At 63.0% G+C, this 93,405-nt stretch carries 80 protein-coding genes, 2 tRNA genes, 1 other RNA gene and 1 pseudogene; 57 read left to right on the top strand and 27 right to left on the bottom strand.

The genetic code is table 11. The features are described from left to right. The 16 genes from E8F11_RS10620 to E8F11_RS10545 form a co-directional block, all read left to right on the top strand. Positions 1 to 847, top strand: an 847-nt coding sequence (locus E8F11_RS10620) for an acetaldehyde dehydrogenase (acetylating) (protein WP_280288802.1), incomplete at its 5' end; no start/stop codon positions are given. After that, complete coding sequence (gene dmpG, locus E8F11_RS10615) at positions 844 to 1,863, top strand: 4-hydroxy-2-oxovalerate aldolase (protein ID WP_280288801.1); 1,020 nt, start codon at positions 844 to 846, stop codon at positions 1,861 to 1,863. The genes E8F11_RS10620 and dmpG, both read left to right, overlap by 4 nt. A gap of 273 nt (positions 1,864 to 2,136) precedes the next feature. Next, positions 2,137 to 4,116 (top strand): methyl-accepting chemotaxis protein, encoded by a 1,980-nt coding sequence (locus E8F11_RS10610; RefSeq protein ID WP_280288800.1) that lies wholly within the window; start codon positions 2,137 to 2,139, stop codon positions 4,114 to 4,116. 223 nt (positions 4,117 to 4,339) lie between these two features. After that, positions 4,340 to 5,383, top strand: coding sequence for a YCF48-related protein (locus E8F11_RS10605; protein ID WP_280288799.1), 1,044 nt, complete (start codon positions 4,340 to 4,342; stop codon positions 5,381 to 5,383). Between the two features lie 35 nt (positions 5,384 to 5,418). After that, a complete protein-coding gene (locus E8F11_RS10600; protein WP_280288798.1) occupies positions 5,419 to 7,779 on the top strand; it encodes an MMPL family transporter in 2,361 nt (786 codons plus the stop codon). Between the two features lie 57 nt (positions 7,780 to 7,836). Next, entirely contained in the window at positions 7,837 to 9,444 is a 1,608-nt protein-coding gene (locus E8F11_RS10595; protein ID WP_280288797.1) for a DUF1302 family protein, read from the top strand. A gap of 21 nt (positions 9,445 to 9,465) precedes the next feature. Next, a complete protein-coding gene (locus E8F11_RS10590) occupies positions 9,466 to 10,731 on the top strand; it encodes a DUF1329 domain-containing protein (RefSeq protein ID WP_280288796.1) in 1,266 nt (421 codons plus the stop codon). A 136-nt stretch (positions 10,732 to 10,867) separates the two neighbouring features. Further along, on the top strand, positions 10,868 to 11,974 hold the full coding sequence (locus E8F11_RS10585) for an alcohol dehydrogenase catalytic domain-containing protein (protein ID WP_280288795.1): 1,107 nt from the start codon (positions 10,868 to 10,870) through the stop codon (positions 11,972 to 11,974). A 60-nt stretch (positions 11,975 to 12,034) separates the two neighbouring features. After that, positions 12,035 to 12,583: a cupin domain-containing protein gene (locus tag E8F11_RS10580; RefSeq protein ID WP_280288794.1), complete on the top strand. Its 549-nt coding sequence runs from the start codon at positions 12,035 to 12,037 to the stop codon at positions 12,581 to 12,583. Positions 12,584 to 12,889: 306 nt separating this feature from the next. After that, positions 12,890 to 13,891: an AraC family transcriptional regulator gene (locus E8F11_RS10575; RefSeq protein WP_280288793.1), complete on the top strand. Its 1,002-nt coding sequence runs from the start codon at positions 12,890 to 12,892 to the stop codon at positions 13,889 to 13,891. Between the two features lie 296 nt (positions 13,892 to 14,187). Further along, positions 14,188 to 15,522 (top strand): Rieske 2Fe-2S domain-containing protein, encoded by a 1,335-nt coding sequence (locus tag E8F11_RS10570; RefSeq protein ID WP_280288792.1) that lies wholly within the window; start codon positions 14,188 to 14,190, stop codon positions 15,520 to 15,522. 51 nt (positions 15,523 to 15,573) lie between these two features. Then, on the top strand, positions 15,574 to 16,437 hold the full coding sequence (locus E8F11_RS10565; RefSeq protein WP_280288791.1) for an alpha/beta hydrolase: 864 nt from the start codon (positions 15,574 to 15,576) through the stop codon (positions 16,435 to 16,437). After that, positions 16,434 to 17,831, top strand: a complete 1,398-nt coding sequence (locus E8F11_RS10560) for an amidase (RefSeq protein ID WP_280288790.1) — start codon at positions 16,434 to 16,436, stop codon at positions 17,829 to 17,831. Before E8F11_RS10565 ends, E8F11_RS10560 begins: the two co-directional genes overlap by 4 nt. A 199-nt stretch (positions 17,832 to 18,030) precedes the next feature. Further along, the gene (locus E8F11_RS10555) at positions 18,031 to 19,056 is read left to right on the top strand and encodes a ring-hydroxylating dioxygenase ferredoxin reductase family protein (protein ID WP_280288789.1); all 1,026 of its coding nucleotides are present in this window, start codon (positions 18,031 to 18,033) and stop codon (positions 19,054 to 19,056) included. A gap of 10 nt (positions 19,057 to 19,066) precedes the next feature. Continuing rightward, entirely contained in the window at positions 19,067 to 20,392 is a 1,326-nt protein-coding gene (locus E8F11_RS10550; RefSeq protein ID WP_280288788.1) for an acetylornithine deacetylase, read from the top strand. 205 nt (positions 20,393 to 20,597) lie between these two features. Further along, positions 20,598 to 21,353, top strand: coding sequence for a glucose 1-dehydrogenase (locus tag E8F11_RS10545; protein WP_280288787.1), 756 nt, complete (start codon positions 20,598 to 20,600; stop codon positions 21,351 to 21,353). 239 nt (positions 21,354 to 21,592) lie between these two features. Here the strand turns inward: E8F11_RS10545 and E8F11_RS10540 are convergent, their stop codons facing one another. Both E8F11_RS10540 and E8F11_RS10535 read right to left on the bottom strand, forming a co-directional pair. Continuing rightward, positions 21,593 to 21,985, bottom strand: a complete 393-nt coding sequence (locus E8F11_RS10540) for a hypothetical protein (protein ID WP_280288786.1) — start codon at positions 21,983 to 21,985, stop codon at positions 21,593 to 21,595. Positions 21,986 to 22,019: 34 nt separating this feature from the next. Continuing rightward, a complete protein-coding gene (locus E8F11_RS10535; RefSeq protein ID WP_280288785.1) occupies positions 22,020 to 22,247 on the bottom strand; it encodes a hypothetical protein in 228 nt (75 codons plus the stop codon). A gap of 527 nt (positions 22,248 to 22,774) precedes the next feature. Here E8F11_RS10535 and E8F11_RS10530 point away from each other — a divergent pair. Continuing rightward, positions 22,775 to 26,527, top strand: coding sequence for a hypothetical protein (locus E8F11_RS10530; protein ID WP_280288784.1), 3,753 nt, complete (start codon positions 22,775 to 22,777; stop codon positions 26,525 to 26,527). Between the two features lie 312 nt (positions 26,528 to 26,839). Here E8F11_RS10530 and E8F11_RS10525 read toward each other — a convergent pair whose 3' ends face one another. Both E8F11_RS10525 and E8F11_RS10520 read right to left on the bottom strand, forming a co-directional pair. Further along, positions 26,840 to 27,754: a site-specific integrase gene (locus tag E8F11_RS10525; protein ID WP_280288783.1), complete on the bottom strand. Its 915-nt coding sequence runs from the start codon at positions 27,752 to 27,754 to the stop codon at positions 26,840 to 26,842. After that, positions 27,751 to 28,134, bottom strand: a complete 384-nt coding sequence (locus E8F11_RS10520) for a hypothetical protein (RefSeq protein ID WP_280288782.1) — start codon at positions 28,132 to 28,134, stop codon at positions 27,751 to 27,753. Before E8F11_RS10520 ends, E8F11_RS10525 begins: the two co-directional genes overlap by 4 nt. A gap of 953 nt (positions 28,135 to 29,087) precedes the next feature. On the opposite strand from E8F11_RS10520, the gene E8F11_RS10515 reads away from it, so the two are divergent. The 9 genes from E8F11_RS10515 to E8F11_RS10475 all read left to right on the top strand — a co-directional run bounded on the left by E8F11_RS10515 (position 29,088) and on the right by E8F11_RS10475 (position 33,915). Further along, positions 29,088 to 29,279 carry a hypothetical protein gene (locus tag E8F11_RS10515; protein WP_280288781.1) on the top strand — a complete coding sequence of 64 codons (192 nt, stop codon included), beginning with the start codon at positions 29,088 to 29,090 and terminating at the stop codon, positions 29,277 to 29,279. Further along, entirely contained in the window at positions 29,269 to 31,149 is a 1,881-nt protein-coding gene (locus E8F11_RS10510) for a hypothetical protein (RefSeq protein WP_280288780.1), read from the top strand. The genes E8F11_RS10515 and E8F11_RS10510 overlap by 11 nt, the downstream gene beginning before the upstream one ends. Beyond that, on the top strand, positions 31,149 to 31,379 hold the full coding sequence (locus tag E8F11_RS10505) for a hypothetical protein (RefSeq protein ID WP_280288779.1): 231 nt from the start codon (positions 31,149 to 31,151) through the stop codon (positions 31,377 to 31,379). Before E8F11_RS10510 ends, E8F11_RS10505 begins: the two co-directional genes overlap by 1 nt. A gap of 218 nt (positions 31,380 to 31,597) precedes the next feature. Further along, the gene (locus tag E8F11_RS10500; protein WP_280288778.1) at positions 31,598 to 31,972 is read left to right on the top strand and encodes a hypothetical protein; all 375 of its coding nucleotides are present in this window, start codon (positions 31,598 to 31,600) and stop codon (positions 31,970 to 31,972) included. A gap of 53 nt (positions 31,973 to 32,025) precedes the next feature. Further along, positions 32,026 to 32,346: a hypothetical protein gene (locus E8F11_RS10495; protein ID WP_280288777.1), complete on the top strand. Its 321-nt coding sequence runs from the start codon at positions 32,026 to 32,028 to the stop codon at positions 32,344 to 32,346. Positions 32,347 to 32,397: 51 nt separating this feature from the next. After that, entirely contained in the window at positions 32,398 to 32,679 is a 282-nt protein-coding gene (locus E8F11_RS10490; RefSeq protein ID WP_280288776.1) for a hypothetical protein, read from the top strand. After that, the gene (locus tag E8F11_RS10485; RefSeq protein WP_280288775.1) at positions 32,679 to 32,924 is read left to right on the top strand and encodes a hypothetical protein; all 246 of its coding nucleotides are present in this window, start codon (positions 32,679 to 32,681) and stop codon (positions 32,922 to 32,924) included. Before E8F11_RS10490 ends, E8F11_RS10485 begins: the two co-directional genes overlap by 1 nt. Next, the gene (locus E8F11_RS10480) at positions 32,908 to 33,306 is read left to right on the top strand and encodes a hypothetical protein (protein ID WP_280288774.1); all 399 of its coding nucleotides are present in this window, start codon (positions 32,908 to 32,910) and stop codon (positions 33,304 to 33,306) included. The genes E8F11_RS10485 and E8F11_RS10480 overlap by 17 nt, the downstream gene beginning before the upstream one ends. Before the next feature lie 57 nt (positions 33,307 to 33,363). After that, on the top strand, positions 33,364 to 33,915 hold the full coding sequence (locus E8F11_RS10475) for a hypothetical protein (RefSeq protein ID WP_280288773.1): 552 nt from the start codon (positions 33,364 to 33,366) through the stop codon (positions 33,913 to 33,915). 413 nt (positions 33,916 to 34,328) lie between these two features. Here the strand turns inward: E8F11_RS10475 and E8F11_RS10470 are convergent, their stop codons facing one another. From E8F11_RS10470 to ssrA, 5 genes are all read right to left on the bottom strand, one after another. Beyond that, entirely contained in the window at positions 34,329 to 34,631 is a 303-nt protein-coding gene (locus E8F11_RS10470; protein WP_280288772.1) for a hypothetical protein, read from the bottom strand. 208 nt (positions 34,632 to 34,839) lie between these two features. Beyond that, a complete protein-coding gene (locus E8F11_RS10465) occupies positions 34,840 to 35,433 on the bottom strand; it encodes a helix-turn-helix domain-containing protein (protein ID WP_280288771.1) in 594 nt (197 codons plus the stop codon). 1 nt (position 35,434) lies between these two features. Further along, positions 35,435 to 35,650 (bottom strand): AlpA family phage regulatory protein, encoded by a 216-nt coding sequence (locus E8F11_RS10460; protein WP_280288770.1) that lies wholly within the window; start codon positions 35,648 to 35,650, stop codon positions 35,435 to 35,437. 111 nt (positions 35,651 to 35,761) lie between these two features. Beyond that, a complete protein-coding gene (locus tag E8F11_RS10455) occupies positions 35,762 to 37,000 on the bottom strand; it encodes a tyrosine-type recombinase/integrase (RefSeq protein ID WP_280288769.1) in 1,239 nt (412 codons plus the stop codon). Positions 37,001 to 37,176: 176 nt separating this feature from the next. After that, positions 37,177 to 37,551, bottom strand: a transfer-messenger RNA (tmRNA) gene (ssrA, locus tag E8F11_RS10450). A 141-nt stretch (positions 37,552 to 37,692) separates the two neighbouring features. Here ssrA and E8F11_RS10445 point away from each other — a divergent pair. Next, positions 37,693 to 40,611, top strand: a complete 2,919-nt coding sequence (locus tag E8F11_RS10445; RefSeq protein WP_280288768.1) for an ATP-binding protein — start codon at positions 37,693 to 37,695, stop codon at positions 40,609 to 40,611. 14 nt (positions 40,612 to 40,625) lie between these two features. Here E8F11_RS10445 and E8F11_RS10440 read toward each other — a convergent pair whose 3' ends face one another. The 5 genes from E8F11_RS10440 to E8F11_RS10420 all read right to left on the bottom strand — a co-directional run bounded on the left by E8F11_RS10440 (position 40,626) and on the right by E8F11_RS10420 (position 47,237). Further along, complete coding sequence (locus E8F11_RS10440; protein WP_280288767.1) at positions 40,626 to 40,871, bottom strand: hypothetical protein; 246 nt, start codon at positions 40,869 to 40,871, stop codon at positions 40,626 to 40,628. A gap of 164 nt (positions 40,872 to 41,035) precedes the next feature. Beyond that, a complete protein-coding gene (locus E8F11_RS10435; protein ID WP_280288766.1) occupies positions 41,036 to 41,314 on the bottom strand; it encodes a hypothetical protein in 279 nt (92 codons plus the stop codon). Positions 41,315 to 41,462: 148 nt separating this feature from the next. Then, positions 41,463 to 44,276, bottom strand: coding sequence for an FAD-binding and (Fe-S)-binding domain-containing protein (locus E8F11_RS10430; RefSeq protein WP_280288765.1), 2,814 nt, complete (start codon positions 44,274 to 44,276; stop codon positions 41,463 to 41,465). Between the two features lie 54 nt (positions 44,277 to 44,330). Beyond that, the gene (lldD, locus tag E8F11_RS10425; RefSeq protein ID WP_280288764.1) at positions 44,331 to 45,476 is read right to left on the bottom strand and encodes an FMN-dependent L-lactate dehydrogenase LldD; all 1,146 of its coding nucleotides are present in this window, start codon (positions 45,474 to 45,476) and stop codon (positions 44,331 to 44,333) included. Between the two features lie 75 nt (positions 45,477 to 45,551). Further along, positions 45,552 to 47,237, bottom strand: coding sequence for a lactate permease LctP family transporter (locus E8F11_RS10420; protein ID WP_280288763.1), 1,686 nt, complete (start codon positions 47,235 to 47,237; stop codon positions 45,552 to 45,554). A gap of 324 nt (positions 47,238 to 47,561) precedes the next feature. Between E8F11_RS10420 and E8F11_RS10415 the strand changes: the two genes are divergently transcribed. Then, the gene (locus E8F11_RS10415; protein WP_280288762.1) at positions 47,562 to 48,329 is read left to right on the top strand and encodes an FCD domain-containing protein; all 768 of its coding nucleotides are present in this window, start codon (positions 47,562 to 47,564) and stop codon (positions 48,327 to 48,329) included. 40 nt (positions 48,330 to 48,369) lie between these two features. Here the strand turns inward: E8F11_RS10415 and smpB are convergent, their stop codons facing one another. Beyond that, positions 48,370 to 48,849 carry an SsrA-binding protein SmpB gene (gene smpB, locus E8F11_RS10410; protein ID WP_280288761.1) on the bottom strand — a complete coding sequence of 160 codons (480 nt, stop codon included), beginning with the start codon at positions 48,847 to 48,849 and terminating at the stop codon, positions 48,370 to 48,372. Positions 48,850 to 49,002: 153 nt separating this feature from the next. Between smpB and E8F11_RS10405 the strand changes: the two genes are divergently transcribed. Then, positions 49,003 to 49,437, top strand: a complete 435-nt coding sequence (locus tag E8F11_RS10405; RefSeq protein WP_280288760.1) for a type II toxin-antitoxin system RatA family toxin — start codon at positions 49,003 to 49,005, stop codon at positions 49,435 to 49,437. Continuing rightward, positions 49,430 to 49,750, top strand: coding sequence for an RnfH family protein (locus tag E8F11_RS10400; RefSeq protein ID WP_280288759.1), 321 nt, complete (start codon positions 49,430 to 49,432; stop codon positions 49,748 to 49,750). Before E8F11_RS10405 ends, E8F11_RS10400 begins: the two co-directional genes overlap by 8 nt. 54 nt (positions 49,751 to 49,804) lie before the next feature. On the opposite strand, the gene E8F11_RS10395 is transcribed toward E8F11_RS10400, so the two are convergent. Then, on the bottom strand, positions 49,805 to 50,332 hold the full coding sequence (locus E8F11_RS10395) for an outer membrane protein assembly factor BamE (protein WP_280288758.1): 528 nt from the start codon (positions 50,330 to 50,332) through the stop codon (positions 49,805 to 49,807). 98 nt (positions 50,333 to 50,430) lie between these two features. Here E8F11_RS10395 and fur point away from each other — a divergent pair, with 98 nt between their 5' ends. Continuing rightward, positions 50,431 to 50,835: a ferric iron uptake transcriptional regulator gene (fur, locus tag E8F11_RS10390; RefSeq protein WP_028629993.1), complete on the top strand. Its 405-nt coding sequence runs from the start codon at positions 50,431 to 50,433 to the stop codon at positions 50,833 to 50,835. Between the two features lie 58 nt (positions 50,836 to 50,893). On the opposite strand, the gene recN is transcribed toward fur, so the two are convergent. Beyond that, positions 50,894 to 52,567, bottom strand: coding sequence for a DNA repair protein RecN (gene recN / locus E8F11_RS10385; protein ID WP_280288757.1), 1,674 nt, complete (start codon positions 52,565 to 52,567; stop codon positions 50,894 to 50,896). Between the two features lie 154 nt (positions 52,568 to 52,721). Here recN and grpE point away from each other — a divergent pair, with 154 nt between their 5' ends. The 8 genes from grpE (at position 52,722) to E8F11_RS10345 (ending at position 62,926) form a co-directional block, all read left to right on the top strand. Further along, entirely contained in the window at positions 52,722 to 53,291 is a 570-nt protein-coding gene (gene grpE, locus E8F11_RS10380; RefSeq protein ID WP_280288756.1) for a nucleotide exchange factor GrpE, read from the top strand. A gap of 100 nt (positions 53,292 to 53,391) precedes the next feature. After that, positions 53,392 to 55,305: a molecular chaperone DnaK gene (gene dnaK / locus E8F11_RS10375; protein WP_280288755.1), complete on the top strand. Its 1,914-nt coding sequence runs from the start codon at positions 53,392 to 53,394 to the stop codon at positions 55,303 to 55,305. A gap of 123 nt (positions 55,306 to 55,428) precedes the next feature. After that, positions 55,429 to 56,556, top strand: a complete 1,128-nt coding sequence (gene dnaJ, locus E8F11_RS10370) for a molecular chaperone DnaJ (protein ID WP_280288754.1) — start codon at positions 55,429 to 55,431, stop codon at positions 56,554 to 56,556. An 87-nt stretch (positions 56,557 to 56,643) separates the two neighbouring features. After that, positions 56,644 to 57,447, top strand: a complete 804-nt coding sequence (gene dapB, locus E8F11_RS10365; protein WP_280288753.1) for a 4-hydroxy-tetrahydrodipicolinate reductase — start codon at positions 56,644 to 56,646, stop codon at positions 57,445 to 57,447. 183 nt (positions 57,448 to 57,630) lie between these two features. Then, a complete protein-coding gene (gene carA / locus E8F11_RS10360) occupies positions 57,631 to 58,767 on the top strand; it encodes a glutamine-hydrolyzing carbamoyl-phosphate synthase small subunit (protein WP_280288752.1) in 1,137 nt (378 codons plus the stop codon). A 40-nt stretch (positions 58,768 to 58,807) separates the two neighbouring features. Then, positions 58,808 to 62,029 (top strand): carbamoyl-phosphate synthase large subunit, encoded by a 3,222-nt coding sequence (gene carB / locus E8F11_RS10355; protein WP_280288751.1) that lies wholly within the window; start codon positions 58,808 to 58,810, stop codon positions 62,027 to 62,029. Then, positions 62,026 to 62,502, top strand: a complete 477-nt coding sequence (gene greA, locus E8F11_RS10350) for a transcription elongation factor GreA (protein WP_280288750.1) — start codon at positions 62,026 to 62,028, stop codon at positions 62,500 to 62,502. The genes carB and greA overlap by 4 nt, the downstream gene beginning before the upstream one ends. Further along, entirely contained in the window at positions 62,480 to 62,926 is a 447-nt protein-coding gene (locus tag E8F11_RS10345; protein ID WP_280288749.1) for a DUF4149 domain-containing protein, read from the top strand. The genes greA and E8F11_RS10345 overlap by 23 nt, the downstream gene beginning before the upstream one ends. Before the next feature lie 22 nt (positions 62,927 to 62,948). Here the strand turns inward: E8F11_RS10345 and E8F11_RS10340 are convergent, their stop codons facing one another. Then, complete coding sequence (locus tag E8F11_RS10340; protein ID WP_280288748.1) at positions 62,949 to 63,263, bottom strand: YhbY family RNA-binding protein; 315 nt, start codon at positions 63,261 to 63,263, stop codon at positions 62,949 to 62,951. Between the two features lie 76 nt (positions 63,264 to 63,339). Between E8F11_RS10340 and rlmE the strand changes: the two genes are divergently transcribed. From rlmE to E8F11_RS10250, 18 genes and pseudogenes are all read left to right on the top strand, one after another. Further along, complete coding sequence (gene rlmE, locus E8F11_RS10335; protein WP_280288747.1) at positions 63,340 to 63,963, top strand: 23S rRNA (uridine(2552)-2'-O)-methyltransferase RlmE; 624 nt, start codon at positions 63,340 to 63,342, stop codon at positions 63,961 to 63,963. Between the two features lie 198 nt (positions 63,964 to 64,161). Then, complete coding sequence (gene ftsH / locus E8F11_RS10330; RefSeq protein ID WP_280288746.1) at positions 64,162 to 66,075, top strand: ATP-dependent zinc metalloprotease FtsH; 1,914 nt, start codon at positions 64,162 to 64,164, stop codon at positions 66,073 to 66,075. Between the two features lie 9 nt (positions 66,076 to 66,084). Next, on the top strand, positions 66,085 to 66,936 hold the full coding sequence (gene folP / locus E8F11_RS10325) for a dihydropteroate synthase (protein WP_280288745.1): 852 nt from the start codon (positions 66,085 to 66,087) through the stop codon (positions 66,934 to 66,936). Between the two features lie 19 nt (positions 66,937 to 66,955). Continuing rightward, positions 66,956 to 68,296, top strand: coding sequence for a phosphoglucosamine mutase (glmM, locus tag E8F11_RS10320; protein WP_280288744.1), 1,341 nt, complete (start codon positions 66,956 to 66,958; stop codon positions 68,294 to 68,296). Between the two features lie 65 nt (positions 68,297 to 68,361). Next, a complete protein-coding gene (gene tpiA, locus E8F11_RS10315) occupies positions 68,362 to 69,117 on the top strand; it encodes a triose-phosphate isomerase (protein WP_280288743.1) in 756 nt (251 codons plus the stop codon). 4 nt (positions 69,118 to 69,121) lie between these two features. Continuing rightward, positions 69,122 to 69,505 carry a preprotein translocase subunit SecG gene (secG, locus tag E8F11_RS10310; protein ID WP_280288742.1) on the top strand — a complete coding sequence of 128 codons (384 nt, stop codon included), beginning with the start codon at positions 69,122 to 69,124 and terminating at the stop codon, positions 69,503 to 69,505. 10 nt (positions 69,506 to 69,515) lie between these two features. Then, positions 69,516 to 69,601: transfer RNA gene (locus E8F11_RS10305), tRNA-Leu, on the top strand. Positions 69,602 to 69,699: 98 nt separating this feature from the next. Beyond that, positions 69,700 to 69,776: transfer RNA gene (locus E8F11_RS10300), tRNA-Met, on the top strand. 131 nt (positions 69,777 to 69,907) lie between these two features. Further along, the gene (rimP, locus tag E8F11_RS10295; protein ID WP_280288741.1) at positions 69,908 to 70,366 is read left to right on the top strand and encodes a ribosome maturation factor RimP; all 459 of its coding nucleotides are present in this window, start codon (positions 69,908 to 69,910) and stop codon (positions 70,364 to 70,366) included. 47 nt (positions 70,367 to 70,413) lie between these two features. After that, positions 70,414 to 71,895 carry a transcription termination factor NusA gene (gene nusA / locus E8F11_RS10290; protein ID WP_280288740.1) on the top strand — a complete coding sequence of 494 codons (1,482 nt, stop codon included), beginning with the start codon at positions 70,414 to 70,416 and terminating at the stop codon, positions 71,893 to 71,895. Between the two features lie 26 nt (positions 71,896 to 71,921). After that, the gene (gene infB / locus E8F11_RS10285; RefSeq protein ID WP_280288739.1) at positions 71,922 to 74,468 is read left to right on the top strand and encodes a translation initiation factor IF-2; all 2,547 of its coding nucleotides are present in this window, start codon (positions 71,922 to 71,924) and stop codon (positions 74,466 to 74,468) included. Positions 74,469 to 74,561: 93 nt separating this feature from the next. Continuing rightward, the gene (gene rbfA, locus E8F11_RS10280; RefSeq protein ID WP_077522873.1) at positions 74,562 to 74,951 is read left to right on the top strand and encodes a 30S ribosome-binding factor RbfA; all 390 of its coding nucleotides are present in this window, start codon (positions 74,562 to 74,564) and stop codon (positions 74,949 to 74,951) included. A gap of 4 nt (positions 74,952 to 74,955) precedes the next feature. Further along, on the top strand, positions 74,956 to 75,873 hold the full coding sequence (truB, locus tag E8F11_RS10275) for a tRNA pseudouridine(55) synthase TruB (RefSeq protein WP_280288738.1): 918 nt from the start codon (positions 74,956 to 74,958) through the stop codon (positions 75,871 to 75,873). A gap of 93 nt (positions 75,874 to 75,966) precedes the next feature. Beyond that, positions 75,967 to 76,236, top strand: a complete 270-nt coding sequence (gene rpsO / locus E8F11_RS10270; protein WP_044874075.1) for a 30S ribosomal protein S15 — start codon at positions 75,967 to 75,969, stop codon at positions 76,234 to 76,236. A gap of 152 nt (positions 76,237 to 76,388) precedes the next feature. Then, positions 76,389 to 78,497, top strand: coding sequence for a polyribonucleotide nucleotidyltransferase (gene pnp / locus E8F11_RS10265; RefSeq protein WP_280288737.1), 2,109 nt, complete (start codon positions 76,389 to 76,391; stop codon positions 78,495 to 78,497). 103 nt (positions 78,498 to 78,600) lie between these two features. After that, the gene (locus E8F11_RS10260; protein ID WP_280288736.1) at positions 78,601 to 80,019 is read left to right on the top strand and encodes a hypothetical protein; all 1,419 of its coding nucleotides are present in this window, start codon (positions 78,601 to 78,603) and stop codon (positions 80,017 to 80,019) included. Between the two features lie 206 nt (positions 80,020 to 80,225). Next, on the top strand, positions 80,226 to 80,585 hold the full coding sequence (locus E8F11_RS10255; protein ID WP_280288735.1) for a BON domain-containing protein: 360 nt from the start codon (positions 80,226 to 80,228) through the stop codon (positions 80,583 to 80,585). A gap of 60 nt (positions 80,586 to 80,645) precedes the next feature. Then, positions 80,646 to 80,843: pseudogene (locus E8F11_RS10250) on the top strand (CsbD family protein). 45 nt (positions 80,844 to 80,888) lie between these two features. Here E8F11_RS10250 and E8F11_RS10245 read toward each other — a convergent pair. The 9 genes from E8F11_RS10245 to pgi form a co-directional block, all read right to left on the bottom strand. Continuing rightward, positions 80,889 to 82,343 carry a rhomboid family intramembrane serine protease gene (locus tag E8F11_RS10245; protein WP_280288734.1) on the bottom strand — a complete coding sequence of 485 codons (1,455 nt, stop codon included), beginning with the start codon at positions 82,341 to 82,343 and terminating at the stop codon, positions 80,889 to 80,891. A 193-nt stretch (positions 82,344 to 82,536) separates the two neighbouring features. Further along, positions 82,537 to 82,842, bottom strand: coding sequence for a DUF2845 domain-containing protein (locus tag E8F11_RS10240; RefSeq protein ID WP_280288733.1), 306 nt, complete (start codon positions 82,840 to 82,842; stop codon positions 82,537 to 82,539). Positions 82,843 to 82,897: 55 nt separating this feature from the next. Continuing rightward, the gene (locus E8F11_RS10235) at positions 82,898 to 83,188 is read right to left on the bottom strand and encodes a DUF2845 domain-containing protein (protein ID WP_280288732.1); all 291 of its coding nucleotides are present in this window, start codon (positions 83,186 to 83,188) and stop codon (positions 82,898 to 82,900) included. Positions 83,189 to 83,196: 8 nt separating this feature from the next. Further along, positions 83,197 to 86,118 (bottom strand): DUF748 domain-containing protein, encoded by a 2,922-nt coding sequence (locus E8F11_RS10230; protein WP_280288731.1) that lies wholly within the window; start codon positions 86,116 to 86,118, stop codon positions 83,197 to 83,199. 90 nt (positions 86,119 to 86,208) lie between these two features. Next, positions 86,209 to 87,228: a class I SAM-dependent methyltransferase gene (locus E8F11_RS10225; protein WP_280288730.1), complete on the bottom strand. Its 1,020-nt coding sequence runs from the start codon at positions 87,226 to 87,228 to the stop codon at positions 86,209 to 86,211. 186 nt (positions 87,229 to 87,414) lie between these two features. Further along, positions 87,415 to 88,593 carry an acetyl-CoA C-acetyltransferase gene (locus tag E8F11_RS10220; RefSeq protein ID WP_280288729.1) on the bottom strand — a complete coding sequence of 393 codons (1,179 nt, stop codon included), beginning with the start codon at positions 88,591 to 88,593 and terminating at the stop codon, positions 87,415 to 87,417. An 87-nt stretch (positions 88,594 to 88,680) separates the two neighbouring features. After that, on the bottom strand, positions 88,681 to 89,556 hold the full coding sequence (locus E8F11_RS10215) for an oxygenase MpaB family protein (protein ID WP_280288728.1): 876 nt from the start codon (positions 89,554 to 89,556) through the stop codon (positions 88,681 to 88,683). A gap of 73 nt (positions 89,557 to 89,629) precedes the next feature. Further along, positions 89,630 to 91,567 carry an acetate--CoA ligase gene (acs, locus tag E8F11_RS10210; RefSeq protein WP_280288727.1) on the bottom strand — a complete coding sequence of 646 codons (1,938 nt, stop codon included), beginning with the start codon at positions 91,565 to 91,567 and terminating at the stop codon, positions 89,630 to 89,632. A gap of 257 nt (positions 91,568 to 91,824) precedes the next feature. Continuing rightward, positions 91,825 to 93,405: glucose-6-phosphate isomerase (pgi, locus tag E8F11_RS10205; protein WP_280288726.1), on the bottom strand; the 1,581-nt coding region annotated here is incomplete at its 5' end.

The raw sequence follows: 93,405 nt of genomic DNA, 5'->3' as shown, positions 1-93,405 counted from the left end.
AATGGGCGCCATGGTCGGCATCGACCCGGCGTCCGACGGTCTGGCCCGCGCAGCACGACTGGGCGTGGCCACTACCCATGAAGGCGTGGAGGGCCTGACCCGCCTGCCGATCTTCGACGAGATCGACTTCGTCTTCGATGCCACCAGTGCGTCGGCGCACGTGAAGAATGACGCCTTGCTGCGGGGCCACAAGCCCGGTCTTCGTGTGATCGACCTGACCCCGGCCGCAATCGGTCCGTATTGCGTGCCGGTGGTCAACCTGGAGCAGCACCTCGCCGCGACCAACGTCAACATGGTCACCTGCGGTGGCCAGGCCACCATCCCGATGGTCGCCGCCGTGTCCCGTGTCGCCAAGGTGCATTACGCCGAGATCATCGCCTCGATTGCTTCGAAATCCGCCGGTCCCGGCACCCGCGCCAATATCGACGAGTTCACCGAGACCACCAGCAAGGCCATCGAGGTGATCGGTGGGGCGGCCAAGGGCAAGGCGATCATCATCATGAACCCGGCCGAACCGCCGTTGATGATGCGCGACACTGTGTTCGTCCTCAGCGAAGCGGCGGATCAAGCCAAGGTGGCAGCCAGCATCGAGGAGATGGCCGCCGCCGTGCAGGCCTACGTGCCGGGTTATCGCCTGAAGCAGAAGGTGCAGTTCGACGAGGTCCGCGATCTGAATATCCCTGGACACGGGAAATTCTCTGGGCTGAAGACTTCCGTGTTCCTCGAAGTGGAAGGCGCCGCCCATTACTTGCCGAGCTACGCCGGCAACCTCGACATCATGACCTCCGCCGCGCTTGCCACCGCCGAGCGCATGGCCCAGGCGATGAACCACGGAGACGCAGCATGAACGGCAAGAAGCTCTATATCTCCGACGTGACCCTGCGTGATGGCAGCCATGCCATCCGCCACCAGTATTCGATTGAGCAGGTGCAGGCCATCGCCCGCGCGCTGGACCAGGCCAAGGTGGATGCCATCGAAGTCACCCACGGCGACGGCCTGCAGGGCTCCAGCTTCAACTACGGCTTCGGCGCCCACACCGACCTGGAGTGGATCGAAGCGGCGGCGGACGTCATCCAGCACGCCCGCCTCACCGTGCTGCTGCTGCCCGGAATCGGCACCGTACATGACCTCAAGGCCGCCTATGACGCCGGCGCCCGCAGCGTGCGGGTGGCCACCCACTGCACCGAGGCGGACGTGTCGAAGCAGCACATCGAATACGCCCGTTCGCTCGGCATGGACACCGTCGGTTTCCTGATGATGAGCCACATGATTCCGGCCGAAGAGTTGGCGAAGCAGGGCCAGCTGATGGAAAGCTACGGCGCCCAGTGCATCTACATGGCCGACTCCGGCGGCGCGATGAACATGCAGGATATCCGCGAGCGCATGCGCGCCTTCAAGGCGGTGCTGAATCCCGAGACCCAGACCGGCATGCACGCCCACCACAACCTCAGCCTCGGCGTGGCCAATTCCATCGTCGCGGTGGAGGAGGGCTGCGACCGCATCGATGCCAGCCTGGCCGGCATGGGCGCCGGCGCCGGCAACGCGCCGCTGGAGGTGTTCATCGCCGCCGCCGAGCGCCTCGGCTGGAACCACGGCACCGACCTCTACCGGCTGATGGACGCCGCCGACGACCTCGTGCGGCCGCTACAGGACCGCCCGGTGCGGGTCGACCGCGAGACGCTGGGCCTCGGCTACGCCGGAGTCTATTCGAGCTTCCTGCGCCACGCCGAAGTGGCAGCGGCCAAGTACGGCCTGAAGACCCTCGACATCCTGGTCGAACTGGGCCAGCGCCGGATGGTCGGCGGCCAGGAAGACATGATCGTCGACGTCGCGCTGGATCTGCTGGCAGCGCGCAAGGCCTGACCGTCTGCACTTTCTGTGGGGGCGATTTCAATCGCTATGCAGACCGCAGGTCTGCCAATTGGCACTTGAAGGGGCAGCTCCGCTGCCCTCAGCGATTGAAATCGCCCCCACAAAGAATCGACCTGCCTTGTGGGAGCGAACTCATTCGCGAAAAGGACGGCCGTAGCCCAGCTGCGCCCCGTGTCTTCGCCCGCCCATGCTCGACCCAGACATAGCCATTGAATCCGCGGGGCCAGGGATGTGCCGCCAGCCACCCGCGACAAGGAGTTCGCCATGCTGGCCAACCTTTCCCTGAAGAACAAACTGCTGCTCACCGTTCTGCCGCTGACCATCCTCGTCTACCTGGCCACCGTGCTGCTGGTCTACCAGTCGAGCAAGGTCTCGACCGAGGCCCTGGCTGAAGTAGCGGTGGACGCAATCGTCCGCCAGCAGGCCGCCGAGATCGGCGCCTACTTCGACAGTGCCCTGTATTCGGCGCGTACCACGGGGGAGCTGCTCGGTCGGGAGCTGGCCGAGGGCGAGCTGGTGGACAGCCGCACCGCCGACCAGATGCTGGAGACCCTGCTGCACACCAGCCCCCAGGTGAGTGCCGCCTGGTGGCTGCCGTCGCAGGGGGAGGGGCGCACGCCGGTCTATTGGCTGCGTGACGGAGCCGGCATCCTGCCGGCCTCGTCAGAACAACGGCAGTCCCTGGCCGAACTGGTGGGGCGCGATGCAGTCGGGCGCGAACGGGTCGATCCACCCCGTAATTTGCCGGGGCTCGGCAGCGCGCGGCTGGCCATTCCGCTGTTGATTCCCATACGCCAGAACGGACGGGTGGTCGGCAGCCTGGGACTGGGCCTCGACGCAAATCAGCTCCAGGCCAGCGTGGCCCGACTGCGTCCGCTGGGGGTGGGCTTGGCTGCATTGACCGCCCACGACACCACGCTGGTGTCACATCCCGACCCGAGCCGAATCGGACGCAAGGAGGCCGAAACCGAGGCCGACTTCATGGGCGAATACCTGCAACCCATGATTGATGCGGTACGCCAGGGGCGGCCACTGACCCTGCGCTTCGTCTCGCCGGCCATGGGGGAGGAGATCTTCATGCTCGCCGTGCCCGTGGCCATCGGCGATACCGCAACGCCCTGGTCATTCGGCGTGGCCCTGCCCAGTGCCGCAGTCCTGGGTGGGGTCAAGGCCTTGGCGATGAAGCTGTTGCTGCTGGGGACGGCCGCTGTATTGATTGCTGCGGTCTTGATCCTGCTGCTTGGCCGGGCTCTGGCGCGGCCGTTGAACGCCGTTGTGCTGGGGGTCAGGCAGCTGGCCTCCGGTGAGGCTGACCTGCGTGCCCGCCTGCCGGTCCAGGGGCGCGACGAACTGGCGACCCTGGCGCGGGAGTTCAATCGCTTCATCGGTTCCATGGCCGAGCTGGTGGCCGAGATCAAGAGTACCGGCCAGACCCTGCACGAAACCTCCGAGGCACTCCAGCAGGAAAGCCAGGCAGCCGGAGCTGGCGTGGATGCGCAACGCGACGAGATCGGACAGTTTGCCGCCGCGATGCAGCAGATGGCGGCCACTGTGGAAGAGGTCGCCGGAAATGCCGGCCTGACGGCCCGCGCCACCAGCGACGGCGACCAGGCGGTGGCCCGGGGGCAGGGCACGGTGGCCGCCCTCGCCGACGCGATCACCCGCAACGCCGCGCTGCTGGAGGAAATCTTTGCGCTGACCGAGCAACTGGAGGACAGCAGCCAGACCATTGGCAGCGTGGTGGCGGTGATTCGCGAGATCGCCGACCAGACCAACCTGCTGGCCCTCAATGCCGCCATCGAGTCGGCCCGTGCCGGCGAGCAGGGCAGGGGATTCGCCGTGGTGGCCGACGAGGTACGGGCACTGGCGCGGCGTACGCACAACTCCACGGAAGAGGTGCACCGCAGCATCGCGGCAATCCAGGAGCGCACGCAGACGGTGGTCGGCATGGTGGAGCAGAGCCGGCAGGGATCGCAATCCAACGTCGCCAGTGCCCGTGACGCCAGCGAGGCGTTGCACCGGATCACCCAGATGATCGGTGAGGTTCGCGAGATGAGTCAGCAGATCGCGACGGCGACCGGCCAGCAGGCGGCAACCAGCGAGCAATTGTCGCGCAGCCTGGTGACCATCGCCGACTCGGCGGAAAACGCATCACGCAGTGCCGGCCAGGTCCGCCGGCGCAGCCACGACCTGCAGTCCCTGGCGGGCCGTCTCAACACCCTGGTCAGCCGCTTCCAGCTCTGACCCCTGCGCTCGCCGTATCCGGCTGTCCACGCCGTCCAGGCCCCGTTCCCGGGGCCACCGGCTATCCCGCGAGTGCAGCGGGCGGATACGAATACCTGCGCCTGGGGGACAAGCCTTGCAGTGACGGGATAGTTCGGCTGGCGGGGCGTACCTAGAGTTGAGTTGCCTGCCCTGTCAGGCGATCCACCACAAGAAATCGACGCGAAAGCCGTGGACTCGCCCCATGTCAAATCTCAGCAACATCGATCAATCCTCATCCCTGCGGATCTCGCGACCGAGCGCCGCGCAGCGTGCCAGCAAGGCCCTGCTGGCGGTGTTGCCCTGGGCGATCATTGCCGGTCTGCTCTGGGCTGGACTTTTCATCAAGCCGCAGCCCGTCGGCGGGACCGTCATGCCGCCGGCGCTGGAGCGCCGGGATCATTTCTACGGTCTTGCCCGTACGCCCGCGGGCGAGGTCTGGGCCAGCGGCTCCAACGGCAAGATCCTGGCGATTGCCGCCGATGGCGCCATCAGGCGTCTGCCGACGCCCACCGACCGTACGCTACAGGACATCTCCATCTGGGATGCCAGCCATGCCGTGGCGGTCGGCAACGATGGCGTGGTCCTGTACAGCCAGGACGCGGGTGAGAGCTGGAAGGCGGCCACCGGCGTGCCGCGCTCGGAAGTGGCGAACAAGCTCAATCGGGTGCGGGTCGCTCAGGGTGGCGTGGCCATCGCCACCGGCGAGATGGGTGCGCTGCTGATCAGCCGCGATTACGGCCAGAGCTGGCAGCGCCTGCGCGAAGAGGAGGATGTCGCCTGGAATGATGTGGCCATCCTCGAGGACGGCCGCCTGGTGGTGGTCGGCGAGTTCGGCCGGATCCTGATCGGCGATGTTCAGGGCCAGCAATGGGAGGAGCTGGAGGCGCCGGTTCCCGGCTCGCTGATGTCGGTTCAGTTCCGCGATGCGCAGAACGGTGTAGCCGTCGGGCTGGAGGGGACCCTGCTGGTTACCCGCGATGGCGGCCACAGCTGGGAAAGCGTCGCGCTGGGGGTGACCGACCACCTGTTCGACGTCCTCTGGATTCCGCAACAGGGACGCTGGTTCGTCAGCGGCGCGCTCGGGCGCTGGGTCTCCGGCGGCGACGAAGGCTGGAAAACCGGCGCCCTGGATGAGCGCAGCCGTGCCTGGCACACCCGTGCCCTGGCCGTTGGGCCGGATATCTGGCTGGCCGGCGCCGATATCGGCCGCTGGAACGGCCAGCGCTGGTCGGAGCTGCAGCCATGAAGTCACTCCTGGCCTTTTTCAGTCGAGAACAATCCATGATCGAACGCATAGCCGAGTTCTGCATTCGTCGGCGCGCCTGGGTGGCGGGCTGCCTTCTGCTCCTGACCCTGGGCCTGAGCTGGTTCGCCCTGCATATCGAAGTCCGCACGGTCTTCGAGGACATGCTCCCATCGCGCCACGAGTACGTGCAGACCCACGAGAAGTTCAAGGATACCTTCGGCGGCTCGAACATGGTCACCATCATGTTCGAGGTGGAGCAGGGCGATATCTTCCAGACCGCTGTGCTGGACAAGGTTCGCACCGTCACCCTGGGGCTGCGCGAGGTTTCGGCGGTCAACCAGTACCAGATCACTTCGCTGGCCTCGAAGAAGCTCAAGGAAGTGCGTGCCTCCACGGCCGGCATCGAGAGCCGCCCGCTGATGTGGCCGGACCTGCCCGCCAATGCCGAGGCAATGGCCGAACTCAAGCAGGCCGTGCTGCGCAACCCGCTGGTCTACGGCCCCTATGTGTCCAAGGACCTGCAGGCCACGCTGATCACGGTGGACTTCATCGACCAGCAGGTCGACTACACCAAGGTGTTCCACGAGATCCGGGACCTCATCGCCAAGGTTGACGACGGCAATGTGAAGATCCGTGTGGTGGGCGACCCCATCCTCTATGGCTGGGTAGGCCACTATCTGCCGGAGACCATCCAATTGGTCGCCGCCGCCTTGCTGGTGACCCTGGTGATGCTCTTCGTGCTGCTGCGCACCTGGCGCGGCCTGACCCTGCCGCTGCTGGCGGGACTGGTCAGCGCGATCTGGGCACTGGGCATCTGCCGGCTGCTGAATATCAGCTTCGAGCCGCTGGTGATCGTGGTCGCCATGCTCATCACCTCGCGGGCGGTGTCGCACTCGGTGCAGATCGTCAATCGCTTCGATGACGAGCTGGAGCTGCTGCCGCCTGGCGCCGATGTCTCGCGTATCGCCGCGCGGGTCGCCCTGGCCGACCTGTTCCGCCCGGGCATGCTGGGGGTGATAGCCGACGCTGCGTGCATGGCGGTGGTGGCGCTGAGCCCGATCCCGATGCTGCAGAAGCTCACCGTACTGGCGGTGGTCTGGGTGTCGACGCTGACGGTCAGCGCCGTGATTCTCACCCCCGTGATGCTGTCGTACATTCGCAAGCCCCATGGCGTGGCCCATCCGATCGACTGCCTGCCGCTGCTGCGCAAGGTGCTCGACCTGGCGGTGCGGGTCAGTCTGTCGCGTGCGCGTTATGTGGTGCTGGGCGCGAGCATGCTGGTGGTGCTGGGTGCTGGTCTCTTTTCGCTGAACCTGAAGATAGGTGATGCCAATCCGGGCTCGCCGATCCTCTGGCCGGAGTCGACGTACAACCGTGACTCCGCTGCGATCAACAGCCGATTCGAAGGTGTCGATCGGATGTTCGTGGTGCTCGGTGATGATGGCCATCCGGGCCTGATCAAGGGTAATGACGCGCTGCACGCAATGAACGCTTTCCAGCGCTTCATCGAGGCACAGCCAGAAGTGGGTGGTTCGCTATCCATTGCTGATGTACTGCCCCATGTGAACGCCAGCCTGCGGGAGGGCAACCCCCGCTACCTGGAGCTGGGCGACAGCGGCGCGATCAATGGCAGCCTGATGGCGATGCTGGATTCGGTTTCCGAGCCGGGTGACATCTCCCGCTTCGCCGATGACCAGTACGCCAATGGCTCGGTGACCCTGATGTTCCGCGACCGCCAGGGCGAGACCATTCGCACCGCTGTGGCGCGCATCAAGGAATTCATCGCCACCCACCCCCTGGCCGAAGGCCAGTGGCACCTGGCAGGCGGACTGATCGGTGTAATGGCAGCGGTCAACGAGATCATCCTGTCCAGCCAGATAGAAGCCATTGCCCTGGCACTGTTGGTGCTCGCGGTGCTCTGCACCCTGGTTTACCGCTCCAGCGTCGCCGGCATGGTGTTCATGGTGCCCGTGATCATCTCCAACATGCTGACCTTCGCCTTCATGACCTGGAAAGGCATCGGCATGAACATCAACACCGTACCGGTGGCGGCCCTCGGTATCGGCCTGGGTGTGGATTACGCCTTCTACATCGCCGACCGCGTGAAGGAAGAAATCGCCGCTGGCCGTTCCGCCGAAGAAGCCATCCGCCTGGCGCTGCACTCCTCCGGCATGGGGGTGATCGTCACCGCCAGCGTGCTGATCGTCAGCACTCTGTTGTGGTGGGTGTCCTCGCTGCGCTTCCAGGCCGAAATGGGCCTGCTGATGGCCATCTGGCTGAGCGTGTCGGCCTTCTCCGCCCTGTTCGTGATGCCGTCGCTGCTTTACGTCTTCAGGCCGCGTTTCATCTTCGGCGAGCCAGACCCCATCGGTGGCGCCGCGCTCCAGCAGGTTTGAAACCACACAACAACAAGACCCATAGCCTAAACGCTGCCACCACACTCGGGAGACAAGATGAACAAGAACTCCATCCCGGCCGCGCGCATGCGCGCGCCGCTCCACAAGCTCGCCCTGGCGATTGCCATGGGCACCTTCGCCACCTCCTTGCTGGCAGACGACAGCTTCAAGTACGACGGTTACTTGCGCGAGGAACTGTCCTGGAACACCAAGGACTGGGGCGATACGCCTGGCTACGACGACGCGGGCAAGTTGTCGATGGCGCGCAGCACCGCGCGCCTCAACCTGGACTGGCAGGCTACCGACAGCGTTTCGGTCGTGGCCAAGCTGCGCGCAGTGCGCGAGGTCGAAACCGACTTCCTCGAACACCTGGAGGAGATGGGCGCCAACAACCACCGCGAGGCTGACGGTCGTGGCGACATCATGGACCTCTACAACAAGGCGGAGATCCGCGAGTTGTACGTCGATTTCCCGGTGGGTGAACGGCTCTCCTTCCGCATCGGCAAGCAGCAGCTGGCCTGGGGCGAGACCGACTTCTTCGCCGCCAACGACCTGGTGCACGGCTTCGACTTCACCTGGCGCAACTTCCTCGAGCCGGCCAACGAGGAGCTGCGCAAGACCAACAACATCATCAAGATGAACATCGACGTGCCGGAACTGGAGGGCGGCCTGGAAGCCTTCATCCGTCCGGGGCTGGACCGTACGCAAGACATCGGCACCGAGCTGGACATCTACGGTGGACGCTGGTCGGGCAATCCATACGCCGGCGTCGATTTCCGCAATATCGACCCGTACAACTTCGAGAACGACGAAGGGGATTACAAGGATGTCACGGGTGGCCTGCGCTGGAGCGGCCTGTACGGCGACATCAACTACTCCGTTTCTTATCTGAAGACCTTCTACAACTCGCCGATCCTCAACGCTTCGGACAACCTCGCGCTGTTCGGCCAGCCGAACGTGCCGTCCGGGGCAGAGACCCATGGTACTGACCAGACCCGCGGGGTCGCCGGCGAGGTCATCTACCCGATCGTCGACATCTTCGGCTTCACCGCCAGCGGCTACTCCGAAGCCGCCGACGCCGTGTTCAGTTCCGAGATGGCCTACATCAAGGACGCGCCGTACCAGATCACCCTGGACAACCCGACCCTGCTGAGCCAGTTCATCGCACCCGGCTTCGACGGCTTCACGCGCAAGGATGTCGTCGCGCTGATGCTGCGCATGGACAAGAACATCGCCGCCACCCAGACCTGGCTGGGCACCGAGAAACCGATGTTCTTCTCCGTGCAGCTGTTCGACAAATGGGTGCAGAACTTCGACAAGGATGACGGGCTGCTCTACAGCGTCGGCTGGGGCGGCAAGGTCAAGGAGCACTCGGTGCTGGCGACCACCATTTTCGACCTCAGCTACGACAGCGGCAGAGTCCACCCGCAGCTGGTGCTGGGCGCCGACCTGAGCAACGGCGGCGGTTTCGCCATTCCCTCTGTGACCTTCGAGCTGTCCAGCAAGTGGCGCTGGAAGGTCGAGTACGACGCCTTCTGGGACGACGCCCACCGCGACGCCTCGAAGTGCGTGCCCGGACAGATGAACAACTGCGACAGCACCACCCTGTTCGGCGTTTTCCACGACCGCGACCAGGTCTACACCAGCCTGACCTACCTGTTCTGACCCCCAACCGGAGACCTCACCATGAGCGCATCCCGTTTCGCCCGGCGGCACACCCTGGCCGCCAGCCTCATTGCCGCCTGCAGCGTCTCGTTCCCGGCTTTCGCGGCAGAACTGCCGGCCGGCACCGTGATTTCCGCGGACAACATCGACAAGATCAAGAACGACACCTTCGAGGGGCACAGCATCGCCAGCCTGCTCACCGAGAAGATGGAGTGGCGCATCCGCAACAGCGGCTGGAAGCTGCCGCTGGCCAAGTCCCAGCAGGTCACGCTGGACCCGCGCTGGGTCAAGGCCTCCCAGGCCAACCAGGGCAAGACTTCGATCAACAAGGAAGCCTGCCGCATCGACGGTTGGGGGGCCGGCGCGCCTTTCCCGAACATCGACGAGAAGGACCCGCAAGCCGCGGAGAAGATCGTCTGGAACTTCCACCTCGGCCAGCTCGTGGGCGATGTGTCCCAGGTGCCCAACTTCACCCAGCTGCTGATCGACGGCAAGCGCGGTGTCCACGCCGAGCCCGTGGCCGAGTTCACCCGCTACACCATGAAGGGCCGCCTGACCGGTGACAGCGCGGTGGAAGGCGACGGCAGCGAGCGTGGCCGCCAACTGCTGTATTTCAAGTCGCCGTCCGACATGAAGGGACTCGGCACCTACACCGTCATGTACGACGCCGAGAAGGTCAATGACGTATGGGCCTATGTCCCCGCGGTACGCCGGGTACGCCGCCTGTCGGGCGGAGCCTGGATGGACCCGGTGGGCTCGTCCGACCAGCTGCAGGACGATCTCGAAGGCTTCAACGCGCGCCCCTGCTGGTATCCAGAGTACAAGCTGGTCGGCAAGCGCTGGGTGCTCGCCGCGGCCAACGCCAGGTCGGACCTGTGGAACACCAAGGGCGCGGGCTTCGATGAGAAGTATCCGGGGCTGGAGAACCAGCCGCCGTACTGGAACATGAACAATGACCGCTATGAGCCGCGCGAGGTCTATGTGGTCGAAGCGATCACGCCGGCGACCCATCCCTATAGCAAGAAGGTGCTCTACGTGGAAACTCAGTTCCCGCGTGTCCACTACGTCGAGGCGTACAACCGCAAGGGCGAGTTCTGGAAGTTCATGGAGTGGCACACCTACTACAACCCGCAAGGCGGCGACATGCGCACAGCGGGCAGCGCGGTGATCGACTTCCAGCGCAATCACGCGACGGTGTCGCTGATCGACAGCAGCACCTGGAAGACCAACTTCGACGCCAAGGCCAGCGACTTCTCGCTGCAGGCCCTGCAGAAGGCCGGTCGCTGAAGTCTGGCACGCCCCGCCCGTGTGGCGGGGCGTGTCGAGTATCCGCCGGAGGCGTTGCACCCCGGCCACAACAAGAACCATACGATTCGGCCAGATGCGGTGAGCCTGTACCGGTCGTGGCCGAAGGAGCCTTGTCATGTCGAACATGAAAGCCGCGCGCCTGCACGAGATCGGCGGCCGCTTCACCGTTGACGAAGTCCCCATGCCGATTCCCGGCGACCATGATGTGCTGGTCAGGGTCGAAGCCAGCGGGATCATTCCCAACCTGAAGAACGTCACCACCCACTTCCCCGAGTGGTATCCCTTCCTGCCGCTGCCGAAGCTGCCGGCGATCTTCGGCCTGGACAGCGCCGGCACGGTCACCGCGGTCGGTGCCAGGGTCCGTGACTTCGCGCCGGGCGACCGGGTCTACGTCAATCCCGGCGTGGGTTGCGGCCAGTGCCGGTTCTGCAAGCAGGGCGAAGCGCCACGCTGCGACGCCTACACCTTCCTCGGCTACTTCGGCTTCGGCCCGGGTTCGCAGGAGGTGTTCAGCCAGTATCCCCATGCCGGCTACGCGCAATACATGACCGCGCCAGCCAACAACCTGGTGCGCCTGCCGGCCAACCTCAGCAGTGCCCAGGCGACTCGTCTCGGCTATCTGGGCACCGCCTACTCGGCGATCCGCAAGTCGGCGCTGCGTCCGGGCCAGAGCCTGTTGATCCTGGGCGCCTCGGGAACCCTCGGCGTGGGGGCTGCGCTGCTGGCGCTGGCTTTCGGCGCCGCCAAGGTGCTGGTGGCCGCTCGTGACCGTGGTGCCCTGGAGCGCCTGGAGGCGCTCGCGCCGCAACGGGTCATCGGCCTGCCGATCGGCGCTCGTCCAGTTTCCGAGCAAGTGCGCGAGCACTGCCCGGAGGGTGTCGACGCGATGCTTGACACCCTCGGCGCGAAGGCGCCCGCGGCCTTGTCCGTCGATGCCATGCAGGCGGTCGCCCGTGGCGGCCGCATCGTGCAGATCGGCGGTGTGGCCGGGCCGATCCCGATCGATCCACACCCGTTCATGTGCGCCCAGTGGCAGTACATCGGTTCACTCTGGTTCACCACCACGGAGGGCGAGGAGATGGCGCGAATGATCGAGGCCGGTACTCTGGATCTGTCCTGGCTGGAGGAGCGTGCCTATCCCCTGGAGCAACTCAATGAGGCGCTCGAGGACATCCAGTCCCAGGCGAGCGGCTTCGTCAACTTCCACATCGTCCATTCCTGAGACCTTTCGCCAGCGGCGCGTCGAGCGGCTCGCCGCCGGTGTCTGCCTGGAGGCTACCGCATGTCCGTCAAACGCATCGTCACCGGCCACGACAGTGCCGGTCGTTCCCGTGTCGTCAGTGCCGGCCCGTTGCCTGGCACCGAATCCTTCGTTCATTCACCCGGTTTCTCCGCAGCGGTGGTCTGGCAGACCGGTGCCGTCCCGCAGATAGTCGACGCCGCTGCCGCGCCGGCCATGCCGCTGGCTTCGGTAGTCCCCGGACCGGGCGGTACCTGCGCCATGCTGGTGACCTTCCCGCCGGCCGGCCTCGAAGTCGCGGAATTCGACCCGCAGTCCGCCGCCGCGGAGCTGTGCGAGCGCCTGCCCGGCCTCGGGGATCGCTTCGAGGCCGATGCACCGGGGTTCCATCGCACCGACACCATCGACTACGGCGTGGTCCTCGATGGCGAGATCACCCTCGAACTCGATGATGGCTGCACCAGCCTGTTGCAGCGCGGGGACCTGGTGGTCCAGATGGGAACACGCCATGCCTGGCGTAACGCCGGTAACACTCCAGCCCGCCTGTTGTTCGTGCTGATCGGTGCCGATCGGGCCCTGCCGGCAGTCTGAACGAGGGAATTCACGGGGTTTTCCAGCCGCGTCCCGGCTCTAGGACGGGGTTGGATGGCCCGTGCCCGGAAATCGGTCGGGGCGGCTGCCGTCCGTCGATCCGGCAAGGCCCGGGGCATGCTTCTTGCGTCGTTTCACGGGCCTGCGTCGGGCCGTCATAAGTGTTACCGAGAGGGATAACACCGGTGATGGCGCATTGCCGATGCGCAAAAAAAGCAGAGCCGAACCTCACAACTAGAAATCGGCTCGCACGCCTTGCACAGACAACAGTCTGTTCCACCGCAACTGGAGCAGAGGATCAGCCTTATGGAACATCTTGCTTTTTCAGCTGCGACGCCCCCCGAGGTCGTCCTTTCCCGTTTCGAGGTTTGCCATACCCAGGACCTGGATGAGGCCCGCCGCTGGGGGGAAAACATCTTCTGCGCGAACCGCCTGCGAAGCCTGGATGCCAAGGGAGCTGTGGATACCCGCATCTTCTACCGTCGTCTCGGCGGCATCGGTATCGGCAGAATGAGCTACGGTGGCGACATCACCATCGAGCCGGGCGTGATGGAGTCCTTCGCCCTGATCCAGATGCCGATCCGCGGCCAGGAAATGATCGAGTACGGCAACCATCGGGTGCATTCCACTCCGCGTCTCGGCTCGATTCTCAATGCGCATTCGCCGTTCAAGATCCACCATTGCTCGGGTACCGAGAAGCTGATCATCCGCGTCGACCGCAGCCTGCTCGAGCGCCACTGCCAGCAGCATCTCGGCCGCACCCTGCGCAAGAAAATCGAGTTCCAGCCAGAAATGCCCCTCGATACGACCCGGGGGCAGAGCTGGATGCGCATGGTCGGCTGGATCTACGACTGCCTTTCGGTGGAGGAGGACCTGCCGCCGCTGCTGCGCGCGCAGTATGAAAGCATGCTGGTCAACACCTTGCTCGCTTGCCAGCCGCACACCTACAGCGCAGAACTGTTCGAAGATGAACGGACGTCCATCGCGCCCGCCTTCGTCAAGCGGGTCGAGCGCTTCATCGAGGAGCACGCCCACGAGCCGATCACCATCGTCGAGATGGCCGAGCACGCCGGGGTCAGCAGCCGCTCGCTGTTCACCGGTTTCCGGCGCTTTCGCAATACCTCGCCGATGCTGTACCTGAAGGAAGTCCGGCTGCGCAAAGTGCAGGAAGAGCTGCAACGGCAGAGTCAGGGCTCTACCACGGTCACAGCGGTGGCCTTCCGCTGGGGTTTCAACCATCTCGGCCATTTCACCACGGACTACAAGCGCCGCTTCGGCGAAAGCCCCTCCGAGACGCTGGCCCGCTGATCTGGACTTGCGAAACACGTCCTGAGGCGGAGGCCGATTCCGTAGGGTGCGCCGTGCGCACCAGCGGTTGAGCGTCGCGCAGTGCTGATCCCGCCATAGGTGCCCACAGCCACGTGCCGGCGTCATGCCGCGAAAGTTCACACGGACAGGGATGTCCGCCCCCCCGCGCACTTTCTGCGCTACCGGGATAAGCCGCTCGGTCCCGGGAGCGTCAGCCCCGATGCCAATTCCTAGGATGACCCTCAAGCGCGCCGCAGTGCGACGCCATTGTCCCGTCAGCCCTTGGGGAATCATCCATGTCCGAGCAACCCATCATCCGCCGTCGCGTGGTCAAGTCCGGCATCAGCGATGCCCGTACCAACAACGCCAAGACCCAGAGCCAGTATCAGCCTTACAAGGATGCGGCCTGGGGCTTCATCAACCACTGGTACCCGGCGCTGTTCAGCCATGAACTGGTCGAGGACCAGGTGCAGGGCGTGCAGATCTGCGGGGTGCCGATCGTCCTGCGCCGTGTCGATGGCAAGATCTTCGCCCTCAAGGACCAGTGCCTGCACCGTGGCGTGCGCCTGTCCGAGAAGCCGACCTGCTTCACCAAGAGCACCATTTCCTGCTGGTACCACGGTTTCACCTTCGACCTCGAGAGCGGCAAGCTGGTGACCATTGTCGCCAACCCGGAAGACAAGCTGATCGGCACCACCGGCATCACCACCTACCCGGTCCACGAGGTCAACGGGATGATCTTCGTCTTCGTGCGCGAGGATGACTTCCCGGATGAGGACGTGCCGCCGCTGGCCCACGACCTGCCGTTCCGCTTCCCGGAGCGCAGCGAGCAGTTCCCCCATCCCATGTGGCCGTCCTCGCCGAGCGTGCTGGACGAGAACGCCGTGGTGCTGGGCATGCATCGCACCGGTTACGGCAACTGGCGCATCGCTTGCGAGAACGGCTTCGACAACGCGCACATCCTGGTGCACAAGGACAACACCATCGTCCATGCCATGGACTGGGTGTTGCCCCTCGGACTGCTGCCGACCAGCGACGACTGCATCCAGGCAGTGGAGGATGAGAACGGTCCCAAGGGGCTGATGCAGTGGCTGTTCACCGACAAGTGGGCGCCGGTGCTGGAGAACGAGGAATTGGGGCTGAAGGTCGAGGGGGTCAATGGCCGTCCCTACCGGACCTCCGTCGTCCTGCCGGGCGTGCTGATGGTGGAGAACTGGCCAGGCGAGCACCTGACCCAGTACGAGTGGTACGTGCCGATCACCGATGACACCCATGAGTACTGGGAAGTCATCGTGCGCGTCTGTAACACCGAGGACGAGCGCAAGAAGCATCACTATCGCTACGAGCACGTCTACAAACCGCTGTGCCTGCACGGCTTCAACGATTGCGACATCTATGCCCGCGAGGCGATGCAGAACTTCTACAGCGACGGCACCGGTTGGGAGGACGAGCAGCTGGCGGCGACCGATATTTCGCCGATCACCTGGCGCAAGCTGGCCTCGCGCTGGAATCGCGGTATCGCCAAGCCTGGCCGTGGCGTGGCCGGAGCCGTGAAGACCAGCAGCCTGATCTTCAAGCAGACCGCAGACGGCGAGCGGCCTGGCTACAAGACCAAGCAAATCGAGGAGTAATCGCTCCGGCCCGGCGCCCAGGGCGCCGGGTCGTCCTATGAGGTTTTCGCGATGGACCAACACATCGATGCGCACAGTCGTTTCGTCACAGTCGACGGCGTGCGTCTGCACTACCGCGAGGTCGCCGGCCCCGATGCCGACCTGCCGGTGATCTTCACCCACGGCGGTGGCCCCGGCAGCACGGCGTGGAGCAACTTCCGGCATAGCGCTGCGGCATTCGCCGCCCGGCACCGCTGCTATTTCCTCGACTTTCCCCAGTTCGGCCTGTCCGACATGGTGCCCGTCGAAGGGCCGGTGTTCGCCTGGCACGCGCGCAAGCTGCTCGGCTTCATGGATGCCCTCGGCATCCGGCGTGCGCACCTGGTGAACCAGTCGTTCGGCGGCTGCGTGGCGATCCGCTTCGCCGCCGACCATCCCGAGCGGGTCGGACGTCTGCTGCTGATCGGCTCCCAGCCGGTGGCGCGTGGCGTACTGGCGCCGCTGCCGCTGTTCAGCAAGCACGCCGCGACGCTGATGAGCGACTACTACCTGGCCGGCGAGGGGCCGAGCCTGGAGAAGATGCGCGCGCTGATCCGCCGCTACGAGCTGCACGACGATGCCGCTCTCGACGAAGAAACCGCACGCCTGCGCTTCGAGGCCAGCGCCAACCCGGCCTATCGAAAACTGCTGCTACAGCCCGGAGCCTTCGGCGAATGGGAGAACCTGATGGGCGAATTCGCCCGCGTCGCAGCACCGACCCTGATCCTCTGGGGTCTGCATGACTGGTTCGGCGGCATCGACGTGCCGATGCTGATGGTCAATCAGTTCGCCGATGCCCGCCTGCACATCCTGGGAAATGCCGCCCACCACCTGCAGAGCGAGTGCCCGGAGGAGTTCAACGGCGTCGCCCTGACCTTTCTTGGAGGCCCTGCATGAGCAGTGCGTTGCATTACCTGGAACTCTGCGAGCTGTCGCAGCTGATCCGCAGCCGCAAGCTGTCGCCGGTGGAGGTGACGCAGGCCCAGCTGGCGCGTATCGAACAGCTCGATCCGCAGTTGAACGCCTATGCCCGGGTTACTCCCGAGCTGGCCCTGGCGCAGGCCCGCGAGGCCGAGCGGGAACTTGCGCGAGGCGTTTGCCGCAGTCCGCTGCACGGCATTCCGCTGGCAGTGAAGGACCTGTTGTGGACTTCCGATGTCCCGACCGCCGCTGGCATGCCGATCCATCGTGACTTCCTGCCGACCGAGGATGCCACCGTGGTCGCCCGCCTGCGCGAGGCCGGCACGGTGATGCTCGGCAAGTTGCAGATGACCGAAGGCGCCTTCGCGATCCACCATCCGAGCATTCCCGATCCGCTCAACCCCTGGGGAGCCGGGCACTGGGCCGGCGCATCGTCGAGCGGCAGCGGCGTGGCGGTAGCCGCTGGCCTTAGCTATGCCTCGGTCGGCAGCGACACCGGCGGCTCGATCCGTTTCCCCGCCACCGCCAACGGCCTGACCGGCCTCAAGCCGACTTGGGGGCGGGTCAGCCGTCACGGCTGCTTCGAGCTGGCCGCCAGCCTCGATCACATCGGACCTATCACCCGCAGCGCACGTGATGCCCTGTTCCTGTTGTCGACCATCGCGGGCCACGATCCGAAGGACCCCACCTCGCTGCCCAGCGTCTGCCTCGAGGTGCCGGGTGTCGAAGAGTCGTTCCGCGGCTTGCGGGTGGGCATAGACGAAGAGTGGATCAGCCAGGGGGTGGACCCGTTGATCCGGCGTGCGCTGGACACCGTCATGGCGATCATCGTCGACGGTGGTGGCAGCCTGGTGCGCATTCGGATGCCGGACACCCGCGTGGTGAGCGGCAACTGGGAATTGCACTGTGGCGTGCAGACCGCAGTGGCACACGCCGATACCTATCCGCAGCGCGCTGCTGAATACGGCCCGGCGCTGAGCCGCCTGATCGAGGGCGGGCGGGAACTGTCCGCCATGGACTATCAGCGTGTGCTGCTGGAGGCCCAGCGGTTCACCGGGGCGCTGGAAAGCGTGCTGGGCGAGGTCGATCTTCTGCTGGCGCCGGTGCAACCCTACGCGGCGCCCACCCATGAACAGCTCGCCAGTCTGGCGGGGGATCCGGAGGCCAACCGGATGCTGATCCAGTTCACCGCGCCCTTCAACGTCAGCGGGCATCCCTGCATCAGCCTGCCCTGCGGGCTGACCGGGGAGGGACTGCCGATCGGTTGCCAGTTCATTGCCGGCAAGGGCGCCGAAGCGCTGCTTTGCCGTGCCGGCATGGCGTTGCAGAAGGTCACCGACTGGCACCGCCTGCATCCACCTGGATTTTGACCCAGCTCCTTTGATTTGCCCGCGCCTCTGGTGCGGGCTTTTTTTTGTTGCCCGCAGCCAGGGCGGGAGGAATGTGCGCTCATGGGATAAGCCGCACCGTCATGGGAGCGCGGCCGGGGTGGGGGCTTCCTAACATCGGGCCATGTCAAACCCAGCCGGTACGCCGCTGGAGTCCGATGCCTGTGCGGAGCCAGATTCCATGAACGACATCCTCCATCAAGTCACCTTCAACTTTGCCGACGGCGTCAGCCGCAGTCTCAGTGTCGCTGGCGATGCCAGCATTCTCGACGCCGCGCTCGAAGCGGAAATTCCCCTGCTGTATCAGTGCCGCTCGGGCAGTTGCTCGAGTTGTGTCGCCCAGCTGTCCGAGGGCGAGGCGCATACTCGCCTCGGCGCCAGTTCGACCCTGCTGGCCAGCGAGTATGCGGCCGGGCAGCGCCTGTTGTGTCTGTGCCAGGCGCAGTCCGATTGCACCTTCGAGCTGGGTTACGGCAGTGAGGTCGGTTCCAGCGTCGCCCAGCAGGTGCACGTATTCGTCGATTCGGTGGAGCGCATCGCCAGCAACGTGATGCGCCTGACCGTGGAGCTGGCCGACGGTGACTCGCTGGACTTCCGTCCCGGCCAGTTCATGCAGATCGAAGTGCCCGGGTATGGTTCAGTGCGCAGTTACTCTCCGTCGAGTACAGCTGCTGAACTGCCCAAGCTGGAATTTCTCATCCGCTTGCTGCCCGGCGGGGCCATGTCCAGTTTCCTGGAAGAGAAGGCAGCGGCCGAAGATGTGTTGACGCTTACCGGTCCTTATGGGGCCTTCTTCCTGCGGGAGGAAAAGCGCCGCGCGCCGCACATCTTCGTCGCTGGCGGCACAGGGCTGGCGCCGATCCTGTCGATGATCGACGCCATGCGTCAGGGTGGCGGACGCAAGCCACCGATGCTGCTGAGTTTTGGATGCGCAAACCCGGATGCCTTGTTCTGTCTCGACGACATCGAGTTGCGCCAGCAATGGCTACCGAGTCTGGAGGCCCGTATCTGCGTGGACCGCGAGCCGCGCGAAGGGCTGCACCATGGCAGCCCGGTGAGTGCCCTGCGGGAGGGGGATGTGACCCCTGACACAGTCGCCTACCTGTGCGGCCCGCAACCGATGATCGACGCCGCCACCGCGCGTCTGATCGAGCTGGGCGTCGACCCCGGCAACATCTTCGCCGAACAGTTCGTCGCCAGTAACTAAGGAACTCTCCATGCAACCGACCACCCCGATTCCGTTTTCTGCGGAACAGATGAAATGGTACGAACAGGCTTGCGCGAAGATCGATCCCAAGCGCCTCCAGCACCTGCTCTACGCCATCACCGATATTCACAGCCCGACTGGCGCTGCCCGCGCGGCCAGTGAGTACATGGCCGCCCATCTGCGACAAATCGGCATGGCCGCGCGCTATCAGCCCATGAACTTCACCAGCGGTAACGTGCTGGGCGAGCTGCGCGGTAGTGGTGGTGGTGCCAGCGTGCTGCTTTATGCGCCGATCGATACCCATCTGGAATGCGATGAAGCCGAGAAGCTGCTCACCGGCGAAGCCACCGAGGCGGATATGCAGACCTCGGCGCAGATGATCGACGACTGGGTGTTCGGCCTGGGGGCTTCGAACCCCAAGGGCATGCTCGCCACGCTCACCGAAGTGGCCACCGCGCTGATCGAGGCAGAGGTCCCGCTGATCGGCGACCTGCTGGTGGGCGCGGCCGACGGCGGTATGCCGGTGGATGTCTCCGCTCGCCAGCAGTCCGGCATGTCCAACGGCGTGGTGCATTTGCTCAGCCGTGGCGCCGCGCCGGATTTCGCCATCGTCATGAAGCCCTGGAATTGGGTCTACCACGAAGAGCCGGGCATGGGCTGGTTCAAGCTGCGCGTGCACGGCACCCTCGGTTACGCGGGAGTGCCGCGTGGCACGCCGGGCTTCCGCAGCTCGGTGGTGCCGGCCGCCACGGTGATCCAGGAACTGGAGCAGTGGATCATCGACTACGCCGAGCGCAATACCTCCGGGGTGGTCAAGCCGCATGGCTGGATTGCCGGGGTCCGCGCCGGCGATCCGGAGCGCCCGGCCTTCCCCGGAGCGCTGACCGAAATCTTCTTCGATGTACGGATCAACCCCCGCACCTCCCCCGGCGAGGTCAAGGCACAGTTCGCCGAGTTCGTCCGCCAGCTACAGGCGCTGCGCCCGGAGCTGGTGCTGGACTGGGAAATGTACGGTTCGGTACCCGGCGGCACCACGGACCCGCAGAACTGGATCGTGCAATCCTGCAAGCGGGGCTGGGAGCATATCGAGAGGCGCCCGCACGGCGTTCCCGACCTGCTGGGCGGGCAGACCGACGGTGCAGCCCTGCGCCGCTTCGGCGTGCCGACTGCGAGGATCGGCTGGCCCTGGCCGGCGCAGGGCGCGCCGCTGCCGGTCGCCGAGGGGCTGGGCGGGATGGGCGCGACCTACATCCCCGACCTGATCCCTTGTGCGAAGAAGATCATGTACGCACTGATCGACACCCTGACCCGGCCGCGCCGTGAGCTTGGCCTTTGAGACGCAAAAGAGGTGGTCGATGCGCGCTCCCTTGCGACTCCTGACTCGCGAAGAGCAGGACCTGCTCGTTGGCCACGGCCTACCCGATTGGCATGACGTGCCAGGCTTCGCCCGGTGCTTATGTGACCTGTTCCTGGATCGCATCGTGGGCAGCGAGCAGCCACGGAATCCGGTAACGGCGAACGACCCCAATGGAGATTGATGAATGCAAACGGACTTTCAATTGCGCGACAAGGTGATTCTCGTCACGGGCGGCGGCAGTGGCATCGGTCGTGAGGTATGCCTGGCCCTGGCCCGCTCGGGGAGCCGGGTGGTGCTGGGCAACCGTAGTGCCGCAGCTGGAGAGGCGGTTGTCGAGGAAATTACCGCAACGGGCGGCGAAGCGCTGTTCCTGAGGACCGACGTGTCCTGCTCCTCCGACTGCGCCGCCTTGGTTTCCCTGGCTCTGGAGCGCTACGGCCGGCTCGACGGCGCCTTCAACAATGCGGGCCTGCAGCATGCGTTCAATGACCTGCACGAGACCCCGGCCGATGAGCTTTCCGAAGTCATCGACGTCAACCTGAAAGGCATGCTGTACATGATGAAGTACGAGGCTGCGGCGATGCTGGGCAACGGTGGCAGCATCGTCAACAACGCCTCGATCTTCGGCCTCAAGGGAATGCCGCGGACGGCTGGCTACATCGCTGCCAAGCACGGCATCGTCGGCGCCACGCGGGCCACCGCGCTGGACTACGCGCAGCGCCGGATCCGGGTCAATGCCATCTGCCCCGGCCCGATCAAGACGCCGAGTTTCGACCGTGTGACGGGTGGTGACGACCATCTGTACGACGATGGTGTCCCGATGCGTCGCATCGGCCAGCCACATGAAGTGAGCGCAGCGGTGCTGTGGTTGCTGTCGGCACAGTCTTCATACGTGACTGGCGCAACCCTGTCGGTAGACGGCGGGATGTGCGCCGAGTAGGTGCATTGCCCACCCTGGTGAAGTTGCCCTGCACAGCGCGGAGCGGCCAGGTCGAAACAGTATCGATGCCCATGAAAAAGCCCCTGAAGATCCAGGATCTTCAGGGACTTTGGGTTTTGGTGCCGGGGTCGTTTGAACCAATTATCCAAGCTATTTATATATATAGGATTTTGGTTTGTTAGAAATTTTTGGGATACACGTAGGGATACAGCCCGCCACTTGCTAGGCCTGAGTCCTTGCTACGTTTCGCGCGCTTGAGGGGAACCCGCGACTGATCGCAACAATGACCGCTCCTGGGCTGCCCAAATCTTCGGTGCGGCGTATCCAACGATGAAGGACAGGGCCCAAACCTTGGCAAAGGTTGCTGGAGTCTCGTGAAGCGTCCCCACAAAATAGAGGCCAAACACAAACCCCAGAATACCGCCCAGTACCAACCTCATGGCTATCCAGGCGCCTCTAGCCTTCTGTAGTTCAGGAGAAGCAAAGTGCATGACGCCCTCCTTGTTGGGAGGACCGTCCGGGTGAATCGTGGCGACTATCGCCTGAGCGAAGCTCCCCACTACTGCACCAAAGGTACACGCCGCGAGTAACGCGAAGTCATAGCCGGTAAAGCCCACGATGTTGAAGATCATTCTTATCGGTCCCTTGATCTAGCCAGGTGGCGACTCAGCGCCACTTTCGCTCGAAAGCCTTCTTAACCGCTCGTCCTATGTAGCTGTTCAGGCCTTGTCCCGCTCTTGCAAGGCGCTGCATCTCCGCAATTCTGGCGGCTCCAGTGCTTCGGTCTGTGTAGAGGTACTTCATCCCGTCACCGAACTGAACCGTGATGAAGCCTGCCCCTATCTCAAAGGCCACTACATTCGAGTTCCCACTGAGATTTCGATAACGTTCCATGTCCGCATTCTCCTATACGAGATGTGATGGCTATTGCTTTGCCATCATAGTGCGGTTTCGCATTCTGCTGCATGGGAAAAGGCGGTATTGCGTCTGGCAAGGTGGCTAACGCCACAAGGAACCGAAATAGGGACTAAAAATTTCATATTTCGCGGCTGTGTGGAAAAGGCTGGGCGGTTGGTGCGGTGGTATAGAGGTCCCTAGGAGTTAGCCATCCCCACCCCGCTATCCATGCGGTGCTTCGACCCTATTTCGCGCGTCAGGGCTTTCCTTGTCTCCCCTGCCACCATTTTTGTCCTACTGCCAGCAAGCTAAATCAAGGGCTCTGCGGAGTGTATTGTCTATTTTTTGATCGAAAAAGTGGAGGGAGAGCTGCGATTTCACTGTCCCGAAAAATCCGCAAAGCACGCGGGCCCGGCGCTCGCTCAGTTGTGGACAGGGTTGCGGCGAATGTTTAATTTCGCCCCACAATGGTGGTTTAGCAACGCGGCAAGATTTCGCCATCCATAACCTAAACAAGGATAACCATGGCCAAACCCTTCAAAGTTGAGTCAGCTGACATAAATAAACTGAGTGATATTCAGTTGACTCAGCTGCTTAAAGAGCTTTTGCACTCTGAAGCTTTTCACTTTGGCATTGCCCAAAGAGCTGTAGAGGTTTCGCTTAATATAATTACAGGCGATGGCGGTGAGGATGGTCGTATTTCGTGGGAGAAAGGGCCAGCGTCGACAGACTATATTCCAAATCGGCTAACTCTGTTCCAGAACAAAGCTACCGATATGGGGCCGGCTGCGTATGGGAAGGAAATATTAACTGACAAGGGTTTGATCAAGCCGATAGTTGAACAGGTCTTGGATGAGGGCGGGAGTTATGTTGTTTTCACCACCCAAGAGCTTAATACAAAGCAGAAGAAAGAGCGCATAAAAAAGATACGAGAGTCGCTTGCCGCAAAAGGTAAGTCCTATGCGGAAACTTGTGATTTGCAAATATATGATTCGAGCCAAATTGCGGGCTGGGTGAACAAGTATATTTCAGCCATTGTCGCCGTTCAGCATTGGGGCGGGCGACCAGTTGAACGTGGATTAAAGACGTATGCTCTTTGGAGTGAGCATGAGGACCTTTCACGTTTACCATTCGCTGCTGTGGCTAGTCGCAGTGGGGTAGTTGAACAGCTGAAAAAAGGCCTAATTACGCCGAAAGCTTGCTTTCGGGTAGTTGGTCTGTCGGGTTTAGGGAAAACGAGAACAGCATTTCAGGTTTTCAGTGAAGATGAGGTCACTAGAAATCTAGTTGTTTATGTTGATGCCAATCATGCACCTAACATAGATGCCCTTGTGGCTGACTGGGTCTCTTTAGACTATCAGGCAATAATTGTTGTTGATAATTGTGAGTATAGGCTGCATGAGCGCTTGATTAAAGAGGTGCGTCGCGAGAATAGTAAAATAAGTTTGCTTACGCTTGACTATAATTTTGATTCTATCTCGGCTCCGACAGTTTGTTTTAAGTTAGAACAAATGACCGACGGTGAGCTTCTTCAGTTGTTAAGTCCAGTTTATAGTAGTGCTTTGCCAGACTTGGATAGAATAGTTGGTTTTGCACAGGGCTTCCCTCAAATGGCCGTTCTATTGGCGGAAGCTAGATTGAATGAAGACCCAAGAATTGGCTTCCTTACCGAAGATGAACTCGCAAGAAAGCTTCTTTGGGGGCGTAACGAAGTAGAGAATCCGGAGCATCTGAAAATCCTACAAGCATGCTCCTTGTTTGATGTGTTTGGCATTGAAAAAGAGGCAGAGTGCCAGCTTAGCTATATTTCTGAAGTGGCCGGAGTACATGTTGATGATGTCTTCTCCTGCATCCAAGAGTATTCAAGTCGAGGGCTGATTGATCGGCGAGGAAGGTTTGGGCAGGTTGTTCCTAAACCCTTAGCTATCCGCTTGGCCGGGCAGTGGTGGACAAAAACACGAGAAAACAAGCAGAGGGAATTAGTAGACTCAATTCCGAGCGGGATGATTGAGGGTTTTTGTAGTCAAGTCGAAAAAATGGATTTTCATAGCGACGTAAAACTGCTGACCGAGAAACTTTGCGGACCCCAAGCCCCTTTTGGCCTAGCGGAAGTGATCCTATCGGAACGGGGTTCTAGACTCTTTCGCTCCTTCGTTAATGTGAACCCCGATGCCACTGCTGCCGCAATATTCCGAACCTTGGCTTCCTTGAGTCATGATCAGTTACTTTCTATAGAAGGTGATACTCGGCGGAATTTGGTTTGGGGGTTAGAGAAGCTTTGCTTTCACGCTGATTTATTTATGGAGTCTTCTTGGTGCATGTTGCTATTGGCTTCGGCCGAAAATGAATCATGGAGCAACAACGCAACAGGCATGTTTTCCCAGCTTTTCCGGATCAACCTTTCCGGTACTGCCGCGGAGCCAGAGGCTCGCTTTTCCTTGCTCCGGCAAGCGATGGACATTAATCAAACCGCAGTTGACATGGTTCTGCTCAGCGCGTTAGAGCAAGCTATAAACACTTATGGCGGTAGTCGAACTGTCGGTGCGGAGTTTCAAGGAACAAAAGCGCCGCTTGAAGAGTGGCGGCCAGAAGTCTGGCAGGAGGTTTTCGATTATTGGCAAGCTGCCGTAGATCTCTACATTGTTATGCTGGATCGCGGCGAAAGACAGAAGGAAAAAGTTCTTAATGATGTTGGTGGGTCAATTCGCGGCTTTGTAAGCCGAGGGCGAATTGATATGTTGGATTTCGCTATAAGACGTATCGTTGAGAGTAATGGTCGCTATTGGCCGTCTGCTCTGGAAAGTATCAAGAATATTTTCGAGTATGACAGCGAAGGTCTCGGAAAGACTGCCGTTTCTGCACTCAATTCGTGGTTGGCGCTCCTAAGTCCTGAAGGAGCGGATTTAGCTGAAAAGCTAAGGATTGTAGTTGTTAATCCACCTTGGGAACATCGCAAGATGGAGAGCGGTTCCTATGTTGATAGCGCTGCGGAGAATGCAAGGAGTCTAGCTTTAGAAATCGCCAAAGATGTTGGGTTGTTGTTGCCGAACATTAAGTTGCTGCTCGTTGGTGATCAGCGGCAGTCATATTCTTTTGGGCGTCAGCTCATTCTGGAGTTGACGGACGAGGGAGTTCTTCTTGATCGGGTTCTAGAGGAGCTTTCTGGGATTGGTCAGGCGAATATTAGCTTCGTTCTTGGGTTGTACCGAGGCTTATATGAGAAGTCCCCGGGAATTTGGCAGGATTACATAGACAGAGTCTCGCGTAAGCCTGAATTAATCGGCTATTATCCTTCATTTATTTGCACTGGGCTTATTCAGGTACAGCACCTGAATAAGCTGCTTGATCTCATTGGTGAGGGAACTATTCCGGCTAGCAGCGCAACTGCTCTGAGTTATGGAAGTGTCACGGATGGATTGGCTCCGGAAGTCGTCGCGGATTTCTGCCTCAAGCTATCAGCGCTGGGAAGCAATGCTGCCTGGCCTGCTTTAGATGTAATGTTTATGTACTGCTTTAGCAGTGCTGATCGGATGGAGAATATTCGAAGCGCTGTCAAGGTATTGGTGCTGGCAGTTCCTTTGCATAAAGATCAAAAAGAATCTTCCACAGATTTTCATCATTGGAGGTCGATGATTGAAAAGCTTCTAAGTGAGCCGGATGAAGATTTCTTAATATCGATATCGCGCCAGTTGATTTCTGCTTGTCAGCATGGCTTTAATCATGGCGATCTGTGGCATTACATAAAGCCTTTGCTTTTAAAAATAGCAGGGGAGCATGGTGACCTATTGTGGCCACATTTTGGGGAGGCTATTTCCAAGGCCAAAGGTCTGGAGGTTTACTGGTTGCGGCAATTGCTTAGCAGAGAGAATAGCTTTACCAATCAAATGCCAAGTGTTTTTTCTTCATTTCCCGCTGAGGGAGTTATTTCTTGGTGCGAAGAACATCCGGACTTTGCGCCTAGCTTCGTTGCTTCCTGTGTAAATGTCATGGTGGTTGAGGATGACACTCAGTTTCCGTCAAGGCTGTTCATTTCATTGCTTGAGAACTTTGGCGATGACAAGCGTGTAGCAAGCGCTTTGGCTGCAAACATGAATAGTAGGGGGTGGTCCGGCTCGCTGGTTCCTTACTTGGAGCGTGATAAGGCCGCGCTGACTCCTCTTTTGAAACACAAGAACGGAAAGGTTAGTAGATGGGCATATGGCTATATTGACTATATTGACAGTCAAATAGCCCGAGAGTCCAGTTTAGATGCCGAGCGTGATCTTGGGATTTTCTAATGTTTTAGATGGGCAAAGCACGCCACTTTAGATGTAAGTTGGGTACTCAACCATTTGGGCCAAATGAAGGTGTCTTCCTTTTTATAAAGCCACTTCTAGGTCGTCGGCCCGCCCCGCCGTTGCTGGTATGGACGGTAACGGCGGGGGTCGCTCTTGCTTTTGTCCTGGCGTCTGGTCCGCCGTCCGGGCTGCGCGAGGCCGTAAAACTTCGCGCATAGCCAGTCATACCAGCGTTTCCCGCTTTTGCGCCTCGGCGGTGGTATGGATACCTTTTGCTTCAAATGTGTGAGAGGAAATGTCCGCAATCGTCCCTCATCGCAGATACACCTCTGTGATTTCGGGGCGGAAATGTCCGAGCTCCTGTGACACGATTCGTAGAGCTCGTTCGGGATCACCAACGAGGAGCTGCACTTCGTAATGTCGCTGCTGAGAATAGCTGTGGCGTACGCCGTGCAAACCTGTCGAGTAGCCAAGGGCGGCTGTGCTGGCCCCGCTGAATGCCTGGCTGAGTGCCTGTCCTCCACCGATCGCGTAGCGTTGCTGATAGAGGACGCCACGGTCGCGGATGGTGCGTGGTTCATCAAGGCGCTGCGTTTCTAAGCGCGTAACCAAATGGTTTGGGATGGAAACCTCTCGCGTCAGCCCGCCTTTGCCGGTAACAACGTACTTGGTGTGATCGTTGTCGCGGCCGGCAAACTTTGCTGCATCGGCCGGTCGTGCATCAGGCCTCACCTCATCGAGTCTGGCCAAGGTGAATAGTTCGTGTGCACGAAGGCCAGCTGCATGGGAGATTTCGAGCCCTAAGGCGTTGTGCGGCGCCATCCGCCCCTTAATTAGGTGCACCTGTTCAGGGGTATATGCCCGTGCTTGCAGTACCTGCTGCCTTTCGGCCTGAATGACTGGCAAGCGCTGGTCAGCAGCCAGTTTTCCGACGTGTCGCAGCAATACCTGAACCGCCTGCCGGTCACGGTCGAGGGTCTTCTGTCCGACCTGTTTTGCGCGCTCTGCCAGGAAGCGCTCAGCGCGCGATACAGATGCTTGCGGGAGCGCACCACATCGGTTGTCGCGCATCCATTCGCCAAATCGAGTTAGCCCCTCTTGATAGGTTCGAGACGTACCGATCGAATCGATCAGCCTTCCTTTGAACATCTCGATGCAGGCGCGTTTAGCCTGAGTCGCGGGCTTGGCGAATGTGTGTTCTTTACTGCCTGGTTTGCTTTTGCTCATCGCGTATCCAGCTCCCTGCGGATTGTGCGAATCGAGGTGTGGACACCTCGGCGCTTCAGGTCATCGAGAATTTCGCCGAGCGAGGCGTTTCGCTCCCGCAGGTGGTGGATAAGACCTCGCCACTCAGCGAGTTTTCTGCGGTAGGCGCGAGCGGGTTTTCTTAGCCGATCGAGCGCCTGATAGTGGTCAAATTCGGCATCTGGCTCGACATCTAGCAGGCGCCGAGTGTCGTGCCCTTTGAGCCAGCGGGACAGACTTGGTTGGCTGATGGAAAGGGTTTTCTGGTCCTGCAGGTACAGCATCAGCATGTGCTGCGTGTAGCCTTGCCGCACCCGTCGCAGGATTTCCGGGGCGTGCGGGTCGAGAATCGAGTTGGCCATGTTGTGCTTTGTAAGATGGAACACGACCTATCTATCTATAGACACAGGCGGTGAGCTTCAACCGATTCGGGAGCTAAAACCGCGTGGCGCTATAAGCGCAGGTCCGTCGAACACGTGACGACGTGTCCTTGCCTACTCCGTCCTTTCGGACCAGCGAGACTTTCTGCCGAGGCAGCGTGCTAGGCACCTTTTGCTGTTTGCTCATTGGTGTTGCGCCATTGGATTGCTGAGCAGGCAGATCCTCAGGAACTGGGGATTTAACGACATCCAGCAACGTCGAGCCGGGGCTAACCGCAGCTCCAGGAGGCTATTCCTGGAGTGCGTTCGCCCGGCTCAGTTCCGAGATTGGGAACCGAGCCGGGCACGAGGTGCAGTCCGCGAATTTACGTCTGCACCTCGCCCTCCGATGCCCTGCCGCGAATGGCGCGGAGCAGGGCATTGGGTGAGCGCTCTTGGTAGGGAGACGCTCAGTGGGATGAGCTCATCCTAGCGTCCTGCCCGGGGCGGTCAATGTGGCGCCTGAAATATACGCGGAGGGCTGGGACGGCACGCTATGTCTGGGGCTGAGCGTAGCGAGAGTCCCTGACATAGCGTGCCGTCAGGCACGAGCGGCGCGTAGAGCGCCGCCAGCCGAGCCAGCTCGGCTGGTCGTTGTGGAGGGGGGCCGCGTTAGCGGGGAACCTGCGCAGCAGGGTTCCCGGCGTAGCCGCAGCAGCGCAACGCGCTGCCTTGCAAAGGTGAGGTTGGCGAGGCCATTTGGGGTGATCCCACCTAGGTTGCTTGGCCTGTTACCGCTTACGGTCTGAGAGGGGAGGCGTTTTTGCCCCACGATTGAGGGTCGACACACCTAACGTCCTCGTATGCTCCCCGGATAAGCCAACGCGGAGGGGTACGTTATGGAGACGGTGATTCGGAGGGGCGCCCATTGGATGAGGAGAATTGGGTTGGGGATCATGGCTGCGCAGTTTGCCCTGGCCCTGATCTGGCTGGTCAGTCCCAGGATCGTGATGTGGGTGATGGTGGACCAACGGGCGATCTGGTTGGCGGTGAGCTGGATCGGCATCCTTTGTGTGGTGGGTTGGCTGTTGCTGCGGGCCCGCCTGCTGGTTGGGGACGTGATTCGGAGAGCCCGCCATGGACGCTGAGGGGTTGGCTGGATTCGACTGGATATTCGCCCATTGGTCAAACCTGGTCGTCTCGACCCTGATCGGTATCGCTCCAGTGACTGAGGCAATTGGCTCTGCGAGCCGTGCCCTGGTCACCCCAGCGATGTTCCTGGCAGTCACATTGCTGCTCCTCGCCCTCCTGCGCGGGCAGTTTGCTGCCCTGGGCGAAAGGGCAGCGGTGGCTCTGATCGTAATGTGGGGGCTACAACCGACCACCCTGCAGTTTCCAGGGCGAGCGTCCATTGAGGTGCTGAGGATCCAGGCCGTGCTGGCCCAAGCGGGGGGCGTCCTCCAGGGCGTCTACAGCAGCGCGCTTTCCAAGGCGTTAGCCGAAAATAGTGCGGGTGGGAGGATTATCCCTACCCAGGCCGCGTTGGATGATGCGGTTGAGCGCGCTGTGTCCGCTTTCGGGGACAGTGACCTGGGCGCGTTGATTCGTGATTACAACCAACGCTGTGGCCCTCGCCCAGGTGAGGTCAACCACGCGGATGTTCGTGCCTGGCAATCGATCGGCCTGTTGGGGGGTGGGGGGCTGGGTGTCCCCGACGACACGATCAGCAACATGAACCAGTTGCGGGAGCTGGCTGGTGGGGCAGTGGATCTACTGGCCTCGGTCGTCGGCATCGATAGCAACCTGGGCGATATCGGGCAGGCGTTCAACCTGTCGTCGCTGAACTGGAACAGGGAAAAGGGGTTGCAGGCGCTGGGCAGCCAGAAAGTGCCGGATGCGTTCAACCAGGAGCAGCGGCGTTATCAGCTACCCGGGCAGGGTTATTGGGAGGGGCTATTCAGTGGGCAGAACCAGCAGAGGGTTGATTACCTGCGGGTATCCGAAGCCCCCGTGGAGGCGCGCCACGGACCTAACGTGCTCGTGCGTGAGCACGAGGATCCATACATGGACCGGCAGTTCGTACCGACCAACTGTATGGAGGCATTCCACATCGCCCAGTACGGCGGAGAGCAGGCCTATCGCGCTCTAGAAAAATTGGGCAAGGAGAAGGCACCCGCCACCCTAGATGCAACCAGTGGCACAGTCGGAACGGTTGTGGCCTGGTCCAGGCTGATGGGGCGCCTGGGGGATGGTGAGCAGGGGAGCAGCGCCACGGGAGCAGCGATAGGCGCGGCAACTGGGGCGTTCCAGGTCCTGAAGAACTACAAGCAATGGCTCGATCTGCAGGTTCTGATGCCGATGGCCCTCACGCTGGCCGGTGCCGGATTTGCGATCACATTGGTCCTGGCTCCGGTGTTTGTCCTGGTGGCAATTGTCGCCGGGATGCGGGTTATCACCGTCCTCGTGTCGACCTTGGCCTTCTGCACTTTCTTCACCATTTTTTGTCAGGCACTGGCTGTAGGGGCTTCGTTGCTCTACGCCTCGGTGGTGTTTGGGCAGAGCGCAGCGGCCTCTGGTTGGACAGGTGACGGCGCCGAGTGGGAGATGTTGCGGGTCGGCCTGTCAGCGGTTTGTGGAATGCTCCTGGTCGGGGCTGTCTGGTTTTCCAGCAGGCTGACCGGAACCACGATCGGGGGCCTCACGGCTGCTGCCAGAAACTCCATCGGTACTCCGACGGAGGCTGCCAAAATGGCGGCGGCAACGGTCGCCATGGCAGCCGGTATAAGCAGGATTGCACGCGCGGTGAGGGGCCCTGATAAGTCCTCTGAGACGACCTCTGAGCTGAGCCGCCAGGCCGTTCAGAAGAGGATCAGCCAGGAGGCGAGCAGGAGCTTTCCAGTGAAGGATTCAGTCCCGCCTACTGGAGGGGATGGCTCCACGCGCACGGGGCAGGAGCGTGCCGGGCGCACCATTAACCTTAATCCGCCACGGCCTCAACCGCCCAAAGGAGAGGACTGATGAGGATCCTGCCTGTTAACTGGTCCGAGGCTCTCGTTTTTGATCGGCCAGTGGCTGAGGTCATGGCCACTGTGGCGCGACTAGCAGGTACCGATCTGGAGGAGGTCCGCACAGCGGTGATGACGGCGATTGCGATCGGCAATCGGCCCGACCTTGAACTGGCGTTTCCGGATCTGGCCGGCGCCAATCCCAGTCATGGGAATTGCCCATTCATGACAAGGCCCCAATAACGGGGCCTTGTCATTTCTCCTGCTTGTGCAGGGGAATCCATAAGCATGTGTTATAGGGTGCCAGCCCCAAGGCATCCGACATCACCTATAACACCAGCCGCCTCTGCGTGCGGCCCCTTGCCCCGTTGATGCTACCACAACGCGTAAGCGGTAACGAAAGACGTGGATTCGAGATTGGTATAGTTGCTGACTAACCCCGATCGAGAAGCCCGGACCCGATGAAACAGAAGCTACGCCAACGGTCTGCAGTCGCAATTCGCCAGGAGCTGTATCGGCAGCGGAAGGAGGCGGAGGGGTATCGGCGGAAAACGCTGTGGCTGCATCAGGACAGTGAGCAGCAGGGGTTTAAATGTGGTCAGGCTGGTGGGGCCATGCTCCCCGTACCAGAAGGACTCGATCAGCTCAGCTATTGCGCGGGCTGGTTTCGTGGTGCCGGAGAGCGTGAGATGCCGGTGTTCTGCTCGTCCTGTCGGGAGCAGCTGGGAACCGGGGCCGCGCGCGACTACTACGATCTGCTCACCGGGCAGCCGTATGAACTGATCTGCGACGAGTGCGAGGCATTGATCGCTGGGGAGAAGAACGAACGGTTGTGACACACCCCAGCCTGTAAAACGATGCCCACCTCCCTATCCTCAGGAGGTGACCCATGTCTCGCACGATTCGAATCCTCGGCTTATCACTGTCGCCGCGCGGCTTCTGCGTGGTGGCGGCTTCCAGTTTCGTTTTTGCCTTAACGGCTGGCGGCGCCTGGTTCCCCGTGGCCAATGCCTGCAGCACCCTGCTCGATATCCTGCTTAGTGCCCAAGGGGTGTCGGTCGGGTTGCTGATTGGCGCAGCGCTGTTCCTTTATGCCGGCGTGCTCAACTGGCGTCCGGTCTGGACGCGTGTCGTTGTGTTCTTCAACGCGGCTGTCCTGGGGAGCTACCTCGGCAACCAGGTGCTGCCGTTGTTGCTTGGGGGGTTGTGACACCTCCGAATGGGGCTGAGCGTACAGGCTCACCATGACAGGAGAGTCTCTATGTACACTCACCCAAACACCATTTCCAGCGACCTGGTGCGCGACCTCGATGAGCAGCTGACACGCCTCGGTGCAGTGGCCCATGTCTCAGTAGATCGTGCCGAGTTGGTCCTGGTTGCTATCCGCACCGATTTTGCTGCCCCCATTCCACTGGAACATCTCCCCATCGGTTCGTTTGTCGAGGCCGAGTTGATCGCGGCCCGGCTCAACGTACTGCAGGGAGTTGATGACCGGGAGCGCATTGCGATCTTGCAGCGCATGGCCCGCACCGGAGGTCACTGATGCGGCTGCTCAAATGTTGGGCGGCCCGACGGGCCGCTCACCTGGCGAGGAATGCTGAGTTGGTTGCCGGTCTCCAGCCAGCCAAAGCGGCTGTGCAGGCAGCACTGAGGGAGCTCGATGTTGAGGTGACTCCACTCGGAATGGTGCTGCGCCTGTGGTGGCTGGCACGTTGTATTAATCGCTGCGGCCACCACTCCCGGAAGATGCGCGAACTTCAGGAGGTCGCCAATGCTCTTCGAAATTGATGGAGACCTCCGTTACTTGCAGGAGGACGACGCGCCGGATGTTGAACTCCGAAGCTGGGAACTGACGCTCAACCCCTTCGAGCGCAAGCTCGCCGCCAACTTGCGGGCCGGCTTGGCGCTCGATCTCGATCTCCCAGCACTGAACCGGCTACTGGGTAGCGCCGCCTTGCTCCTGGACCGGACGGTTACCGTCGACCTGGTGTTGGTCTCTGGCGGCGTCAGGCTACGGGTCGTCGAGGTCTCAGATGCACTGTTGCCAATGTGGGCCGATTGCAGCGGCAATCTGACCTACGCCCTGAACTGGTTCCGGAAGAACGGCGAACACGAGTTGAGACTGTCTGTGTGTGCGGACAGCTTTTTCTGGATTCACCGGCGCCGATGATGACTATTTGCCTCAGTATCGAGGCGCTTCATGACCACCTGACACGACAAGGACGCTATGAAAAATCGTATTTCGGTACTAGCTGTTTCTACATTGGCGATCGCTGGGTGCGACAACTACAAGGGTGAGTTTGAACAGGCCATCGCTCAAGATCTAGAGGCGAACGGCAGCTTATGCCTCGGCATAAAGACGTGGCCAGTCGACGTAACCATCCTGGAAATCAAATCGAAATCGCTGCGGGCGATCACCTTTGCCAATCTGCAAAGCGCCGGTTTGGTCAACGGCGAAGACGCAGCAATTAAAACACCGGGTTGGAAAATGCCGATCGCACGATACACCCCCAGCGAAAAGCTCAAGCCCTTCATGGTCGGTCCGGACATCTGCTGGGGGAAAAAGGTGTTGGCCGAGGTCGTCAAATGGGACGGACCCATGAGCAACGGCGACTACAAGGAAGCAACGGTCACTTTTAACTATGGCGTGATCACGGCGCCGTGGCTGCCGGAATCAAACCTTCCCCTCTACTACCCGGAGATGCTCCAGGCTAGCGCAGGCACTCAGACAGCCCAGGTCACCCTGAAACTGACCAGTGTCGGTTGGGAGGCCAAGTAGCTGGGGAAGGAGAGGGCAGCTCCGGCTGCCCTTGCTTTCGGTTACAGCTAGGCATCTTCTCTACTCAGGCCCTCGCTGCATCCAACCTAGGTTTGCTAAGAAAACACCGCCCGCTCATGGCAGTTTTCCTTCTTGGTCTGAATTCCGACCTGCATAGTTTTTGCAGCCTACTGCTCGACCAAAAGCGCACGGATCCCCACTCCCTCGCAATCGCGCCCCACCGCCCATAGCGAGGCGAACACCCGCAGCGGCAGTCACAAGGCGCCGAGGCGCGCGGCCAGGTCCTAGCGGCGCACCTGCAGCCATTCGGCGCTGGCGACATCGAGGGCGGCCTGCACTAGCAGGCCGTAGCCACCCCGCATGGGCGGTGGTTCAGGCTTGTTGGTCATGGTTTCAGCACTAGGCAGCGAAGGTCACGCGGGATCAGGGCGGTACGCTTGGGCCTGCTCGTTCAGAAAGTCACGACGCGCTTGACCCATATCGAACCGATAGACTTCCAAGGCGAGATAGTCGAACTGGGCTAGGTCGCCATAGGTCAGGGCTGCGAAGAGAAAGGCGCCGGCGCGCGCGTTGGCTAGGTCAAAGGTGGGGTGGTAATCGGCCTGTTCCATGCGGCGCAGGGCGTCGGCCAGATGCCCGCCGACCTTGAGCGGACGAATCAGTGCGGCCAGATCGGGCGGCAGGGTGGCGAGGTAGGCGGCGGTCTTGGCGTCCATGGCTGCAATCTGCTCGGCTAGGGTGGGCAAGGAATACTGAGGGGGGAAGCTGGAGTCCAAATCTATTTTTATTTTCTTGTTCTTATTACGTAGGTCACATGTGACCAGGGGGGGCTTGTATGTCCGGTCACCGGCGACCAGTCAGCCTACCCCCGCGTGACCGTGGTCAGGGCGGACCACGGTCATGGGCGACCACGCTGTGGATATCTCAGGGCTCATCCTGGTCCCAATCGCTCTGTATGCGATTTAGGTGCTTTTGCAGTTTGGAAAATCTCGGGTTTTTTACGACGTGGTCCAGCACCTGGAGATCGCCGCTGTCCTGGATAACGGCGATGTTCACGGTATGAGCACTAATACTGAGATTATGTTCGATGCTAATAGTTGTCAGGCCGTCCAGCGGGCGCCCTGAGGCTAGCATGGCCTTCATTTCGCTTATTCTTTGATCGACGCTAGCCGGGATGAACTTGAAGCGCGCACGTCCTAGGTTTTCATCGCCGTCGCGGAGCGTAAATTGCTCTATTAGGTGCAGCTCCGACGTTCTGCCGGGGCGCTGGATACTCTGTAGATACCCCATTTCAACGAGTTCTCCCAGCGCTCGTCGCGCAGACTTCTCCGACATTCCTCCATCCCTAGCCAGTTGGCTGGCGCTGCATTTGATGCATCCAGTTTGAGCGTGTGCACGGGATTTCAGTGAGACGTAGACCTTCACTGCATTCCCAGACATTGCTGCAAGATCACCGCTGTCGATGACGCAGCGGAAAATCTTTGTCCACCAGAAGTCAGTCGAGTTACTGCCCTTCATTTCATAAAGCCCCCTGCATCGCGCGATGTTGCTCCTGCCAGGCTGCAATCTCCGTTGCTAGGAAACGTACTCGTGCACCGCGTGCGGGGCCGCTCTTGATCGGCTTCGGAAAGGTTGGATCGGCCTTCATCAATTTGTAGAGTCCGCTGCGGCTGAGGCCTTCGAGAGCGCAGATTTCCTTAATGGACAGTTTTTGAAGCGGTGCGTTGGCATGCATCTGGGGTGTGCTCCTTTGGCTCAAAGGAGTTCTATTCTGAGAGCACAGAAATTATTTGCATCCGCTTGGGGGGGTAAAACTGAACACCTCGCTTGAGGGACAAACAAGGGATCAGGCGCGCTTGATTTGCACCACGTTGCCAGTTGCTAATTTGTCCAAGTGGTTGGCATACCACCGCATCATTTCTCGGCGCTGCGCGAGGTAAATGCTCTTGTCATAGACGCCCCGCACGCCTTCCTTAACGTGGGAGAGCTGGGCTTCTACGTGTTGGGAATCGAAGCCATTTTCGTTAAGTATGGTGCTTGCTAAGTGGCGGAACCCATGGCCGGTCTGGCGGCCTTCGTAGCCGAGACGGCGGAGGGCCATCAGGAACACAGTGTTACTTCGCGGTTTGGTGGTATCGCTGCGGCCAGGGAACAGTAGCGAGAAATCGCCGGTGATGTTGTGCAGCTCGCGCAGCAACTCGACAGCTTGGCAGGGGAGAGGAATCAGATGCTCTCGGCGGCGCTTCATACGCTCGGCGGGAATTAACCAGAGGCCAGCATCCAGGTCGAGCTCTGCCCAGCGAGCCTCGCGCAACTCGGAGGGACGGCAGGCGAGCATCGCCAGCAGCTGTAAGCCGATTCGTACGTCAGTCGCATGGGGGTATGCGCGAATGGCTCGTAGCAGAGCAGGTAGCTCTTCAAGTGATACATGGGCGAAATTTTCGACCGGCTTGGTCAGCAGAAACTTGTGGAGACCTTCGAGCGGGTTGTGGGTGGCGCGACCAGTGACCCGAGCAAGGTCGTATATCTCGCGACACATGCCACGTACGCGGCTGGTTTGCTCGACGATGCCGGTCTGCTCCATGCCCCTTAGGAAATCCATCCACTCCATCGGGAGGATTCCGGTATAGGGCCGCTTGCCAAACACTGGGAACACATGTTTCTCAAGCGCACCGATGGTGCGAACCGCTGTTCCCTCAGTCCATGTCTTGCGCTTGGTTCCGTACCACTCGCGAGCCAGATGCTCGAAGGTGTTATTGGCCGCTTCGAGCTCCGCAGCTTTCCTTGCGCGTTTGGTGGCCAAAATGTTGCCGTCTTTCGCAGTGCTGTCGCGTAGCTCACGAGCTTTGCGTCGTGCTTGCTCCCCGGTGAGCTGGTGGTCGCCCGTGCCGTAGCCGCCCAGCCCTAGCCATGACCATTTGCCGTCGGCCTTCTTATAGCGCAGTTGCCATGACTTCGAGCCGTCTGGTTTCACGCGGAAGTACAGGCCATCGCCATCCAGTTCCCTGTATTCCTGGGTCTCCGCCTCTAAGCTGGCGAGGACCGTATCAGCCAAAGGACGACGCTTGATCTCGCTGCGCTTCATGCTTGTATCCCTTCAGTTCACTTTATCGGTGAGGATACACGCAGGGATACACGATGGACAACGATAGGGGGGGACGTGTGGGAACATGCGGAAACAAGAAAGCCCGCACGAGGCGGGCTTTGCAGGGTGTTTCGAGTGCACATGGGAACATGTGGGATCATCTCGAAACATGGGTTTGGTGGAGCCGGGGGGATTTGAACCCCCGTCCGCCAGCTCTCCGCTTTCGGGACTACATGCTTAGCCAAGTCTACTGAGTTAGCTCTTTGCGGCCCGACTGGCAGGGTGCTCAGAGCGAGCTGTATGAGTTTTAGCCGTTACGTCTACAGCGAACTTGGCGGCGATCCTGTTCTATCTGACAGTCATTTCGGGTTTACAGGCATCCCCTTATGACTGCTGGCAGCCGAAGCCGCCAGAAGGGTTAGGCCGCGAGGGCCGCCCCGTAGTTGTCGTCGTTGGCAACTAATAGTTTGCAGCAGCTGATTTACGAGGTCTGCTACCAGCTCGGCATGCCCCTAGAGTTTTGTTACCGGCGTCGAATCCTAATCGGCCCCAAGAACTGCAGGGTGTACAACGGGGTCTAGTCTACGGCATAAGACGGGGCAGCGTCGACCTCGCTTTTGACCTAACGTCATGGGTGCTTGCGATATGATTGCAGGCTATTGTCAGGAAGACCTTTGCGCTGAGACGTCGCCATGCCGCGTTCCGCCCGAACTCCCTTGCGCCAGTGGATCTGGCGTGCCTTCGTACAGAGTGCCCTGATACCGCTGATTCTGGTCGAATCGGTGCTGATCACGGCTTATCTGCTCACTAACAGCGCGATCCGCGATGCCCAGGTCGATTACCTGCAGCAAAGCGCGCTGGAGGATCTGAGCAGTGCCGTGCTTCGCGAGGGCAAAGTGATCGACATGCGCCTGCAGGGCATTGAAGTGCCTACGCGGCTGTTCCGCGACGCGGTGGGCCGGGCGCTGCAGGACCGGACCTTCAAGCCCGATGAGCTTGAGCGTCAACGCCATGTGCTGAGTTCCGACGGTGTCTACTACACCCGCAGCGACGACGGCCGCGCCGCGTCTTTCTATGCCAGCAGCACGCCGCTGGAGCGCCAGGACCACGAGAAGGCCCTGCGCCTGTCCCAGGTCGACCCGCTGATGCGCTCCATACGCGAATCCAACCCGCTGGTGGCGGCGGTCTACTTCAACAGCTGGGACAGCTACAACCGCATCTTCCCGTTTTTCATGACGCCCGAGCAGTATCCCCATGACATGGTGATACCCAACTACAACTTCTATTACCTCGCCGACGCCAAGCACAATCCGCAGCGCAAGACGATGTGGACCGATGTCTACCTGGACCCGGCCGGCCTCGGCTGGATGATGTCGGCCATCACCCCGGTCTATCGTGGTGACTTCCTCGAAGGGGTGGTGGGCCTGGATATCACCGTGGGGCAGATGCTGGGCGAGATCGGCAGCCTCAAGGTGCCCTGGCAGGGCTACGCCATGCTGGTGAGCCGCGACCACAGCATCATGGCGCTGCCGGAGGCGGGGGAACGTGATTTCGGCCTGCGCGAGCTGACGCGCTTCTCCTACGACGAGGCGGTGCGCCGCGAGGTGCTCAAGCCCGAGGACTTCAACCTGGCCCGCCACCGCGAGATGCAGCCGCTGCTGGAGGCCATGGCCGCGGGCAAAGGCAATGTGCAGGAAGTGGAGCTCGGCGGGCGCAAGCAGCTGGTGGCCTGGAGCGAGATCCCGCAGACCGGGTGGCGGCTGATGATGGTGGTGGACGAGGCCAATATCTTCAAGGAAACCAACCGCCTCGCCTCGCGCTACCAGCAGATCGGTTATCTGCTGATCGCTGGCCTGGGCTTCTTCTATGCACTGTTCTTCGCCTGGATGTGGTCCCGCTCGCGGCGTCTCAGCGGCGAGCTGGCCACGCCCATGGCCGGCATCATGGGCATGATGAAGCGCATCGGCCAGGGCGACTTCCGCCCGCCGGCACCGAGCAGCCGCATCGCCGAACTCCAGGCCTTGGCCGAGGCGGTGCAGCTCAGCGGCGCGCAATTGCAGGCCAGCGAGGAAGAGCGACTGGAAGCCCGGCGCAATCTCGACCTGGTGTTGGAAAGCACCACGGAAAGCCTCTGGGAAGTCGATGCCATCACCCTGTCGATCAAGATGAGCGGGCGCTTCGTCAAACGCTTCGGACTGCGCAGCGACAACATCACCTTCTCCGAATTCGTCGAGCGCGTGCACCCGGACGACGTAGAGCGGGTGCGCCGCCTGCGCATGCTGTTCTCCGTCAGCGACCAGGACAATTTCGACGCCGAGTATCGCTTCGCCGATGTCGAAGGTCGTTACGCCTGGCTGCTCAGCCGCGGCAAGGTGCTGGAGCGCGACTCCGACGGCCGTGCCCTGCGGGTGGCCGGTACCCATGTGGATATCACCCGGCTCAAGCAGGTGGAAGAAGAGCTGCGCGTCGCCAGCCGTGAGGCCCAGGCAGCGAGCCAGGCCAAGAGCCGCTTCCTTTCCAGCATGAGCCACGAACTGCGCACGCCGCTCAACGCGATCAACGGCTTCGCCCAGCTGATCGCCCTGGAGGCGGAAGGGCAGGAAGAGCGCAAGGTGGAGGGCGATTACGCCCAGGAGATCGTCAACGCCAGCCGTCACCTTACCTCGCTGGTGGACGACATCCTCGACCTGTCGAGCATCGAGAACCGCCGTCAGAAGCTGCAGCTCAAGCCTGTGGATATCGGGCCGCTGCTGGCCAGCTGCGGTGAACTGATCCAGCCGGAACTGCAGGCGCGCCAATTGCAGCTGCAGCAGATGCCGCCACCGGCGCCGCCGTTGCTGGTGATGGCCGACGCCCGACGCCTGCGCCAGGTGGTGCTGAACCTCCTGTCCAACGCGGTGAAGTACAACAGTCCGCAAGGCATGGTCAGCATGGGTTACGAGGTGCGGCCTGCCGCGGTGCGGCTCTGGGTGGCCGATAGCGGGCCGGGGCTCAGTCGGGAGCAGCAGGCCATGCTGTTCCAGCCGTTCCAGCGCCTGGGCCGGGAGAATTCCACCATTCCCGGCACCGGTATCGGCCTGGTGCTATGCCGCGAGCTAGCGGAACTGATGGGCGGCGAGATGGGCTTCAGCAGTGCGCCGGATATCGGCAGCCGCTTCTGGATCGACTTGCCCAGCGTGACCGCGTCCGAGGACTTCGAGCCGCCCAAACCGGTCAAACCCGAGACGGAGGAGCCGCCGGCACTGCCCAAGGTGCTCTGCGTGGAGGATCACCCAGCCTGCCTGAAGGTCCTCCAGGAAGGCCTGCGCGAGATGGCCGAGGTGCGGGGTGCGGGGTCGGTGGGGAAGGCGCTGGGACTGCTGGCGGACATCACCCCCGCGCTGCTGTTGCTGGATCTTGACCTGCCCGACGGCGACGGCCTGGATGTACTCGATTTCGTGCGCTCCAGCCCGCGCCTGGCGATGATGCCAGTGCTGGTAGTGAGCGCCGCGGTGGACGAAAAACTCCTGGCCGAGGCGCGTCGGCGCGGGGCCGACGCTTGCCTGAGCAAACCGGTGGACCTCAAGCAGGTCCGCCGGATGGCACTCTCACTGCTCGGCCAGGAGGCCTGACCAGGCCCAGGGACCTACTCGCTGGACTGCAGCAGGCCCAGGGCTTCGCCCAGCACTTTCTCGGACTCGGCATGGTTACCCGAATTGTGAAGCTCCTCGCCTTCGGCGCGGAGTTTCTTCACCTGCTCGAGTACGGCGGGGTCGGCGGGCGGATCGGTCTTCAGGATTTCGTCGATCTTCGCCATGTCCGCTGGACAGTGCGAGGCGAGAAGCGGAGCACTGAGCAGGGCGGCGGCTAGGAAAACGGCAATTCGGCGCATGTGAGACCTCCTTTTCGGATTGACCGCTGAGCAGTATAGGAGAGCTCCAGCCTAGTGCCGGATTGGACGGGACCCGGGGAACGGGGCCACGTCGCGGCCCGTCGCGAATCAATTCGCTCCCACAGGTCCTTCCCCGGGATTGGGCGGTCAGCGGGCGAGGTGCATCAGGTGGATTCGCCGCTACCGCCTTCGGTACCGGGTTGTTGCAGGCGCTGCAGGGCCAGGGAGCTGGCGTTGATGCAGCCTTCTGTGTCGCCAGCCTGCTGGGCCTGTTCGGCTTTCATGCGCAGGTCCTGGACTTCCTGCTTGATCGGGTCACTGATGGTGGTGTTGGTGGCCAAGGCATCGTTGAGTTTCTGCAGGTTGACCGTGCACAGGTCGTCGGCAGCGAACACGGGCGAGGCCAGCAGGGCGGCGGTGAACAACAGGGCAGTACATTTCATGAGGGTGTCTCCTCTCGATTTCTTCGGCACTCGGGCCTTTGCGTCCGAGGCAGCTAAGCCAGGGCCTTTGGCCGGGCTTATGGGGGTGGACTGCCCTGTCGAGAGAGGGGTTCAGATTTTTTTGCCTAGTGGTGGCCCAGCCGGTGGGCTAGATCCCAGCCCTGGGCCGGGTGACGCGGTCCACCAGGTAGACCAGCCCGTGGTAGTCGATGCCGCCGTGCTGGGAAAGGCCGATCTCGCAGGTTCGGCTGGTGGAGACGCCTTCCGTGCAATGTTGCACCGCGTCCTTCAGTGAGCGCAGCGAGTGGGCGTTCAGTTCCGGAGTGGTGAAACCCTTGTCGCCGGCGAAGCCGCAGCAGTGGATGCCTTCCGGGATCACCACCTCGCTGGTGCAGCGCCGGACTATGTCGATCAGCCCCTGGGCTTCGCCCAGGTGCTGGGTGCTGCAGGTGACATGGATGGCCACGGGCTTGTCCTGGGGCGTGAACTCCAGGCGCTCCAGCAGGTGGCTGCGGATGAAACGCACCGGGTCGAACAGTTGCAGGCGCTCATCCAGGCCGTCCTGCACCAGGCGCAAGGTGCAGGGGCTGGTGTCGCAGTAGATGGGGTCGAGGCCGCCGCGGCTGGCGGCAAGCAGGGCACCCACCAATTCCCGCCGCTTGCTTTCGGCCTGCTCGGGATAGCCCTTGGATGCGAATGGCTGGCCGCAGCAGAGACTGTCCAGCTTCTCCGGGAACACCACCTGGTAACCGGCCTTTTCCAGCAGCATGCGGGTCTTGTCGATCAGCGGCACCTGTTCGCGGTCACCCGCGGCCGGGCCCATGGCGCGGGACACGCAGGCGGCGAGGTAGACCACCCGCGGGCGCGCATCCGTAGTCGGCGGGATGAAGTGGATCGGCTGCACGGCCTGGGGCAGGGCGGGCGTCCATTGCGGCAGACGGTTGCCGGAGAGCTGGCGCAGGGTGCGGGAGGTCTTCTCCAGTAGCGGCGCGCCCAGCACCCGGCGGGCGCCATCGGCAACCCGCAGGGTCAGGCGCGCGCCTTTCAGTGCGGTGGCGAAGTGTCCGGCCAGCCAGTCGGCACTGCCGTTGTGATGGGCGTCCTTGCCGCGCAGCTTGCGCACCAGGTCGCCGGTGTTGATCCCCACCGGGCAGCGCTGGGCGCACAGGCCGGTAGCGGCGCAGGTGTCGATGCCCTGGTACTGGAAGGCCTGCTCCAGGGCGGTGGTGTCGATTCCGGCCCGTTGCTTGGCCTGGATATCGCGCCAGATCACGATGCGCTGGCGCGGGCTGAGGGTCAGTTCCTTGGACGGGCAGACCGGTTCGCAGAAGCCGCACTCGATGCACTTGTCGACTATCTCGTCGGCGGCCGGTAGCGGCTTGAGGTGCTTGAGGTGGATGTCGCGGTCCTCGCTGAGGATCACGTCGGGGTTGAGGATGCCGCGCGGGTCCAGCAGGCGCTTGATCTGCCACATCAGGCGGTAGGCATCGCTGCCCCATTCAAGCTCGACGAAGGGTGCCATGTTGCGCCCGGTGCCGTGCTCGGCCTTGAGTGAGCCGCCGAACTCCACCGCCACCAGTTGCGTGACGTCCTGCATGAAGGCGTCGTAGCGGGCCACCTGCTCGGGGCTGTCGAAGCCCTGGGTGAAGACGAAGTGCAGATTGCCCTCCAGGGCATGGCCGAAAATGATCGCCTCGTCGTAGTGATGCTTGTCGAACAGCGCCAGCAGGTGGTTGACGCCCTCGGCCAGCTGTTCGACGGGGAAGGTGACGTCCTCGATGATCACCGTGGTGCCGGTCTGGCGTACGGCGCCGACGGCGGGGAAGGTGTCCTTGCGGATCTTCCACAGGAGGTTGTAGATCGCCGGGTCTTCGCTGAAGTCGACCTTCTGCTCCAGCGGGAAGTGGGCGATTGACGCCATGATCTGCGCCAGCTGCTCGTGCAGCAGGCCCTGGCTGGCGGCGCGGGATTCGATCAGCAGCGCGCAGGCGTTGGCCGACAGGCCTTTCACCCATTCGGGCATGCCGGGCTTGTCCTGCACCGAGCGCAGGCTGCGGCGGTCCAGCAGTTCCACCGCCGAGACCGGCTGGCTCTTCAGCAGGGTGACGGCCTTGCAGCAGCTTTCCACGTCGGGGAAGACGATCAGCGCGCTGGCCTTGTGCGGGTGGTCGGGAACCGTGTCGTAGGTCACCGCGCCGATGAAACCCAGGGTGCCTTCCGAGCCCACCAGCAGGTGGCTGAGGATATCCAGCGGCTCGTCGTAGTCCACCAGGGCGTTGAGGGACAGGCCGGTGGTGTTCTTCAGGCGGTACTTGTGGCGGATTCTCGCAGCCAGTTCGGTATTGGCGCGCGTCTGCCGGCCCAGTTCGGCCAGTTCCGCCAACAGGGCGCCGTGGCTGTGGCGGAAGGCGGCGACGCTGGCGGAGTCCTCGGTGTCCAGCAGGGTGCCGTCGGCCAGCACCAGGCGCAGGCCGGCTAGGGTGTGGTAGCTGTTCTGGGCGGTACCGCAGCACATGCCGCTGGCGTTGTTGGCGACTATGCCGCCGATCTTGCAGGCGTTGATCGAGGCCGGGTCGGGACCGATCTTGCGGCCGAAGGGGGCCAGCCAGGCGTTAGCCTGGGCGCCGATCACACCGGGCTGCAGGCGGATCTGCGCGCCGCCCTGGCGGATGTCGCGGCCGTTCCAGTTGTCACCCAGCACCAGCAGCACCGAGTCGCTGATGGCCTGGCCGGAGAGGCTGGTACCCGCGGCGCGGAAGGTCACGGGCACCAGTTCGGCATGGGCGGCCTTCAGCAAGGCGATGACTTCGGCCTCGCTCTCGACGCGGATCACCAGCTTGGGAATCAGCCGGTAGAAGCTGGCGTCGGTGCCGAAGGCCAGGGTCGACAGTGGGTCGTCGAAGCGCCGCTCCAGAGGGATCAGGCGCTCGACGGTATTGAGGAAGGGGATCGGCAGGCTCATACGGTGTCCCGTCTGTTATCGCGGGCCGCGGATGGCCCGCCGGGGTGGTTCGTCTCAGCGACCGAGTTCGCGTACCAGCGAGTCGGCGCTGATCTCGCTGATCGACTTGGCGCCGGTGAGCACCATGGCCACGCGCATTTCCTTCTCGATCAAGTCCAGCAGGTTGCTCACACCGGCGCCACCGGCGGCGGCCAGGGCATAGACGAAGGCGCGGCCGAGCATCACGGTGTCGGCGCCGAGTGCGAGCATGCGCACCACGTCCAGGCCGGTGCGGATGCCGGAGTCGGCGAGGATCGCAAGGTCACCCTTCACCGCATCGGCGATGGCCGGCAGGGCGCGGGCGCTGGAGAGCACGCCGTCGAGCTGGCGGCCGCCGTGGTTGGAGACGACTATGCCGTCGGCGCCGAATTTCACCGCGTCCCTGGCATCTTCAGGGTCGAGGATGCCCTTGATCACCATGGGACCTTCCCAGAAGTCACGGATCCACTCCAGGTCCTTCCAGGAAATCGACGGGTCGAAGTTGGCGCCCAGCCAGCCGATGTAGTCGGCCAAGCCCGTGGGGTTGCCGCGGTAGGTGGAGATGTTGCCGAGGTCGTGGGGTTTGCCCAGCAGGCCCACGTCCCAGGCCCAGGAGGGATGGGTCATCGCCTGCAGCATGCGGCGCAGCGGCGCGTTGGGGCCGCTCATGCCGGAGTGGGCGTCACGGTAGCGGGCGCCGGGTACCGGCATGTCGACGGTGAAGACCAGGGTGGTCACGCCCGCGGCCTTGGCCCGTTCCAGGGCGTTCTTCATGAAGCCGCGGTCCTTCAGCACATAGAGCTGGAACCACATGGGCCGATCGATCGCCGGCGCCACTTCCTCGATCGGACAGACCGAGACGGTGGACAGGGTAAAGGGAATGCCCTTGTCCGCCGCCGCCTTGGCCGCCTGCACCTCACCGCGGCGGGCGTACATGCCGGTCAGGCCGACTGGGGCCAGCGCCACGGGCATGGACAGGGTCTCGTCGAACAGCCTGGTTTCCAGGCTCAGCTCGGACATGTTCCTGAGCACCCGCTGGCGCAAGGCGATACCGGCCAGGTCTTCGACGTTACGGCGCAGGGTGTATTCGGCATAGGCGCCGCCGTCGATGTAGTGGAACAGGAAGGGCGGCAGCTTGCGCTGGGCGGCGGCGCGGTAGTCGGTGGAGGCGGAGATGATCATGAATTCGATCCGATTCAGGGCTTCAGGGCAGTGAAAAGGAACCGGGCTGCGTCTGTCCGCAGCCCGGAAGGGCCATCAGTGAACCAGCATGCCGGTAAACACATAGGCCTGCGCCAGGGTGATCAGGCCGACCATGGCGGCGAAGAGCAGGCTGTGCTTCAGGGTGAAGCGGAACAGGTCGGATTCCTTGCCGACCATGCCGGTGGCGGCGCAGGCGACTGCGATGGACTGCGGCGAGATCATCTTGCCGGTCACGCCACCGCTGGTGTTGGCGGCGACCAGCAGGGTGTCGTTGACGCCGATTTGGTGCGCGGTGGTGGCCTGCAGCGAGCCGAACAGCGCGTTGGAGGAGGTATCCGAGCCGGTCAGGAACACGCCCAGCCAGCCGAGGAACGGCGAGAAGAAGGGGAAGGCCGCGCCAGTACCAGCCAGGACCAGGGCGAGGGTGGTGGACATGCCGGAGAAGTTGGTGACGAAGGCGAAGGCCAGCACCATGCCGATGGACAGGATCGGCCACTTCAGCTCGACGAAGGTCTCTTTCAAAGTGGTAAGACCAGTTTTTAGATGGATCGAAAGGACGACCATGGAGATCAGCGCGGAGAAGAAGATCGCCGTTCCGGTGGCCGATACCGGGTCGAACTTGTACACGGCCGGGATGGCAGTGGCGGTCGCGACTATCGGTGCGCCTTTCATCACCAGCTGGTCCAGGTGCGGGATGGCGAACAGGAAGACGAACTGCTCCAGCGCGCCGCCGGGGGCGAACATCGCCTTGAAGGGCTTCAGGGTCCAGATGGTCACCAGCACGGTGAGGATCAGGAAGGGCGACCAGGCCTTGAGGATCTCGCCGAAGCTGTAGGGCGAGGGGGTGGTGCTGCGCGGGCCGCCGAAGCCACCCATCACCGCTGTGCCTCCGGATACGCCGACCACTTGGGCGTCTTCGGCGCGCTTGGGATGCCAGACCTTGAGGAACAGGGTCAGGGATACCAGGCTCACCAGGGCGGAGGTGATGTCGGGCAGTTCCGGGCCGATGAAGTTGGAGGTGAAGTACTGGGTCACGGCGAAGCTGGCGCCGGCCACCAGGGCTGCCGGCCAGGTTTCCTTGATGCCGCGCCAGCCATCCATCATGGCCACCAGCCAGAAGGGCACGATGATCGACAGGAACGGCAGCTGGCGGCCGGTCATGGCGCCGATCTTGAAGGCGTCGATACCGGTCACCTGGCCGGCGACGATGATCGGGATGCCCAGGGCGCCGAAGGCCACCGGCGCGGTGTTGGCGATCAGGCACAGGCCCGCGGCATAGAGCGGGTTGAAGCCGAGGCCGACGAGCAGGGCGGCGGTGATGGCCACCGGTGCACCGAAACCAGCCGCGCCTTCGAGGAAGGCGCCGAAGGAGAAGCCGATCAGCAGCACCTGCAGGCGCTGGTCGTCGGTGATGGACAGCACCGAGCTGCGGATCACCTCGAACTGACCGCTCTTCACCGTGAGTTTGTAGAGGAACACTGCCGCGACGATGATCCAGGCAATCGGCCAGAGACCGTAGGCGAAGCCGTAGCCGGCGGCGGCGAAGGCCATGTCGGCGGGCATCTGGAAGGCGAAGATGGCGACTGCGATCGACAGCGCCAGGGTGATGGTGCCGGCGATGTGGCCTTTCATGCGGAACACCGCCAGCGCCAGGAAGAAGAAGACGATGGGGATCAGTGCGACGAGCGCCGACAGCCCGAGGCTGCCGAGAGGGGTATAGAGCTGCTGCCAGGTTTGCATCGTGGGGTGGCTCCCTAATTGTTTTTGGAGTGCCTGTTAGCCGGATCGGGCGAAAACCGCAGCGCTCGTGGCGTGGCGGCAGGCGAAGACCGAGTCGGCGCTGCTTGTCGATCAGATTGGTAAGACCAATTTACAAAAGCGACGGCTCAGGGTAAAAGCCGGAGTATCCTTGTGTCAATTTGTCGCGTTGCGACTTTGGTCGAGCGGCAGATGGAAGGCGTGCTTCTTGTGTGCGGCTGGCGCGCTGGTTAGGCTGCCGCGTCGCGCGCCGCAGGCGCCGTGTCAGAAGGCCGCCCGGGGTGGCGTGAGAGGGTGGGTAGAGCTATGGGATTCGGTCAGGTACGTCAGCGCCGTCTGTCGGACGACATCGTCAGCCAGCTGGAGTCAATGATTCTCGAGGGCACCTTGAAGGCGGGTGAACGGCTGCCGGCCGAGCGTGCGCTAGCCGAGCAGTTCGGCGTGTCGCGGCCATCCTTGCGCGAGGCGATCCAGAAGCTGGTGGCCAAGGGGCTGCTGGTCAGTCGCCAGGGTGGCGGCAACTACGTGGCCGCCGAGCTGGGCGCCACCTTCAGCGACCCGCTCCTGCAGCTGCTGGAAAGCAATCCCGAAGCCCAGCGCGACCTGCTGGAGTTCCGCCATACCCTGGAAGGCTCCTGCGCCTACTACGCGGCGCAGCGGGCGACTGAGGTGGATCACGAGCGCCTGGGCGAGGCCTTCGAAGCCCTGCGGGCCTGCTACGCGCCGGGCAGCAAGGCGAGCCGGGCGGAGGAGGGTGCGGCGGATGCGCGCTTCCACCTGGCGATCGCCGAAGCCAGCCACAACGCCGTGCTGCTGCACACCATTCGCGGCCTCTTCGACCTGCTCAAGCACAACGTGGTGACCAATATCGGTGGCATGTACCTGCAGCGCAGTGAAACCCGCGACATGCTGAACCAGCAGCATCGGGCGCTGTACGAGGCGATCATCGAGCGGCGGGCGGAGGAGGCGAGGGAGATTTCCCACCGGCATATCCAGTACGTCCAGGAAGTGCTGGAAGAGTCGCAGTTGGAGGCCCGGCGGCTGGCGCGCTCGCAACGGCGGCAGGGGCTCTGACGAAAACGCCGGGCAGTGCCCGGCGTTTTTCTGGATGGGCCTATTCCTTGCCCTTGGTGCGCATGGCGCGCGCGATCTCGCGGTCGGAATCGCGCTCCTTCTCCGTGGCGCGCTTGTCGAATTCCTTCTTGCCCTTGGCCAGGGCGATCTCGCATTTGATCAGGTGCTTCTTCCAGTAGACCGACAGCGCCACGCAGGCGTAGCCCTTCTGCTGGACCGCACCGAACAGCTTGCCCAGCTCGCGCTTGTGCAGCAGCAGCTTGCGGGTGCGCACCGGATCGGCAATCACGTGGGTGCTGGCGGTCTTCAGGGGGGTGATGTGGCTGCCCAGCAGCCAGGCTTCGCCGTCCTTGAGCAGCACGTAACTGTCGACCAGTTGTGCCTTGCCGGCGCGCAGACTCTTCACTTCCCAGCCGGCGAGGGCCAGCCCGGCTTCGAACTTCTGTTCGATGGAATAGTCGTGCAACGCCTTCTTGTTGAGGGCGATGGTGCCTTGGGGGTGTTTCTTTTGCTTAGCCATAGGCGGCGCATTATAGGGAGTCGCAGACGGCACGGCTACGGGGGCGTAGGCTTGAGCGACGTCGACGAATCCCCGACAATGCGGCACTTTTTTGACCAGTCCGACCCCGAGCATGCCCGAGCGGCGCGGATCGGATCCCCGTTCGAGGCCAAGATGACCACGCATATCCAGCGCTCCGCCCTGCTGCCATTCCCTGCGCAGGCGCTCTACGACTTGGTCAACGATGTGGCGCGCTATCCGGAATTCCTGCCCTGGTGCTCGGCGGCCACGGTGATGGAAGAGAGCGAGAGCCACATGCTCGCCAGTCTCGAATTGGCCAAGGGCAGCATCAGCCAGCGCTTTGTCACCCGCAACAAGCTGGACCATGGCAAGACCATCGAGATGAACCTGGAAGAGGGGCCGTTCACCCAGTTGCATGGCATCTGGCACTTCAAGTCGCTGGGCGACAAGGCCTGCAAGATCAGCCTGGACCTGCGCTTCGACTACGCGGGCCCGATCATCAAGGCGACCCTGGGGCCGCTGTTCAACCAGGCGGCCAATACCCTGGTGGACGCCTTCTGCAAGCGGGCGAAGCAGCTCTATGGCTGAGGACGTGATTCAGGTCGAGGTGGTCTACGCCCAAGCCGACAGCCAACAGCTCCTGCGCCTGACCCTGCCCAGGGGGATAGACGCCCGTGAAGCGGTATTGCGCTCCGGCCTGGGGGCGCAGTTCCCGGAGCTGGACCTGGCCAACTGTCCGCTCGGCATCTTCGGCAAGGCGCTGGCCAAGCCTGAGGAACGACTGCTGGAGGAGGGCGATCGCGTGGAGATCTACCGGCCGCTGATTGCCGACCCCAAGGAAGTGCGCAAACTGCGCGCGGCGAGGGCGGCACAGGCGCGAGCTGGCGAACGGGATGCCTGAACGTCGCCCATGAAAAAGCCCGGGACCAGCCCGGGCTTTTTTGTTGCCGCGTGTTTACTGCGGCGAGGTTTCCAGCGGTTCCGGAGTCGGTACCGGCGCGGTCTCCACTTCGTCCACTTCCTTCTGGATTTTCTCCAGAAGCGAACCCGGTGCCGGCGGTTCTTCGGCTTTGGGCTGTTCTTTCGGTTGCTCGGGCTTGACCTCGGTGGTGCTGCCTTCGCTGCCCAGGATGGCCTCGTCACGGCTCACGCCGGGCATGAAGTCGCCGGCCAGGCCGATCAGTTGGTCATTGCTGTCGAACATCAGGCTGACACGTTCCTGCAGGCGTTGACCGCCGCCCGGCTGGATGCTGTAGAGGTAATCCCAGCGATTGGCGTGGAAGGTGTCGGTGACCAGCGGATTGCCCATGATAAACCGCACTTGACGTCGGGTCATTCCAGGCTTCAACTGGTCTATCATGTCCTGCGTGACGACGTTGCCCTGCTGGATGTCGATCTTGTAGACCCCGGGAAACGAGCAACCGGCGAGTGCGAGCAAGCCTGCGAATGTGAGGCTGGTCAGCAGGAGCTTGGTGTTTTGCATCGGTGGGAGACTTCCACTATCTTGGCTGGGCATTAAAAGCCCGATCATACCTGCATTAAGGGAAGCTGCGAAAGCCGCATTCCTCGAGAAAGCTGACCATGGTTGAAAACAACGAACTGCGTAAAGCCGGCCTGAAGGTGACCTTGCCTCGGGTCAAGATCCTGCAGATGCTCGACTCCACCGAGCAACGCCACATGAGCGCGGAGGACGTTTACAAGGCGCTGATGGAAGCCGGCGAGGATGTCGGCCTGGCCACAGTCTACCGGGTCCTGACCCAGTTCGAGGCGGCCGGCCTGGTGGTGCGCCACAACTTCGACGGCGGCCATGCCGTGTTCGAGTTGGCTGACAGCGGCCACCACGATCACATGGTGTGCGTGGATTCCGGTGAGGTGATCGAGTTCTTCGATCCGGAAATCGAAAAGCGCCAGAAGGAGATCGTCAAGGAGCGTGGCTTCGAGCTGGTCGACCACAATCTGGTGCTGTACGTACGCAAGAAGAAGTAATTTCCGCTTGCATGAAAAAGGCGACCCTCGAGGTCGCCTTTTTCGTTTCTGGCTCGGATCAGCCTTGTGCGCTGGTCACCATCTTCCGCGCATGCGCCAGGGACTCCTCGGTGAGGTCGACGCCACCCAGCATTCGCGCGATCTCCTCGATGCGCGGGGTCTCCAGCAGCTTGGCCACTGCCGTGCGGGTCTCCTGGGTGCCGCGCTCCTTGTGCACGAAAAGGTGGTGGTGGCCCTGGGCAGCTACCTGCGGCAAGTGGGTGACGGTGAGGACCTGGCCGCGCTCGCCGAGGCGACGCAGCAGCTGGCCTACTACTTCGGCGGTGGGGCCGCCGATGCCCACGTCCACTTCGTCGAACACCAAGGTGGGCACCCGCGAGGTTTGTGCGGTGATCACCTGGATGGCCAGGCTGATGCGCGACAGCTCGCCGCCCGAAGCGACCTTGGCCAGCGTCTTGAGAGGTTGGCCCGGGTTGGCGCTGACCAGGAATTCCAGCTGTTCCAGGCCGTAGTGCTGGGGCTCTTCCGCCTGGCTCGGGTGCAGCTGGATGCTGAAGCGCCCGCCTGGCATGCCCAGGCGCTGCATCTCGCCCTCCACGGCGCTGGCCAGATGGCCGGCTGCTTCGCTGCGCAGCCTGCTCAGCTCGGCAGCCTTCTCTTGATAATGGCGCGCATAGGCGGCGAGCTCCTCGGCCAGGCGTTCGGCGGCTTCGTCGTCGGCATTGAGGGCTTCCAGCTCGTCGAGCAGGCTCTGTTGCAGTTCGGCCAACTCGCCCGGCTGGACCCTGTGCTTGCGCGCCAGGGTATAGATGGAGTCGAGGCGCTCTTCCAATTGCTGCTGGCGTGCCGGGTCGGCATCGAAATGGTCGAGGAAGCGGTTCAGCTCGCCCATGGCTTCCTCGACCTGGATCTGCGCGCTGGACAGCAGGTTGACCGCCTCGGTCAGGGCGCCGGGCTGGGCATGGAAGGCGGTGAGCCGGTTGAGGCTGGCGGTCAGGGCGCTGAGCACGTTGCCGCCATCGCTCTCGCTGCACATGTCCAGTACCAGGCGACAAGTTGCCAGCAGGCTTTCGGCGTTGGCCAGGTTCTTGTGCTCAAGTTCCAGCTGTTCCAGTTCGTTCTCGCCGAGGGCGAGGTTCTCCAGTTCATCCAGCTGGTAGCTCAGCAGCTGGTGCCGGGCGCGCTGCTCGTCACCGGTGCGGGAGATGCGTTCCAGCTCCTGGCGGGTCTGTCGCCAGCGCTGCGCGGCGAGCTGCACCTGGCGGGCGAGTTCGCTGGCGCCGGCGTATTCGTCCAGCAGGCGGCGGTGGGTTTCTGCCTTGAGCAGCGACTGGTGCTCGTGCTGGCTGTGGATGTCGATCAGCAGCTCGCCCAGGGTCTTGAGGTCGCCCTGGGGGCAGGGGCTGCCGTTGATGTAGGCGCGGGAGCGGCCTTCAGCGGTGATGACCCGGCGCAGGATGCAGGGGCCGTCGTTATCCAGGTCGCGTTCGACCAGCCAGGCGCGGGCCTCGGGGATGTCGGCGAGGTCGAAGCTGGCGAGTATGTCCGCCTTGTCGGCGCCGGGGCGGACCACACCGCTGTCGGCTCGGTCGCCGAGGGTCAGGCCGAGGGCGTCGAGCATGATCGACTTGCCGGCGCCGGTTTCGCCGGTGATCACGGACATGCCGCCTTCGAGTTCCAGGTCCAGGTGTTCGACAATGGCGTAGTTGTGGATCGACAGGTGTACCAGCATGGTGCGACTCCCGCGCTGCGATGGCTGGCTATTTATACAGTAGTTGTTTTCTGGCTGACAATTGCCTCCCCCCTTGAAGCGACAAATTGCGACCCCATATAGGCGGACATATCGCGGGTCTTTGCCCGCAGCTGTCTTGTATGAGGAGGAAGGCATGGCCGACGAACAGACCCTGGATATCCAGACCCCCGAAGCGAATCCCGCTGCCGAAGCCGCGTCGGGCGACGACCTCGCCACCCGTGTGCAGGTGCTGGAAGAGCAACTGGCCGCGGCCCAGGATCAGTCGCTGCGGGTTGCCGCCGAGCTGCAGAACGTGCGTCGCCGCGCCGAGCAGGACGTGGAGAAGGCGCACAAGTTCGCCCTGGAGAAATTCGCCAACGACCTGCTGCCGATCGTCGACAGCCTGGAGCGTGGCCTGGAGCTGAGCAGCGCCGACGACGAGGCGATCAAGCCGGTGCGCGAGGGTATGGAACTGACCCTCAAGCTGTTCCACGACACCCTCAAGCGCCACCAGCTGGAGGCCGTGGATCCGCACGGTGCGCCGTTCAATCCGGAGCACCATCAGGCCATGGCCATGCAGGAAAGCACCCACGTGGAGCCGGGCAGCGTGCTCAAGGTGTTCCAGAAGGGCTACCTGCTCAATGGCCGCCTGCTGCGCCCCGCCATGGTGGTGGTCAGCAAGGCGCCGAGCGAAGCGCCGCCGTCGATCGACGAGCAGGCTTGAATTTCGCCTTCGGGCCCCCATTTGTTAGTTCAAGCGTTTATGTGCTGCCGCGGCCCGTGAGACGGGGTCGCGGAGAATCCAAAGTTTCGGGAGAGAGAATATGGGCAAAATCATCGGTATCGACCTGGGGACCACCAACTCTTGCGTGGCCATCCTGGAAAACGGCAACGTCAAGGTGATCGAGAACGCCGAAGGCGCTCGCACCACGCCGTCCATCATCGCCTACACCAACGACGGCGAGACCCTGGTGGGCCAGTCCGCCAAGCGTCAGGCGGTGACCAACCCGCAGAACACCCTGTACGCCGTGAAGCGCCTGATCGGCCGCCGCTTCGAAGAAGAAGTGGTGCAGAAAGACATCAAGATGGTTCCCTACAAGATCGCCAAGGCCGACAACGGTGACGCCTGGGTGGAAGTGAAGGGCCAGAAGATGGCGCCGCCGCAGATCTCCGCGGAAGTGCTGAAGAAGATGAAGAAGACCGCCGAAGACTACCTCGGCGAGCCGGTCACCGAAGCGGTGATCACCGTGCCGGCCTATTTCAACGACAGCCAGCGCCAGGCCACCAAGGACGCCGGCCGCATCGCCGGTCTGGACGTCAAGCGCATCATCAACGAGCCGACCGCGGCTGCGCTGGCCTATGGCATGGACAAGTCCAAGGGCGACCACACCGTGATTGTCTATGACCTGGGCGGCGGTACCTTCGACGTGTCGGTGATCGAGATTGCCGAAGTCGACGGTGAGCACCAGTTCGAGGTTCTGGCCACCAACGGTGACACCTTCCTCGGTGGTGAGGACTTCGACCTGCGCCTGATCGACTACCTCGTCGACGAGTTCAAGAAAGAGTCCGGCATGGACCTCAAGGGTGACCCCCTGGCCATGCAGCGCCTGAAGGAAGCCGCCGAGAAGGCCAAGATCGAGCTGTCCTCCAGCCAGCAGACCGACGTCAACCTGCCGTACATCACTGCAGACCAGACCGGTCCGAAGCACCTGAACGTGAAGATTTCCCGTGCCAAGCTGGAAGCCCTGGTCGAGGACCTGGTTGCCCGTACCATCGAGCCCTGCCGTATCGCCCTGAAGGACGCCGGCCTGGACGTGGGCGATATCCAGGAAGTCATCCTGGTCGGTGGCCAGACCCGCATGCCGCTGGTGCAGAAGCAAGTGGCCGATTTCTTCGGCAAAGAGCCGCGCAAGGACGTCAACCCGGACGAAGCCGTTGCCATCGGTGCTGCCATCCAGGGCGCCGTGCTGGCCGGTGACGTCAAGGACGTGCTGCTGCTCGACGTTTCCCCGCTGACCCTGGGTATCGAAACCCTGGGTGGCGTGATGACTGCGCTGATCGAGAAGAACACCACTATTCCGACCAAGAAGTCGCAGGTGTTCTCCACCGCCGATGACAACCAGTCCGCCGTGACCATTCACGTGCTGCAGGGCGAGCGCAAGCAGGCCGCACAGAACAAGTCTCTCGGCAAGTTCGACCTGGCCGAGATTCCGCCGGCTCCGCGTGGCGTGCCGCAGATCGAAGTGACCTTCGACATCGACGCCAACGGCATCCTGCATGTCGGCGCGAAGGACAAGGCCACCGGCAAGCAGCAGTCCATCGTGATCAAGGCCAACTCCGGCCTGTCCGAGGAAGAAATCCAGCAGATGGTGCGTGACGCCGAGGCCAACGCCGAGGAAGACCGCAAGTTCGAGGAGCTGGCCGCTGCCCGCAACCAGGGCGATGCGCTGGTCCACGCCACCCGCAAGATGATCACCGAGGCTGGCGACAAGGCCACTGCCGAAGAGAAAGCGGCCATCGAGAAGGCACTCGGCGAGCTGGAGGTTGCGGTCAAGGGCGACGACAAGGCCGAGATCGAGGCCAAGATGAACGCCCTGTCCCAGGCCTCCACCCCGCTGGCTCAGAAGATGTACGCCGACCAGGCCCCGGCCGGTGAGCAGCCGCAGGGCGCCACCGCGGACAAGGCTTCCGACGATGCCGTCGACGCCGAGTTCGAAGAGGTCAAGGAAAACAAGTAAGTGTCACGCTTGCTTCCGCTCCAGCGTGCGGGGTCGAACGCCCCGCACGCCTGAACCGCCGCGCGGGAGCTTGCTCCCGCGTTGGCGCGTCTGGGGCTGGTGAATTCGAGAGTGCAGGAAACTATGTCTAAACGTGACTTTTACGAAATCCTCGGTGTCGAGCGCGGCGCCAGTGAGGCCGACCTGAAGAAGGCCTATCGGCGCCTGGCGATGAAGCATCACCCGGACCGCAACCCGGGCGACAAGGCTTCGGAAGACAAATTCAAAGAGGCCAATGAGGCCTACGAAGTGTTGTCCGACGCCAGCAAGCGCGCGGCCTACGACCAGTACGGCCACGCCGGTGTCGATCCGCAGATGGGCGGTGGCGCCGGTGCCGGTTTTGGCGGTGCCAGCTTCTCCGACATCTTCGGCGATGTATTCAGCGACTTCTTCGGTGGCCAGCGTGGCGGCCAGCGCGGTGGCCCGCAGCGCGGCAGCGACCTGCGCTACACCCTGGAGCTGGACCTCGAAGAAGCCGTGCGCGGCACCACGGTCACCATCCGCGTGCCGACCCTGGTCAACTGCAAGACCTGCGATGGCTCGGGCGCCAAGAAGGGCACCAGCCCAGTCACCTGCACCACCTGTGGCGGTATCGGCCAGGTGCGGATGCAGCAGGGCTTCTTCTCGGTGCAGCAGACCTGCCCGCGCTGCCACGGCAGCGGCAAGATGATCAGCGACCCCTGCGGCAGCTGCCATGGCCAGGGTCGCGTGGAAGAGCACAAGACCCTGTCGGTGAAGGTGCCGGCAGGCGTCGATACCGGTGACCGCATCCGCCTCTCCGGCGAAGGCGAGGCCGGTGCCCTGGGTGGCCCGCCGGGCGACCTCTATGTGGTGGTCAACGTGCGCGAGCACCCGATCTTCCAGCGCGACGGCAAGCACCTCTACTGCGAAGTGCCGATCAGCTTCGCTGACGCGGCCCTGGGCGGCGAACTGGAAGTGCCGACTCTGGACGGCCGGGTCAAGCTGAAGATCCCGGAAGCGACCCAGACCGGCAAGCTGTTCCGCTTGCGCGGCAAGGGCGTGGCCCCGGTGCGTGGCGGCGGTGCCGGCGACCTGATGTGCCGGGTGGTGGTGGAAACGCCGGTCAACCTGGACAAGCGCCAGCGCGAACTGCTCGACGAGTTCCGCAAGACGCTGCAGAGCGACGGCTCCCATTCGCCCAAGGCCAGCAGCTGGTTCGAAGGCATGAAGCGTTTCTTTGGCGATCTTTGACCGCAGCTGCAAGCTGCAGGTGGCAAGCTGCAAGTCGGCGCCGCCTGTAGCTTGCGGCTTTAAGCTTGAGGCTTGGAGCTAACTTTTATGCGACGTATAGCTGTGACAGGCGCCGCCGGGCGCATGGGCAAGAACCTGATCGAGGCGATGCAGCAGGCGCAGGGCGCCGGGCTGACCGCCGCCATCGACCGTCCGGACAGCACCCTGGTTGGCGCCGATGCCGGCGAACTGGCTGCCCTGGGCCGTATTGGCGTGCCGCTGTCGGGCGACCTGGCCAAGGTGGTGGATGAGTTCGACGTGCTGATCGACTTTACCCATCCTTCGGTGACCCTGAAGAATCTGGAAATCTGTCGCCAGGCCGGCAAGGCCATGGTGATCGGCACCACCGGCTTCTCCGCCGAGGAAAAAGCCCTGCTGGCAAACGCGGCCAAGGACATCCCGATCGTCTTTGCCGCCAACTTCAGCGTAGGTGTGAACCTCTGTCTCAAGCTGCTGGATACCGCCGCCCGCGTGCTGGGCGACGAGGTGGACATCGAGATCATCGAGGCGCACCACCGTCACAAGGTGGATGCCCCGTCCGGTACCGCGCTGCGCATGGGCGAGGTGGTGGCCGGCGCACTGGGTCGCGACCTGTCCAAAGTCGCCGTGTATGGCCGCGAAGGCCAGACCGGTGCGCGCGCCCGCGAGACCATCGGCTTCGCCACCGTGCGTGCAGGTGACGTGGTGGGCGATCACACCGTCTTGTTTGCTGCAGATGGCGAACGCGTGGAAATCACCCACAAGGCTTCCAGCCGCATGACCTTCGCCCGTGGCGCCGTACGTGCGGCTCTTTGGCTGGAAGGCCAGGAAGCCGGCCTGTACGACATGCAGGATGTGCTCGGTCTTCGCTGACTCGCTAATCGGGATGTCTTTCGGGTGGACCGAAATGACGCATTCCTGTAAACTGCAGCTTTAGTGTGTCCACTAAAAGTTACGCAGAAATGGCTCAGATAAAAAAGCGGGGTGACGGTATCAACGTCATCCCGCTTTTTTACAACCTGCGTTTGCTTCAGCCTTGATCTACGGGAGGTCTTCTTGACTAAGCCAGCCATACTCGCGCTTGCCGACGGCAGCATTTTTCGCGGCGAAGCCATTGGGGCCGATGGCCATACCATCGGCGAGGTAGTGTTCAACACTGCCATGACCGGCTATCAGGAAATCCTTACCGATCCTTCCTATGCCCAGCAAATCGTAACCTTGACTTACCCGCACATCGGCAACACCGGCACCACGCCGGAAGACGCCGAAGCCAACCGCGTGTGGGCTGCCGGCCTGATCATCCGCGACCTGCCGCTGCTGGCCAGCAACTGGCGTAACAAGCAGTCGCTGCCGGATTACCTGAAAGAACACGGTACCGTCGCCATCGCCGGCATCGACACCCGCCGCCTGACCCGCATCCTGCGTGAAAAGGGCTCCCAGAACGGTTGCATCCTCGTCGGCGACGACGCCACCGAGGAGAAAGCGCTGGAACTGGCGCGCAGCTTCCCAGGCCTGAAGGGCATGGACCTGGCCAAGGTCGTCTCTTGCGCCGAGCGCTACGAATGGCGTTCCAGCGTGTGGAACCTGGAGAATGACAGTCACCCGGAAATCGCTGCCAGCGAGCTGCCGTACCACGTGGTGGCCTATGACTTCGGCGTCAAGCTGAACATCCTGCGCATGCTCGTGGCTCGCGGCTGCCGCCTGACCGTGGTGCCGGCCCAGACTCCGGCCAGCGAAGTGCTGGCGCTGAACCCGGATGGCATCTTCCTCTCCAACGGCCCCGGCGACCCCGAGCCTTGCGACTACGCCATCCAGGCCATCCGCGAGTTCCTCGACACCGAGATCCCGGTCTTCGGCATCTGTCTGGGTCACCAGCTGCTGGCCCTGGCCTCCGGCGCCAAGACCGTGAAGATGGGACATGGCCACCATGGCGCCAACCACCCGGTGCAGGACCTGGATTCCAGCGTGGTGATGATCACCAGCCAGAACCACGGTTTCGCCGTGGACGAATCGACCCTGCCGGCCAACCTGCGCGCCACCCACAAGTCGCTGTTCGACGGCACCCTGCAGGGCATCGAGCGTACCGACAAGGAGGCCTTCAGCTTCCAGGGCCACCCCGAGGCCAGTCCCGGTCCGCTCGACGTCGCCCCGCTGTTCGACCGCTTCATCGAAGCCATGGCCAAGCGCCGCTAAGCACGCCTGACGACTGACCTACGGATTCGAGTGAGTAAAAATGCCTAAACGTACAGACATCAAAAGCATCCTGATCCTCGGTGCCGGTCCCATCGTGATCGGCCAGGCCTGCGAGTTCGACTACTCCGGTGCCCAGGCGTGTAAAGCGCTCAAGGAGGAAGGCTTCCGCGTCATCCTGGTGAACTCCAACCCGGCCACCATCATGACCGACCCGGCCATGGCCGACGCCACCTACATCGAGCCGATCAAGTGGGCGACCGTCGCCAAGATCATCGAGAAGGAGCGCCCTGACGCCCTGCTGCCCACCATGGGCGGCCAGACCGCGCTGAACTGCGCCCTGGACCTGGAGCGCCACGGCGTACTGGCCAAGTTCGGCGTGGAAATGATCGGCGCCAACGCCGACACCATCGACAAGGCCGAAGACCGCTCGCGCTTCGACAGGGCGATGAAGGACATCGGCCTGGCCTGCCCGCGCTCGGGTATCGCCCACAGCATGGAAGAAGCCTACGGTGTGCTGGAGAAGGTCGGCTTCCCCTGCATCATCCGCCCGTCCTTCACCATGGGTGGCACCGGCGGCGGCATCGCCTACAACCGTGAAGAGTTCGAAGAGATCTGCGCCCGCGGCCTGGACCTGTCGCCGACCAACGAGCTGTTGATCGACGAGTCCCTGATCGGCTGGAAGGAATACGAGATGGAGGTGGTCCGCGACAAGAAGGACAACTGCATCATCGTCTGCGCCATCGAGAACTTCGACCCCATGGGCGTGCACACCGGCGACTCCATCACCGTCGCCCCGGCCCAGACCCTGACCGACAAGGAATACCAGATCCTGCGCAACGCCTCCCTGGCGGTGCTGCGTGAGATCGGCGTCGAGACCGGCGGTTCCAACGTGCAGTTCGGCATCTGCCCGGACACCGGCCGCATGGTCGTGATCGAGATGAACCCGCGCGTATCGCGCTCCTCGGCCCTGGCCTCCAAGGCCACCGGCTTCCCGATCGCCAAGATCGCCGCCAAGCTGGCTGTCGGCTACACCCTCGACGAGCTGCAGAACGACATCACCGGCGGTCGCACCCCGGCGTCCTTCGAGCCGGCCATCGACTACGTGGTGACCAAGGTTCCGCGCTTCGCCTTCGAGAAATTCCCGAAAGCCGACGCCCGCCTGACCACCCAGATGAAATCCGTGGGCGAAGTCATGGCCATCGGCCGTACCTTTCAGGAATCCGTGCAGAAAGCTCTGCGGGGGCTGGAAGTGGGCGTTGCCGGCTTCGATCCCAAGCTGGACCTGAATGACCCCGAAGCCGAAGGCATCCTCAAGCGCGAGCTGACCGTGCCGGGCGCCGAGCGTATCTGGTACGTGGCTGACGCCTTCCGCGCCGGCAAGACCATCGAAGAAGTCTTCGACCTGACCCGCATCGACGAGTGGTTCCTGGTGCAGATTGAAGACCTGGTCAAGGACGAGGAGCGCATCAAGACCCTCGGCCTGTCCGGCATCGACGCCGACCTGATGCGCAAGCTCAAGCGCAAGGGCTTCTCCGACGCGCGCCTGGCCAAGCTGCTCGGCGTCACCGAGAAGAACCTGCGCAGCCATCGCCACAAGCTGAAGGTGCTGCCGGTGTTCAAGCGCGTGGACACCTGCGCCGCCGAATTCGCCACCGACACGGCCTACATGTACTCGACCTACGAGGAAGAGTGCGAAGCCAATCCGTCGGCCCGCGAAAAGATCATGATCCTCGGCGGCGGCCCGAACCGTATCGGCCAGGGCATCGAGTTCGACTACTGCTGCGTACACGCAGCGCTCGCGATGCGTGAAGACGGTTACGAGACCATCATGGTCAACTGCAACCCGGAAACCGTCTCCACCGACTACGACACCTCCGACCGCCTCTACTTCGAGCCGGTGACCCTGGAAGACGTGCTGGAAATCGTCCGCGTCGAGCAGCCCAAGGGCGTGATCGTCCAGTACGGCGGCCAGACCCCGCTGAAGCTCTGTCGCGCCCTGGAAGAGGCCGGTGTGCCCATCATCGGCACCAGCCCCGATGCTATCGACCGCGCCGAAGACCGCGAGCGTTTCCAGCAGATGGTTCAACGCCTGAACCTGCGCCAGCCGGCCAACGCCACCGCGCGCAGCGAAGACGAAGCCCTGGCCCTGTCGAAGAACATTGGCTACCCGATGGTAGTGCGCCCGTCCTACGTACTGGGCGGCCGCGCGATGGAGATCGTCTACCAGGAAGAAGAGCTCAAGCGCTACATGCGCGAGGCCGTGAAGGTCTCCAACGACAGCCCGGTGCTGCTGGACCGCTTCCTCAACTGCGCTATCGAAGTCGACATCGACGCGGTGTGCGACGGCGAGACCGTGGTGATCGGCGCGATCATGCAGCACATCGAACAGGCCGGCGTGCACTCCGGTGACTCCGCCTGCTCGTTGCCGCCGTACTCGCTGCCGCAGCACATCCAGGACGAGATCCGCGAGCAGGTCAAGAAAATGGCCCTGGAGCTTGGCGTGGTCGGCTTGATGAACGTGCAGATGGCGGTGCAGGGCGAAGACATCTACGTCATCGAGGTCAACCCGCGGGCCTCCCGTACCGTGCCCTTCGTCTCCAAGTGCATCGGGGAGTCCCTGGCCAAGGTTGCCGCCCGCGTGATGGCTGGCAAGACCCTCAAGGAAATCGGCTTCACCAAGGAAATCATCCCGCCGTTCTTCAGCGTCAAGGAAGCGGTGTTCCCCTTCGCCAAGTTCCCGGGCGTCGACCCGATCCTTGGCCCGGAAATGAAGTCCACCGGCGAAGTGATGGGCGTGGGCGACACCTTCGGCGAAGCCTTCTCCAAGGCCCAGCTGGGCGCCAGCGAGATCCTGCCAAACTCGGGCACCGTGTTCATCAGCGTGCGCGAGGACGACAAACCCATGGTCACCCAGGTCGCCCGCGACCTGATCGAGCTGGGCTTCGAAGTGGTCGCCACTTCCGGTACCGCCAGGGTGATCGAGGCTGCCGGCTTGCCGGTTCGCCGCGTGAACAAGGTGACCGAAGGCCGTCCCCATGTCGTTGACATGATCAAGAACGATGAGGTTACCCTCATCATCAACACCACCGAGGGGCGTCAGTCCATTGCTGACTCCTACTCGATTCGTCGTAACGCCCTGCAGCACAAGATCTACTGCACCACCACCATCGCGGCTGGTCAGGCGATCTGTGAGGCGCTCAAGTTCGGTCCCGAGAAGACCGTGCGTCGCTTGCAGGATCTCCATGCAGGAATCAAGGCATGACCAAATTTCCAATGACCGTCCAGGGCGCTCGCGCCCTGGAAGACGAACTCAAGCACCTGAAAACCGTGATGCGTCCGCAGATCACCCAGGCCATCGCCGAAGCGCGGGAGCTGGGCGACCTCAAGGAAAACGCTGAGTACCACGCCGCCCGTGAACAGCAGGGCATGGTCGAGGCGCGAATCCGGGATATCGAAGGGCGCCTGCAGAACGCCCAGGTCATCGACGTCGCGGCGCTGCCGCGCACCGGCAAGGTGATCTTCGGTGTGACCGTGGATATCGCCAACGTCGATACCGATGAGACGGTGACCTACCAGATCGTCGGTGACGACGAAGCGGACATCAAGCAGGGCAAGCTGTCGGTCAGCTCCCCCATCGCCCGCGCCCTGGTGGGCAAGGAAGAAGGGGACGTGGTGACGGTCAGGACCCCGAGCGGCGTCGTCGAGTACGAGATTGTCGAAGTCCGCCACGTCTAAGTCATCCTCCTTCAGGGCCGGTACCATCGCCTGGCAACTGGCCCAGACATTCTGGGTCGGCGGCCTCTGGCTGCTGCACTTCGTGATGTTACCGGTGCTGGAACGCATAGGCCTGGCGCCAATGCTGGTGGAGGAGGTGGCCGCCACCCTGCGGCCGCTGCTGGTAGCCTTCGCCGGCTTCTGTGCGTTGCTCCAGGCCCTGCTGCTGATCCAGCACGCAGGGCTCGAGCGCCTCTGGCGCGATACGCGCGCGCAGCTGCTGGCCTCGGTGCTGGCCCTCGTGATGGTGTTCCTGCTGGTGCGCTTCTGGTTGCCGGAAGCCTTGTACTGGCTGAACTTCAGCTACTTGCTACTGGCCTTCTGCGGCCTGTTGCTGGTGGTGCAGCCCTTGCCGGCGAAGCGGGTGGAGGGCCGGGCGCGCTGAACGCGCGCCTTTGGCTGGAGGCTTAGAGGCCGCTGAAACGGCTGATGTTGGAAAGGTTGCGGTTCGGCTTGGGGTTGCGGCGATAGACCAGCGCCATCTTGCCGATGACCTGTACCAGCTCGCAGTTGCCAGTCGCGCAGAGTTCATCGATCAGGGCGCGGCGGTCGTCGCGCTCGGTGATGCGGAACTGGACCTTGATCAGTTCGTGATCGTTCAGCGCGCGCTCCAGTTCGGCCAGCACACCTTCGGTGAGGCCGTTTTCGGCCACCGTCAATACCGGTTTCAAGTGATGACCGATAGATTTGTATTGCTTCTTGTGCTCCGGTGAGAGCGCCATAATCAGACCCCTGCGAAAAAAGGCTGCTAGTTTACCCGAGTGATTCCGGGGCGCACAGCCGAACACGAGGTATCCCGTGGCCCGTTCCAAGAGTAGCCAGCGTTGGCTGCAAAGACACATCGACGACCCGTACGTCAAAATGGCGCAGAAGGACGGTTACCGTTCTCGCGCCAGCTACAAGCTGCTCGAAATCCAGGAGAAGGACCGCATCCTGCGGCCCGGCATGACGGTAGTCGACCTTGGCGCCGCACCGGGCGGCTGGTCCCAGGTCACCAGCCGGGTGATTGGCGAGCGCGGCCGGCTGATCGCCTCCGACATCCTGGAAATGGACAGCATTCCCGATGTGACCTTCATCCAGGGCGATTTCACCGAGGATGCGGTATTCGCCCGGATTCTCGAGGCGATCGGTGACCACCCGGTGGACCTTGTGATTTCCGATATGGCCCCCAATATGAGTGGGGTAAGGGCCTCCGATCAGCCGCGCGCCATGTTCCTCTGCGAATTGGCGCTGGACCTGGCCGGGCGCGCGCTGCGTCCGGGCGGTGATTTCCTGATCAAGATCTTCCAGGGCGAAGGCTTCGACGTCTTCCACAAGCAGGTGCGCGCGATGTTCGACAAGGTGCAGATGCGCAAACCGCTTTCGTCGCGTGACCGTTCCCGGGAGCAATACCTGCTCGCGCGCGGCTTCCGCGGGGAATAGACTGCAACGGGGACCTGATTCAAGGGTCCCATCTGCAGGGCTGGATGCTGCAGGGAGGCCCCAGGGTCTCATAAAGGGTTACAGACGGCGCCTGCCAGGGGCAGGGGTTGTGTAGTAAGTTAGGCCGGTTAATCACCAGCGTCATGCGGGGTGCGCTCCAGGAAGGGGCCCGTTCCAGAGGGTAGCTAATTGAACGATATGGCAAAAAATCTGATCCTGTGGCTGATCATCGCCGCTGTGCTTGTCACGGTGATGAACAATTTCTCCAGCCCGAGCGAACCGCAGACCCTTAACTACTCGGAATTCATCGAGCAGGTTAAAGAAGGCAAGGTCGAGCGTGTGACCGTGGATGGCTTCGTCATCACCGGCAAGCGCAATGACGGCGAGCCCTTCAAGACCATTCGTCCGGCCATCCAGGACGGTGGCCTGATCGGCGACCTGATCGACAACAACGTCATCATCGAAGGCAAACAGCCCGAGCAGCAGAGCATCTGGACCCAGTTGCTGGTGGCCAGCTTCCCGATTCTGGTGATCATCGCCGTCTTCATGTTCTTCATGCGCCAGATGCAGGGCGGCGGCGGTGGACGCGGCGGCCCGATGAGCTTCGGCAAGAGCAAGGCGCGCCTGCTGTCGGAAGACCAGGTCAAGACTACCTTCGCCGACGTCGCCGGCTGCGACGAGGCCAAGGAAGAAGTCAGCGAACTGGTGGAATTCCTGCGCGATCCGGGTAAGTTCCAGCGCCTCGGCGGCCGTATCCCGCGCGGTGTGCTGATGGTCGGCCCGCCCGGTACCGGCAAGACCCTGCTGGCCAAGGCCATCGCAGGTGAAGCCAAGGTGCCCTTCTTCACCATTTCCGGCTCCGATTTCGTCGAGATGTTCGTTGGTGTGGGCGCGTCCCGCGTCCGCGACATGTTCGACCAGGCCAAGAAACACGCACCTTGCATCATCTTCATCGATGAGATCGACGCCGTCGGTCGTCATCGTGGCGCCGGTCTGGGTGGTGGTCACGACGAGCGCGAGCAGACCCTCAACCAGTTGCTGGTAGAGATGGATGGTTTCGAGATGAACGACGGCATCATCGTGATCGCCGCGACCAACCGTCCGGATGTGCTCGACCCCGCGCTGCTGCGTCCGGGCCGCTTCGACCGCCAGGTAGTCGTCGGCCTGCCCGATATCCGCGGCCGTGAGCAGATCCTCAAGGTGCATATGCGCAAAGTGCCGATGGGTGACGACGTCGAGCCGGCGGTCATTGCGCGCGGTACTCCGGGCTTCTCCGGTGCCGACCTGGCCAATCTGGTCAACGAAGCCTCGCTCTTCGCTGCCCGCGTCAACAAGCGCCTGGTGGAAATGAAGGAGTTCGAACTGGCCAAGGACAAGATCATGATGGGTGCCGAGCGCAAATCCATGGTCATGTCCGAGAAGGAGAAGCTCAACACTGCGTTCCACGAGGCGGGTCACGCCATCGTCGGTCGCCTGGTGCCCGAGCATGATCCGGTCTACAAGGTATCGATCATCCCCCGTGGTCGCGCCCTGGGCGTGACCATGTTCCTCCCGGAGGAGGACCGCTACAGCCTGTCCAAGCGTGCGCTGATCAGCCAGATCTGCTCACTGTTCGGCGGCCGTATCGCCGAGGAAATGACCCTTGGCTTCGATGGCGTCACTACCGGTGCCTCCAATGACATCATGCGGGCGACCCAGATCGCCCGGAACATGGTCACCAAGTGGGGCCTGTCCGAGAAGCTCGGTCCGCTGATGTATGCGGAAGAGGAGGGCGAAGTGTTCCTCGGCCGCAGCGCCGGTTCCCAGCACGCCAATCTCTCCGGTGAAACGGCGAAGATGATCGACCAGGAAGTCCGCCGCATCATCGATGAGTGCTACACCACGGCGAAGCAATTGCTGGTAGAAAATCGCGACAAGCTGGACGCGATGGCCGAAGCCCTGATGAAGTACGAGACCATCGACTCCGAGCAGATCGACGACATCATGTCCGGTCGCACCGCTCGTGAGCCCAAGGACTGGCAGGGTGGTTCCGGCACCTCCGGCACTCCCGCCCCGCGCGAAGAGGCCAAGCGCCCTGAAACCCCCATCGGTGGGCCAGCTGGCGAACACTAAGGCCTGTTGATGAAGTCATTGCAGTACCCGACCCGGTTGCCTTGCGGCAACCGGGTTCTTGATTTGGCCCAGCCGCAAGTCATGGGCATCCTCAATGTCACGCCTGACTCCTTCTCGGACGGCGGCCGCTTCAGCGGTCGTGACGCCGCGTTGCGTCATGCCGCTGAAATGGTCGCGGCGGGCGCGACCCTGATCGACGTCGGCGGGGAGTCGACCCGCCCCGGTGCGCGCGCGGTCTCTCCGGCCGAGGAGCTGGAGCGTGTGGCGCCTGTGGTCGAGGCTATCGCCCGTGAGCTGGACGTGGTGATTTCACTGGATACCTCGACACCTGCGGTGATGCGTGAAGGCGCGCGCCTGGGGGCGGGGATGATCAACGATGTGCGCGCCCTGCGTCGCGATGGTGCCCTCAATGCGGCTGCGGACACCGGCTTGCCGGTCTGCCTGATGCACATGCTCGGCGAGCCGGGCAACATGCAGCAGGACCCGCGCTATGGGAATGTCGTGCAGGAGGTGCGGGATTTTCTCGCCGAACGTATGCAGGCCTGCGAGGCGGCGGGTATCCCAGTCGACCGGGTCATCCTGGATCCGGGGTTCGGTTTCGCCAAGACCCTGGCGCACAACCTCAGCCTGTTCAAGCACATGGAGGCGCTGCATGAGTTGGGGCGCCCCTTGTTGGTCGGGGTTTCGCGTAAAAGCATGATTGGCCAGGCGCTGGGACGGGAAGTCCATCAGCGCCTGTACGGCAGTCTCGCCCTGGCCGCCCTGGCGGTGGCAAAGGGTGCCTGCATCCTGCGCGTGCATGATGTCGCGGAAACCGTCGACACGGTACGCATGGTCGCTGCAGTTCAAGCGGCGGAATAAGAAAACACGGAGCATATTCATGAGCAGAAAGTACTTTGGCACCGACGGTATTCGCGGGCACGTAGGGCAATTCCCGATTACTCCGGACTTCATGCTCAAGCTCGGCTGGGCCGCTGGCATGGCGTTCCGCAAGCAAGGCAAGTGCCGCATCCTGATCGGCAAGGACACGCGGATTTCCGGCTACATGTTCGAGTCCGCCCTCGAGGCCGGCCTGGTTGCCGCCGGTGCCGACGTGATGCTGCTAGGCCCAATGCCGACTCCGGCCATCGCCTACCTGACCCGAACCTTCCTGGCCGATGCGGGCATCGTTATCAGTGCTTCCCACAATCCCCATGAAGACAATGGCATCAAATTCTTCTCCGGCAAGGGCGCCAAGCTCTCCGACGAGGTGGAATTGATGATTGAGGAGCTGCTGGACCAGCCGATGACGGTGGTCGACTCGGCGCAGCTCGGCAAGGTTTCCCGGATCAACGACGCTGCCGGTCGTTACATCGAGTTCTGCAAGAGCACCACCCCGATCAGCACCGATTTCGCTGGCCTCAAGCTCGTGGTGGATTGCGCCCATGGCGCCACCTACAAGGTCGCGCCCAGCGTGTTCCGTGAGCTGGGCGCCCAGGTGAGCGTGTTCGCGGCGCAGCCGAACGGGCTCAACATCAACGACCGTTGCGGCTCCACCCATATGGCTAGCCTGCAGGCTGCAGTCATCGACCAGCATGCGGATATCGGTATTGCCTTCGATGGCGACGGTGACCGGGTGCTGATGGTCGACCACACCGGGGTCGTGGTGGACGGCGATGAGCTGATCTACCTGATTGCCCGGGATCTCCACGGTCGTGGCAAGTTGAGCGGCGGCGTGGTGGGTACGCTGATGAGCAACCTCGGCCTGGAACTGGCGCTCAAGGACCTCGAGGTTCCCTTCGTTCGCGCCAAGGTCGGCGACCGCTACGTGATGAGCGAGCTCCAGGCCAATGACTGGACGCTGGGCGGTGAAAATTCCGGCCATATCGTCTGCAGCCATTTCACCACCACCGGTGACGCCATCGTCGCCGCATTGCAGGTGTTGATGGCGCTGCAGCGCAGTGGCCAGTCCCTGGCCGAAGCGCGCCAGGGCATGCGCAAGTGCCCGCAGGTGTTGATCAACGTGCGTTATGCCGGCGGTGATATCGATCCGGTCAGCCATCCGGCCGTGCAGGATGCGTCTGCCCGCGTCACCGAGGAGATGGCGGGGCGCGGCCGCGTGCTGTTGCGCAAGTCCGGGACCGAGCCGCTCGTGCGGGTAATGGTCGAAGGCGATGATGAAACGCTGGTGCGCGGCTATGCCGAAGAGCTGGCGAAGGTCGTTACAGAGGTATGTGCTTGATTTCTCTTGCTAGTTGCAAATCACTTGGGTAATATCTGCGCCCACTTTGATCGACGAGATAAAGCATGCGCCGACCTCTGGTAGCCGGTAACTGGAAAATGCACGGTACCCGCGCCAGTGTCGCAGAGCTGATCGAAGGCTTGCGCCAATTGGCCTTGCCTGCTGGAGTCGAAGTTGCGGTCATGCCGCCCAGTCTGTACATCGATCAGGTCATTCAAGGCCTGGACGGCAACTCGATTGTCGTAGGTGCGCAGGATTGTGCGGTCGATCCGGTGCAGGGAGCCCTCACTGGAGAGATTGCAGCGAGCCAGTTGGTGGATGTGGGTTGCAAGCTGGTCCTGGTCGGTCATTCGGAGCGTCGCCTGATTCTGGGCGAAAGCGACGAAATCGTGAGTCGCAAGTTCGCTGCTGCTCAATCCTGTGGTCTGATACCGGTGCTCTGCGTCGGCGAGACCCAGGAGCAGCGTGAAGCCGGCAAGACGCTCGAGGTTGTGGGGCGTCAGCTGGGTAGCGTGATCGAGGAGCTTGGCGTAGGTGCGTTTGCGCAGGCGGTAATTGCTTATGAGCCGGTTTGGGCCATAGGTACGGGGCTGACAGCCTCGCCGCAGCAGGCGCAGGAAGTGCACGCCGCTATCCGGTTACGGCTCTCGGTGGAGAATGCTGAAGTCGCTCGCGGTGTACGGATTCTGTACGGCGGCAGTGTGAAGGCGGCCAGCGCGGCCGACTTGTTCGGCATGCCGGATATCGATGGGGGGCTCGTTGGTGGCGCTTCCCTGAATGCGGATGAGTTCGGTGCGATCTGTCGCGCCGCAGGAAGCTGACGAGATGCTGGAAACTGTCATTGTTGTAGTGCACTTGCTGGTTGCCCTGGGCGTGGTAGGTCTGGTGCTGGTCCAGCAGGGCAAGGGTGCGGATGCTGGTGCGTCCTTCGGTTCCGGTGCTTCGGCAACTGTTTTCGGAAGCCAAGGTTCCGCTACCTTTTTGAGTAGAGTTACTGCTATACTCGCCGCGGTTTTTTTCATTACCAGCCTGGGCTTAGCGTTCTTCGCTAAAGAAAAGGCTGATGCGCTGAGCAACGTAGGCCTGCCGGATCCGGCGGCTCTCGAAGTCCAGCCAAGCAAGCCGGCAGCTGATGATGTGCCGGTGCTCGAAGAGCAAAAGCCGGCAGGCAATGCGGCTGACGTACCTCAGGCTCCAGAGCAGAAGTAAGGCAAGTTTTGCCGAGGTGGTGGAATTGGTAGACACGCTACCTTGAGGTGGTAGTGGCCATAGGCTGTAGGGGTTCGAGTCCCCTCCTCGGTACCATACAAAAGGAACGCCCGCAGCAATGCGGGCGTTCTTCTTAGTGGGATGTACGGTTGACCATGCAAGGTGCTGGCCGTATACTCTCGCACCAGCTTTGACGCGGGGTGGAGCAGTCTGGTAGCTCGTCGGGCTCATAACCCGAAGGTCGTTGGTTCAAATCCAGCCCCCGCAACCAGTAGTCGCGAAGCCCCTTTTTAGGGGCTTTTTGCTAGCTGGACAGTTGACCTCCGATCACAGATCAGGCGGTTTTGAAGGGATGGGCGTTTCGCCCATTTTTTATTTGCACAGCATGCGAGAGGCAATCAGGTGTCGAGCAAGCTAGAACAGTTGCAGGCCTTGTTGGCCCCGGTAGTCGAAGCGCTCGGTTATCAGTGCTGGGGCATCGAGTTCCTGTCTCAAGGGCGGCATTCGCTGCTTCGAGTCTATATCGATCACGAAAACGGCATCCTGGTCGACGACTGCGAGAAAGTGAGTCGGCAGATCAGTGGTGTGCTCGACGTCGAGGACCCGATCAGCAGTGAGTACACCCTCGAAGTATCGTCGCCGGGTATGGATCGTCCGCTGTTCACCCTTGAACAGTTCGCGGCCCACGCCGGCGAGTTGGTCAAGATCAAGCTGCGGTCGCCTTTCGAAGGGCGGCGCAATTTCCAGGGGCTTCTCCGCGGGGTGGAGGAGCAGGACGTGGTGGTTCTCATTGAAGACCGCGAGTTCCTCCTTCCGATCGAGTCGATCGACAAGGCCAACATCATTCCCCGTTTTGACTGAGACGCGGATCCCGCGGATCCAATGGATTGCGAAAGGCGAGGCGTACGATGAGCAAAGAAGTACTGCTGGTTGTTGAGTCGGTATCCAACGAAAAGGGTGTACCGGCTGGCGTGATTTTCGAGGCACTGGAGCTGGCCCTGGCCACTGCTACCAAGAAGCGTTTTGAGGACGAAGTCGACCTGCGTGTGGAGATCAATCGCCACAACGGCAACTACGACACGTTCCGTCGCTGGGCCGTGGTCGATGAAGAAGAGCTGGAGAACCCGGCCGCCGAGCTGACCCTCGAGCAGGCCCGCGAGAAGGACGAAAGCGCCAAGCTGGGCGACGTGGTCGAAGAGAAGATCGAGTCCATCGAGTTCGGCCGCATCGCTGCCCAGACCGCCAAGCAGGTCATCGTGCAGAAGGTTCGCGAGGCCGAGCGTGCGCAAGTGGTGGAAGCCTACCGCGAGAAGCTGGGCGACATCATCTCCGGCACCGTGAAGAAGGTCACCCGCGATAACGTCATCGTTGACCTGGGCAACAATGCCGAGGCGCTGCTGGCCCGCGAAGACATCATCCCCCGCGAGACCTTCCGCGTCGGCGCCCGTGTGCGTGCCTTGCTGAAGGAAATCCGCACCGAGAACCGCGGCCCGCAGTTGATCCTGTCGCGCACCGCGCCGCAGATGCTGATCGAGCTGTTCCGCATCGAAGTGCCGGAAATCGCCGAAGAGCTCATCGAAGTGATGGCCGCCTCCCGTGACTCGGGCTCCCGCGCCAAGATCGCCGTCCGCTCCAAGGACAAGCGGATCGACCCGCAGGGCGCCTGCATCGGCATGCGCGGTTCCCGCGTCCAGGCCGTATCCGGCGAACTGGGCGGTGAGCGCGTCGATATCGTCCTGTGGGACGACAACCCCGCACAGTTCGTGATCAACGCCATGGCCCCGGCCGAAGTGGTGGCGATCATCGTCGACGAGGATGCCCATGCCATGGACATCGCCGTTGCCGAAGACAACCTGGCCCAGGCCATCGGCCGTGGCGGTCAGAACGTGCGCCTTGCCAGCCAACTCACTGGCTGGACCCTGAACGTGATGACCGAAGCGGACATCCAGGCCAAGCAACAAGCCGAGACCGGCGGCATCCTGCGCGCCTTCGTCGAAGAACTGGAGGTGGACGAAGAGCTGGCACAGGTGCTGGTTGAAGAAGGTTTCACCAGCCTGGAAGAAATTGCCTACGTGCCCATGGAAGAGATGCTGAGCATCGACGGCTTCGACGAAGACATCGTCAACGAGCTGCGTGCGCGTGCGAAAGACCGTCTGCTGACCAAGGCCATTGCGACCGAAGAGAAGCTGGCGGACGCCCAGCCGGCCGAAGACCTGCTTTCCCTGGAAGGCATGAACAAGGACCTGGCTGTGGAACTCGCCGTACGTGGCGTTATTAACCGCGAAGATCTGGCCGAGCAGTCGATCGACGACCTGCTCGACATCGACGGCATGGACGAAGAGCGTGCCGGCAAGCTGATCATGGCCGCCCGAGCCCACTGGTTCGAGTAAGTATCGCGGCCTGAGGAGAGAAGTGCATGACGCAAGTCACGGTGAAAGAACTGGCCCAAGTGGTCGATACACCGGTGGAGCGCCTGCTGCTGCAGATGCGCGAGGCGGGATTGCCGCACACCAGCGCCGAGCAAGTTGTGACCGACAATGAGAAGCAGGCCCTGCTGGCTCATCTCAAGAGCAGCCACGGCGAGCGAGTGGAAGAGCCGCGCAAGATCACCTTGCAGCGCAAGACCACTACCACGCTGAGGGTCGCCGGCAGCAAGACCATCAACGTTGAAGTACGTAAGAAGAAGACGTACGTCAAACGCAGCCCCGACGAGATCGAGGCCGAACGCCAGCGCGAGCTCGAAGAGCAGCGCGCTGCGGAAGAGGCTGCTCGCCTGAAGGCCGAGGAAGAAGCTCGCCGGCGCGCCGACGAGGCCGCCCGCCGCGAGGCTGACACCCGTGCCAAGGACGCTGTAGTCCAGGCCGCTCCGGCCGAGGCACAGACTGTCACCGCGGCCGCAGAACCGGTTGCCGCCGCCGCCCCTGTGGCTGCCGTGGCAGGCGTTGCTGCACCGGCTCCGGGTGCGACCGCCGAACGCAAGAAGGAAGAGGTTCGTCGTCCCGAGCGTGCTCGTGACGAGGACGAGCGCCGCGATCGCAAGCATGCGCAGCACCGTCCTTCTGTCAAAGAGAAGGAAAAGGCTCCGGCTCCCCGAGTCGCGCCGCGCAGCACGGAGGAAGAGAGTGATTCCTTCCGTCGCGGTGGCCGAGGCGGCAAGTCCAAGCTGAAGAAGCGTAACCAACATGGGTTCCAGAGCCCAACAGGACCCATCGTGCGTGAAGTCAGCATTGGCGAGACCATCACAGTGGCCGAACTGGCTGCGCAGATGACGGTCAAGGGCGCGGAAGTCGTCAAGTTCATGTTCAAGATGGGCACCCCGGTGACCATCAACCAGGTGCTCGACCGGGAAACCGGCCAGCTGATCGCCGAAGAATTCGGCCACAAGGTCAAGCTGGTCAACGAGAATGCCCTGGAAGAGCAGCTGGCGGAGTCCCTGCGGTTCGAGGGCGAGGCCCTGACCCGTGCGCCGGTAGTGACCGTGATGGGTCACGTCGACCACGGCAAGACCTCCCTGCTCGACTACATTCGTCGTACCAAGGTGGCGAGCGGTGAAGCGGGTGGTATCACCCAGCACATCGGCGCCTACCACGTCGAAACCGATCGCGGCATGGTGACCTTCCTCGACACCCCCGGCCACGCAGCGTTTACCGCCATGCGTGCCCGTGGTGCCAAGGCCACCGACATTGTCATCCTGGTGGTGGCGGCCGACGACGGCGTGATGCCGCAGACCGAGGAAGCCGTGCAGCACGCGAAAGCGGCTGGCGTGCCGATCGTGGTCGCGGTGAACAAGATCGACAAGCCGGAAGCCGACCTGGACCGGATCAAGAATGATCTGGCCGGCCGTGACGTGATCCCGGAAGAGTGGGGTGGCGACACCCAGTTCGTGCCCGTATCGGCCAAGGTCGGCACCGGCGTCGACGAACTGCTCGAAGCCGTGCTGCTGCAGGCCGAGGTACTGGAACTCACCGCGACCCCGTCGGCCCCGGGCCGTGGCGTGGTGGTCGAGTCCCGCCTGGACAAGGGCCGTGGTCCGGTGGCTACCGTGCTGGTCCAGGACGGTACCCTGCGCCAGGGCGACATGGTCCTCTGCGGCGTCAACTACGGTCGTGTCCGTGCCATGCTCGACGAGAACGGCAAGCCGGTGAAAGAAGCTGGCCCGTCCATTCCGGTCGAGATCCTCGGCCTGGACGGCACCCCGGACGCCGGTGACGACCTGACCGTGGTCGCCGACGAGAAGAAGGCCCGCGAAGTCGCCCTGTTCCGTCAAGGCAAGTTCCGCGAGGTCAAGCTGGCTCGTCAGCAGTCTTCCAAGCTGGAGAACATCTTCGAAAGCATGGGCCAAGACGAGAAGAAGACCCTCAACATCGTGCTCAAGTCCGATGTGCGTGGTTCTCTCGAGGCCCTGCAGGGCGCCCTGGCCGACCTCGGCAACGAGGAAGTGCAGGTGCGTGTGGTCGGTGGCGGTGTCGGTGGTATCACCGAGAGCGACGCCAACCTGGCGCTGGCCTCCAACGCTGTGCTGTTCGGCTTCAACGTGCGTGCCGATGCCGGCGCACGCAAGATCGTCGAGCAGGAAGGCCTGGACCTGCGCTACTACAACATCATCTACGACATCATCGAAGACGTTAAGAAGGCACTGTCCGGCATGCTCGGCAGCGAAGTCCGGGAGAACATCCTGGGTATCGCCGAAGTGCGCGACGTGTTCCGTTCGCCGAAGTTCGGCGCGATCGCCGGCTGCATGGTTACCGAGGGTCTGGTACACCGCAACCGTCCGATCCGCGTACTGCGCGACGACGTGGTGATCTTCGAGGGCGAGCTGGAATCCCTGCGCCGCTTCAAGGACGACGTTGCAGAAGTCCGTGCCGGCATGGAATGCGGTATCGGCGTGAAGAGCTACAACGACGTCAAGGTCGGCGACAAGATCGAAGTCTTCGAGAAGGTCCAGGTGGCGCGCACGCTGTAAGTGCCGCGCTTGCCACAAGTCGGGAGCCAGGAGCTGGAAGCCAACGCTTTCCACTCCTGGCTTTCGGCTTTTAGCGTACATGAGTGAAACGAAATGGCTAAAGACTACAGCCGTACCCAACGCATCGGCGACCAGATGCAGCGTGAACTGGCGCTGCTGATCCAACGCGAGATCAAGGATCCGCGCCTGGGCCTGGTGACCATCACTGGCTGCGACGTGGCCCGTGACCTGTCCCACGCCAAGGTGTTCATCACCGTGATGGGCCAGGATGACAACGCCGAAGTCATCAAGCAGAACATCGACATCCTCAACGATGCCGCCGGTTTCCTGCGCATGCAGTTGGGCCGCGCGATGAAGCTGCGCACCGTGCCGCAGCTGCACTTCAACTACGACGCGAGCATTCGTCGCGGTGTCGAGCTGTCGGCACTGATCGAGCGCGCCGTGGCGGAAGACCGCAAGCACCCGGGCAACGACGAGGAGTGATCGCGTGGCCCAGGTGAAACGTATCCGCCGTAACGTCAGCGGCGTGCTGATCCTCGACAAGCCGCGTGGCATGAGCTCCAACGCCGCGCTGCAGAAGGTCCGCTGGCTGCTCAACGCCGAGAAAGCCGGGCATACCGGCAGCCTCGATCCCCTGGCCACCGGCGTGCTGCCGCTGTGCTTTGGCGAGGCGACCAAGTTCTCCCAGTACCTGCTGGATGCTGACAAGGGTTACGAGACCCTGGCCCAGTTGGGCGTCACCACCACCACCGGTGATGCCGAAGGTGAAGTGGTCGAGCGTCGGGAGGTGACCGTCGGTCGCTCGGAAATCGAGGCATTGCTGCCGCGTTTTCGTGGTGAAATCAAACAGATACCGCCGATGTACTCGGCCCTGAAGAAGGACGGCCAACCCCTCTACAAGCTGGCGCGAGCCGGTGAAGTAGTGGAGCGCGAGGCGCGTTCTGTTACTATTGCGCGCTTGGACTTGCTGGCCTGTGAAAACAGCCAGGCAAGACTGGCCGTAGCTTGCAGCAAGGGCACCTATATCCGCACCCTGGTCGAGGATCTCGGCCAGGCACTGGGATGCGGGGCCCATGTGGCGGAGCTGCGCCGGACCCAGGCGGGCCCCTTCGCACTGGCCCAGGCGATCAGCCTGGAGACCCTGGAGAAGGCCCACGCCGAAGGCGGCAACGAGGCACTGGACCAGTTCCTCCTGCCCGTCGACAGTGGCCTGGAACATTGGCCGCTGATCCAGCTGACCGAGCACAGCGCCTACTACTGGCTACATGGCCAGCCGGTGCGGGCTCCGGAAGCGCCGAAGTTCGGCATGATGCGAGTACAGGATCATACCGGTCGCTTCATCGGTATCGGTGAAGTGAGCGATGACGGGCGCGTAGCGCCGCGTCGACTGATTCGGTCGGAATGACCGATTCGAGGATGGCTGTTAATAGGCACGGTCACTCCTCTTTTTTGAACACGGGGCGCAGGTCCCGGCCTATTACCTCAGAGGAAGCCCATCATGGCACTGAGCGTTGCAGAAAAAGCCCAGATCGTTAACGAGTACAAGCAAGCTGAAGGCGATACCGGTTCTCCGGAAGTGCAGGTTGCCCTGCTGACCGCCAACATCAACAAGCTGCAGGACCACTTCAAGGCCAACGGCAAAGACCACCACTCCCGCCGTGGCCTGATCCGTATGGTTAACCAGCGCCGCAAGCTGCTGGACTACCTGAAGGGTAAGGACACCTCTCGTTACAGCGCCCTGATCGGTCGTCTGGGTCTGCGTCGCTAAGCGACACAGACGCGTTTGAAGCTGGAAGCCGGAAGCTGGACATCGTTCCAGCTTTCGGCTTTCCAGCTTCAAGCTTTTTCAGGGATTGCCCCGGGTCCGACTCCCGCCACTCCCCCAATTTCCCCCAAGGCAACACAGAGAAGGAAAACACCGTGAACCCGGTAATCAAGAAATTCCAGTTCGGTCAATCGACCGTAACCCTCGAGACTGGCCGTATCGCCCGTCAAGCCTCCGGCGCAGTTCTGGTCACCGTCGATGATGACGTCACAGTGCTGGTGACCGTGGTCGGCGCCAAGCAGGCCGATCCGGGCAAGGGCTTCTTCCCGCTGTCCGTGCACTACCAGGAAAAAACCTACGCTGCCGGCCGCATCCCCGGTGGTTTCTTCAAGCGTGAAGGCCGTCCTTCCGAGAAGGAAACCCTGACCTCGCGCCTGATCGACCGTCCGATCCGCCCGCTGTTCCCGGAAGGCTTCCTCAACGAAGTGCAGGTCATCTGCACCGTGGTCTCCACCAACAAGAAGACCGACCCGGACATCGCTTCCATGATCGGTACTTCGGCTGCCCTGGCCATCTCCGGCATTCCCTTCGCCGGCCCGATCGGCGCCGCTCGCGTGGCCTACCACGAAGAGACCGGCTACCTGCTGAACCCCAACTACGAACAGCTCAAGGCTTCGAGCCTGGACATGGTGGTTGCCGGTACCCAGGACGCGGTGCTGATGGTTGAATCCGAAGCCCAGGAGCTGACCGAAGACCAGATGCTGGGTGCCGTGCTCTTCGCCCACCAGGAATTCCAGGCTGTGATCAACGCCGTCAAGGAATTCGCCGCTGAAGCCGGCAAGCCGACCTGGAACTGGTCCGCCCCGGCCGAAAATACCGCCCTGCTCAGCGCCATCAAGGCCGAGTTCGGCGAGGCCATCTCCCAGGCCTACACCATCACCATCAAGCAGGACCGCTACAACCGTCTGGACGAACTGCGTGATCAGGTCATCGCCCGCTTCGCCGGCGAGGAAGCCGGCCAGTTCCCGACTGGTGAAGTGAAGGACGCCTTCGGTCTGCTCGAATACCGCACCGTTCGCGAGAACATCGTCAACGGCAAGCCGCGTATCGACGGCCGTGACACCCGCACCGTGCGTCCGCTGAAGGTCGAAGTCGGCGTGCTCGGCAAGACCCACGGTTCCGCCCTGTTCACCCGTGGCGAAACCCAGGCCCTGGTGGTTGCCACCCTCGGCACCGCCCGCGATGCCCAGCTGCTGGACACCCTGGAAGGCGAGCGCAAGGACGCCTTCATGCTGCACTACAACTTCCCGCCCTTCTCGGTCGGTGAGTGCGGTCGTATGGGCAGTGCCGGTCGCCGCGAAATCGGCCACGGCCGCCTGGCCCGTCGTGGCGTTTCCGCCATGCTGCCGAAAGGCGACGAGTTCCCCTACACCATCCGCGTAGTGTCCGAGATCACCGAATCCAACGGTTCCAGCTCCATGGCTTCCGTCTGCGGCGCCTCCCTGGCCCTGATGGACGCCGGCGTGCCGATGAAGGCACCGGTTGCCGGTATTGCCATGGGTCTGGTGAAGGAAGGTGACAAGTTCGCCGTCCTGACCGACATCCTGGGTGACGAAGACCACCTGGGCGACATGGACTTCAAGGTTGCCGGTACTGCCAAGGGCGTCACCGCCCTGCAGATGGACATCAAGATCAACGGCATCACCGAAGAGATCATGGAAATCGCTCTGGAGCAGGCTCTGGAAGCGCGCCTGAACATCCTCGGCCAGATGAACCAGGTGATCTCCCAGTCCCGCAGCGAGCTGTCGGCCAACGCACCGACCATGATCGCGATGAAGATCGACACCGACAAGATCCGCGACGTCATCGGCAAGGGCGGCGCGACCATCCGCTCGATCTGCGAAGAGACCAAGGCTTCCATCGACATCGAAGACGATGGCAGCGTGAAGATCTTCGGCGAGACCAAGGAAGCTGCCGAGGCCGCGCGTCAGCGCGTTCTGGGTATCACCGCTGAAGCCGAAATCGGCAAGGTGTACGTGGGCAAGGTCGAGCGCATCGTCGACTTCGGCGCCTTCGTCAACATCCTGCCGGGCAAGGACGGCCTGGTGCACATCTCGCAGATCAGCGACAAGCGCATCGACAAGGTCACCGACGTGCTGCAGGAAGGCCAGGAAGTCAAAGTCCTGGTTCTGGACGTCGACAACCGTGGCCGCATCAAGCTGTCGATGAAAGACGTGGAAGCTGCCGAAGCTTCGGGCGTCTGATCGCGGCTACTGCCAAGCGATAGAAGAGAGGGCCCCTTGCGGGCCCTCTTTTTTTGCCTGGAGAATGGCGAACCGCCATTACTGCGCGCAAGGAACCCGAGTCATGGACAAGACGCTTTGCCAGTACCACCCCGCCCAGCCCGCGACCTGGCACTGCGTGCCATGCCAGCGCCATTTCGGCGACTGCTGCATCCCGCTAAACGCCGATGCCCCCGATGACAGCCCGAACTGCCCGCTATGCCGCACCGCGCTGACCTTCCTCGGCGCCGCCAACACCGCGCAACCCTTCTGGGAACGGCTGCCGCAGTTCTTCGCTTACGGCCTGCAGTCCAGCCCGCTGGCCTTCAGCGCCCTGCTGGCCCTTGCCGCCCTGTTCATGCCGCGCTCGCTGATCCTCTGGATCGGCCTGCTGAGCGTCGCCACCAAGTATTTCCACAGCGTGATCGAGGCCTGCAGCGAGGGACAGCGCGAGGCGCCGAGCCTGGCCAGCGCCTTCGCCGGCGAAGGCTTCTCGCTGTTCATCAAGCAGATGCTGGTGTTCCTGCTCGCCCTGGTCGCGCTCTGGCTGGCAGCCGACTTCAACAGCGAAGTCATTTTCTGGGTGGTGAACATCGCCATCGTCCTGCTGCTGCCTGCCAGCATCATTCGCCTGGCCCTCGGCAAGGAGCTGGGCGCGGCCCTGAGTCCCGACCAGGTGGGCGAGGTGATCAAGGCCATGGGCTGGCGCTACCTGATTCTCTGCGCCTTTCTCTTTATCCTCTGGCAGTCCCCCGGCTACGTTGCCTTGATGCTCTCCAGCGGCATGCCCAAAGTGGTGCTGATGCCGGTGGCGACCTTCCTCTTCGGTTACTTCGGCGTGGTCATGTGCAGCATGATGGGCTACGCCGTGTTCCAGTACCAAGGCGCCCTGGGTTTCGCCGTTGCCGAGGAGGGCGCCCAGCAGGGCCTGCCCGAAACGGAATGGCGTAGCCGTCGGGCCCTGGCCGAGGCCGAGGTACGCCTGAAGGAAGGGCAGGGCGATGGCGCCCTGGAAACCCTCGGCAACGCACTGCAGCGGGACCCTGACGACCTGCGCCTGAACGAGCGCTTTCACCAGTTGCTCTTTGGCCTCGGTGTCCATGAGCGCTGCCTGCGACACCTGGAGTACTACCTGCCGCTGGCCGCCCGGCAGAACCCGGCCCTGGCCGCGACCGCACTGCTCAATGCGCGCCAGTTCAAACCCGACTTCCTGCCCACCGACGCGCTGGTTTGCGAACAGGTGGCCGCGGCCCTGCTGGACCGCCACAAGGTGCGCGAAGGGTTGAGCCTGCTGCGCAACCTGCACCAGCGCTTCCCCGACTATCCCCACATCCCTCGTGCCTACCTGCTGGCCGCCCATGGATTCGCCGAAGGCCTGGGCCAGCTGGAGCCCGCGCAGAAGCTGCTGGCCTTTGTTCGCGCGCGCTATCCGGCGTCGCCATTGCTGGATCAGGTCAGCGCCCTCGAGGGCACCCTCGCCAGGCTGGATAACGTCGGTCGTTGAGCCGGTTTCGTCGTGCAGTCTGCATGTCCGCCCAGGCGGGAACGTGCAGACTGCAAGCAGAAGGCGTTTTCGGAAACATCCCATGTCGTTGATTTAATTGGCTTTATTGATCAGCCAAAAGCTGGCACAGGCCTTGCAACGTTAGTCCTGACCCTGCAGACAGGAGCCTGCTGCAGATGTTCTGGAGAGAAGAGGAGATCTACCTCATGAAACAGTCTTTCACTAAGTGGACCTTTGCCGCTGTCACTGCCGCCGCCCTGAGCCTGCCGTTCGCTACCGGCGTCTACGCAGAGACCAGCGGACAAACCATGCTGGCAGCCAGCGACACCGTTCAGAAGGCCGAAGAGGCTGTCTCCGATACCTGGATCACCAGCAAGGTCAAATCCAGCTTCCTGGCTGACAAGAGCCTCAGCGGTATGGATATCAAGGTGGAAACCAACAAAGGCGTGGTCGCCCTGTCCGGCATGGTGAAAACCGATGCCGAGCGTGAGCTGGCCATCGACACCGCCAAGAACATCAAGGGTGTCACTGCCGTTTCCGCCGATGCCCTGAAATCTGCCGAGTAACCCCTGGGCGGCCGGTTCGTCCACTGCCAGGCGACCCGGCCGCCGCAAGAGGAGCAACCGATGAATACCGATGTCATCCAAGGCAAATGGAAGCAGCTCAGCGGTCGCATCAAGGAAAAATGAGGCGACCTGACCGATGACGATCTCGACGTGGCCGAAGGTCATAGCGAGTACCTGGTCGGTAAGCTGCAGGAGCGCTATGGCTGGAGCAAGGATCGGGCGGAGAAGGAAGTTCGCGACTTCAGCAATCGGCTTTGACGCCGGCCGAAGGCAAAAGCCCCGCAATCGCGGGGCTTCTTCGTTTCAGCGCGCCAGGTGCTGCTGGTAGAGCGCCAACTGGCGGGTCTGCTCGGCGTCGGGGAAGGTCCGGCGCAGGTACTGGCTGAGCTCGCCCACGCCGCGCAGATCCTCGCGCTGGCCCAGTAGCTTGGCCAACTGCAGCGTAAGCCCGGGCAACTGGGGCGGAGCCGGGTTCGCCTGGCTGAGGCGGCGCCAGGGCGCCAGAGCGCGGCGGCTGTCGCCGGCCTTGAGCAGGCGTTGCAGCAGGTGCAACAGAACCGCTGGGTGTTGCAGCAGGCGTTGCTGGGGGTCGGCCACGTCATCGGCCAGCTTCTGCAGCAAGGGCAGGGCGGCCGGCTGTTCCGCAAGGCTGAACAACTGTTTCAGCACCGCGCCCAGCAGGGCTTTGTCCTGGCGGTTCTTGGCCAGAGGATAGAGTCGCTCCAGCAGGGCCAGCCGGCCGGGATAGCGTTGCAGCAGGTCCAGCCCACGGGGTGCGGCCAGGTCGAGGGCGAAGCGGCCGATCAGTTGGTCGAGGGCGGCCAGTTCGCGCTTGAACGGGGCGTCCGGGTCCTCCTTGTTCAGGTAGGCTTCGTCCACCTTGATGAAGCCCGTCCAGCGCAGCAGCCACGTGGCGAGGAAGCCGAAGGCCAGGCCGCCGAGGTGGGCGTAGTAGTTCACGTGGTCGTTGGCCAGCAGTACGCCGTACAGCTCCTTGCCGAGCCAGGCGGGGAATATCCACAGGGCTGGCGCCTTGAAGTAGCCGATCAGCGGGCCGAGCCAGTAGAAGAACTTGATCTTGCGCAGGCCATAGACGCCTATGGTCATGCCCATCAGCCCCGAGACCGCGCCCGAGGCGCCGATACCCGCCACCCAGACCGGGTCAAGGGCCCACCAGAGCAGGTGCGAGGCCAGGCCGCTCGCGAGATAGAGACCGAGGTAGACCCAGCGGCCCAGCGCCGCCTCCAGGGCGAAGCCGCAAATGAACAGGAAGATCATGTTGCCCAGCAGGTGGTCGAAGCTGCCATGCAGGAACATGGCGCCGAGCAGCCCCTGGACACTGAACTTGTTGGGGATGAAGCCGAAGCGCTGGCTGCTGATCCTGTCGCGCGCCGCCTCGGCATTCTGGCGCGTCTGCTGCCAGGCGGAGTCGGCCTGGTAGGCCGGCGAGCGGTGCAGGCGGTCCTCGAATTCCAGGTCACGCAGGATGATCGCCGCCAGATCCTGGCGGCGCATGGCGTCGACGGCACGGCGCTGGTCGGCGTCGAGTTTCTCGCGCTCCACCAGGTGGTCGATGAACGGGGCGCGCTCGCGATTGAGCAGGCCGCCGTCCAGATAGAGTCTCTGGGCTTCTTCGGCCCGCTGCTGGTCGCCGCTCTGGTAACCGATGTAGATCAGGGTGTTGAGCAGGATCAGCAACAGGGTGATGACTGGCGGCCGCCGCCAGTCCAGTGGCTGCTCGGCGGGGAGGATGATCATGGTGCGCCGCTCAGTTGCGCGTGCTGTCCACGTTGCTCAGGCGGCCGCTGCTGGTTTCCGAGTAGCCGATGAAACTGCGCGAGGCCAGGAGGAGGGTGGCTGCGAAAAGGCAGGCGAGGGCTTTCATGGGGTTGGCATCCTGTCCAAAGGTCGAGTAGAGGGTAGTGAGCCTAGCACTCCGCCCGAGCGGCTGTCAGTTGCCGCGCTTGCTCTTGATATTGCGCAGGCGATTGCCTTCGAAACGGAGGAACTGGTACATGCCGTTGCGCGGGCCGTAGATCCATTCCTCGACCAGCACTTCATTGCGCTGGTGGTACTGGTCGACCACTTCCCGGTAGCCGAGATCGCTTCGGCTGACCGGTTCGCCACACTTGGCGAGCACCTCGTTGGTGGTGTCGTCGAGGCTGACCAGGTTGCTGTTGCAACGCAGGGTGGAGGAGGCCTGCGCAGTGCCCAGCGCCAGCAGCAGGGACAGGCCGAAGAGGACGCGACGTTTCACGGGGATATCCGGGTGACGCTCGGTCCTACAGCCTACACCCGGGGCCCCTGACGCGTCAGCGGTTGCGCCGGGTTTCGATGCGCACCAGGCGGTTGCCCTCGAAGGTGAGGATGCTGAGCATGCCGTTGTTGGGGCCGTAGACCCATTCCTCGACCGTGAACTCGCGCCGGTCGTAGGAGCCCAGGGTGTAGCCGACCAGGTCGCGATGCACCGGCTCGCCGCATTTCTGCAGGACTTCGAAGGTGCGGTCGCCGAGGCTGATCAGCTTGCTGCCGCAGCGCATGGTGTCGGCCCCGGCCGGGGTGGCCAGGGCGAGCGCCAGCAGGGCTGACGGCAGCATGCGCATAGGAACTCCTACTCGCTGTCGAGGTGCAGCGGGGTAATCACCTCACCGGCCTGATTGGGGTCGACCAGGCTGACGTCCAGCAGGAAAATGCGTTCGTCGGCGAGTCCGCCGCGCTCCACCAGGTAGTCCTTGATGCTGGCAGCGCGGGACTGCCCCAGTTGGCGCAGCAGCAGGTCGCTCTGTGCCCAGGAGGCCAGCACTGCCTCACGTAGCTTGGCCGCGCGCGGTTCGCTGTCCAGCTCGGCCCAATCGGCCGGGGGTTGCTGCTTCAGGCGAGTGCGGTAGATGCCTTCCAGCATAGGCCCTTTCTCGTCGTCCGGAACCTCCAACTGGCTGGCTTCTGCCGGCACCTTGTCGCCCCGGCGCTGGGCGATCTTGTAGTAGGTGCTCTGGTATTCGCGCTCCAGGCGCTGCTCGGCGAGCAGCGGGCCGTCGGCGGCCTTGGCGCTGGAGCCTTCCACTTCCAGGCGCAGGGCCGGGCGCTGCTTGAGGGCTTCGGCCAGGGTGTCCAGGGATTTCTGCGCCTCCGCATCCAGGTCACTGCTACCGGCCTTGAAGGGCACCTGGCCGAGGTCTTCGCTGCTGCCGCCCACCAGGCCGGCGACGAAGTTGAAGGGTGCCTGCACCGCGCGCAACACCAGGTTGCGCAGGGTCTGCCAGACAATGGGGGCGACGCTGAACTGCGGGTCGTTGAGATTGCCGGCAACAGGCAGCTCAATGTCGATCTTGCCCTCGGTATCCTTGAGCAGGGCGACCGCCAGGCGCACCGGCAGGTCCACCGCATTGGGGCTCTGGACCTGCTCGCCCAGCTGCAACTGCTCCAGCACCAGGTGGTTCTTCGCCTTCAGCTGGCCCTTCTCGATCTGGTAGTGCAGGTCGAGGTTGAGCCGGCCCTTGCGGATGCGGTAGCCGGCGAACTTGCCGGAGTAGGGGGTCAGGGTGGTCAGCTCGACGCGCTTGAAACTGGTGGCGATGTCCAGGCTGTCCAGGGGGTCGAAGGGGTTCAGGCTGCCCTTGATGGTCACCGGCGCGTAACGGTCGACCTTGCCGTTCACCGCCACCTTGGCCGGCTTGGGATTGCGGTTGTCCAGGGTACCGATCTCGCCATTGAGCTGCTGGATGGCGGTGGCGAAGTTCGGCGTCAGGCTGAAGTCGGCGAAATTCGCCGAGCCGTCCTTGATCTCGATGCCGCCGATGCGGATGCCGAGCGGCTTGCCGGCCGGCTCGGTCTTGGCGTCGGCCGCGGCGGGCTGGGCGTTGGCGTCGGCCGGCTGCTTGATCACCAGGTCACTGGCGTTGGTGGTCAGGTCCTCGTTGATGATGAAGCGGGCATAGGGTTGGTTCAGGCTCACCTTGTCGATGTTCAGGCTGTCGCCATGCTGGTAGTTGATGCCTTCCACCAGCAGCTGCTGCCATTTGACGAAGTCGCGCTCCTTGAGGGTGTCCAGGGTGTGCATCTGGTTGACCAGGGCGCGGCCGGTCACGGCCAGGGCCAGGGGCTCGGTGCTTTTCAGCTCGACGTTGAGGTCGCTGTCGAGCATGCCGCTGCGCAGTTCCAGACGGACGAAGGGGCTGAGGTAGGCCTGGGCCACGCGCATGTCGATGTCGCGGGTCTGCACCTGCAGCCTGGCGGTGGTGGGCTTGAGCTGGATCTGGCCTATCGCCTGCAGTTTGCCCTGCTTGCCGAGGCCTGTGTCGACGCTGAGGTTGAAGGGCGACTCGCCCCGGCTGTCGAAGTCCTTGAGGTCGAGGTTCAGCGGGCCCAGTTCCAATTGCACCGGTTCCTTGGGCACCCGGTCGGCCAGATGGACCTTGTAGCCACGCAGCTGGGTATCGCGCAGCAGCACCACCCAGGGCTTGCCGGGTCCGGCCTTGGCATCGGCCTGCGCGGCGGCGGGCTTCTCTTCGGCCTTGGCGGCCGGTTTGGCCTCGCTGGCGAAGAGCTTCTGCCAGTCCAGCTGGCCGTCGGCTTCGCGGGCGGCCCAGGTTTCCAGGTTCTGGCTGTGGATCTTGCCAACCACCACTTGCTGCTTCACCAGGTCCAGGGAGCTGTCGCTGATTTCCAGCAGATCGAGATTGACCAGCGGACGCTTGTCCGGCGCCTTGATGGCGAAGGGCGCGACCTTGATCCAGATCTTGTCCAGGTTGAGCTGGGTACCTTTGGCCAGGCTCAGCCTGTAGTCGGTGGAGAGGCTGACCACACCTTTCTCCAGCACCAGGGGCACGGCATCCCGGACGTAGGGCCAGATGCCCTTCAATTGGCCATCGGTGAGCTTCAGCTTGCCGCTGGAGCTGAACGGCACCAGGCTGATCTGGCCTTCCCAGTCGATGCGCCCGCCGTAGGGGCCGGTGGCCACGAGGGACATCTCGGCATGGTCATCGGGCAGGGTGCTGAGGTTGTGCAGCTCCAGGTTGAGCGAGTCGTAGACGAACTCGATGGGTTCGCTGGGACGCAGGTCCTGGAAGTGCAGGCCGCCCTCGATCAGCTCGATGCGATCGATGCGCAGGGGAAAGGGCTCGCCAGTCGGCTCTTCCGGCTTGGGCTCGCTGGGCGGGAGCTTGAACAGCTGGGTCAGGTTGAGCTTGCCGTCCTTGGCGAACAGCACCTCGGTGGTCGACTTGTCCAACTCGACGTCCGCCAGGTGCAGGGCGCCGGACCAGAGGCTGTCCAACTGCAGGTTGGCATAGAGCCGCTCGAAGCCGGCCTGCTCGGTCTTGTCGTCGCCAATGTGCAGGCCCCAGAGGGTCAGCTCCAGGCTGAAGGGGTTCAGCTGGATACGCTCCAGATGCGCGGGCACTGTGGCGTACCGGGCCAGCTGCTGGTTGGCCACCCGCAGGGCTATCCCCGGGATGATCAGAAAGCCAAGCAGGCTGTAGAGCGCGAAGACGATCAGCAGGGCGCAGGCGGCCCGTTTCAATCCTTTGTACATGAGGCGTCAACTATCCCGGCAAAGATGCGTTGGATTATGGCACGGCCTCAGGGTTCCGACTGATGGTTGGCTCGCGTTGTCGGGAGCGCCTCAGAGCTGCAGGACCAGGGTCTTCAGCGGCGGACGCGCGTCCATGGACGGGAAGTCGCCGGCGGGAGGCAACTGCTGGCAGTCGCGCACCGGCCGGCCCAGCTTGCTCGCGCAACGCAGTACCTGTTCGCGCCAGTCGTCCATGTCGACCTTGGCCAGGTTGTTGTTGCAGACCAGGGTGCCGCCTTCGGCCGTGGCCAGCAGGGCGGGCTTGAGCAGGCTCTGGTAGTCGCGCAGAAGGTCCACCGTGCCGAAGGCACTCTTGGCCCAGGCGGGCGGGTCGAGGAATACCAGGTCGAACTGGCGCTGCTCGAGGCGCGTGTAGCTGGGCAGGCGCTGGCCGTGGCGGCGGGCGATGGGCAGGCCGGCGAGCTGGCGGATGGCCGGGAAATAGTCGGACTGCACGAAGCGCATCGGCGCCAGTTCAGGGTTCAGCGCAGCGTTTTCGCGGCCCACCGCCAGGTTGCCCTCGGCGAAGTCCAGGTTCCATACCTCCTCAGCCCCGCCTGCTGCCGCGCAGAGGCCGATACCGCAGGTGTAGGCGAAGAGATTGAGCACCGACTTGCCGGCGCTGTTGTCCTTCACCCAGCCGCGGGTATTGCGCAGGTCGAGGAACAGCAGCGGGTCCTGGCCGGAATGGCGGCCGCGTACCCGGTAGTTGAGACCCCACTCGTGGCCGACCAGGTCCTCCAGCGCGGCGGCTTCGGCCTGGTAGACCGGATCGCGGCGATCGATGCGGGAATTGCCCTGGGAACGGTCGTTGTAGACCAGCAGCAACTTCTCGCCAAGGTGTTCATCGATGGCGGCGGCCAGCGCCAACAGCGCCTCGCGCTCCAGCGGCTGGTGGAAACTCTGTACCAGCAACTGCGGGCCGTAGCGATCCACCGTCAGGCCGGGTGCGCCTTCCTGGCTGCCATGGAACAGCCGGTAGCAATCGGAGCCCTGGGCATGCAGTTCGGCCAGCAGCGTCTGGCGGGAGTCGAGGGCGGCGCGCAGCGCCTGGAGGAGAGCAGGGGACATGCGCGGCGTCTCATGGAAGGGGCGCGCAGTTTAGCAAAGGGGGCCGCGCAGAGGTGAGCGCCTGGGCGCCGCGGGGTGGAAACCGCAGAGGGATTCCACCACCACAGGAACGCCCCCCGCGTTTCGGGTCAACTCCGCAGGGGGGGGACAGAAGGGCGCTGTCCACCCTGCGGACGCGGGCTCCTATCAGCGCTCGATCGCCAGGGCCACGCCCTGGCCACCGCCGATGCAGAGGGTCGCCAGGCCTTTTTTTGCATCGCACTTGATCATCTCGTGCAGCAGGGTCACCAGCACGCGGCAGCCGGAGGCGCCGATGGGGTGGCCAAGGGCGATGGCGCCGCCATTGACGTTGACCTTGCTCGCATCCCAACCCAGCTCCTTACCCACCGACAGCGACTGCGCGGCGAAGGCTTCGTTGGCTTCGATCAGGTCGAGGTCGGCCAGGTTCCAGCCGGCCTTCTCCAGGCAGCGGCGTGTGGCCGAGACCGGGCCGATGCCCATGATCGCCGGGTCGACGCCGGCATTGGCATAACCCTTGATGCGCGCCAGCACCGGCAGGCCCAGAGCTTCGGCCTTGGCGGCGCTCATCAGCAGCACGGCGGCGGCGCCGTCGTTGAGGCTGGAGGCGTTCCCGGCGGTGACGCTGCCGTCCTTCTTGAAGGCGGGCTTGAGCTTGGCCAGGGACTCGGCGGTGGTGCCGACGCGAGGCTGCTCGTCGGTGGCGAAGGCGACCGGGTCGCCCTTTTTTTGCGGAATCAAGATCGGGGTGATCTCATCCTTGAAGCGCCCGCCCTCGATGGCGGCGCAGGCCTTCTGCTGCGAGGCGGCGGCGAAGGCGTCCTGGGCCTCGCGGCTGATGCCGTACTTCTCTACAAGGTTCTCCGCGGTGATGCCCATGTGATAGTCGTTGAAGGCATCCCACAGGCCATCCTGGATCATGCTGTCGACCAGCTTGGCGTGGCCCATGCGCAGGCCGGTGCGCGCGGCGGGCATGACGTAGGGGGCCAGGCTCATGTTCTCCTGGCCACCGGCGATGATCACCTCGGCATCACCGCAGCGGATCGCCTGGGTCGCCAGGTGCAGGGCCTTGAGGCCGGACCCGCAGACCTTGTTCAGGGTCATGGCCGGCACCGCATGGGGCAGGCCGGCGAGGATGGCGGCCTGGCGTGCCGGGTTCTGCCCGGAGCCGGCGGTGAGCACCTGGCCGAGGATGACTTCGTCCACCTCGGCGCCGTCGAGGCCGGTTTGCGCCAGCAGCTGGCGGATCACCGCGGCGCCCAGTTCCGGGGCGGGGATGTTGGCCAGGGCGCCCTGGAAGCTGCCGATGGCGGTGCGGGTGGCGGCGACGATAACGACGTCTTGCATGGATCTGTCCTCACGGCTGCGGATCTGGTCAGGCAATGACCGAACAAGCTGCAATGGTCGCACAGGGTTGCCGACCCGGCCAGACGCTCAGCGCGGCGGCAGGCCCATGCGCCGGCGTGCGCGATGAACGGCCCCGTTGCGCATGGCCCAGCGCAGAATCGGGGCGATCCGCCAGACGCCGGCCCGCACCAGTCGGCGCTGCCAGGCGGACTGATGGAGACCGAGCATGGCGCTGGCCCAGTCGGGCAGCAGATCGATGCCGGCTTGCGTCATGAGCAGGCCGAAGGGCTTGGCCGGCACGCTGGGCGCCGGGGCGCCGAAGAGAATTCGCACCACCTCCAGGCTGCGCTCGTCGCAGAGCAGCTGTGGGCGCATGGCCTCCAGGTACTCCGCTACCTCGCGCCGCGATTTCGGCACGTCGCGTGCCCCCAGGCGCTCGGCCACCAGGGCGATCTCGGCGTAGTAGCGGTCCTGGTCCTCGCCGCTGAGGTCGGGATTGAGGTAGCGCAGGTGAGCCTTGAGGAAGCTGCTGACTTCGGCCACATGGATCCAGGTCAGCAGATCGGGATCGCTGGCGGCATAGGGGCGGCCGTCGGGCGCGGTGCCGACCACCTGCAGATGGATGTTGCGCACCTTGTCGATCAGCCAGTCGGCGTCCTTGCGGGTGCCGAAGGTGGTGCCGGAGATGAACTGTCCGGTACGACGCAGGCGGCCGAGCATGTCCGTGCGGAAGTTCGAGTGATCCCAGACGCCGGCCAGGGCCAGGGGATGCAGCATCTGCAGGAGCAGGGCGCTGATGCCGCCGATCATCATCGAGGTGAAGTCGCCGTGGACCCTCCAGGTCACCGAGTCCGGTCCGAACAGGCCGGGATCGCCCTTGGGGTTCTCGAAATCGAGCTGGCCAAGGGCAAGGCCGGTGAGCCCGATGATCTGGGTTTCTATACGGCGGCGAATGAATTCCATGGGGGAAAGCCGCAAGCCGCAAGCTACAAGCGGGAGCAGGCTTGCGGCTTGCAGCTCGAGGCTTGCAACTCCTTTACTGGTTGAGGCGTTTGTCGATCAGGTTCTGCACTACCGAAGGGTCGGCCAAGGTCGAGGTATCGCCCAGGTTATCCAGCTCGTTGCAGGCGATCTTGCGCAGGATCCGCCGCATGATCTTGCCCGAACGGGTCTTGGGCAGGCCCGGGGCCCACTGGATCAGCTCCGGTTTGGCGAAGCTGCCGATCTCCTTGCTGACCAGGGCCAGCAGCTCCTTCCTCAGCTCCTCGGTGGGCTCCAGCCCCTTCATCGGCGTGACGAAGGCGTAGATGCCCTGGCCCTTCACGTCATGTGGATAGCCGACCACTGCGGCTTCGGCCACGGCGTCGTGCAGTACCAGGGCGCTTTCCACTTCGGCGGTGCCGATGCGGTGGCCGGAGACGTTGATCACATCGTCGACGCGGCCGGTGATCCAGTAGTAGCCATCCTCGTCACGGCGCGCGCCATCACCTGTGAAGTAGTAACCGGGGTAGGCGGAGAAGTAGGTGTCGATCATCCGCTTGTGGTCGCCGTAGACGCTGCGGATCTGGCTCGGCCAACTGGCCTTGATCGCCAGCACGCCCGAGCCTGGGCCGTCGATTTCCTTGCCCTTTTCGTCCAGCAGCGCCGGCTGCACGCCGAAGAAGGGACGCGTCGCCGAACCGGGCTTGAGGGTGGTGGCGCCAGGCAGCGGGGTGATGAGGATGCTGCCGGTCTCGGTCTGCCACCAGGTGTCCACGATCGGGCAGCGCTTGTCGCCCACCACGTTGTAGTACCACTCCCAGGCTTCCGGGTTGATCGGTTCGCCGACGCTGCCGAGCAGGCGCAGGCTGGTGCGGGAGGTCTTCTTCACCGGGTCCTCGCCTTCGCGCATCAGGGCACGGATGGCGGTGGGCGCGGTGTAGAAAATGTTCACCTGGTGCTTGTCGATCACCTGCCAGAAGCGCGAGGCGTCCGGGTAGTTGGGCACGCCTTCGAACATCAGGGTGGTGGCGGCGTTGGCCAAGGGGCCATAGACGATGTAGCTGTGGCCGGTGACCCAGCCCACATCCGCGGTGCACCAGTAGATATCGCCTTCGTGGTAGTCGAAGACGTACTTGTGGGTCATGGCCGCGCCCAGCAGGTAGCCGCCGGTGGTGTGCAGCACGCCCTTGGGTTTGCCGGTGGAGCCGGAGGTGTAGAGGATGAACAGCGGGTCCTCGGCATCCACCCACTCCGGCGGGCAGTCTTCGCTGGCGCCGTGCAGGGCCTCGTGGTACCAGATGTCGCGGCCCTCGACCCAGGCGATCTCGCCCTGGGTGCGCTCGACTACCACCACCGAGGATACATTGGGGCAATCCTTCAGCGCCTTGTCGACGTTCTGCTTCAGCGGGACGTACTTGCCGCCGCGCACGCCCTCGTCGGCGGTGATCACGGTGCGGCAGTCGGCGTCGAGTATGCGGTCGCGCAGGGCATCGGGGGAGAAGCCGCCGAACACCACCGAGTGCACGGCACCGATGCGCGCGCAGGCGAGCATGGCGTAGGCCGCCTCGGGAATCATCGGCATATAGATGCAGACCCGGTCGCCTTTCTTCACGCCGCGGCTTTTCAGCACGTTGGCCAGGCGATTCACATGGCTGTGCAGCTTGCGATAGGTGATCTGGGCGGATTCGGCGGGGTTGTCGCCTTCCCAGATAATGGCGATCTGGTCGCCGCGCTGTTCCAGATGACGGTCGATGCAGTTGTAGGCGACGTTCAGCTTGCCGCCCTTGAACCACTCGGCCTCGCCCTTCTTCAGGTCGCCGCGGTGCACCTGGTCCCAGGGTTTGAACCAGGTGAGGAAGCTGGTCGCCTGCTCGCCCCAGAACAGCTCTGGCTGCTCGATGGACTGCTGGTACAGGCGCTGGTAGGCATCGTTGTCGATCAGGGCGTGCTTGCGCACGGCATCTGGTACGGGGTGAAGGCTGATCTCGTACATGGCAAGGTCCTTGTTGTTGTTTGGCCGAGATGGCGACAAGGGTGCATCCAAGCCATTGCCCGGTTCAAGGGTTGTCCATGGAGATTTGAACGCCTGCTGCGCCGAATCGTTCAGCAGCGCCTGCCTTCGGGGCGGGAAGAGCGGAGTGCCGCGGTGGATTGAGCTCGGAGTCGTGCTGGCACTTCAGAGGTTTCGCGAATGAATTCGCTCCCACAGTTCAGGGCGGGAGCGAATCGATTCGCGATGGGGCTGTTACCTCAGCCGCGATGTCGCGCGCGGAAGAAGTCGATCAGGCCCTGGGTCGAGCCATCCTCGGCCGGGGCTTCGTCCTGGCCGGTCAGGCGCGAGTAGACGCCCTTGCCCAGCTCCTTGCCCAGCTCCACGCCCCACTGGTCGAAGGCGTTGATGCCCCAGAGCACGCTCTGCACATAGACCTTGTGCTCGTACATGGCGATCAGCGCGCCCAGGCGACGCGGGCTGATGCGTTCCATCACCAGGGTGTTGCTCGGGCGGTTGCCCGGCACCACCTTGTGCGGCGCCAGGCGCTGCACCTCGTCCTCCGCCAGGCCCTGGGCGCGCAGTTCGGCCTCGGCCTCGGCGCGGGACTTGCCGAGCATCAGCGCCTGGCTCTGCGACAGGCAGTTGGCGAACAGCCACTGGTGGTGGTCGGCCACCGGGTTGTAGCTGGACACCGGCACGATGAAGTCGGCGGGGATCAGCTGGGTGCCCTGGTGCAGCAGCTGGTGGTAGGCGTGCTGGCCGTTGCAGCCGACCCCTCCCCAGATCACCGGGCCGGTGCCGGCGCTGACCGGCGTGCCGTCCTGGCGCACGCTCTTGCCGTTGGACTCCATGTCCAGTTGCTGCAGGTGGTCGGTGAAGTTCCGCAGGTAGTAGTCGTAGGGCAGGATGGCGTGGCTGCGCGCGCCCCAGAAGTCGCCGTACCAGACGCCGAGCAGGCCGAGGATCACCGGGATGTTGCGTTCGAACGGCGTGCCCTGGAAGTGCTGGTCCATGCTGTAGGCGCCGGACAGCAGCTCCTTGAAGTTGGAGATGCCGATGGACATGGCGATCGGCAGGCCGATGGCGGACCACAGCGAGTAGCGCCCGCCGACCCAGTCCCACATGGGGAAGATGTTCTCTTCGCGGATGCCGAAGGCCACCGCCGCTTCGCGGTTCGAGGAGACGGCGATGAAGTGGCGGTACAGCTCTTCCTCGCTGCCGCCCTGGGCCAGGTACCAGGCACGGGCGGCCTGGGCGTTCTTCAGGGTTTCCAGGGTGCCGAAGGACTTGCTGGAGACGATGAACAGGGTGGTCTCGGCATTCAGCTTGCAGGCCAGCTCGCGGAACTCGCTGCCGTCGATATTGGCCAGGTAGTGGCAGCGCACGCCCTTCTGGGCGAACGGCAGCAGGGCTTCGGAAACCAGCTGCGGGCCGAGGAAGGAGCCGCCGATGCCGATATTGACCACGTCGGTGATCGGTTTCTCGGTGTAGCCGCGCCACAGGCCGTTGTGCACATGGCCCACCAGCTCGGTCATCCGGTGCAGCACGCGGTGCACCTCGGGCATCACGTCGACGCCTTCGACCTGGACCTTGTCGCCGATCGGCCGGCGCAGGGCGGTGTGCAGCACCGGGCGGCGCTCGGAGCTGTTGATCACCTCGCCGCGGAACATCGCCTTGATGGCATCGCCCAGCCGCGCCTCCTCGGCCAGCCTGACCAGCAGCGCCAGGCTGTCGGTGCGGATCAGGTTCTTCGAGAAGTCCAGCAGCAGGCCGCAGGCGTTGAGGCTGAAGTGCTGGAAGCGTTCGGGGTCGTCGGCGAAGGCCTGGCGCAGGCTGAA

This window comes from Pseudomonas sp. BN417, assembly GCF_029871205.1.
GTDB lineage: Bacteria > Pseudomonadota > Gammaproteobacteria > Pseudomonadales > Pseudomonadaceae > Metapseudomonas.
Note: the sequence above shows the minus strand (reverse complement) of the source record. Positions and strands in the feature narration are given on the sequence as shown.

Excerpts from the sequence above, each read along its gene's own strand:
- carB (WP_280288751.1), top strand. The coding sequence starts at position 58,808 with ATGCCTAAACGTACAGACATCAAAAGCATCCTGATCCTCGGTGCCGGT.
- E8F11_RS10215 (WP_280288728.1), bottom strand. The coding sequence starts at position 89,556 with ATGGAATTCATTCGCCGCCGTATAGAAACCCAGATCATCGGGCTCACC.
- secG (WP_280288742.1), top strand. The coding sequence starts at position 69,122 with ATGCTGGAAACTGTCATTGTTGTAGTGCACTTGCTGGTTGCCCTGGGC.
- E8F11_RS10555 (WP_280288789.1), top strand. The coding sequence starts at position 18,031 with ATGAACGACATCCTCCATCAAGTCACCTTCAACTTTGCCGACGGCGTC.
- E8F11_RS10405 (WP_280288760.1), top strand. The coding sequence starts at position 49,003 with ATGACCACGCATATCCAGCGCTCCGCCCTGCTGCCATTCCCTGCGCAG.
- E8F11_RS10525 (WP_280288783.1), bottom strand. The coding sequence starts at position 27,754 with ATGAGCAAAAGCAAACCAGGCAGTAAAGAACACACATTCGCCAAGCCC.
- E8F11_RS10520 (WP_280288782.1), bottom strand. The coding sequence starts at position 28,134 with ATGGCCAACTCGATTCTCGACCCGCACGCCCCGGAAATCCTGCGACGG.
- E8F11_RS10500 (WP_280288778.1), top strand. The coding sequence starts at position 31,598 with ATGAAACAGAAGCTACGCCAACGGTCTGCAGTCGCAATTCGCCAGGAG.
- E8F11_RS10470 (WP_280288772.1), bottom strand. The coding sequence starts at position 34,631 with ATGGACGCCAAGACCGCCGCCTACCTCGCCACCCTGCCGCCCGATCTG.
- E8F11_RS10445 (WP_280288768.1), top strand. The coding sequence starts at position 37,693 with ATGCCGCGTTCCGCCCGAACTCCCTTGCGCCAGTGGATCTGGCGTGCC.
- E8F11_RS10530 (WP_280288784.1), top strand. The coding sequence starts at position 22,775 with ATGGCCAAACCCTTCAAAGTTGAGTCAGCTGACATAAATAAACTGAGT.
- E8F11_RS10540 (WP_280288786.1), bottom strand. The coding sequence starts at position 21,985 with ATGATCTTCAACATCGTGGGCTTTACCGGCTATGACTTCGCGTTACTC.
- E8F11_RS10485 (WP_280288775.1), top strand. The coding sequence starts at position 32,679 with ATGCGGCTGCTCAAATGTTGGGCGGCCCGACGGGCCGCTCACCTGGCG.
- E8F11_RS10395 (WP_280288758.1), bottom strand. The coding sequence starts at position 50,332 with ATGCAAAACACCAAGCTCCTGCTGACCAGCCTCACATTCGCAGGCTTG.
- E8F11_RS10255 (WP_280288735.1), top strand. The coding sequence starts at position 80,226 with ATGAAACAGTCTTTCACTAAGTGGACCTTTGCCGCTGTCACTGCCGCC.
- E8F11_RS10575 (WP_280288793.1), top strand. The coding sequence starts at position 12,890 with ATGGAACATCTTGCTTTTTCAGCTGCGACGCCCCCCGAGGTCGTCCTT.
- recN (WP_280288757.1), bottom strand. The coding sequence starts at position 52,567 with ATGCTGGTACACCTGTCGATCCACAACTACGCCATTGTCGAACACCTG.
- dnaJ (WP_280288754.1), top strand. The coding sequence starts at position 55,429 with ATGTCTAAACGTGACTTTTACGAAATCCTCGGTGTCGAGCGCGGCGCC.
- E8F11_RS10430 (WP_280288765.1), bottom strand. The coding sequence starts at position 44,276 with ATGAGCCTGCCGATCCCCTTCCTCAATACCGTCGAGCGCCTGATCCCT.
- dmpG (WP_280288801.1), top strand. The coding sequence starts at position 844 with ATGAACGGCAAGAAGCTCTATATCTCCGACGTGACCCTGCGTGATGGC.
- E8F11_RS10590 (WP_280288796.1), top strand. The coding sequence starts at position 9,466 with ATGAGCGCATCCCGTTTCGCCCGGCGGCACACCCTGGCCGCCAGCCTC.
- E8F11_RS10505 (WP_280288779.1), top strand. The coding sequence starts at position 31,149 with ATGAGGATCCTGCCTGTTAACTGGTCCGAGGCTCTCGTTTTTGATCGG.
- E8F11_RS10340 (WP_280288748.1), bottom strand. The coding sequence starts at position 63,263 with ATGGCGCTCTCACCGGAGCACAAGAAGCAATACAAATCTATCGGTCAT.
- E8F11_RS10260 (WP_280288736.1), top strand. The coding sequence starts at position 78,601 with ATGGACAAGACGCTTTGCCAGTACCACCCCGCCCAGCCCGCGACCTGG.
- dapB (WP_280288753.1), top strand. The coding sequence starts at position 56,644 with ATGCGACGTATAGCTGTGACAGGCGCCGCCGGGCGCATGGGCAAGAAC.
- E8F11_RS10560 (WP_280288790.1), top strand. The coding sequence starts at position 16,434 with ATGAGCAGTGCGTTGCATTACCTGGAACTCTGCGAGCTGTCGCAGCTG.
- folP (WP_280288745.1), top strand. The coding sequence starts at position 66,085 with ATGAAGTCATTGCAGTACCCGACCCGGTTGCCTTGCGGCAACCGGGTT.
- E8F11_RS10460 (WP_280288770.1), bottom strand. The coding sequence starts at position 35,650 with ATGCATGCCAACGCACCGCTTCAAAAACTGTCCATTAAGGAAATCTGC.
- lldD (WP_280288764.1), bottom strand. The coding sequence starts at position 45,476 with ATGATCATCTCCGCCTCCACCGACTACCGCGCCGCCGCCCAGCGCAAG.
- E8F11_RS10400 (WP_280288759.1), top strand. The coding sequence starts at position 49,430 with ATGGCTGAGGACGTGATTCAGGTCGAGGTGGTCTACGCCCAAGCCGAC.
- ftsH (WP_280288746.1), top strand. The coding sequence starts at position 64,162 with ATGGCAAAAAATCTGATCCTGTGGCTGATCATCGCCGCTGTGCTTGTC.
- E8F11_RS10595 (WP_280288797.1), top strand. The coding sequence starts at position 7,837 with ATGAACAAGAACTCCATCCCGGCCGCGCGCATGCGCGCGCCGCTCCAC.
- E8F11_RS10245 (WP_280288734.1), bottom strand. The coding sequence starts at position 82,343 with ATGATCATCCTCCCCGCCGAGCAGCCACTGGACTGGCGGCGGCCGCCA.
- E8F11_RS10490 (WP_280288776.1), top strand. The coding sequence starts at position 32,398 with ATGTACACTCACCCAAACACCATTTCCAGCGACCTGGTGCGCGACCTC.
- E8F11_RS10435 (WP_280288766.1), bottom strand. The coding sequence starts at position 41,314 with ATGAAATGTACTGCCCTGTTGTTCACCGCCGCCCTGCTGGCCTCGCCC.
- E8F11_RS10600 (WP_280288798.1), top strand. The coding sequence starts at position 5,419 with ATGATCGAACGCATAGCCGAGTTCTGCATTCGTCGGCGCGCCTGGGTG.
- infB (WP_280288739.1), top strand. The coding sequence starts at position 71,922 with ATGACGCAAGTCACGGTGAAAGAACTGGCCCAAGTGGTCGATACACCG.
- E8F11_RS10475 (WP_280288773.1), top strand. The coding sequence starts at position 33,364 with ATGAAAAATCGTATTTCGGTACTAGCTGTTTCTACATTGGCGATCGCT.
- dnaK (WP_280288755.1), top strand. The coding sequence starts at position 53,392 with ATGGGCAAAATCATCGGTATCGACCTGGGGACCACCAACTCTTGCGTG.
- glmM (WP_280288744.1), top strand. The coding sequence starts at position 66,956 with ATGAGCAGAAAGTACTTTGGCACCGACGGTATTCGCGGGCACGTAGGG.
- rbfA (WP_077522873.1), top strand. The coding sequence starts at position 74,562 with ATGGCTAAAGACTACAGCCGTACCCAACGCATCGGCGACCAGATGCAG.
- E8F11_RS10415 (WP_280288762.1), top strand. The coding sequence starts at position 47,562 with ATGGGATTCGGTCAGGTACGTCAGCGCCGTCTGTCGGACGACATCGTC.
- greA (WP_280288750.1), top strand. The coding sequence starts at position 62,026 with ATGACCAAATTTCCAATGACCGTCCAGGGCGCTCGCGCCCTGGAAGAC.
- E8F11_RS10230 (WP_280288731.1), bottom strand. The coding sequence starts at position 86,118 with ATGTACAAAGGATTGAAACGGGCCGCCTGCGCCCTGCTGATCGTCTTC.
- E8F11_RS10550 (WP_280288788.1), top strand. The coding sequence starts at position 19,067 with ATGCAACCGACCACCCCGATTCCGTTTTCTGCGGAACAGATGAAATGG.
- E8F11_RS10580 (WP_280288794.1), top strand. The coding sequence starts at position 12,035 with ATGTCCGTCAAACGCATCGTCACCGGCCACGACAGTGCCGGTCGTTCC.
- E8F11_RS10510 (WP_280288780.1), top strand. The coding sequence starts at position 29,269 with ATGGACGCTGAGGGGTTGGCTGGATTCGACTGGATATTCGCCCATTGG.
- smpB (WP_280288761.1), bottom strand. The coding sequence starts at position 48,849 with ATGGCTAAGCAAAAGAAACACCCCCAAGGCACCATCGCCCTCAACAAG.
- E8F11_RS10225 (WP_280288730.1), bottom strand. The coding sequence starts at position 87,228 with ATGTCCCCTGCTCTCCTCCAGGCGCTGCGCGCCGCCCTCGACTCCCGC.
- E8F11_RS10545 (WP_280288787.1), top strand. The coding sequence starts at position 20,598 with ATGCAAACGGACTTTCAATTGCGCGACAAGGTGATTCTCGTCACGGGC.
- grpE (WP_280288756.1), top strand. The coding sequence starts at position 52,722 with ATGGCCGACGAACAGACCCTGGATATCCAGACCCCCGAAGCGAATCCC.
- acs (WP_280288727.1), bottom strand. The coding sequence starts at position 91,567 with ATGTACGAGATCAGCCTTCACCCCGTACCAGATGCCGTGCGCAAGCAC.
- E8F11_RS10455 (WP_280288769.1), bottom strand. The coding sequence starts at position 37,000 with ATGAAGCGCAGCGAGATCAAGCGTCGTCCTTTGGCTGATACGGTCCTC.
- E8F11_RS10585 (WP_280288795.1), top strand. The coding sequence starts at position 10,868 with ATGTCGAACATGAAAGCCGCGCGCCTGCACGAGATCGGCGGCCGCTTC.
- E8F11_RS10440 (WP_280288767.1), bottom strand. The coding sequence starts at position 40,871 with ATGCGCCGAATTGCCGTTTTCCTAGCCGCCGCCCTGCTCAGTGCTCCG.
- E8F11_RS10570 (WP_280288792.1), top strand. The coding sequence starts at position 14,188 with ATGTCCGAGCAACCCATCATCCGCCGTCGCGTGGTCAAGTCCGGCATC.
- E8F11_RS10465 (WP_280288771.1), bottom strand. The coding sequence starts at position 35,433 with ATGAAGGGCAGTAACTCGACTGACTTCTGGTGGACAAAGATTTTCCGC.
- E8F11_RS10515 (WP_280288781.1), top strand. The coding sequence starts at position 29,088 with ATGGCTGCGCAGTTTGCCCTGGCCCTGATCTGGCTGGTCAGTCCCAGG.
- E8F11_RS10610 (WP_280288800.1), top strand. The coding sequence starts at position 2,137 with ATGCTGGCCAACCTTTCCCTGAAGAACAAACTGCTGCTCACCGTTCTG.
- E8F11_RS10495 (WP_280288777.1), top strand. The coding sequence starts at position 32,026 with ATGTCTCGCACGATTCGAATCCTCGGCTTATCACTGTCGCCGCGCGGC.
- E8F11_RS10235 (WP_280288732.1), bottom strand. The coding sequence starts at position 83,188 with ATGCGCATGCTGCCGTCAGCCCTGCTGGCGCTCGCCCTGGCCACCCCG.
- E8F11_RS10420 (WP_280288763.1), bottom strand. The coding sequence starts at position 47,237 with ATGCAAACCTGGCAGCAGCTCTATACCCCTCTCGGCAGCCTCGGGCTG.
- E8F11_RS10480 (WP_280288774.1), top strand. The coding sequence starts at position 32,908 with ATGCTCTTCGAAATTGATGGAGACCTCCGTTACTTGCAGGAGGACGAC.
- E8F11_RS10220 (WP_280288729.1), bottom strand. The coding sequence starts at position 88,593 with ATGCAAGACGTCGTTATCGTCGCCGCCACCCGCACCGCCATCGGCAGC.
- E8F11_RS10535 (WP_280288785.1), bottom strand. The coding sequence starts at position 22,247 with ATGGAACGTTATCGAAATCTCAGTGGGAACTCGAATGTAGTGGCCTTT.
- fur (WP_028629993.1), top strand. The coding sequence starts at position 50,431 with ATGGTTGAAAACAACGAACTGCGTAAAGCCGGCCTGAAGGTGACCTTG.
- E8F11_RS10605 (WP_280288799.1), top strand. The coding sequence starts at position 4,340 with ATGTCAAATCTCAGCAACATCGATCAATCCTCATCCCTGCGGATCTCG.
- tpiA (WP_280288743.1), top strand. The coding sequence starts at position 68,362 with ATGCGCCGACCTCTGGTAGCCGGTAACTGGAAAATGCACGGTACCCGC.
- rpsO (WP_044874075.1), top strand. The coding sequence starts at position 75,967 with ATGGCACTGAGCGTTGCAGAAAAAGCCCAGATCGTTAACGAGTACAAG.
- nusA (WP_280288740.1), top strand. The coding sequence starts at position 70,414 with ATGAGCAAAGAAGTACTGCTGGTTGTTGAGTCGGTATCCAACGAAAAG.
- E8F11_RS10565 (WP_280288791.1), top strand. The coding sequence starts at position 15,574 with ATGGACCAACACATCGATGCGCACAGTCGTTTCGTCACAGTCGACGGC.